This window comes from Salinicoccus sp. CNSTN-B1 (genome assembly GCF_054792835.1).
Genome location: NZ_JBTWMN010000004.1, coordinates 1,613,428 through 1,728,770, shown reverse-complemented (window position 1 = coordinate 1,728,770; position 115,343 = coordinate 1,613,428). Strand labels below are relative to the sequence as shown.

Sequence of the window (115,343 nt, the reverse complement as noted above, 5' to 3'; positions counted from 1 at the left end):
CTGAGCCATGGGTTCGTCATGGATGGCCAAGGCAAGAAGATGTCCAAATCCCTCGGCAACGTCATCCTGCAGAGAAGATCATGAAACAAATGGGGGCAGACATCATCAGGCTGTGGGTCATGTCTTCTGATTTTGAGGAAGATGTCAGAATTTCAGATGACATCCTGAAGCAGGTGTCCGAAGTCTACCGGAAAATAAGGAATACTTTCCGCTTCCTGCTAGGCAACGTATCTGACTTCAATCCTTCAACGGATGCAATCGCCTATGATGAATTGAAGGAAGTCGATCAGTTCATGTTGCAGCGCTTCAACGAAATGGTGAACCTGATGCGTGACTGTTATGACCGTTATGATTATGTCACCATGTACCAGTCCCTCCAGAACTTCATCAATGTCGACTTGTCGAACTTCTATCTCGACTACGGTAAGGACATCCTCTATATAGAGAAACAGGATGCCCATATACGCCGCAGCATGCAGACAGTACTGTATGCCATATTGACTGGATTGAACCGTCTGCTTGCACCTGTTCTGGTACACACGGCTGAAGAGATCTACCAGCATACTCCATATACCGAAATGGAAAGTGTTCACCTCGAGTACCTGCCTGAGGCGAAAGAAGTCGATACGGCACTCACTGCAAAATGGAAGCATTTCATGGATGTCAGGGATGATGTGCTGAAGGCACTTGAAGAAGCCCGTAATGACAAGGTCATCGGCAAGTCACTTGAAGCGAAAGTATATGTCACCCAGCCGAACGGTATGAATTATTCTGACATCAATGGCCGTCTCGAACAGCTCTTCATCGTCTCTCAAGTGGAAGTTGTAGAGTCACTTGAAGATGGTAAACAGTATGATAATATCAAAGTCAAAGTCGTACATGCTGAAGGCACACGTTGTGAGCGCTGCTGGAACTATTCTACAGCGCCATCCATCGATGGTGGCGAAGACGACATCTGTCCACGTTGCCGCAAAGTGGTGGATCAGCTCTAGGGGGCCGTTATGAAATCATATAGAATCATTCCAATGAGCTTGATTGGCCTAGCTGTACTGGCAATCGATCAGCTGACGAAATATCTTGTCGTGACTGGTATGCAGGAAGGGGAATCCATTCCAGTCCTCGGCAAGTACTTCATGTTGACTTCTCACCGCAACAGCGGAGCAGCATGGGGCATGTTCCAGGGCCAGATGCTGTTCTTCTACTTGGTGACGCTGCTGGTTCTGGGCATACTGGTCTACGTTTATGTCAAGGAAGCGAAAGGGAACACCCTGCTGCAGCTTGCGCTCACTTTGCTGCTGGCCGGCGCCCTCGGAAACTTCATCGATCGTATATTATTCCAGGAAGTAGTGGACTTCATCGATGTGCTGATCGTGTTCTATGATTTCCCGATATTCAACATTGCTGATAGTGCACTCACAATTGGTGTAATATTGATGATCTTGGAATTCTTTATAATAGGAAAAGGTGACACGGATGCAGGAAATTAAAGCAAATGAAATGGATAGTGGCCAAAGGATCGACAGGCTGCTGTCAGAAAAACTGGACGACACTTCACGCAGTGATATGCAGGGCAGGATCCGGGATGGACTTGTTGAAGTAAACGGTGAGGCCGTCAAGCCGAACTATAAGGTCAAGACCGATGATGTCATCATAGTCCACCCCCGCGAGCTTGTGGAGGCGGATATCTCCCCACAGAACTTGAACCTCGAAATCCTCTATGAGGATGATGATGTAGCCGTTGTGAATAAGCCAAAGGGCATGGTGGTCCATCCTGCTGCCGGACACCATTCGGAAACGCTTGTCAATGGCCTGATGTTTCAGCTTGATGACCTCTCTGGTATAAATGGCGAGTTGAGGCCCGGCATCGTGCATCGCATCGATAAGGATACGAGTGGGTTGCTGATGGTCGCAAAGAATGATGTGGCCCATCGCGTACTGGTCGATCAGCTCGTCGATAAAAGCGTCACCAGGAAGTATGTGGCACTTGTACACGGTACCATCCCACATGATAAGGGCACCATTGAAGCACCGATCGGCAGAAATCCGAAGGAACGCCAGGAAATGGCGGTCATTGATCCTGGACGGGACGCCACAACGCATTTTAATGTGCTGGAAAGATATGAAGGGTATACATTGATCGAATGCATCCTCGAGACGGGGCGGACCCACCAGATCCGTGTCCATATGAAATATATCGGCTATCCGCTCGTCGGGGATCCGAAATATGGCCCTAGGAAGACGTTGAATACAGACGGGCAGATGCTGCATGCAGGGACGCTCGGATTCATCCATCCAACAAGCGGGGAGTATATGGAATTCAGCGATTCGTTGCCTGAACCATTCGAAGATGTGTTGGAAACATTGACACCTTTATCGGATTAATGCTTGACTTCATTCTGTATTAAGGCTAGACTATTGAAGAAAAGTGAATATGAATGTCTTTAAAAGGAGTCCCGTGAGGCTTCAAAGACGTGATATAACCGGGTACACTTAGGGATAAGTGTATATTTATCAGGATACGTGTATACTCATGTCTTTGGACATGAGTATTTTTTTATACATTTTTAAAGGAGAGGACTTAAATGGAAAAACGGACGATACTTGATGAATCGCAGATTACACGCTCGCTTACCCGCATGTCGCATGAAATACTCGAGCATAATAAAGGGACTAAAGGATTGGTGTTCCTTGGGGTCAAAACACGCGGGGAGTATCTTGCGGAACGTCTTCAAAAGAAAATTACCGAGATAGACGGTGTGGAGATACCGACAGGGACAATTGATATAACAGGCTATCGTGATGACAGGAAGAAAGAACGCGCAGGCAGTGCCATAGACATCGGAGTGTCACTCGATGACAAGCATGTGGTCATCGTCGATGATGTGCTCTTTACGGGACGGACAATCCGCGCCGCGATGGATGCGATACTGAATGAAGTCAGGCCTTCAAAAATTTCCTTGGCTGTACTGATCGATCGGGGGCACCGGGAACTGCCGATACGGGCAGATTTTGTAGGCAAGAATATCCCGACTGCCAAAGAAGAGAAGATAGATGTCCATCTAGAGGAGCATGACGCAGTCAACGAAGTTCTATTAAGCAGATAACAGGAGGACGGCTGAAATGCAGACCAAAGAATCGCAGAAGAAATCTACTCGAAAAGTGTCTCCCCGATATTGGATGTACAGGATAAGCCAAAGCCTGCCCAATGGCTGATGCTCAGTTCCCAGCATCTATTTGCAATGTTCGGTGCCACGGTGCTTGTGCCGTACTTGACGGGGCTGCCGGTATCCGCGGCTCTGATAGCAAGCGGCATCGGCACTTTGCTCTACATACTCATTACGAAAGGACAGATACCGGCATACCTCGGTTCAAGCTTCGCATTCATACTGCCCATTACAATTGCACTTGGGGCAAATAGTCTAGGTGAGGTACTGACAGCACTATTCTTCAGCGGAGTACTCTATATCATAATCGGCATTGCGATAAGAGGGTGCGGCATCGATTGGCTGATGAACCTGCTGCCTCCGGTAGTCGTCGGACCAGTCATCATGGTCATCGGGCTCGGGCTCGCACCGGTCGCGGTCGATATGGCGATGTATACGGATTCGGGCAATCAGGAAGGCTACAGCATGCTCTACATATTTGTAGCTGCGGTGACGCTCATCATCACCATCTGCGCTTCAATATTCCTGCGCGGGGTGCTCTCCCTGATCCCCATCCTGATCGGCATCATCGGTGGATACATTACAGCTGTACTGGTGGGCATCGTCGATTTCACCCAGATTGTGGAGACAGGCTGGTTCATGCTGCCTGACGTCCATCTCCCATTCGTTTCATACAATCCGACCTGGAACCTCGGGCTTATGGTCGTCATGCTGCCGATCGTGTTCGTCACAGTGAGTGAGCACATCGGCCACCAGATGGTCATCAATAAGATCGTCGGGCGCAACTTCTTCAAAAAACCCGGCCTGCACCGTTCACTGGTTGGGGATGGGGTGTCGACGATGTTCTCAAGCCTGGTTGGAGGACCGCCGACTACAACCTACGGGAAAACATCGGAGTGCTTGCGATTACACGCGTATTCAGCGTGTGGGTCATCGGAGGAGCGGGTGTTCTTGCAGTCATACTCGGCTTCATAGGAAAGTTCACAGCCATTGTCAGAGCATACCGACCCCCGTCATGGGTGGGGTATCGATCCTACTGTTCGGCATCATCGCCTCAAGCGGCTTGAGGATGCTTATTGATGAGCAGGTGAACTTGGATTCAAAACGCAATCTGGTCATATCTTCTGTAATCCTTGTTGTAGGAATCGGGAAGGCGCACCTTGATTTCACGATCGGCAATATACCTTTCAATCTTGAAGGGATGGCGCTTGCGGCTGTTGCAGGGATACTGCTGAATGCGATACTACCTAAGGAGGTGCCTGTTGATGATGGACAACCTGCTGTCGATGACACAACTGCAGACTGACGATATCATGAGGCTCATCAAACGCGCCCAGGCGATAAAAGGCGGAAACTTTGAGCCATTTAAGGAAAAAAAGTATATATCAAACCTGTTCTTTGAACCTTCTACACGGACCAAAGCCAGTTTTGAGATGGCTGAAAGCCGGCTCGGCATTCACTCTATTCCCTTCAATGCGGACCACAGTTCGGTGCTTAAGGGAGAATCACTGTACGACACCTGCCGCACCATGGAAGCCATAGGATGCGATGCACTTGTCGTACGTCACGCCATGACCGCCTATTATGACGATCTGGATGGCCTGTCAATCCCAATAATCAACGGCGGAGATGGCAGCGGCTCACATCCCACCCAGTCGCTCCTCGACCTGATGACGATATACGATAGATTCGGTACTTTTGAAGGACTTAAAGTGGTCATGGCTGGTGATATATCACACAGCAGAGTGGCCCGCAGCAACCAACAGGCGCTAAAGAAGCTTGGAGCCACAGTCGTTTTCAGCGGACCAGAAGCATGGCGTGACCCTGAGATGGATGGAGAGTACGTGGACTTCGACGATGCGGTGGAATCATGTGATGTCATCATGCTGCTGCGTGTCCAACACGAACGCCATGGCGATCAGGCGGATTTTACGAAACGCAGCTACCATAACCAATACGGGCTGACCCTGAAGCGGTATCAAAGGATGAAGCAGGAGGCCATCATCATGCATCCTGCACCAGTCAACCGCGGCGTTGAAATAGATGGGCGTTTGATAGAAAGCCCACGATCAGCCATTTTCGAGCAGATGCATAATGGTGTATTCATGCGCATGAGTGTAATACAAGACATACTTAGGAGTGAAGGGTAATGACAGTACTTTTGAAGAATGGCACAGTGGTGACGGAAAATGGGGAGACTCGGATGGACATCCTTGTTGACGGGGAAAAATAGTTGACATGGCCCCTCAGATCGAGCGGGGGGATGAGGTCATCAATTGTAGCGGCAAGCTTATCACGCCAGGTTTCGTCGATGTCCATGTTCATTTGAGGGAACCCGGGGGTGAACATAAGGAGACGATTGAAACCGGCACAAATGCTGCAGCACGCGGGGGATTCACTGCAGTATGCCCAATGCCGAACACACGCCCTGTACCAGACAATGAAAAGACGATGGAAGATATCAACAGGCGGATTGAAGAAAGCGCCAGTGTAAAGGTGCTGCCTTATGCGTCGATCACGACACGGCAGCTTGGCAAGGAACTGGTCGATTTTGACGCACTTAAAGCTGCCGGTGCATTTGCCTTCACAGATGATGGTGTCGGTGTCCAAAGTGCCGATATGATGCTGCGTGCAATGAAGGAAGCTGCCCGTATAGACATGGCGATAGTCGCCCACACTGAAGAGAACACACTGGTTAATGGCGGTGCAGTCCATGAAGGCGGAGTCAGCCAAAGGTTGGGATTAAAGGGGATTCCATCAGTGACCGAATCCGTACAGATTGCACGCGATGTGCTGTTGGCGGAGGTAGCGGGATGCCATTATCACGTCTGTCATGTAAGCACCAAAGAAAGTGTGCGGGTCATACGGGATGCCAAACGAGCGGGCATCCGTGTGACGGCGGAAGTGACACCGCATCACCTGGTGCTTGACGAAGAAGACATCAAGGAGGATGACCCGAACTTCAAGATGAACCCACCACTCAGAGCAGCGGACGATCGCCACGCCCTGATTGAAGGCCTGAAGGATGGGACTATAGACTTCATTGCCACAGATCATGCTCCGCACGCAGAGGAAGAGAAGTCGGTCGGCATGGAAACGGCACCTTTTGGCATCACCGGCAGTGAGAATGCATTCCAGCTCCTGTATACGAAGCTGGTCAAGACAGGCGTGTTCACACTGCAGCAGCTAGTCGATTGGTTGACAGTCAAGCCAGCGGAAGTGTTCGGACTTGAGATGGGAGCGCTCAAAGTCGGCAGAGCCGCTGATATCACAATCGTTGATCTCAATAAGACGTACATCCTCGACAAGTCAAAATTTTTATCAAAGGCACGCAACACGCCATTCCACGGAATGGAACTGACTTCGGACATCTACATGACGATCGTCGACGGAAACATTACTTATAAGGGGGAAGCATGATGATTAAAGAGAGAAGATATCTTGTTTTGGAAGACGGTGCCGTATATGAGGGGTATCCCTTCGGCGCCGATAAGGCGGCAGAAGGCGAGCTCGTCTTCAACACTGCCATGACAGGCGCCCAGGAAGTCATCACAGACCTCTCCTATACCGATCAGATCATCACCTTCAGCTATCCACTGATCGGTAACACGGGCGTCAATATAGAAGACAACGAATCTCTGAAGGCGACGGCTAGAGGGGTCGTTGTAAGGGAAGCATGTACAGACCCATCTAACTTCCGCACCACTGATACGCTGGATACATTCCTGAAGCGACATGATATACCGGGCATCAGCGGCATCGACACGCGCAGCATCACAAGGAAGCTGAGGGATGGCGGGGTCATGAAGGCAGTGATTACGGATGAGACGTACCATGAAGACTTGATCGAGCTTCTGCAGCACTCCTCCTTCAGAACCGACCAGGTCAAGCGCGCATCCACCAAAAATCCGTATATCTCTACAGGCACCGGCCCGCGGGTGGTGCTGATAGATTACGGAAAGAAGGAAAATATCGTCAGACAGCTGAATGCACTCGACTGTGACGTGACGGTCGTACCGCACGACACAACGGCGGATGAAATCATCCAGATGAGACCTGACGGCATAATGCTCTCAAACGGACCGGGGGACCCGGCCGATATACCTGACCAGGTCAAGACCGTCAAGGCACTTCTTGGCATCCCACTTTTTGGGATCTGCCTGGGTCATCAGATACTCGGGATCGCATGTGGCGCTTCGACATATAAGATGAAGTTCGGCCACCGCGGCAGCAACCATCCGGTGAAGAATCTGGCCACCGGAAAGATTGAAATCACTTCACAGAACCACGGCTTTTCGATAGATGGTGCCTCACTGGTCGGTACAGGCCTAGAAGTCACCCACCTGGCACTCAACGACAGGACGATAGAAGGACTGCGCCACACTGAGTACCCGGCATTCTCGGTGCAGTTCCACCCGGAAGCGGGCGCAGGCCCCCATGACTCTGAATACTTGTTCGAAGAATTTGTGAAATTGATGAAAAAAAAGGAGGCCAACCATGCCTAAACGTCAAGATATCAAAACAATTCTGGTCATCGGCAGCGGTCCGATCATCATCGGCCAAGCTGCAGAGTTCGATTACGCAGGCACCCAAGCATGCCTGGCATTGAAGGAAGAGGGGTACCGCGTCATTCTCGTCAACTCCAACCCAGCAACCATCATGACGGATAAGGAGATAGCTGATGTTGTCTATATCGAACCACTGACGCCGGACTTCATTGCCAGAATCATCCGCAAAGAGCAGCCGGATGCACTATTGCCGACACTCGGCGGACAGGTTGGTCTGAATATGGCGGTCGAGCTTGATCGTCTGGGCATCCTCAAGGAAAATGGGGTTGAACTCCTCGGCACAAGACTCGAATCCATCAAGCAGGCAGAAGACCGGGATCTTTTCAGACAGCTGATGAATCAGATGGAAGTGCCAGTACCGGATTCGGATATCATTACAACGCTTGAAGAAGCCAAAACATTCCAGGAGCGAGTGGGATATCCTTTCATCGTACGACCGGCATTTACGATGGGCGGGACAGGCGGAGGCATCTGCCATAACGATGCGGACTTGAATGAGATTGTCGCAAACGGATTGAAATACTCTCCTGTCGGACAATGTCTTGTGGAAAAATCAATCGCAGGATTCAAAGAAATAGAGTATGAAGTCATGCGTGACTCGAACGACAATGCGATTGTCGTCTGCAATATGGAAAATATCGATCCCGTCGGCATCCACACCGGAGATTCCATCGTCGTCGCGCCGACCCAGACATTGACCGATAAAGAGCATCAGATGCTCCGGGACGTGTCGCTCAACGTCATACGCGAGTTGGGTATAGAAGGGGGATGCAACGTCCAGCTTGCACTCGATCCGCATTCCTTCGACTACTACATCATTGAAGTGAACCCACGGGTATCGCGCTCATCTGCCCTTGCTTCTAAGGCAACCGGATATCCGATCGCCAAACTCGCAGCGAAAATTGCCATCGGCATGACGCTTGATGAAATGATCAATCCGGTGACGGGTACAAGCTACGCCGCGTTTGAACCGACCCTCGACTACGTAGTGTCGAAAATTCCACGCTTCCCGTTCGATAAGTTCGAGAAAGGAGAGCGGAAACTCGGCACCCAGATGAAGGCTACCGGTGAAGTCATGGCCATTGGGCGGACATATGAAGAGTCCCTGCTGAAGGCGATCCGCTCCCTGGAATACGGTGTCCATCATCTCGGATTGCCAAACGGAGACCAATTCGAACTGGACTACATCAACGACATGATAAAGAAGCAGAGTGATGAACGACTGTTCTATATTGGCGAGGCATTAAGGCGGGGCGTAGATAAGAAGACTATTCATGAATGGACGAAAATAGATTTATTCTTCCTGAGGAAATTTGAACACATCATCGAAATAGAACATGAGCTGAAGGAGAACCCGGGTCGCTCGACCATCTCAAGTGGGCTAAAACTTATGGCTTCAGCGATAAGGTCATTGGGCACCGCTGGAATATGGAGGAAGAAGAGGTCTTCAGCATCCGCAGACAGGAAGGTATTATGCCGGTCTATAAGATGGTCGATACGTGTGCAGCCGAATTCGAATCGAATACTCCATATTTCTATGGTACTTACGAACTTGAAAATGAATCCGTGGTCAGCACCAGGGAAAAGATAATCGTACTTGGAAGTGGCCCGATCCGGATTGGACAGGGCGTGGAGTTCGACTACGCCACCGTCCACGCAGTATGGGCAATCCAGGAAGCCGGTTATGAAGCCATAATCGTCAATAATAACCCGGAGACCGTCTCTACGGATTTCTCCATATCCGATAAACTGTACTTTGAACCGCTGACCCATGAGGATGTCATGAACATCATCGAGTTGGAGCAGCCAAAAGGCGTAGTCGTCCAGTTCGGCGGCCAGACAGCCATCAATCTGGCTGATGGCTTGGAAGAAGCAGGGGTCAAAATCCTCGGCACATCCCTTGATGATCTGGACCGCGCCGAAGACAGGAAACGCTTCGAGGCACTGCTGCGCGATATAGATGTGCCCAGCCTCTCGGCAAGACTGCCACGAACGAACAGGAGGCGCTTGAAAACGCTGAACTGATCGGCTATCCGGTTCTAGTCCGTCCAAGCTATGTCTTGGGAGGCCGTGCAATGGAGATCGTCCACAGCAGTGGGGAATTGAAGAATTACATGCGTGATGCCGTCAAGGCCTCACCGCAGCACCCGGTTCTGATAGACCGCTATCTGACGGGCAAGGAGATAGAAGTGGATGCGATCAGTGACGGCGAAAATGTCATTATCCCTGGAATCATGGAACATATCGAACGGGCCGGAGTGCATTCTGGAGATTCTATTGCGGTCTATCCACCTGTTACACTAAGCGAAGCAGAGATCGATACGCTTAAGGACTATACGGTAAAATTGGCGCTTGGACTGAAGACAATAGGACTCATCAACATCCAGTTCGTTATCGCCGACGGTGAAGTGTATGTCCTCGAAGTGAACCCGCGCGCCAGCCGGACGGTGCCGTTCATGAGCAAGATCACTGAAGTGCCGATGGCCGCCCTTGCCATGAAGGCGATACTGGGAGTGAACTTGAAGGATACTGGACATCCGATGGGATTGGCGCCATTCCAGGACGGTTATCACGTCAAAGCACCGGTCTTCAGCTTCAGTAAGCTGAAGAATGTCGACATTACACTTGGACCGGAAATGAAATCGACCGGTGAAGTGATGGGCAAGGATATGAGCTTGAACAAAGCATTGTATAAGGCACTGGCAGCAAGCGGGTTGGAAGTCAAAGACCACGGCACCGTTCTCTTCACTGTGGCGGATAAAGATAAGGAAGAGGCAGTGGCCCTTGCCCATAGACTGTCACAATGTGGATTCAGGATAATGGCTACGGAAGGGACCGGAAAGGCGCTTGAGTCACGCGGCATTTCCTGCATCACCGTCGATAAGGTGCGGGAGAAGGAGAACAGTCTGCTTAAGGATATCCAAAACGGCAGCGTGCAGATTGTGATCAATACAATGACAAAAGGAAAGCAGGTCGAAAGGGACGGATTCAGGATCAGAAGGGAATCTGTCGAGAACGGTATTCCATGCCTGACATCACTTGATACAGCGCGTACCTTGGTTGAAGTGATTGAAAGCATGACATTCAATATGGAAAAGATGTAGGTGATCATATGAAGACACTCATGACCATAATTGCCAATGACGAGATTGCCGATCGGGTATTCGAGATGGAGCTTGAAGGGGCGCTCACATCAGATATGAAGACGCCCGGACAATTCGTCCATGTGCGCATCGACGGGTCGACAGAGCATGTGCTGAGACGCCCCATTTCTATCGCCAGCATCGACCAGGAAGCTTCACGCTTTACCATCATATATAGGGCGGATGGCGCAGGGACTTCAAAATTAGCGGCCAAGCGTGCCGGGAGACGTTGGATATATTATCCCCACTCGGCAACGGTTATCCGCTGGAACGTGACAGGCATGTGCTCATAATAGGCGGGGGCATAGGTGTGCCGCCCCTTTATGAATTGTCCAAGCAGTTGAATGCCCGTGGCGTGAAAACCACCCATGTACTGGGATTCAATTCACAAAAAGATGTTTTCTATGAAGATAGGTTCAGCGCACTCGGTGACACATATGTCTCTACGGCTGACGGTTCTTACGGTATGAAAGGCTTCGTTACAGATGTCATCGAAACACTTGATGGGCCTTTCGACCGCTTTTATGCATGTGGACCGAAAGTTATGCTGAAAGCACTTTCCGAGACGATGGAGATTGATGGTTACATTTCGCTTGAGGAACGGATGGGCTGTGGCTTTGGTGTATGTTACGCGTGTGTATGTGAAACACCCCAAGGCGACTATATCAAGCTCTGCACTGAGGGCCCGGTCTTCAGGAAAGGAGAAATAGTGTTATGAACAAAGAGGCAATGTATATCTCCTTGCCGGGGTTGAACCTTAAGAACCCGGTGATGCCGGCATCCGGCTGCTTCAGTTTCGGACAGGAATTTTCGCGGCTCTATGATCTTTCGCAACTTGGCGCAATAATGATCAAGGCTGCAACACATGAAGCAAGAAAAGGGAACCCCACCCCACGTGTGGCAGAAACCTCAAGCGGCATGCTGAATGCGATTGGACTCCAGAATCCAGGAGTCGACCATATCCTTCAGCATGAGCTCAAATTTCTGGAGCAGTACGATGTGCCCATCATAGCGAATGTAGCAGGCACTGAGATAGATGATTATGTGATGGTCGCGGATAAAATATCGAAAGCGAATAATGTCAATGCGCTGGAATTGAACATCTCATGCCCGAACGTCAAAGCTGGAGGTATCCAGTTCGGCACTGATCCTGAAACAGCTCGCCGGTTGACCGCTGAAGTCAAAGAAGCCTCTGATGTCCCTGTCTATGTAAAACTTTCACCGAACGTCACAAACATCGTCGAAATGGCAAAAAGCGTCGGGGATATAGCCGATGGACTGACAATGATCAACACGCTTGTAGGCATGAGGCTCGACACGACAGGCCGGCCGATCCTATCCAACATCACTGGCGGATTGAGCGGTCCGGCCATCAAGCCGGTCAGCCTGAACATGATCTATCAGGTCCGGCAGCACATGCCTGATTTGCCGATAATCGGGATGGGGGGCATTTCGACAGTGAATGATATACTCGACTATATTTCAGTAGGTGCTGATGCTGTGGCAGTCGGCACGATGAACTTTACCGATCCCATGATCTGTCCAACCCTCATCGCAGGGTTGGAAGACGCTTGAAAGATATGGGTGTCGCCCATATCCATGACTTGAAGGGGCGCGCCTACAAAAGGGAGGAAGGCTAATGAACAGACCGATAATTGCACTTGATTTCAGTACAATGGAACATGTGCGCGCATTTTTAAAGGACTTCGATGAACCGCTGTTCGTCAAAGTAGGCATGGAACTCTATCTGCAGAATGGACCGGAAGTCATAAAAGAATTGCGCAGCATGGGGCATGATGTCTTCCTTGACCTGAAGCTCCACGATATCCCGAATACAGTTGGCAAGGCGATGGAAGGTCTTGCGGCACTCGATGTCCAGATGACGAATGTGCATGCACAGGGGGAGTAGCGATGATGAAGCGCGCTGCCGAATCCTTCAGGAACTACAACCCTGACGGGCTGCTCATCGCTGTCACCCAGCTCACATCGATGAGCGAAGAGGTGGTCCGTGAGGAACTGGGTTCCAGATTGAGCCTCGATGAGAGCGTCGTTCATTTTGCGAAACTTGCGCAATCTGCAGGTCTTGATGGCGTGGTGTGTTCCCCTCTTGAAGCAGAGCTTGTCCATGAAGCTTGTGGCAAAGAATTTAAAACCGTCACACCAGGGATCCGCTTGCAGTTGGATACGCAGGACGACCAGGTACGTATCATTACACCTGAAGGGGCTAAGGACGCCGGATGCGACTATATTGTGGTGGGGCGTTCCATCACCGGGGATCCGGATCCGACAGAAAAATACCGTAAGATCAAAAAAGAATTTGAAAGCGGGGAACAATAGATGGAATTACGCACTGCAGAAATACTTCTTGATGTAGGCGCCGTAGAGCTGAGTCCTGAGGCACCTTTCACTTGGGCGAGTGGCATAGAATCTCCCATATACTGTGACAACCGCAAAATAATAGGGGATATACAGGCAAGAAACGAGATTGCGGATGCATTCGCCTCAGTGATCAGAGAACATATGCCTGAAGCAGAGGTCATTGCCGGAACCTCCACCGCTGGAATTCCACACGCTGCGTTCGTCAGTGAGCGTCTGCAATTGCCGATGTGTTATGTGCGGGGAAGCAAGAAAAAGCATGGCAAGGGGAATCAGATAGAAGGCGCGGATATCTCCGGTAAAAAAGTGGTGCTCATCGAAGATCTGATTTCCACCGGTGGTTCAAGCATTGAAGCGGCTGAAGCCTTGAAGGAAGGTGGGGCTGAGGTGCTTAAGGTGATCGGAATCTTCACCTACGGACTGCCTCAAGCTACAGAAGCGTTCAATCAGTCGGGCTTTACCCTATATACATTGAGTAATCTCGATGCACTGGTCAAGGTAAGTGCCAATCGCGGCACTCTATCTAATGGTCAACAGAAGACAATCATGGATTTCAAGACATCATTATCAAAATAAAAGCTCAAAATGGAACTCCAGTTCCATTTTGAGCTTTTTTATCATACACCAAATATCATGTCGTTTATGAATTTGGCTTCCTGTTCGATATGTTCACTATCTAAAGAGGCATAGAGCTTAATCTTCGGTTCCGTGCCTGAGGGCCTTAGGGCGATCCAGCCATCCGCAAAATGAATTTTGATGACATCCGCCTGCGGGAGTTCAATCTTTTCTGTACGGCCATCCTGATACGTCCGGGTCTGAGTCTTAAAATCTTCAGACATGATCACTTCCCTCCGGTCGAGCTTTTTAGGGGTGTTGGTCCGGAACTGCCTCATGATTTCATTGATTTCCTCCTTGCCGCTCGTCCCTTCAAAGGTATGACTGAAAAGGACTTCCATGCGCCTGCCGTATGTTTCATAGATTGATTCCAATACATCCACAAGCGTCCGGCCTTCGTTCTTCAGCGCGCTTGCCATAGAGACTAGGTACGGCACAATCTGTATGGCGTCCTTGTCACGCACGAATGGTTCAAGGAGAAAACCGTAGCTTTCTTCGTAGCCGAATATGAACTGTTTTTCGGGATTGTCCTCAAGCATTTTAATCTGCTCGCCGATATACTTGAAACCAGTCAGAACTTCTATCATCTCTGCACCTTTGTCTTCTGCAATCTTACGGCCCAAGTCACTTGTCACAATCGATTTGATGACGACCGGACTTGGTCCATCGTGGTTATCCAAGCGATGATTGAGAAGCAATATACCGAGCTGGTTGCCGTTCAAATGGACATACTCCCCATTATGCAGAACCTGCACTCCGATTCTGTCGGCGTCGGGATCTGTTGCAATGAGCAGATCGGCTTCATTTTTGCTGCCGAGTGTCCGCGCCCTTTCAAATGCAGACTCGTTCTCCGGGTTTGGAGATTCGACCGAAGGGAAATCACCGTCGGGGCGACATTGTTCTTCGACCAGTTGATAACCATTGAATCCAAGTGTATCGAGCAGCTCGGGTACAATCGGTACACTCGTTCCATGCAGACTTGTGAATACGACTTTAAGGTCGGATTTTGGAATTTCTGGAATGAACGCATTGATTTTCTGCTTATAAAGCTCTTCCATTTCAGTAGAAATATATCCAGCGTCGCCGTTTTCCAACGCTTCTTCAAATGGGGTGGCGGCAATGTTGAATATATCCTCTATTGCGTTGATCTTGTCACTGAGTAGTGAAGCCGGCCGATCGATCAGCTGGGCGCCATCCGGACCGTATACTTTGATGCCGTTATACTTGGTGGGTTATGGCTTGCCGTTATCATGACGCCGAGGTCTGCATTGTGTTCTCTGACATGGAACGAGAGCTCCGGCGTTGAAATATATTTTTTTGAGAGCTTGACTGAGATATTGTTGGCAACAAGGACACTCGTCATGGCCCGGGCGAACTCGGGTGAAAAGTGGCGGGTATCATAGCCGATGACGACGAGTGGGCCATCATGACCTTTAAGGCTATGTGCAATGCCGAGCGCCACTTTCTCGACTGTATATCGGTTCAGACGGTTCGGTCCGAGGCCGATTTTTCCTCTTATGCCCGCTGTCCCGAATGCAAGCGTACCGGTAAATGCGTCATTCTTCTCTTCTTCCGGTAGACGGTCATACTGCTCCTGTGTGATGAAACTTCCCTCAATATTCTTTTCCCATTGTGTTCTTTCCACTTCAATCACCTTCCTGGTCTGTTGTGTATTAGTCGGCCTCGGCCATCTTCCTCAGTATAACGATTTCATACCCTTTGATATAGAGACTATTGGCATAAACGGCCTTATCATGCCAACGTTGGTTGGAGAGTATGATCCTATAGGAATCATCCGAGCCATAACCGAGTTCGACGGATTTTTCCGTCGGGTTGATGATGATCATAAACTCGCTCGCCTCATGGCTGATCTGCACGCCGAAGGCTTGCGGCAAGTTGTTGAACGTCATGAACGTAAGCGCCTTTTTGATTTCATCAGGATTTTTCAGGCGGAAGACATCTTCTTCCAGTCTGAAACGTATTACCGACTTGATGAATTCAATATTATCCTGATACTTGGCTCTGCGGTTCCAGTCCATGCGGTTCAGCAGGTCGCTTAGATTATACGTATTTCCATGACCATATTTGGTTCTGAAGAATTCCTGTCCGGCATGCAGAAATGGTGTACCGAAGGATAGCAGGGTCAATGCAGTTGCAAGCTGATGCTGGCTTTCAAGCACATACTGCCGCTTGTCCGAGGAATACTTGAGGCGGTCATATAGCGTATGGTTGTCATGAACTTCCACATAATTGATGCTCATACCCGGGTTGAACGCCTTGAAACTTCCTGTAAACATTTCCCTTATGGCTTGGGCGCCCTGGCCATCACCATTTACATACCCCTTTTCGTTCAATTCAAAATTGCTGCCTTTAATCGCATCGCGGAAATGATCGTTAAAGAAATGGACATTCGGAACGCGATCTGCAAATTCAGGGAGTGTCTTCTTATGATGCTCCAAGGCTGTCGGAAGATCCCAGCCTTCCCCGAGCAGAAATATTTCCCGGTCCTGTTCTTTTGAGAGCTGTTCTATACCTTGCATCGTTTCGATGTCGAGTGCTCCCATAAGATCAAACCGATAACCGTCCACCCGGTAGAAATCGAGCCAGAATTCCATCGTGTCAAGAATGAAGCGGCGGGCCATCATTTTCTCTGAGGCGAAATCATTGCCGACTCCCGTGCCGTTCGACAAGGATAGATCAGCATTATGCCTGAAATAGTAGCCGGGTACCAATTTCTCGAAGCTCGAGTGTTCCACCTTATATACATGATTCAAGACGACATCCAAAATGACTTTCATGCCATTCTCATGTAATGTAAGTATAAGATTTTGGAGTTCGACGATGCGGCTGATCGGGTCTGAAGGATCCGTTGCATAACTGCCTTCAGGCACCATAAAGAAATGGGGGTCATATCCCCAGTTATAACTTTTATCCCGATTCAATTCATCAACGGTCGAAAAGTCATTGACCGGCATCAATTCTATGTGGGTGACCCCCAGCTCCTTCAGATAATTGAGTCCGCTGCTCAGGCGGTGGCCGGTTTCCGTATCTTCTGTCATTCCGAGGAAAAGACCTCTCCATGCTTCACTGACACCACTGTTGGGATGACTGGTGATGTCCCTTACATGGGTTTCGTAGATGATTGCTGAATCATTCGGGATATCTGGTACATGATGTTTCCGGTAGTGGGGGTTGATGCGTTCGAAATCGACAACCATCGCCTCTTTTGCGTTGGCTGACACTGCCTTGACATACGGATCGGTGACGAAATGCGTCACATGATTGTGGCTCGCTTCGAAATGATAATGTTTGCCATGACAGTCCTGGGAAATGACTTTTTCAAAGTAGCCGCCAATTTTATCCATATTATAAGGTTGGCCATCAAGAAGCAATCTGCACTGGAAGACTGTCGGAGCAAATACTCTGAAGATGGTCTGTTCTTTTGTATAGATCGCACCCATCTGCTGATCGGTTGCATACTTCAGGTCGAATTCTGTAGAAAAGGTATAGCGGCCCATCTTGAGTGGGGTATGCTGTCCGCCTATGATCAGAAAAGTGAAGTGATCGAGGTTCAAGGGGTGTACCAATGAAACGGTGGTGCACTTATTGCTGATATAGGTCGGATGGATTTCAAGTGCTTTGCCATTCTGCATGACAGAAATGGCGTCTGTATTTTTCGAACTGGCATTTTTTTTGACTATGGTAATCTGATCTGATGCATCTAGATATGCGTCATACATAAAGATCCTCCATCTGGTTGTAGTAAATGATTGTTGCATGTATAATTATTCTTTGAATAAATATTCTGAAATTGCTGTAAATGTACCATCTCAAATTTATAAGTTGCATCACCATAAAAATGGGTATGGACATAGTATAACGTAAAGGGGGAGATATTTTGAGTGCAGAGCGGTTGGAAATGGATAAATATCTGTTTCACCAGGGCACCCACTACAATGCCTACCAATTCATGGGGGCTCATGTGTTGGGTGATGGAGTGCGGTTCATCACCTGGGCACCGAATGCTACGCATGTGCAGCTCGCGTGCGCGCATAATGACTACAGCGGTGAAGGCATGGATTTTGAGCCTTTGGGCGACCAGGGTCTGTGGATTTTCAAAACCCCCAACATGAAAAAGGGCGACGCCTATAAGTATAAGATTTATTTTCAGGGCACCTCCCATCTGAAATCAGATCCCTATGGATTCTACCATGAGCGGCGACCCGCAACAGCCAGCATCGTCCACCACGATGATTTTACCTTCACAGATGATGAATGGATGGCGAAAAGGGGCAGGAGCAATGTATATCAGGCCCCGATCAGCATTTATGAAGTCCATCTGGGGACTTGGATGAGACACACCGTGGACAGTCCAAATTATCGCACCGTCGATGAGCTGACTGATGCTGCCCACTTCAGCTATGATGAAATTGCTGAAGCACTGGTGCCGTATGTGGAGAAAATGGGATACACACATGTGGAATTCATGCCTTTGACTGAACACCCCTTTGACTTGTCCTGGGGTTACCAGGTGACAGGCTACTTCTCTCCGACCAGCCGTTTTGGGGAGCCGACTGGATTGAAGCGGCTAATCAACCGTCTGCATGAAGCGGGAATCGGCGTCATCATGGACTTTGTCCCCGCCCACTTCTGTAAAGACGCGCATGGATTAAGGATGTTCGACGGCATGCCTGTCTATGAACATCCTGATCCGAGAATTGCCGAAAAGCGCCAGTGGGGGACTTTGACGTTCGATTATGGACGGCCCGAAGTACAATCATTCCTCATCTCTTCGGCGATGTATTGGTTGCGTGAATTCCATATCGACGGGCTTAGGATCGATGCAGTCCACAGCATGATTGACCTGAACTTCGAAAACCATGAAGCACAGGATAAAATCTATAACGAGGATGGCAGTGAGACCAACATTGCCGGAGTGGAGTTGCTGAAGAAATTGAATAAAGCTGCCTTCGAGTATGATGAAACGCTCCTTATGATGGCGGAAGATTCTTCCGATGAGGCGAAGATTACCCACCCGGTCCACACTGGCGGACTCGGTTTCAATTTCAAGTGGGATCTCGGCTGGATGCATGACCGCCTTGATTATATGGAACAGGACTTCCATGCGCGGGCAAACATCCATAATAAGCTCACGTTTTCGATGGCATATAAATATAATGAGAATTATCTATTGCCTCTATCGCATGATGAAGTGGTCCATGGAAAGAAATCAATAGTCGATAAGATGTCAGGAGACCAATGGCAGAAATTTGCCCAGACCCGGTTGTTATATGGCAATCAGGCTACAGAACCGGGGAAACAGCTACTGTTTATGGGACAGGAAATAGGGATGTTCCATGAATGGAAAGATAAGGGACAGGTCGACTGGCACCTTCTCGAATATCCATATCATCACTCCCTTCAGAAATATATTGCTGACTTGAATGCGTTCTATAGGGCGCATCCTGAGTTCCATAAATGGGATTACGTTCCTGAAGGGTTCAGATGGCTACTCGTCGACGATAATGCGCATTCCGTCCTCAGCTATGTACGCAGGTACAAGGAGACTTTTAAAATATGCATATTCAACTACCGTCCGGAAGTATATCATGATTTTAAAATTCCAGTGCCTGAGCCTGGCGTCTACCGGGAAATCTTCAATAGTGATGAAGACAAATATTCAGGTTCCAATGTCATGAATGGTGGCAGGCATTTTTCAATGAATGAACATTATATCCGCGAAGACCAATATATAAAAGTATCCATCGCACCACTTGCTTTCCAAGTATTTGATCTTGAAGATGACACAGACAGGAGGAAGTAATATGACATCTAATACTGTAGCCATGCTGTTGGCAGGGGAAAGGGCACGCGGCTTGGCGAACTGACGAAAGATATCGCCAAGCCAGCTGTACCGTTTGGAGGGAAGTATAGAATCATCGATTTTACAATGAGCAACCTGGCCAACTCGGGCATTTCGACAGTCGGGGTGCTTGTACAATACTCCCCCTGATGCTCAACAAGCACATCGGCATCGGTAAGCCTTGGGGCTTGACAGGCAATATGGAGGGGTCAGTGTCCTCTCGCCGCATTCCAACCGTGAAGGCAGCGCCTGGTTCAGTGGTACGGCAGATGCCATCGTCAAGAATCTGCATTTTATCGATCAATATGAACCTGATAATCTGATTGTCCTGAGTGGCGACCATATCTATCAGATGGATTACACCAAAATGCTCGAATTCCACCAGGCCAATGATGCCGATGCCACCATCTCGGCAATTGAGGTGCCGTGGGAAGATGCCAGCCGATTCGGCATTCTGAACACGAATGAAGATATGAGTATATATGAATTTGATGAGAAGCCCGAGGAGCCGAAGAACAACATGGCTTCAATGGGGGTCTACATCTTCAAATGGGAGACGATCAGACCGTATCTGCTTGAAGATGAAAAGAATGAAGACAGCGAACATGACTTCGGGAAGGACATCATCCCGATGATGCTGTCAGATGAGAAGCGGCTGTTCGCCTACAATTTTGAAGGCTACTGGAAGGATGTAGGCACGATCAAAAGTTACTGGGAAGCAAATATGGACCTGCTGAAAGACGATTTCCAGACCTTGCTGATGTCTAAGGAATGGCCCACTTATCCTAACGAAGAAAATCGTCCGCCGGAGTACATTGGAGAAACCTCGGAGATAACAAATTCGCTCATTTCTCCAGGTTCTTTCATTGAAGGGAAGATCGATAATTCGATACTCTTCATCGGTGTGGAGACGGGGAAGGCACCAGCATCAAAGACTCCATCATACTACCTGATGCCGTAATCGGCGAAGGTGTCCGACTTGAGCGGGTGATCGTCACTTCGGGAGTTGAGGTACCGGATGGTGCTGAAATACTCGCCGAGGACGAAGAGCCTATCGTCATCAGTCATGATACTTTAAACGACTATCTGCCAAAGGGGGGCAATCATAATGGATAACGAAGTATTGGGGCTGATCAATCTCCAGCCTGAACAGGATTACTTAGATGAATTGACTTATTTCAGGAGCGGCGGATCGGTGCCATTCATGGGGCGCTACAGACTGATTGATTTCGCAATCACCAGCATGAATAATTCAGGTATCAATGTCATCGGAGTATTTGCCGGCAACAAATTCAGGTCATTACTCGATCATCTGAACCGCAAAGAAGATTTCGGCATTGAGGGCAGACAATCCAGAATATTCATCTTGCCCCTGACTGGAACGATCCGACCGACGTGTCACAAGGAGATCTGAAGCACTTCCACAACCATTCCGACCTGTTCAGCCGTTTTAAAGGGAACCACGTGCTCATCTCAGGGTCCCAGTTCATATCGAATACCGATTATTCTGAAGCGGTGGAAGAGCACATCAAAAATGACAGGGACGTGACGTTTGTTGCAGAAAAAGTAGAAACCCCTCCAGAAGGCCCGATCCTGCGCCTCATTACAGAAAGGGATCAGGTCACTGGATTTACACACGATCAGGAAAATCCACACCTTTATACAGGCGTGTACATCATTAAAAAATCCGTCCTGATGAATATCGTCACATTCTGCATAAACAACTATAAGCCGAGTTTCTTCCATAATGGCATAAGGGAGAAGCTTGAAGAGTATAATACAGGTTTTTTCGATATAACGGCAAAGACACATTATTTCCATTCGGTTGAAACATATTTCAACAACAGCATGGCGTTGCTGGAAAAAGACCGCTACCGCAAATTCTTCTTCGGCAAGAACAAAGTGAAGACGAAAGTGAGTACCAGTCCACCGACGCTCTATAAGAAGACCAGCAACGTCAAAAAATCGATCGTGGCAAATGGCGTCACGGTTGAAGGCAATGTGGAACGCTCGATAATCGGCCGCAATGTCAAGATCGGCAAAGGGGCGGTCATTAAGAACTCGATCATTTTTGCAAACTGCACAATCGAACCCGACGTGCATCTGGAGAATGTGATATTGGATAAAGACGTCAGGATTACAGAAGGGCGCCAGCTGATGGGTTCTGAAGAAAAGCCTTATGTCCTGGCCAAGCGTACAGAGATCTAATTTGAAATGGGAAGAAGTGACAGCATGAAACATGTACTTTTTGCTGCAAGTGAATGCACACCGTTCATCAAGTCAGGTGGGTTGGCCGATGTTATCGGCAGCCTGCCGCAGGCACTTGTCAAGGAAGGGGCCGAGGTGTCGGTCATCCTCCCCTTATATAAGGCAATCATCGATTCCGATTACCGCCGGGAGATGGAGGAAGTGATGATCTACAATACGCCGGTAGGGTGGCGCAACCAGTATACCCGCATCCTGAAATATACCGATAGAAAGGTCACCTACTATTTTGTAGATAATGAGTACTACTTCAACCGTGATGGCCTCTACGGCTATATCGATGATGGGGAGCGCTTCGTATACTTTTCGAATGCCATCATTGAATTCATGTATCGTACAGATGAAAATTATGACGTGCTCCATTGCCATGATTGGCAGACCGGGGCTGCTGTTGCAATCGGCAGCATCAAACGGCCACAACCCGGCATGAAGATTGTCTATACAATCCATAATATCCAGTATCAAGGATGGATGGATCACTCGGCTTTTGGGGATATGTTCAATTTTGGCATGGAGCATTTCGCGGGATTCGAGTGGCAGGGCATGGTCAACATGATGAAAGCCGCCATCCATCATGCGGATGTCATTACGACCGTGTCCGAAACATATGCCGAAGAGATTTTGACGCCGTTTTTCGGAGAAGGCCTGGAAACTGTGCTCGAATACAGGAGACATGATCTGCATGGCATCATCAACGGTCTGGATATGACAGAGTATAATCCCCTAAAGGATGATGCGCTTGACTATAGATACCGTTCATCATGCAAGACCAAACTGAAAAATAAGACGGCGCTGCAGAGTGCCCTCGGGTTGGAAGTCAATGAGGCAATACCCATGTATGGCATAGTGACTCGTCTTGTTTCACAAAAAGGGCTGGATCTCCTCACACACATCATGCATGAATTCCTGATGGAGGATGTCCAACTTGTCGTACTCGGCTCGGGAGATGAACAATACGAAAATTATTTCAAATCACTTGTTCATAATTTCCCCGGGAAGGTACATGCGACGATTGGGTTCAGTGAAGCCTATGCCAGGAAAATATATGCGTCCAGTGATTTCTTCATCATGCCGAGTCTGTTTGAACCGTGCGGTTTGGGCCAACTGATTGCCATCAGGTATCTGACGGTTCCGATCGTCAGGGAAACGGGTGGATTGAAGGATACGGTAGTGCCATATAACGAATTTAATTATGAAGGGAACGGTTTTTCATTTGAAAAATATAACGCCCACGAATTGCTCGATACCATGAGGTATAGCCGCTTCATCTACCATGACAAGGCGCACATGGGTGCCCTGTTCAACAACATGATGCAATCGGATTACAGTTGGGCAAAATCTGCTGAACGCTATATGAGCCTCTATTAAAAAAGCCACTTCCAAAACATTTTGGAAGTGGCTTTTTTGTCATGCTTCTGGCTGGGCCATTTTCATCACTTTTCCGCGGTCTGGGGTAACGTTTACGGTCTGCTGATCGGTATAGGTCACAAAGCCAGGTTTTGCGCCGCTGACTTTATGCACATGCCGGACTTTGGTGAAATCAACAGGCACCGACTCCGAGTCCCGCGCCTTGGAGTGGTAGGCTGCTATCATCGCAGCATCCAGGATGTCCTGCTCTTCTATTTCGCCCTCAGTGTGCAGAATGACGACGTGGGAACCTGGGATGTCTTTCGTGTGGAACCACAGATGGTTGTTCTGTGCTTTTTTGCTCGTCAGATAGTCGTTCTGCTTATTGTTTTTACCGACGAGTACATCAAGGCCATTTGTCGTCCGGTAAGGATGGAGCTGAATTTTATGCTTTTTCTTCTTCGGTTGTCTGCGGTTGTTCTTGATGATGCCCTGTTCACCCAGTTCTTCCCTTATCTCTTCAACTTCTTCTTCAGTGCTGATGCTTTCCATCTGATGCAGCAGTGAAGCGAGGTATTTAATGTCCTCGTATGAGCGGTTAAGCTGGTCGGCGGCGCTGCTTTCGCGCGTCTTCAGCTTATTGTACATCTTATAGTAGTGTTGGGCGTTTTCACTCGCCGTACGATTTTTATCGAGGGGGATGGTCAGGGGCTCATCGGTATAATAATCGATGACTTTGATGCTTTCATCGTATGGTTTGACCTGGTGCATATATGCAGTGAGCAGTTCCCCGTACTTTTGGTATTCATCCATTTTCTCCGCTTCAGCGAGGTCCGCCTTGAGTTTTTCTATTTTGCGTTCCGTACGGTCATATTCACGTTCGATCAGATGGACATAATCCTGCGCCTTCTGCCTGATGAGTGACTTCCTGTACCTGTCATGGTAATAGTCGTCCATCAATTTTGAGAGCGAATCATATGTTGCATCCGGTGCACCGAGGTGGCTGAGTGGCGTGAAATAGAATATTTCAGAGTCCCCGGCCGTATAGAGCACTGGTTTTATCTCTTCTGCCTGATGCATGGCCTCTTTTATTGCCGGCACGATGGTGTCAGTCGTGAAGTAACCGGCGAGGTATTCGACTTCCTTGACGAAGAGTGGGCTGAATCCTTCTACATTATGGAGAATCTGCCGACCTATCTTCCCCCTGTTGAAGTCGATGCGTGCTGTAAGTGACTCTATATCTGCCGTCCTTGGATTGAGCTTCGGCTCAGTGGGCGGCTCTGTATACGGGAAGCCTGGCATGATGGTCCTACTGTTGTTGTTTGGCGTGAGATGTTTGATGCCGTCCTGGATGATGTAGTCGGCATCCGTTATGATGATATTCGAATGCCGTCCCATGATTTCCAGGATGAGTATGCGCCTGATCGGGTCGCCAAGTTCATTCCGAGATTGGATGTGCACTTCAACCCGGCGGTCGTTCCCGACTTGTCTGATGGTTTCAATGATGCCGCCTTCAAGATGTTTTCTGGCGACGCGCAGAAACATCGGTGGATCGAATGGGAATTCATATTTATGGTCTGTCAGATGGAAGCGTGCATACATGGGGTGCGCGCTTATCAGAAGGTTATGGTTTGCACCTTGTGCCCTGACTTTGAATATCATGCTTGTGTCATCCATCTGCTGTATCTTATTTATTTTCCCACTGCGGAGACTATTCAATTCCCCCAGTAGGGCGTGGACAAAATTACCGTCGAATGCCATGGTTTCATCCTCCTGTTTTAGACTAATGAACATTTTAACATGAAAAGTGCCATGTTTGTCGCAAGCCGTCATTTGATGATGAATTTTTCTCCTGGTTATGGTACATTAGGAGATAATCACAAATAGAAAGGTTACGTGTTATGACTTCAGAAAAGGGATTGCTGATTGTACTCTCCGGCCCGTCGGGCGTGGGGAAAGGCACGGTCAGAAAGGCGATTTTCGATCATCCTGAGACTGACTTCAAGTACTCGATCTCCATGACGACAAGGGAGAGGCGAGAAGGGGAGACGGATGGCGTCGATTATTTCTTCAAGAGCAAAGCAGAATTCGAAGCATTGATTGAAGCAGATAAATTCATTGAGTATGCTGAGTATGTGGGCAACTACTACGGCACTCCGGTGGATTATGTGGAGGAGACCATGTCAAAAGGGCATGATGTATTCCTGGAGATAGAAGTCGAAGGGGCAAAGCAGGTGAGGGAAAAGTTCCCTGAGGCCTTGTTCATCTTCCTGGCCCCACCGGACCTCAGCCAGTTGGAGCAGCGTCTTGTGAACAGGGGGACGGACTCCCCTGAGATCATCAAACACCGCATTGATGAAGCGAAAAGAGAACTTAAGATGATGAACCTTTACGATTATGTCGTAATCAACGACGATGTGGACACTGCGCGCGGACGGGTCCAATGCATTGTCGAAGCGTCCCATATGAGACGGGCACGTGTAGAATCCAAATTGAGAAAAATGTTACTGGAGGTCAATCAATAATGCTATATCCATCCATACACGATCTGAAGAAAAATGTCGATTCGAAATATCTGGTTGTGACGATGGCTGCCAAACGGGCACGTCATCTCCAGGACGAACCGGATGACCTTATCTTGGAAGAGTACAAGACTTTGAAGACGGTCAGCCGATCGCTTGAAGAAATTGCTGCAAATAAAGTTAAGGCAAGAAACTAGCTGACAAATTTTGTCAGCTTTTTTTAACAGCCCATCGCTATAGCACGGGGCTATATTCAAAGAGGTGAGAGCATGGCAAATATCGTTATCGGCGTGACAGGCGGAATCGCCGCCTATAAGGCGGTCGACTTAACAAGTAAGCTGATTCAAGGTGGACACCAGGTTCGTGTCGTCCTAACGGAAAATGCACTTGAATTCATCACGCCGCTCGCTTTCCAGGCAATAAGCCGCAATCATGTATACACTGATACCTTCAAAGAAGAAGACCCGTCGGTGATTTCCCACATCAACATCGGGGAATGGGCGGATATTATAGCAGTAGTGCCGGTGACGGCAAATACAATCAGCAAGCTGGCCAACGGCATCTATGACAATATGCTGCTCAATGTGTTGGCGGCAAATCCAAAACCGGTGGTGCTTGCGCCGGCGATGAACGTCCATATGTATAACCAACCAGCCGTACAGAGAAATATGGAAGTGCTTACTAAAGACGGGTACCAATTCATCGATGCAGAATCTGGATTCTTGGCATGCGGCTATAATGCCAAAGGCCGCATGGCAAATGTACCGGATATAAAAGCCTATATAGAAGCCCAGCTTGAACAAGATGATCGGATGTCTGGCAAGAAAGTGCTGATAACAGCAGGGCCGACACAGGAACCTCTGGATCCGGTGCGTTACATCACCAACCACTCAAGTGGCAGGATGGGGTATGCCCTGGCCGAAGCGGCGGCTGATAGAGGGGCAAAAGTCGTATTGGTCAGTGGTCCAGTCAATTTAGAGGCACCCGGGGCGTCGAAGTCGTCGATGTTGTAACGGCAGAACAGATGTGGCGCGCAGCAGATAGCCATATGGATGCCGACCTTGGCTTGTTCACTGCAGCAGTCAGCGACTTTGCCCCGGTCTCCATGCAGGATCAGAAGATGAAGAAGCAGCAGGGGACAGAGCGGATGACCATTGAGATGAAAAAGACACCGGATATATTGAAGCATGCTGGGCTCCATGCCAAGGATATGTATGTGGCAGGATTTGCAGCAGAGACGGAAAATGTTGAAGCATATGCGCAGGATAAACTGAAACGCAAGAATGCCGACTGCATCATCATGAATGATGTGTCCAATCCTGATATCGGCATGAACAGTCCGGATAACGAGGTGGTCATGCTGTTCAAAGATGGCGACAAGGTACCATTTGAAAAGATGGATAAACAGTCGCTCGCTTCTGCCATCATGGATACGCTGCTCGACAGGTGGCTGGACTGATGTATGCTTCTGTAATAGTGGATATCCCGAGTAAAAGCGTAAACCAAGTCTTTGACTACCGTGTTCCGGAAGGCATGCTGGATATACTCAAGGTCGGCCACCGCGTACTCGTACCTTTCGGGCGACGTACCATCCAAGGGTATGTGATGAAGCTCAGTGAAACGACTGACTTCGACCCGGGACGGATCAAGGAAATCGCACGTACGCTTGATATCGCGCCCGTCTTGACGGAGGAGATGGTGGTCATCGCCAAACACCTCGCAGACTACTATATCGATCAGTATATAAGCGTCATAGAAACCATTTTGCCGGCAGCGCTGAAGGCAAACTACAAAAAAGTGCTGCGCTTGGCTGAAGGGCATGGAGCGGCAGCCCAAAATCTCCTCGAATCCCATCAGCAGGGTGGAGAGGTGGAGACGAGACGTCTACCTGCCCCAGTGTTGGAGGAAGCTGCCCCCTACCTCGCGTCCGGGGAAATAAAAGAAGAGACAGTGATCACGCAGCATACGAAAAAGAAGACGGGCCTTGCAGTCTATTCCCTACGTCATCCAGAAGTCGAACTGTCACGCGCCAAAAGCAGCAGGAGCTGTTGGATGTGATCGAATCCAGCTCGGAGCCGATATTCATCAGGGACCTTGCCGCTGAAGGGTTCTCCAACCATCTGGTCAATGAACTCGTCCGCAAAGGATATGTAGAGAAGATCGAACGGCAAATGGAACGGGATCCTTATGCTGATAGGGTGTTTACACTGGACCCGCCGAAAGTGTTGAATGAAGAACAGCAGCATGCCTATGACCGCATCGCTGAAACGATGGATGCAGGGGAATCGAAGACCTTCCTGCTCCACGGCATTACAGGCAGCGGCAAGACGGAAGTCTATCTCCAGGTTATCCAAAAGGTGATGGATGAAGGACGAAATGCCATCATGCTGGTGCCGGAGATTGCGTTGACACCGCAGATGGTCAACCGCTTCAAAAGCCGATTCGGTGATGATGTGGCGGTCCTCCATTCCGGGCTTTCCCACGGGGAGAAATACGATGAATGGCGCAAAATAAAAGAAGGCCGTGCACGTGTGTCGGTCGGGGCCAGAAGCAGTGTCTTTGCACCCTTTGAGAATATCGGCGCCATCATAGTGGATGAGGAGCATGAAACGACATACAAGCAGGGAGATCGCCCCATGTATCACGCCACCGAAGTGGCGAAGTTCAGGAGCCGGTACCATAATTGCCCCCTGATACTTGGGACGGCGACGCCGAGCCTCGAAACTTACGCCCGTAGTGAGCGGGGCGTCTATGAGCGGCTTGAACTGACGCAGCGGGCCGGAACAAAAGTGCTGCCTGAGATCCATGTGGTGGATATGGCGGAAGAGCATCGCGGGGGCAACACCTCGATCATTTCACAGACGCTAAAAGAAGCCATCGACCAGCGCATCGAGCGGGGTGAACAGACTGTGCTGCTGCTCAATAGGCGGGGGTATTCGAACTTTCAGATATGCCAAAACTGCGGCTATGTGCCAATCTGTCCAAACTGTGACATCTCCCTCACCTACCATAAATCAAACAGCAGTCTGCTGTGCCATTACTGCGGTTATGAATCGGCAGTCCGCCGGATATGCGAAAACTGCCAGAGAGTGACGACGTCACCTTCAGGGGCACGGGCACCGAGAAGGTAGAAGAAATACTGCGCGATATGTTCGATGCTGAAATCGTCAGGATGGACAATGATACGACAAGGCGGAAAGGCATGCATGAAAAGCTGCTGCACCAGTTTGAAGAAGAAGAGATACCCATCCTGCTCGGCACTCAGATGATCGCCAAAGGGCTCGACTATCCCAAGGTGACGCTTGTGGGCGTGCTGAATGCAGACACGATGCTCAATCTTCCGGATTTCAGGGCCAATGAAAAGACATACCAGCTGCTCACTCAAGTATCGGGCCGCGCGGGACGCCATGCTTTGTCGGGGGAAGTGATCTTCCAGACCTACAACCCGAGCCATTATGCAATCCAGCTGGCAAAGGGGAACGACTACAGGCAGTTCTATGAAAAGGAGATGGCATTCAGACGTCTGGCACGCTACTCACCATTTTATTTTCATGTATTGTTTACCGTGTCGAGCGAGGATATCTCAAAATGCCTCAAAGCGACGAGTCATATCCATGATGCCCTGGTGGACGCTGTCTCGGACAAGTCCATCATAGTGGGGCCATCCCCAAGTCCGCTTGAGAGGATCAACCGGCAGTATCGTTTCCAGATAATGCTGAAATATAAGAGGGAGCCGGCACTGCTCGAAGTTTTGGGGGAATTGGATGAATACTATCATGAAGCATATCGTACGGAAGGTGTCTCACTCCGGATAGATGTGGATCCGCAAGTCATCATGTAGGAGGAATTTATAATGACGGAAACAATCATTTTTATGGGGACCCCGGATTTCTCGGTGCCCATATTAAAAAAGCTCCACGAAAAGCATAACGTCGCGCTGGTCATCAGCCAGCCGGACAAGCCGGTTGGCAGAAAAAGGGTGCTGACCTCCCCGCCGGTCGCAGAAGCAGCAAAAACCCTCGATATTCCACTTTTCCAACCTCAAGACATCAGGCACGAGGAAGCGGTGGATCAGATCAGGGAAATGGCTCCGGATCTGATCATCACCGCAGCCTACGGGCAGATCCTCCCAAAGGCGCTGCTAGACATTCCGCGTCTCGGAGCGGTCAATGTGCATGCCTCCCTGCTGCCGAAACATAGAGGCGGCGCCCCATCCATAGGGCAATCATGGAAGGTGATGCGGAAACTGGCGTAACACTTATGTATATGGCTGAAGGGCTCGACAGTGGCGATATCATCACAAGCGTAAAGACCAGCATCACACCTGAAGATGATACAGGAACATTGCATGACCGCCTGTCACACCTTGGTGCAGAGCTTCTCAATGAGACACTTCCTGCATTGCTGGCAGGGACGAATGCCCGGGTTCCACAGGATGAAGCGCAGGTCACAATCAGTCCGAATATTTCCAAAGAAGATGAACAATTGGACTGGGAAGACAATGCGGAGCATCTGTTCAATCATATACGGGGGTTATCCCCATGGCCCGGCGCCTATACTGAAATGGATGGCAAACGTCTGAAGATATATGGTGCGCGACTACTTGAGAAGCATTCAAAGCGTCAACCCGGCACCATCGATTCGGTGACGGAAAACGGCTTCACCGTGGTGGCAGGAGACCGTCGGCTGATTGAGGTCACACAAGTCCAGCTGGCTGGGAAAAAGCGGACTGATGCCTCGGAATTCACAGCAGGCAGGCAAAACTTAGAAGGCACAATACTTGGGGGTATCAGCTAATGTCATTACGTAAACTGGCCCTCGATGCATATAGCCGGGTGATGGATGAGGGGGTACTCCAACATCGTCCTGAACGATATAATCAAGAGCCATCCTTTAGAAGCGAATGATAAAGGGTTGCTGACTGAAATCGTCTACGGCACGATCGCAAAACGGCTGCATATCCAATATCAGGTCAGACCCTTTATCCGCACAAGGCTCAAGCGGTGGCAGCGCAATCTGATAGAGATTACAGTCTATCAGATCATGTGGTTGGACCGTGTGCCGAACTACGCCGCGATCAATGAAGCGGTGGAGATCGCCAAAGCATCAGGCGGACCAAAAGACGCCAATGCCATAAACGGTATACTGAGGAATTTCGAAAGATCTCAGAGACAGGACATCACCGCCATCAAAAGCGCCACAAAGCGGTTGTCCGTCGAAACGAGCATCCCAGAATGGATCATCTCCCATTGGAAGACCCACCACGGCATCGATGGCGCCCGTAGAATAGCGGAGGCATTGGACAGTCGGCCCAGATGTATATACGCACCAATACATCACGCATTACACGGGAGTCGCTCCTTTCGAAATTGACGACAGAAGGCTTGAAGGCGACCCCTTCAGATATTCATCCCGACGCCATTGAAGTGGATGGTGATATCCTGAAATCAGAGGGCTATGAAGCAGGGTTGTTCAGCATCCAGGATGTCAGTTCGATGCTCGTCAACGAAGCCCTTGAACCGGCGGTGGATGATGTCATCCTTGATGCCTGCAGTGCGCCAGGCGGCAAAGGACTGCACGCCCTTGAGAAGGCCACCAGCGGTCATGTCGATCTGAGTGATGTACACGCGCATAAATTGCCGCTTGTGACCCAACATGCCAAACGACTGGGGTTGTCGAACCTCGAAGTTTTTCTGGCAGACGCAGCCCAGGATGAATATCCGAGACTGTATGATAAAATCATAGTCGATGCGCCATGCTCAGGTCTCGGGGTGATGCGCAGGAAGCCGGAAATCAGGTATGAGCGCACTGCAGAAGATGTAGAAGCGCTTGTCAAACTTCAGCTTGAAATTTTATCCAACGTAAAACAATACTTGAAAAAAGGCGGCGTGCTCATATATTCGACATGCACCATCCATCAGATGGAAAATGAGAATGTGGCCTATACTTTCAAAAAGGAAAATGACGATATCGAGTTTGATCCGTTCAGATTGAAAGCATTCGATTTTGAAGGGCCATATCGCCAGATTCTGCCCAGGAAGCAGATACAGATGGCTTCTTTATAGCCAGATTCAGGAAGAAGGAATAGAAATGATAAAAAGACCAGAAAAGAAACCGATTAAAGATTTTCAGCTGCCGAACTTCGACCGACCGTCGATCTACACCTTAAACCTCGATGAATTGGAGGCATTGGCAGTCGAATGGGGAGAAGAGCGGTATCGCGGTGCCCAAATATTCGAATGGCTCTATATTCATCGTGTAGACCAGTTTGAAGAAATGCTGAACCTGCCTAAGGATATGCGCCAACGGCTGTCCGAGATGTACAGCATCGAGCCGCTGGAAACAGTGGTCAGGCAGGAAAGCAAGGATGGCACCATGAAGTTCCTGTTCCGCCTAAGGGATGGCTATACCATCGAAACAGTACTGATGCGCCATGATTACGGCAACTCCGTGTGCGTCACGACTCAGGTTGGCTGCCGTATAGGCTGCAGTTTCTGCGCGTCGACGCTCGGGGATTGAAGCGTAATCTCGAAGCGGGTGAAATTGTCTCGCAGATCGTCCAGATTCAGAAAGCGCTGGACGAAACGGATGAACGTGTGAGCAGCATCGTCATCATGGGCATCGGTGAACCGTTTGAAAACTACAACCAGATGATGAAGTTCCTGCGTATCGTCAATCATGACGATGGACTCAACATCGGCGCACGCCATATCACGGTATCCACAAGTGGCATAGTGCCCCGCATCTATGATTTTGCAGAAGAAGATATACAGATCAATTTTGCCGTGAGCCTGCATGCAGCGGATAATGATATAAGGACACGGTTGATGCCGATCAATAAAGCTTATGATATAGAGAAATTGATGGACGCCTTGAAATATTACCAACAGGAGACCGGCCGTAGAATCACTTTTGAATATGGCCTTTTCGGTGGCGTCAATGACCAGCCTGAACATGCACGCGAGCTTAGTGAATTGATCAGCGGGCTGAAATGCCATGTCAATCTCATACCTGTCAACCATGTACCGGAGCGGAACTATGTACGCACTACAAGAGATGATATCTTCACATTTTTGGAGACGCTCAATGAGTGCGGTGTGAACGCGACGCTCAGAAGGGAGCAGGGGACCGATATAGATGCCGCATGCGGCCAGCTCCGTGCCAAGGAATCCAAGGAAGAAACGGGGGAATAGCAATGAAGGCAGTAGAAGACAGCATCAAGGGAGACCACCGCAGCTTGAATGAAGATGCCACCGGCATCTTCTATAATGGAACAGATCAGATGCTGCTGCTTGTTTCCGACGGGATGGGCGGCCATGAGCATGGTGATGTCGCCAGCAGGTTTGCACATGACGAGGTAAAGGCAGCATGGGAAGAGCAGAATCTGTTCGACGTCGAGCAGGCGGTCGAATTTTTGAGGCATCTTGTGATGGATGTCAACCGCAGGATGCATGAATACCAGGAGGAATATGCAGAGTACCGCGGGATGGGCACGACTCTCGTCCTGGCGGCAGTGATTGATGAAACCCTGCTTATTTTGAATGTGGGGGATTCAAGGGCATATGTGATGAACGCCCGCTCCATCGAACAGGTGACGAAAGACCACTCATTCGTCAACATGCTGGTCGATGCCGGAGAGATTACTGAAGCGGATGCAAAAGTGCATCCTAAAAGGAATATAATCACAAAAGCACTTGGCACCGACCGCCTCATCCAAGCAGATGTCTTCAGGTTACGGAACAAACAATATAATCATCTCCTGCTGGCTTCTGACGGCCTGACGGATGAAATGGATAGCGGAGAAATCCATACAATCGTGTCAAAGCCGGACATTCCGCTTGAGGATAAGCCGGGACATCTTATAGAATGTGCACTCAAAAACGGCTCTACGGATAATATCAGCCTTGTATTGGCTGAATTGAAGGCAGGCAATCAGGTGTGATTGGAGAAATCGTTTCAGAGCGCTACAGGGTGATTGAATACCTCGGCGGTGGCATGAGCTCCGTTTACTTGGCTGAGGATATCATCCTGGACCGGGAAGTGGTCGTAAAGCTGATCAAAGTGGATCATCATAACCGCGAGAAATCCGTGGCGCGGTTCCAACGTGAAGTCGAAAGTACGATCCAACTCTCCCACCCAAACATCGTCAGCGTTCTGGACGTTGATGAGACGGATATGTATCACCTGCTTGTAACCGAAGTGATCCATGGTCCGACGTTGAAGCAGTTCATCGAAGATAACCATCCTGTGCCAGTAGCTGAAGTACTGAGGATATGTGGCATGTTGCTCCGTGGCATCAGGCATGCCCACGGTGCAGGCATCATCCACAGGGATATCAAACCCCAAAACATTCTGATGGATGAAAAGGGGCAGGTGAAGATTACAGACTTCGGTATCGCAAAGGCTCTGAGTGACACACGCATGACTGAAACCAACCAGGTCATGGGTTCTGTGCAGTACATATCCCCGGAACAGGCAAAAGGCAACCAGACGGATGAACGGACAGATATCTATTCATTCGGGATTGTATTGTTCGAATTGCTTGCCGGCCGGCTGCCGTTTGAAGGGGAGACCCCGGTTTCAGTGGCATTGAAGCATATCTCAGAGCCCTTTCCGGACATACTGGAATTCAGGGATGTGCCGGAAGCGCTTGTCCGCATAATCGGTAAGTGCACTGAAAAGGATCCCCATAACCGCTATCGTCAAGCAGATGAAATACTCAATGATATCGCTGCATTCAATTCCGGTACAGTGTCTGAACCCCACCCTAGGCCAAAGCCCCCAATCAGCCCTCACGGAGAAGGGAAGAAAAATCGAAAGCTGTGGCTCATTCCGTTGTTGGCAATGTTGCTTCTGCTGCCGACATTGTTCTATTTCCTTGTCATGGACCAATCGTCCATCCTCCCCGACATGACCGGTATGCCGATTGAAGATGCCGGACAGATACTTGAAGAAAATGATTTGGAGATGGGTGAGACGATCGAGGCGTATGACCCTGAAATGAGTACTGGCTCGATCATCAGGACCGTACCACGGGCTGGTGGGAAAGTGGATAAGGGCACTCCAATCGATATTATGGTCAGCCGTGGAGAAGCGCCCTATGAAATGGAAGATTTTGTCGGGGAATACTATGAAGATATCAAAAGTGACCTGGATGCACTTGGGTTCAGCAGTGTCGAAGTGGAAAAGATACCCGATACTTCAAAGCCTGAAACGGTACTTTCACAGTCCATTGGGGCTGGAATGGAAGTCACCCCTGAAGAACATGAGCTAGTGCTTGAAGTGTCTTCAGGAATGGAGATGCCAGCTTTGACGGGACTTTATCTTGAAGATATGCAGGCTGATATCGAAGCGATGGAATTCAGCTCATTTGAGGTTGAAGAAGTATACGATTCATCTGAACCCGGGACGATAGTAGAACAGTCAATAGAATCAGGTGTCCTTGTCGACCCGTCTTCAGACAATTTGAAGCTGACCGTTTCAAAAGGTTTGGAGATGATAGAAGTGGAGGATTATAGGGAGAGCAACTGGAGGAAGCAGAGGCGGCACTGATTGAGGCAGGATTTGAAGTGGATATCATCCAGGAAGCCCACAGCGCAGACTTTGAAGAGGGTCAGGTCATGGGCAGTCCCCGCATTATGGAGAATTCACAAAGGGATCCACAATCGATATAATCAAATCCCTCGGACCGAGTCCAAAGACGAGAAGCAATTCGCCAAAGAAATATTGATTCCATACGACGATGAAGATCAAGACGCGGACTCAAAAGAAGAACGTCCAGCCCGTACTGTGGAAATATACATTGACGACAAAGATAATGATATTGATGATGTATTCGATACACTGGAAATCGATTCGGATCATGAGTATACAATCAATATGATCATCGAAGAAGATGAAACCGGCCACTACCGCATCGATGTCGATGGTGAGACCATCAAAGAGGATAAGGTGCCCTACAAATGATTGAAATGGTGGCATAAGCACAATCATTTATATATAATGGATTAGGAATAATGAAATTGGAGGAGAACTTATGAGCACAATAAAGAGAGACAAAGGTCTCGATAACACGCTTAAGGCAATGAAGGAAGGTTACCTTTACACCACGAATCAAAGAAAGCGCCTTGGTGCAGAAAACATTTTTGAAACAAGGGGTCTTGGCGGTAAGCGCATCCTCGTCCTCAGTGGTAAAAAGGCTGCTGAAACTTTCTACGATAATGATAGGATCGAACGTTCCGGCACTCTGCCAAAGCGTATCGTGAACACTCTATTCGGTAAAGGTGCCATCCACACGACGACCGGCAAAAAACATATAGACAGAAAAGCACTCTTCATGTCGCTTATGACAGAAGGCAACCTGAAATACTTACGTGAACTTACACGCAACCATTGGTACATGAACACCCACCGCATGGAACAGATGGGCCGTGTCAACATCTATCGCGAATCCATCGTCCTGCTTACTAAAGTAGGTACCAAGTGGGCCGGTGTACAGGCTCCAGAATCTAAGATTGAAGAAATCGCAACGGATATGGACATCATGATCGATTCCTTCAAAGGCCTAGGTTCCAAGTTCAAAGGCTACAGGGAGTCCGTCAAAGCACGTCACCGTGTTGAGGATTGGCTTGAAGACCAGATCATCCAGACCCGTAAAGGCAAGATCCATCCTCCAGAGGGAACGGCTCTTTATGAGTTTGCACATTGGGAAGACTACAAGGGTAACCCTATGGACTCAAGACTCTGTGCCATCGACCTGATGAACACGTTCCGCCCTCTCATTGCAATCAACCGCTTCGTATCATTCGGTCTGCATGCGATGAATGAATATCCAATTTCAAGGGAAAAAATCAACAACGAAGAAGATTACGCGTACATGTTCTCACAAGAAGTGCGCCGCTTCTACCCATTCGTGCCATTCCTGCCGGGCAAAGCGAAGACGGACTTCAACTTCGATGGACATGATATAGACAAAGACACTTTCCTTCTGCTCGATGTCTATGGCACCATGCACCGCGACGATGTCTTCGAAAACGCGAATGAATTCCGTCCTGAACGCTTCATTGACTGGGATGGCAGTCCATTTGACCTCATTCCGCAAGGCGGCGGCGACTACTATACGAACCACCGTTGTGCGGGTGAGTGGATGACAGTCATCATCATGGAAGAGACGATGAAATACTTTGCCGGCAAAATTTCATATGATGTACCTGAGCAAGATCTCACCGTTGATCTGAACAGCATCCCGGGCTACGTTAAAAGTGGCTTCATCATTGAAAATGTCAGAGAAAACGTCGACCGTAAATAAATTCAAATGCCCCCTTCCGCCATATGGCGCAAGGGGCATTCATTTATGGGCAAATTGTCATTTGGCCCTGCCTACCAAGAAATGGTGGCGCAATGAAAGGAGTCTCTCCCGCCTTGGGACAGACTCCTTCGTGCATATGGCTAGAATGTATCGAGTGGGCCGTCATAAGCCAGTATGCCGCCTTCGACATTCAACGCTTTGTAGCCGTTATCAAGTAAATGGTGCTGTACTTTCTCACTTCTCTTGCCGGATCTGCACATTACATAATACGTCTTGTCCTTATCGAGGGATGAAATGGCATTCTCGAAGTCCGACATCGGATAATGTTCGGCACCAGGCACGAAGCCTGTCTCTTCCAGTTCATTCTTTTCCCTGACATCGATCAGGACTTTATCCTCGTCTTGGATTACATCTTGCAGTTCACTAGCCTCAATTGACTCTGACACAGTAATACCTCCTTTTATGGTGCTAGTGATATTTTATCATAAAGAGGGTAACTGTTATAATAAAGTAAAATCAATCAGGGGTGACGTATGCTTAAAGGAAGAATAATCAAAGCATTGAGCGGATTCTACTATGTAGAGGCCGAAGGGAGTATATACGCGACAAGGGCGAGGGGCCTGTTCAGGAAAACCAAAGAGTCCCCCTCGTCGGCGATAGTGTAACATTTCAGGTGGAGAATGATATGGAAGGGTATATAACGGCGATAGATCCCCGCAAAAACTCACTTGCGCGGCCACCAGTCGCCAATATCGATCAGCTGTTGATCACAATGAGCATGAAATCCCCTGAATTCAACTATTATCTTCTGGATCGATTCCTTGCCTACGCAGAAGCGCATGATATGGAACCGGTCGTCATCATCACCAAGATGGATCTGGCTGATGACGATTTCGATGCTGAAGCGTTGAAATCGGTCTATAGCGGTATCTATCCGGTCCATTTCACCGACCGAGGTTCCATCGCCCGGGATCTGGAAATGATCTTCAAGGATAAGATCAGTGTCTTGGCTGGTCAGTCCGGAGTGGGGAAATCGACTCTACTGAATACATTCCTGCCAGCACTCGATCTTGAGACTGCAGAAATCTCCAACGCTTTAAATCGTGGAAAACATACGACGCGCCATGTGGAGCTGATGGATATTGCCGGCGGCAAGATTGCAGATACCCGGGATTCAGCACGATAGAATTTACAGGTCTCGATAAATACAATCTCAAGTTCTGTTTTCCGGATTTCAATGTACACAGTGAGAAATGCAAATTCAGGGAGTGTCAGCACATCAAGGAACCTAAGTGCGGTGTCAAGGAAGCCGTGGCGAACGAAGTGCTGGCCAAGACGCGCTATGACAGTTATGTAACGATTTATCATGAAATTGAAAACAGAAAGGTAAGATATTGAATGGATAAAATATTACCTTCCCTGCTTGCCGGGGATTTTGCGAACCTAGGACGCGATATTGATAGGATGGAGGCAGCTGGTGCCGATATGTTCCATCTTGATGTCATGGACGGCCAGTTTGTGCCGAACATATCATATGGACTGCCTGTGATCGAAGCCATCAGTAAGGTCTCCAACATACCGCTCGATGTGCATCTGATGACCCTTCAGCCCGACCAGTTCATCGAAGAACTGAAGCGGATGGGCGTCGCTATGGTGTCTTTTCACGTTGAAGCGACGCATCATCCGCACCGACTGATCCAAAAGATCCAGCAAAATGGCATGAAGGCGGGTATCGCACTAAATCCACATAGTGCCGTGTCTGAGCTTGAATACCTGCTTCCAGATCTTGATTTCGTCCTCATCATGACAGTGAATCCAGGCTTTGGCGGACAGGCATTCATCAGCCAGTGTGTGGGTAAGATCACCGAACTTGATGGGATGAGGAAAGCGCACAACTACCAATTTGACATCGAAGTCGATGGCGGCATAAATGATGAAACGGCAGCTATATGCAGAGATGAGGGGCAAACCTGTTCGTCAGCGGTTCCCATCTGTTCAAGGCAGAGGACCCTGCCGCAGCAATCAGCCGGTTGAGGGGATGATGACATGCATATCAACGTGTTAGTCCGTGAATCTAAAAAGGGCATCATGGAAGCCATCAGGCCCGGCGAATGGGCCGGGGTGGATCGCGGTGCGTATCTTCTGCTTAGGGAAGGCATCCACCCGAAGTATACTTATGGGGATTTCGATTCTGTAGATGATGGAGAATGGACGTTCATCACCAGACATATGGCGGTGACCCCTGTGCCGACGCGGAAAGACGATACGGATTTGGAGATATGCCTGAAAGATCTTGTGGCAAAAGGATACTTGAGCATAGATGTATACGGGGCGACGGGTGGCAGGCTCGACCATACTCTTGCCAACATCTTTCTGTTGACGCACAGCAGTTTCAGCAAGGCGAACATTAGGCTCATCGATCACCAGAATATCATGCAGCTGCTCCCGGCAGGCCGGCACACGGTAACAAAAGCTGAAGGCATGCGCTATGTCTCCTTTCTGCCATTGGCTGCAGGTGGGAACTTGAGCTTGGAGGGGTTCGAATATGATTTGGATGACGCCGAACTTGAAGTTGGCCGGACATTGACGATAAGCAACGAATTTAAGGAGGAATATGCTTCGGTGCATACGGATGCTACCATAATTATGGTACAATCCAGAGATGACCGTTAAAGGAGGGGCAGAATGATTTTAGCAGGTGCATTCACAAATGGTATGGCAATCATAGTCGGGGGTTTGCTGGGTTTGATATTTACATTCATTCCCGCACCCATAAAGGATTCCATAATGAAAATACAGGCATTGATCATTCTGACTCTAGGGATTCAGATGGTCGTCCAGGCTGATGACATCATCATAACATTACTCAGCCTGATCGTTGGGGTGGTCATGGGGAAGTCATCCGTCTTGAAGAGATGCTGAACCGCTTCGGCCACTGGATGGAGATCAAGCTCGGCGACAAACATGCCGGTAACCTGTCACAAGGTTTTGTCTCCGGTACTCTGGTCTTCATTGTAGGTGCCATGGCAATTGTCGGAGGGTTGGATGCAGGCCTCAGGGGCTCTAACGAAGTACTGATCACAAAATCGATCATGGACTTCTTCATCGCAATAGTCATGACGACCACCTATGGCCTCGGCGTCATCATCTCAGGTGTGCCGACATTCTTTTATGAATCCGGCATCATACTCTCTGCCCAGCAGATAGCCAAGTTCATACCGGACTTCATCCTCGATCAGATGATCCAGCAGGTGACGAGTACTGGTGGCGTAATACTTCTAGCGATTGCCTTAAATATGCTAAACATCACTAAAATGAGGGTGGGCAATATGATACCGGCAATCTTCACAGCGATGCTGATGGTTTATCTCATCAACATATTCTAAATAAAAAAATCCATCCGATCTGATCGGATGGATTCAATATTGTCAAGATTATACGCGCTGGACTTTGCCGGATTTGAGTGCGCGGGCTGATGCCCAGACTCTTTTAGGCTTGCCGTCGACGAGTACCCTTACTTTTTGCAGGTTGGCGCCGAAAGTCCTTTTGTTGGCGTTCATAGCGTGTGAACGGTTGTTGCCTGTGCTTGCTTTACGGCCAGTGAAGTAGCATTCTTTAGACATATTGTCATCTCCCTTTATAAAGATTACCATAAATATTGATTATAGCTTTATTTGCATACTATAATATAATACATGATAAGAAAAGATTTTACAAGCGATATTCCGAGGGTACGCTAGGCGGTCGGCACTATGGTGTTATGGGCATACTTGTATTTATATGCGGTTTCCGCTTATAATTAAATGATGTATGAGGAGGAAAGACAATGACTCTTGAAATAAAAAATGAAATGGGCAGTATTGATATCGCCATGGACGTAATTGCGAATATTGCAGGCGGTGCAGTGGTGGAAAGCTATGGTGTCGTCGGTATGGCTTCTAAGCACCAGGTGCGTGACGGCTTTGCCGAACTCCTCGGCAAAGAGAATTATTCGCGCGGTGTCATCGTGGAAAACAATGAAGGTGAAGTGGATATCGATCTATATATAATCGTCAGCTACGGCGTCAAGATTTCAGAGGTGGCGACGAATCTGCAATCGACCGTCAAATATAAGCTCGAAAAGACACTTGGGTTGAACATAAAGTCAGTTAACATTCATGTTCAAGGTGTCAGAATCATCAATACTGAGGACTGATCAGGGAGGATTTACTAAGCAATGGATAAGATAGATGGTGTAATGTTTAAAAATATGATTTTAAGTGGGGCCGAGAACTTGCGGCAGCATGCCGAGTATGTGGATTCATTGAACGTCTTCCCGGTTCCAGACGGTGACACGGGCACCAATATGAATTTGTCGATGACTTCAGGAGCCAATGAAGTGGAAGATAAAAGTGAAAGCCATATCGGAGATATCGGCAAATACTTTTCCAAAGGTCTGCTGATGGGTGCGCGTGGGAATTCTGGCGTAATACTTTCCCAGCTCTTCCGTGGGTTTTCCAAATCCATAGAGGATGAGGAGGAGATAGATGCAGCCACTTTTACAGCTGCACTCAATGCCGGTGTACGTACTGCCTATAAAGCAGTCATGAAGCCTGTCGAAGGCACCATCCTGACAGTCGCTAAAGATTCTGCCACAAAGGCTGAGGAATTGGCTGAAACAGAAACGTCACTCACCTCTTTGATGGAGGGTATCATCAAAGAAGCGAAAGCATCATTGGACAGGACACCGGACCTGTTGCCGGTACTTAAGGAAGTGGGCGTCGTAGATTCCGGCGGACAGGGGTTGTTATATGTATATGAAGGCTTCCTCTCTGCATTGAAGGGCGAAAAGATTGAAGCCAAGGATGAGCAGAAGAACATGAAGGATTTCGTTGATGATCATCACGAGTTCGATCAGTTCATGACGGCAGACGACATCGAGTATGGCTTCTGCACCGAATTCATGGTGCGCTTCGATGAGAAGGGCCGTGATTTCAATGAAGATGCGTTCCGCGATGAGATGAGTGAGTTCGGTGACTCGTTGCTTGTCATATCAGACGATGAGATTGTCAAGGTCCACGTCCATACTGAAACACCCGGCGAAGCGATGACTTATGGCGCCGAGTATGGTGAACTGATCAAGATGAAGATTGAAAACATGCGTGAACAGTTCAGGGAGATACAGGACAAGAAAGGTCCGGCTAAAACCGAGACGAAGGACAAGCAATCTTATGAAACAGCAATCATAACCGTTTCATCCGGAGAAGGCATCAATGAATTGTTCAGGAGCATCGGTGCGACGCATATCATAAACGGCGGCCAGACGATGAATCCCGCTACCGAGGATATCCTGAAGACGATAGAGGGGGAGGATGTCAAAAATGTCATCATCCTGCCCAACAATAAAAACATCATCATGGCGGCTGAGCAGGCACGTGATTTACTCGATATCCCGGCTGCCGTAATACCGAGTGCATCGATACCTGAAGGATTGGCGAGCCTGCTGATGTATGCCCGGATGCTGGACTGGAAGACAACACTACTGCAATGAAGGAAGCGCTTGAGCACGTCAAGACAGGACAGGTCACATATGCAGTGCGCGACACCAAGATAGACGGCGTCGACATCAAAAAAAATCAGCACATGGGCATCAACAATGGCAAGATAACCGGCGCAGATGATTCCAGGGAAGCGGCATTGAAGCAGCTGCTTGAATCGATGATTGATGATGAATCTGAAATCGTCACTGTACTGATCGGCGACGAAGGAGATCAGGATGAAGTAAACCGCATCATTGAAGCAGTTGAAGCAGAACATGACGAAGTGGAATTTGAAGTCCACGAAGGACATCAACCGGTGTACAGTTATCTACTTTCTGTAGAATAGTCATGAGACCCCATCGGTTCGCCTGGACCGATGGATTTTTTTATGGAGGGGATCGAATGAAGTATAAAAGTGTTTTTGACATCATCGGACCGGTAATGGTCGGGCCGTCTTCTTCACATACGGCAGGAGCAGCAAGGATTGGTTTGCTCGCACGCAGTCTTTTTGGAGAACAGCCGGATCATGCGGATATCTATCTGTATGGATCCTTTAAAGATACGTACAGGGGACATGGTACGGATGTTGCACTGATTGGCGGACTGCTTGGGTTTGATACCGATGATGACCGCATCATCACCGCTAAAAATCATGCAGATGAAGCGGGTATGCATATACAGTTTATCGAAATGGAAGAGGAACGCTCCCATCCGAATACTGCATTGCTGCACTTGGTCAAGGGTTCAGATAGACTGACGGTTGAGGGGATATCGATAGGTGGCGGCAAGATTGAAGTGGTCAGCATCAACGACTACCCAATCAGTCTATCCGGAAATTACCCAGCCCTGCTGGTTTTCCATAAGGATACCTTCGGAACCATCGCAAGAGTCACGACAATTCTCGGGGGCCATCAGATCAACGTCAGCCAGATGAATGTCGCGCGCAAGGAAAAGGGGATATTGCACTGATGACGATAGAGCTTGATGAAAAGATCAGCCAGGAGGTCATCGACGAAGTAGCCGCGGCAGAAGGTGTCGATCGAGTAATTGAAATGAAAGAAAGCTAGGGGGGACGAATATGTTTAGGACGATAGAGGAACTGATAGATAAAGCAACTGCCGAAAACAAAGCCATCGCCGACATTATGATCGAACAGGAAATGGAAGTGACGGGACGTTCTTATCTTGACGTCTATAAAGATATGGAACGCAATCTTGAAGTGATGGAGAATGCCGTTGAAGAAGGATTTGACGGCGTAACCAGCACTACAGGCCTGACCGGCATGGATGCTGTAAAGATGAAGAAATACATCGACAGCGGCAAAGGCTTGAGCGGAGATCTTACTCTGTACGCCATCGCCCACGCCGTGAGCACAAATGAAGTGAATGCTGCGATGGGTAAAATATGTGCCACACCGACCGCCGGCTCTGCCGGTGTCGTACCAGGCGTCCTTTTTGCGATGAAGGAAAAGCATGATGTTTCGCGCGAAGAGATGGTCAGATTCCTGTTCACTTCAGGTGCCTTTGGATTTGTTGTAGCGAATAACGCAAGCATCTCCGGAGCTGCAGGGGGGTGCCAGGCAGAAGTGGGCAGTGCGAGTGCCATGGCGGCGGCCGCCCTTGTTGAAATGGCAGGGGCACGCCTGAGATGAGCGGGCACGGTTTTGCGATTGCCCTGAAGAACATGCTTGGTCTCGTATGCGATCCGGTGGCAGGGTTGGTGGAAGTGCCTTGCGTCAAAAGGAACGCAGCCGGAGCCAGCAATGCTCTGACGGCGGCGGATATGTCTCTTGCCGGCATCGAATCCAGAATACCTGCTGATGAAGTGGTGGAAGCAATGTATAAAATAGGGCTCACCATGCCTTCTGCACTTCGCGAAACGGGGCGTGGCGGACTTGCCGGTACGCCGACTGGAGAGCGGCTAAAGCTGAGATTTTCGGTGGCCAGTAATGATGCAGCTCTACCGGGTGTCAAAGTCCTCGCGGCCGGTTGAAAAGCTCAAAGGTGTCGGGCCGAAGTTGAATGGGAAGCTCAATGAACTGGAACTGACTGATTCAGACACCATCCTGTTCCATTTGCCAAGTGGCTATGAGAATCTCGCAGTGATGAACCTCAACGATGCCAAGCATAATGATAAAGTGACCGTTTCAGGGAGGGTCAGGACTGAACCCACCATCTCTTTTTTTCGGCGGGGAAAAGCCGCCTGACTGTCTTTGTCGAAATTGATGGCTTGAATATAAAAGTGATCTTCTTCAATCAACCTTATTTGAAGGACAAACTGATTGTTGGGGAAACCGTCAATTTCACCGGTAAATTCGATAGGAACAGACTTGAAATAAACGGTCAGAGGATGATTTTCGACCCTTCCGGCGGCTATCGCGTAAAGTACCCCTCGGCGGAGTCATGCATTCAAAAACATTCAGCCGAATTGTTGCCCAGGTGTTTGAAGATGCTGAGTTCATCTACGATCTGCCGGAGGAATATAGGCGGAAATACCGATTGTTGTCTATCAAGGAAGCTTTGTGGCATCTGCATTTTCCCGAAAATCCGCACGACATCAACGAAGCGAGGCGGACCATAAAATTTTATGAACTTTTTATATTCCAGCTGCAGCTTATGGAAAAGCGCCGCCGGGAGAGGGTACGCAACGAACAATACATCATCGACTATGACATCAATGCCCTGAAGGCGTTCATCGCTACTTTGCCTTTTGAACTGACGGGGGATCAAAAGCGCAGTGTGAATGAAATTTGCAGGGACCTTAAGCAGAACATCTCGATGCACCGGCTCCTCCAAGGGGACGTGGGCAGCGGCAAGACGATTGTCGCGGGCTTGGCGAGCTATGCCGTCAAAACCATCGGGGAACAGACCGCATTGATGGTGCCTACTGAGGTGCTGGCCAATCAGCATTATCAATCTTTCCTTGAAATATTCGTCGGAGAGCTCAACATCGAAAAACTGACAGGCAACACCTCACGTAAGGAAAAAGACCGGATACTCGCGGAACTGGCTCGAGGGGAGATAGACCTGATCATCGGTACCCATGCACTGATTGAAGACGATGTCGTATTCAACAGCCTATCGCTGATCATCACTGACGAGCAGCACCGCTTCGGGGTCAACCAGAGGAGACGCCTGAATGATAAGGCACTCAGAAAAAATGTCCTGTACATGACGGCAACGCCCATACCAAGAACGCTGTCCATAACCGCTTTTGGTGATATGGATATTTCAGTCATCAGACAGATGCCCAAAGGCCGGAAACCGGTACAGACATACTGGCGCCGCTTTGAAGAGACCGATGAAGTACTTCAGCAACTTTCAGAGGAAATCAAAAAAGGGCACAGTGCCTATATCGTGGCACCGCTGATAGAAGAATCTGAAACGCTTGATTTGAAGAATGTTCAGGAAATCCATGAACTGTTCAAGAACCGGTTTGGTGAAGAGGATGTCGAGCTTGTGCATGGCCGGATGAAACCGGATGAAAAAGCAGAGGGCATGAAGCGGTTTGAATCGGGTGAAAAACCCATACTCGTTTCAACGACAGTGATAGAAGTGGGCATCAACGTCCCGAGCGCCACATTCATGGTGATCTTCAATGCGGAACGCTTCGGACTCTCAACGCTCCACCAACTGAGGGGCCGGGTCGGCCGGAGCGACAAGCAGAGTTACTGCGTACTCATCAGTGACCCGAAGACAGAGAATGCAAAACTCAGGATGGATATCATGACCAGCACGACAGATGGCTTCGAACTGAGTGAGCGCGACCTTGATATGCGTGGACCCGGCGATTACTTCGGTGTACGCCAAAGTGGCCTGCCCAATTCAAGGTTGCAGATTTGGCGGAAGATTACAGGGTGCTTGAACATGCACGCCAAAGTGCAATAGAGTACGCAGAAAAACTGAGCTCGTAGAGTATCATTCCGTATGGAATTTGAAGGGGGCGACGGTCGATGCCTTGCGCAGATCGGCCGCGAAGCCCCAGCTCTAGGCAATTCACTATATGGAAACATGTGGTCAATAAGATTGTAATAATAGATTGAAGCTTGCACTGTATAAACCATACAGTGCTTTTTTTTGAAAGGCCCACAAAGTGTTTGAAATCCACAAAGCACTTATATATACTGATTCTAGTACCAACTACTAAACGAGGTTGAATATGGTTAAATACAAAAAGACGGAACGGCAGGAACTGTTACTTGAGAGGGTATCTTCAGACCCGTTTTTGACTGATGAGCGTCTGGCTGAAATATTTAAAGTCAGCATCCAGACCATAAGGCTCGACCGTCTGGAACTCGATATCCCGGAAGTGCGCGAGCGCATCAAGCACGTAGCACGGGAAGAGACCGATAAGATACGGAGCCTGTCATTGCAGGAAGTCATCGGCGAAATCATAGACATTGAATTGAATGATCATGCCTTATCCCTGTTTATAGCAGAGGAAGGCCATGTCTTCAAAAAGAACAAGATCGCCCGCGGCCATTATCTGTTTGCACAGGCAAACTCCTTATGTGTGGCTGTCATAGATCAGCCGCTGGCATTGACGAAAACTGCCCAGATCGATTTTGTACGACCCGTCAAACTGGGTGATAAGGTAATATCAAAGGCAGTGGTCGAGAAGATGGATGGCCGGATCGCCACCATTCAAGTAGTATCCAAAGTGGAACAACGCCTTGTTTTTAAAGGGCGTTTTGAAATGTATTATACAGGTGAAGGTGAATATGATGGTTAGAATTGCGGTGGATCTCATGGGCGGAGACAACGCTCCAAAAGAGATAGAGAAAGGCGTACTAAAAGCTGTTGAAGCGGATGACAGCCTTGAAATTCTCCTGTACGGGCTCGAAGGCGCCTATTCGGGAAACCATCCCAGGGTGACATTCATACCGGTCTCACAGAAGATTGAATCGGATGACGACCCGGTCCGCTCGGTACGCCGTAAGAAGGATAGTTCCCTTGTGCGTGCATGTAAAGCAGTGAAGGATAAAGAAGCGGATGCATGTGTATCGGCAGGAAACACGGGTGCCCTGATGAGTGCGGGACTGTTCGTGGTGGGGCGCATCAAAGGGATTGAGCGGCCTGCCATCGGCACTTTGCTGCCGACGACCGGTGGCGAAAGGAATGGCATGATGCTGTTGGACATGGGGGCGAACGTCGATAATAAACCCCAGCATCTTCATCAATTTGCAGTGATGGCTGATTTGTATATGCGCGAGAATGAAGGGCGCAGCAATCCAAGGATCGGCCTCGTCAACAACGGCAGTGAAGATAACAAAGGAAGCGAGCTCACCAAAGAGACTTTCAAGCGTCTCAAGGAAAGCGACCTGAACTTCACAGGGAATTTTGAGACACGCGACATCCTCTCAGGTGACGTCGATATCGCTGTCACCGACGGTTTTACGGGCAACATCATCCTGAAGACGATTGAAGGTACTGCCAAGGCATTGATGGGGGAAGTCAAGCATGCGTTCCTCAAGAATGCCAAGAACAAATTGGCTGGCCTTATCCTGAAGAAGGATGTGCAATCCGTCAGGGAGCTTCTGGATTACAGGCAATATGGCGGAGCACCGCTGCTCGGCCTCGATGGCAACGTGCTGAAGGCGCATGGTTCAAGTGATGGAGAAGCAATCGTCTCAGCAATCCGTCAAGCAAAAAAAATGGCTGAATCCGATGCAATCGCCAAAATTAAAGAGAAGGTGGGAAATGAATGAAGAAGATGATTTTATTCCCGGGCAAGGTTCGCAGTACGCAGGTATGGCGAAAGATATATATGAGCAGTCACCGGAAGGCCGGACATTGCTGGATGAGGTCTTTTTGAACGTTGATTTTGATTTGAAGGCGATAATGTTCGAAGAAGACGAGCGCCTCAACATGACACAGTATACTCAGCCGGCACTATTTGCCCACAGTCTTGCGGTACTTGCGGCTACAGGCTTAAAAGGGGACGTTGTACTCGGCCACAGCCTCGGGGAGCTGCCTGCCCTTGTACATGCTGGGGTCATCACAGTTAAGGACGGAATTTCGATAGTGGCAAAGCGCGGTGAGCTTATGGCGCAGAGCGAAGGGGGCGGCATGGCTGCAGTGATCGGCATGGAGTATGCCCCTTTAAAAGAGTTGTGCGATTCATTGTCGGATGATGAAAGGAAGATACAGCCGGCAAACATCAATGCGCCTGACCAGATAGTGATTTCGGGTGATGAGCGCTTGATTGATGATTTTGTCGAACAGGGCAAATCGCATGGGGCAAGACGCGTGATGAAATTGAATGTGTCAGGTGCATTCCACTCCTATCTTATGGAAGATGCACGGGAAGCATTCGCCTCCTTCATTAAAGAGATACCGTTTGCTGCGCCGACCATACCGGTCATCCAAAACGTATCGGCAGCGTCAGAGATGAATCCGGAGACGATACGCGCTCAACTGATCGATCAGCTCACCCATCCTGTGCGCTTCACCGAATCGATTCAGACAGCTACTGAATTGGGTGTCGGTGAGGCGGTGGAAGTCGGTCCGAAAAAAGTTTTGAGTGGTCTGGTCAGGAAAATCGACCGCTCGATCAGCGTTTCACATATTGATACAATGGCACATGTAAAGGAGTTAGAAAATGGCTAAAACAGCACTTGTAACAGGAGCGTCAAGAGGCATCGGAAAAAGCATCGCACTTAAGCTCGGGCAGGCTGGCTACAATGTAATCGTGAATTATTCAGGATCGAAGGATAAGGCCGAAGCAGTTGTAGAAGCCATCAAAACAGAAGGCGGTCAAGCTGAGGCAATCCAATGTCAGGTTCAGGACCATGAAGAAGTCAAAGCGATGATCAAAGACATCACCGATCGGCACAAGGCAATCGACCTTGTCGTCAACAATGCCGGTGTGACCCAGGACAACCTGCTCATGCGCATGAAGGAGGACGAATGGGATAAAGTCGTTGATGTAAACCTAAAAGGTACGTTCAACGTCATCCAAAGTGTCTCACGTCCGATGATTCGCCAAAAAGGCGGAAGAATCATCAATATCTCCAGCATCGTCGGATCGATTGGAAACGCGGGCCAAGACGAATTATGTCGCCTCCAAGGCTGGGATAGACGGCATCACAAAATCCGTTGCACGGGAACTCGCTCCAAAAGGCATCACAGTGAATTCTGTTTCCCGGGCTTCATCGAAAGTGATATGACTGATGTATTGTCCGATGAAGTTAAAGGGAAGATGCTTGAACAGATACCGCTTAGATTCTTTGGGGATGCTGACGATATTGCAGAAACAGTCATGTTCCTGGCATCAGATCAAGCACGCTATATCACCGGCCAGACAATCCATGTAAATGGCGGTATGTACATGGGGTAAACCCTGTGATAATATTGGAGGGAGGTGAATTATAATGGCAAACTTCGACAAAGTAAAAGACATCATCGTCGACAAATTGGGAATTGATGAGGAGAAAGTGACTAAGGATGCATCATTCAAAGATGACCTCGGTGCTGACTCTCTGATATCGCTGAGCTTGTGATGGAGCTCGAGGACGAGTTCGAGATGGAAATCCCGGACGAGGAAGCTGAGAAAATCAATACAGTAGGCGACGCCCTCAACTACATCGACAAACTAGAAGCGAAATAATGTTAAAATCCACTTTCAAAGTGGATTTTATTTTTGTTATAAAAACTTTTATTAAATATCTCATTCCTTTAGAATGAATTAAATGGAGGTAGACAGATGGATTTCAATGAAATAGAAAGACGGATCAATAAAGATCCGCATGCCAGAAAGAGGCTTCAGGATTTCAGGAGGAAGTTTACGGATTTCATCGATCGGACAGGCATTTCCGTCGATGATGAAAGCCTGTATATCCAGGCATTTATGCACAGTTCCTATATAAACGACCTTCAACTGGACAAGATCCATAACAACGAACGGCTCGAATTTTTAGGGGATGCCGTACTAGAATTGATGGTTTCAGATTATATCTATAACCGTTTTGAAAAATTGCCGGAGGGCGATTTGACAAAACTGAGGGCCAATATCGTATGTGAACCATCACTTGTAGTATTTGCATCGAAACTGGATATGGCGCCACTCATACTGCTTGGCAGAGGTGAAGAGAAGACGGGTGGCAGGGAACGGCCGTCAATCGTCTCCGATACATTCGAGGCCTTCCTTGGGGCGTTATATCTGGATCAGGGCACAGCTTCAGTGGTCAGTTTCCTAAAAGCACATGTATTCCCCGAAATAGGCGATGACAATTATAATGCCGTGATGGACTATAAGACAGCGCTCCAGGAACGGATGCATCAAAAAAGTCAGCAAAGCGTCGAGTATCGCCTTATTGAAGCGACCGGACCGAGCCATGATAAGCGGTTCGTCACTGCGGTTTTTGCAGACGGCATCATGATAGGCAAGGGGAGCGGGCGTTCAAAAAGGACTCCGAGCAGAAGGCTGCTGAATATGCACTTAAGAATTTTGATGATGGAGAGAAGGATTAATGGTTTATTTGAAAAAGATGGAAGCGCACGGATTCAAATCATTCGCCGATAAGGCGGACATCAGTTTTGATGCCGGGGTTACGGCTGTGGTCGGTCCAAATGGCAGCGGCAAAAGCAATATCACCGATGCCATACGCTGGGTGCTTGGAGAACAATCGGCACGTTCCATCAGAGGTGTCAAAATGGAAGATGTAATCTTCAATGGCACTGCAGACCGCAAGGCGATGAATTATGCATATGTCCGGCTTGTATTGGATAATGCATCACGCACTTTGCAGATGGATGCGGATGAAGTCCACATTACACGCAAGCTATACAGAAATGGCGACAGTGAATATTACATCAATAAGGAACGCGCCAGGCTCAAGGAAATAAATGAGCTTTTCCTCGATTCCGGTTTGGGCGAAATGCGTATAATATCATTTCCCAGGGGGAAGTGGATGAAGTTTTGAAGGCGAAACCGGAGCAGAGAAGAGGCCTCATTGAAGAAGCGGCAGGCGTCATGAAATATAAATTGCGCAAAAAGGAATCCGAAAAAAGACTTGAAGAAACTGCAGATAACCTCGACCGGGTGCACGACATCATCCATGAACTCGAAGGCCGGGTACATAGGCTCGAGAAGGAGAGTGCAACTGCCGAGGAATATCTGGCGCTGAAAGAGGAGATGCGCAACAGTGACATAGAAGTGACGGTCTATGATGTAGAGACGCTTATGGCCATGCTTAATGAAGAGGCGATGGGTCTCCAATCGTCAGAAGCTAAAATCAAAGAAATGCACAGCCGATTGGCGCACAAGGAAAAAAGGATGACCGAGATTGCCCGGCAACGTGATAGTCATGATGAGGAGAACGCCGAGCTAAACAGGCGTCTGGTTGATTTGACAAAGAAATTGGAGCAGGCCAGTGGTCGGATTGAATTGTATAAAGAACGCAAGGACACTAAAGGCCAAACGAGTGAAGAACTGTCAAAACGACTTGCCGCCCATCAGGCACGCGCTGCATCCATAGATTCAAAGCATCGCGAATCCTTGAAGAAAGCTGCTGAACTTTCGACCGCGGTCAACGAGTTGACTCGGGCTCAAGAAGAAATTGCCACACATAAAAAAGAACTTCTGGAGGATCATTCGGGTGAAATCGAAACGCTTAAGGACGAATACTATGATCTGATGGTGGAAAAGACGACACTTGAGAATGAATGCAGACGGGCGGAATCCGAAAAGAGCAGGCTTGATGATAATATACGCCAGAAGAAGGAGCGGGCCGAGGAACTCGAGCAGCTCCAGAAGACGGAAAGCACCCAGCATGCCGAGGAGAAAGCCCGTCATGAAGAAATACTGAAGAAGATGGATGCCAACCACAAAGCGTTGCAGGCGGCATCAGAGGCATTGAAAGCACTCGAAGCAGACTACGACAGCGAGAAGAATAGACTTGATACTGCCAGACATTATATCGAGCAGCAGAAGTCGAAGGTTGATATGTTGAATGCCATGCATAATGAGTACCGTGGATATTATCCGGGTGCACGGTTCATATTGAAGAATAGGGCACAGTTGAACGGCATCATAGGGGCTGTTGGGGAGATGCTTTCAGCTGACAAGCGATATGTCAAGGCATTGGATACGGCACTGGGGCACAGGCCCAAAACATCATCACGCACGACGAGCAGAGTGCCAAGGCAGCAATCAGTAAACTGAAGGCCGCCAAAGCCGGATTTGCTACATTCCTGCCAAGGACCACCATCCGTCAAAAGCATCTCCATAAGGATATTCGTGGCATACTGGAGCGCACAAGCATCAAGGTGTACGTCATGTCAGAAATCGCCGATCATGACGACTCTATAGCGGATGTTGTGAGTCACCTGCTCGGTACGACACTTGTCGTGGAGACAATCGATGATGCCACTGCACTGGCTTCTGAAATCAACCATAGGCTGCGGATCGTTACATTGGATGGTGATACCATCATGCCGGGCGGAGCGATGTCCGGGGGCTCCAAAAGTGCCAAGGGTTCAATCATCGAGAACCAGCAGGAACTGCAGGAAACAAAGGAGAGCCTGGAAGTCTACCGTATGAAAACCCGACAGATTGAGGCGACGGTGAAGCAGCTTGCTGACGACTTGGCGAGCCAGATGGAGAAGAAAGATAAATTGGAGCAGATCAGCCAGCAGCTGGCTGCAGAAAAAGACAAATATCATGGCAGCATCCTGAGGCTCGGCTATCAGCTTGAGGCGAGGGCGGACAATATCAGGATACTGAGGGAAGAACTTTCAGGGCTCGGCACACCAGAAGATACTGCAGAGAAGGAAGAGAGGATCGCCCAGATCGAGGTTTCACTCGACCATCTCGACCGCCGCATCACGCAGATGAATGCATCCGATAAAGATAAGAAGGAAACACTTCAACATCTGACTGACGAAGGTCACGCCACCAGCCGGGAGTTGGCAGCGGTGAAGGAGCGGCTCAGGCATGCACAAGATGAAACTTCCCGCCTTGAAGAAGAGCAGGAAGAAATAACCGCGCTGATCAATGAAGTCGAGGAACAGCAGAAAATGATCAGTGAAGATCTGAATGAGATGGATATTGAGCGTCTGGAGAAAGAACGGATAGCCCTTTCGCAGGAAGTCGAGGCGCTCAACCACTCAGCAGAAGAAAAATCATCAGTCCTATATGCGCTCAGAAAGGAATATGAGGAGCTGGAGTCAGACAGACGCGAACTCCTGCCGATGCGCGATGAACTGCAAGAGGCTTTCCACGCCCATAAAACAAAAAAAGAAAAGCTTGATATCCAGGTGGAACAAAAGATTGAATATCTGTCGGAAACATATAAAATAACGTATGATAGAGCTAAAGAAACACATCAGGATCTGACGGATATCGATCAGAAACGAATGAAGATTTCTTTGAACAGGAAAAGCATCGATGAGCTCGGACCGGTCAATCTGGCAGCGATAGAGGAATACGCGCGCGTGGGTGAACGCTATCAGTTCCTGAAGACACAGGAAGCAGATCTGCTCGAGGCAAGGGATACGCTGCTTGAAGTGATCCGTGAAATGGATGGCGAAGTGGCAGTGCGCTTTAAGGAAACGTTCAATCAGATCAATGCCCGTTTCGGTGAAGTGTTCCAAAAGATGTTCGGGGGCGGCCAGGCGGAATTGAGGTTGACCATAGAAGACGATTACCTCGAATCCGGAGTGGAGATATATGCCCAGCCTCCCGGCAAAAGATTGTCGACATTGTCATTGCTGTCAGGGGAGAGCGGGCATTGACTGCAATCAGCCTGCTGTTCAGCATTCTACAGGTCCGGGTCAGTCCGTTCATCATACTGGATGAAGTGGAGGCTGCCCTTGATGAGTCGAATGTGCTGCGCTATGCACAATATCTGAAAGCCTTGGCAAAAGAGACGCAATTCATTGTGATCACCCACCGCAAAGGGACAATGGAAGAGAGCGACCGGCTGTTCGGGGTGACGATGCAGGAACGTGGCGTCAGCCAACTGATCAGCGTAGATCTTAAGGATTATGAAGAAAACATAAGAGAGGAAGAAACGGTGTGAGCTTATTTAAACGACTGAAAGACAAGTTCCAACCGAAGTCCAATGAGGTAAAGGATCTTTCGGATGAATCGCTCGAATCACAGACCGAAGCGCTTGATGACGGTCTGATAAGCATAGATGAATTCGAGGAATGGGAACAGGAACAGATAGGCTATAAATTTAAGGTAGGCCTCGAAAAGAGCAGGGAAAGGTTCCAAAGTGAAATCAATGAACTCATGGCCCGCTACCGTACCGTCGATGAGGATTTCTTTGAAGCGTTGGAGGAAGTCCTGATTTCGGCTGATGTCGGGTTCAATACTGTGATGGAACTGACGGATGAACTGCGTCATGTTGCAAAAGTGAACAACATTACAGATACCTCGGAGCTACGTGAGACGATTGTTGAAAAAATGGTGGAGATCTATGAGCGTAATGATAATCTGCCGGAGACAGTCAATATCCAGGAGGAAGGCTTGACTGTCATCCTCGTCGTTGGTGTGAATGGTGTCGGCAAAACGACGAGCATAGGCAAATTGGCACATAAATACAAGCAAGAAGGCAAAGATGTAATGCTCGCAGCCGGTGATACTTTCCGGGCCGGTGCAATCAACCAGCTTAAAGTCTGGGGAGAACGGGTGGATGTCGATGTAGTCAGCCAGGCTGAGGGCAGCGACCCGGCTGCTGTCATGTTTGACGCGGTCAACGCTGCGAAGAAGCGGGGCACTGACATCCTTATCTGCGATACGGCAGGGCGCCTCCAAAATAAAGGGAATCTGATGAATGAACTTTCGAAAATGAAGAAAGTCATCCAGAAAGTTGTTCCGAAGCACCCCATGAGTCTTTACTTGTGCTTGATGCCACGACCGGTCAGAATGCATTAAGCCAGGCCAAATCCTTCAAGGATGTAACAGACGTCTCTGGTATTGTGCTGACCAAACTGGATGGTACAGCCAAAGGCGGTATCGTATTGGCCATCAAAAATGAGCTCGGCATTCCGGTGAAGTTCGTCGGGCTCGGTGAACAGCTTGATGATCTGCAGGAATTCAATGCAGAGAACTATGTTTACGGCTTGTTTGCAGATATGGTGTCGAATGCCGAAGGGGATGATGAAGAACGTGCTTGAAGAACTTGAACGCACCATGCGCATGAACTATCTCTATGATTTCTACCATACGCTGTTGACCAGCAGACAAAGAAAATATATAGAGCTTTATTACCTGGAAGATTTTACCTTCAGTGAAATTGCAGAGGAACTTGATGTGACAAGACAGGCGGTCTATGATAATTTGAAACGGTCGAAAGACTTGCTTGAACATTATGAAGAGAACTTGGGGATGTACAGGAATTTCATCTCCAGGCAATCACTGATAAAAGAACTTGGCGAAATATTGGGTGAGGACCGCTCCCATGATGTAAAAAGAATTCTCGAGACGCTTGAGGCGCTCGATTAGGAGGAGATATTATGGCTTTTGAAGGTTTAGGAGAAAGGCTCCAGGCAACTATGGACCGCATCAAGAGCAAAGGGAAGGTATCGGAATCGGACATCAAACTGATGATGCGTGAAGTCCGCCTTGCCCTTTTGGAAGCTGACGTCAACTTTAAAGTTGTCAAACGATTCATCAACCAGGTGAAAGAACGTGCGCTCGGCACGGACGTTATGCAGTCGCTGACCCCAGGTCAGCAGGTCATCAAGATCGTCAGGGAAGAGTTGACTGATTTGATGGGTGGCGAGAACCAGAAGATCATCTTCAGCCAGAAGCCGCCGACGGTTATCATGATGGTCGGCCTCCAGGGTGCGGGTAAAACCACAACAGCCGGTAAATTGGCCCTTCACCTACGTAAACAATTCAATAAGAAACCGCTTCTGGTAGCTGGCGACATCTACCGCCCGGCGGCGATCGATCAGTTGGAGACGGTCGGCAAGCAGATTGATGTACCCGTATTCTCGTTGGGTGATCAGGTTAAACCGCAGCAGATTGTCACCGAGGCGATGGCACATGCGAAGGATGAGCATCTGGACACTGTAATCATTGATACTGCAGGACGCCTCCATATCGATGAAAACCTGATGAATGAATTGAAGGATATCAAAGGCATTGCAGAACCCGATGAAATCATGCTTGTAGTGGATGCCATGACGGGTCAGGACGCAGTCAATGTTGCGGAATCGTTCAATGATCTCCTCGACATTACAGGTGTCACGCTGACTAAGCTGGATGGCGACACCCGGGGTGGCGCAGCCCTATCAATCCGTTCGGTCACCGAAAAGCCGATCAAGTTTGTCGGTATGTCGGAAAAGCTGGATGGTCTGGAAGCATTCCACCCAGATCGCATGGCACAGCGCATATTGGGCATGGGGGATGTATTATCCATCATTGAAAAGGCGCAGGCCAACGTCGATGAAGGAGATCAGAAGGCACTTGAGAAAAAGATAAAGGACCAAAGCTTCACGCTGGATGACTTCCTGGATCAGATGGATCAGGTGAAGAATCTCGGACCTCTCGATGAGCTTCTTAAAATGATGCCTGGCGCCAAGAAGATAAAGGGCCTCGACAGCATGCAGATGAGCGGCAAGGAAATCGATCACGTCCAGGCCATCATACGCTCCATGACCATGCAGGAGCGTGAAAACCCTGCAATCATCAATGCAAGCCGCAAGAAAAGGATTGCCAAGGGTTCAGGCCGCAGCCTGCAGGAAGTAAACCGCCTTCTCAAACAATTCGGTGAGATGAAGAAGATGATGAAGCAGATGACAAGTCAGAAAGGAAAGAAGAAAAATCCTTTCGGCAACATGGGGCTGCCATTCTAGATATAAATTCGTAAAGTAAAAAGTCTTTACAGGATTTTAACCATCTGTTATAGTAGTAAAAGTGAAAACGAATAATACAGGAATCGAAAGGAGTTAATATAAGATGGCAGTTAAACTTAGACTGACACGTATGGGTTCTAAAAAGAAACCTTACTATCGCATTGTAGTTGCGGATTCCCGCAGCCCGAGGGATGGACGCATCATCGAGCAGATCGGTGCATACAATCCTATTTCAAAAGGGGACAACATTGTTGACCTCGACGAGGAAAAAGCCCTTGAATGGCTTCAGAATGGTGCTAAACCAAGTGATACGGTACGTGACATCTTGAGCAAAAAAGGTGTTATGGAACGTTATCATAATGCAAAACATGGGAAATAGTCCCAATGCAGAAACTGCTTCAAACAATTCTTGAGCCGGTGCTTGAACATCCTGAGATGCTCGCAATCGCTGAGGAAGAGACCGATCACGCAATCTCCTACAGGATTACCGTCCATAAAGACGATATCGGCCGTGTCATAGGCAAGCGCGGACGTATGATCAGGGCAGTGCGCACGATCATGTCCAATGCCAATCATGGCGGTTCAAAGAAAGTGTTTGTTGATGTTGACTAGGCACACCTCGCGGTGTGCCTTTTTTAATATAAGATATATGAAGAAATGGGGATATGATGAGAATAAGTATAGGCCGTCTGGTGAATTTCCATGGTGTGAAAGGAGAAGTCAAAGTGCTCAGTGACTCTGATTTCTCAAAAGAACGATTCTCTCCAGGCAATATCGTGGAAATAGATGGGAAAAACTTTGAAATTGCACAGTATCGCACACATAAAAATTTCCATCTGCTGCAATTTGAAGGGGTATCGAGCCTCAATGATGTAGAGGAGCTGAAGGGCAAGGAAGTGATGCAGGAAACTGATGCAGTCCAATTGCCGCTTGCGGAAAATGAATTTCATTACAAAGATATCATCGGTTTGGAAGCCAAGATTGAAGATTCCTTGAAATCGATTGGAACTGTTACTGACATATTTGAAACAGGGGCCAACGATGTCTGGGTCGTCAAAGGAGAGCGGGAATATATGATTCCCTATATAGAAGACGTAGTTAAAAAGGTGGATCTTGAGGCAGGCCATATCATCCTCCATCCCATGGAGGGACTGTTGGATTGAATATTCACTATTTGACGCTTTTCCCAGAAATGTACGATGGCATCCTAAACACTTCGATACTCGGCCGCGCCAAAGAAAAAGGCATCGTCGACTATCATACGATCAACTTCCGTGATTTTTCCGGCAATAAGCACAATAAGGTTGATGACTATCCATATGGCGGTGGCGCGGGTATGGTGCTTAAACCCGAACCTGTCTTCAATGCCATGGAATCCCTTGAACTCGATGATCCCCGGGTCATATTATTGTGTCCGCAAGGACGCCCCTTCGATCAGAAGATGGCTGAGGAATTGAGCACAGAAAATGATATCGTCTTCATCTGTGGCCATTATGAGGGCTATGACGAGCGGATTAGAAGTCTTGTGACGGATGAGGTCTCCATCGGTGACTACGTGCTGACGGGTGGGGAACTCGCCAGCATGACGATGACGGACGCCGTAGTCAGACTAATCCCCGGCGTGCTGAACCGTGAAGAGAGTCATCAGGAGGACTCCTTCAGCACAGGGCTTCTCGAGCATCCGCACTACACCAGACCTCGCGAATATAGAGGTATGAAAGTGCCTGAGGTGTTGCTTAACGGCAATCATAAGCTGATTGAAGAATGGCGCCATGAAGAAAGTCTAAAGCGCACCAGGGAGAGACGTCCGGATCTACTCGAGTGATCAGGGCGTATGATAATTTGCATTTAAGCCGTTGAAACACGGTGGCTATTGTGGTAATATTATACGAGTGTGAAACACACATATACACAATCATCCGCTGCTATAATCGGCAAGATAATTGGAAGAAGGAGAAGATAACATGTCACAGCAATTAATCAATGAACTGACGCAGGACCAGCTTAAAACTGACCTGCCTGATTTCAGGGCCGGAGACAACGTCCGTGTTCACGTCCGTATCGTAGAGGGTTCCCGCGAGCGTATCCAGGTTTTCGAAGGTGTCGTAATCAAACGTCGCGGCGGTGGAATTTCCGAAACATTCACAGTTCGCAAAATTTCTTACGGCGTAGGTGTTGAACGTACATTCCCTGTACATTCCCCTAAACTCGAAAGAATCGAATTGACACGCCGTGGCCGTGTACGTCGTGCGAAGCTCTACTACTTGCGTAACCTGCGTGGTAAAGCTGCCCGTATCAGAGAACGCAGATAGAAAACGTAAAAAGCCTGACATTCAATTAGACTAACCTAATTATTTGAGACAATATAAAACACCTTCGAAATGGTACAATGTTCATCAAGTACTGAATCGGAGGTGTTTTTGCATGGGCAAAAACGTATATTCAAGTGAGACCAAGTGGGCAGTGGTCAAAGCGAAAATGGCGGGTGAATTGACTACAAATGAAATTATGGAGAAATACGGCATCAAGAATAAATCTCAAATTTCCACATGGGTCAGATGGTATAAGCAAGGGGAACTTTATCGATTTGATCAACCGATTGGAAAGCAGTATACCTATGGACATGGTCCTGAAGAGCGCTCAGCTGATGAACGAAAAGATCGTCAGATTGAACATTTGAAGATGGAGAACGATATTTTAAAAAAGTATATGGCGATCGAAAAGGAGTTGAAAAAGAAATAGTTCTGACACTTGTTGAAAGAATGCAGACCAAATACACGATTACTGCCATTTTAAGTGCATTGCTTGTGCCGCGTTCAACCTACTACCGATGGCGATCGGAAGCCACTGATTCATCGTTGACCGATGTCGAGCGGACAATCATTGATATATGTGAGTCGACGAAGTATCGATACGGCCATCGCAAGGTGAGAGCGTTGTTGCAGCGAGACTACAATATCAAAAGGAATCGGAACACTGTGCAGCGCATCATGCAGAAATATCATCTACAATGCCGGATTAAGCCGAAAAAGAAATGGCAGTCACAAGGGGAAACCATTATTATCGCACCCGATCGAATCAAGCGTGACTTTCAGGCTGCCGCGCCCAACCAAAAATGGGTCACGGACATTACTTACATCCAATACGGGCGCACTGTGCAGTACCTGTCAACGATTATAGATCTTTACAACAATGAGATTGTCGCAGCCAAATTGTATAATCATCAGCAGACGCCATTAGTGCTGGATACACTGAAAGAAGCTTTGGAGAAACGGGCACATCCTAAAGGCGTGATCATTCATTCGGACCAAGGGAGTGTGTATACATCATATGCCTATCAGTCATATGTAATGGAAAATAATCTGGTGAGCAGCATGTCCAGAACGCGGGAACTGTTGGGATAATGCGGTCATCGAATCGTTCCATTCTAACCTGAAGTCTGAAGCGTTTATATACACCAGATTCAATTCACTCAGTAATGTTGAGACGATTTCACGTGTGAATCAATACTTAAAGTACTATAACGAAGAAAGAATACAAGAAAAATTAGGCTACCTTCCTCCAATTCATTTTGGAGGAAGGTAGCCTAATGAAGGTGTTTTATATGTGTCTCATACTGCTAGGTCAGTCTACAATGTCAGGCTTTTTTTATTTGCCTTTTTTACGGAAATCCTTTGCGAGGACCCAAAAAATGGAGAGAATCAGTGAGATTATACTGACCAGCAAAGTGGTCCAGTAATACGGTGGGGTATAGGAAATGGTGACGACACTGTCATTCCCCGTTTCAAAGCCCGTCATCAAGTAGTTTGCCCTGAAAGTATCCAACCTACCGGAATCATCTCCAGTAGCAGTCATGCCTTCCCTGAAGATCATGGGCACAGTAATTAAACCAGGATCAGGGTCGTCGAGTTCTATGACGTAGGAATTTGCCCTTTCGGTCACGGTATAATTTAGAGGCTCTTTTCTGCTCTGCTGTTCAAGTAAATCATAATCTTCGATGTACACGCCTTCAATGTCCACCGCATATCGGCCTTCTGGAAATGAAATAGGAATCTTATCTTTCAGTCTGACCCGGTAGAGCAGGTCATCCGCATACGTACGGTATTTGCTGGTGGCAAACAATCTTTCATTCGGATAGCCGTCAACATCGATGGTGAACCGCTTGATTGGCTCCATGAGTTCGATGGACATTTCAATGTATACATCACTTTCTTCAGCAGCTTCAATATTTGAGAAGTCGAACATGAAACCGCCCTCGTCTGAAGGGACTTCTAGAATGCCGTTTGTATAGGAGGCATTTTGTGGTGCAATCTCTATCTCGTCCATTATATTTTCAGGGGATGGCTCAGAAGCATTCGGAGGCCTTGCGTCGGTCACTATTCCTTTTAGCATGGCATGCTCACGCTCCAGAGGGCCCTCCAGTTCATCCGGGTCATAGATGCGGGAGGCTTGCCTGACGAAGGGAAGTGGCAGAGTGTTCTCATATACCGTATAAGTGCCATCCTCCTTGATGGGTGAAAACTTGAGCGGTACGCCGTAATGGTCCTTGCCGCGCATCATATAATCGACGTTGAAGAGGGAGAATAGATTGCTCCGCGACTGGAATGTCGAGTAGCGGCTAATGGATTCATAACGGATATTGACCTTCAGATCATTATAATAGAAGTCGATGATTTCGCCGTCTATGATGCTCGAATAGAGGCTGGTGCCGTTGAAAGCCATATATAGTGGCGTATTATCCTGTTCCTTGACCTTGTAGTCTATCTTCTGTTCAGGCTGTTTCCTCTGTTGTATCCAGTCGATGTTATATTCCTGGAGGTCACTCGCGTAGTGGTTGCTGTTGATATAGAACAGGTGATTGCGGTCGGTGATGCCATCGTGGTAGATCTGTGATTCGGTGTGCGAAGCGGCGACCATCATGACGTAGGCGATGATGGCAAAGATATGCGCCAACTGGACCAGTGGTCTGTTTCCCCATCTGAAGTACAATAGGTAACCCAAGAACTGGATCAGCGGAATGATCCACACCCAAATTACGATGTCACCTTTAATCCAGGCGGAAAGTGCAATGATGATATAGACCGGAATGAGGCTTGTGAGATACTGCTTGAGCGGGATGGTCCTGAATTTTGATAGATACAGTGCGATCAGTGCAGCCTGGAAGAAGACGAGCATATAATGCCATCTTTTCTGGGCTGCTGGAAACCGTTGAAGAAAGTGTCGACGTACGGCGACAACGTAAATAGCATGAAGACGATCGTCAGCACTGCAAACAGCCGAAAGAAATAGTGGCGGTAGAGCTTCATGGTGAATAAAGCCTGGATGGCGAGGAACAGGATGATTATCAGATAGTTTTCATAAAATATGTTGTCCTGCCATCCTAGCTCCGAGACAAGCGGTACAGTGACTTCATACTCCCTGTCGTCATTATTGAAGAACCCGCGCACAGCATGGAAGAAGGCGACGCAGGAGATGCCCGCGCCGAGCAGGCCGGACGGGATGGCCCGCTTCAACGTATCAATCCGGGAGGCGTCACCACTCTTTTTAAAGAACAGACGCACGCCCAAGTAGACAAGGGCGATGATGAATTGGTAATAGGCAAAATAGAAATTGTTTATCATCGTGGCTGCAACGGCAAATATAAATAACCCGGGCCTGCCTTTTCTGATGAGTATCTCAATTGCCCAAAGAGTCAAAGGCAGCCAGATGAAGACGTCACTGAAAAAGGACCAGAAGATGGTGAACCTGAAATAGGTGGGGGATGCAGCGAAAATGAAGCCCCCGACCAGTGCAGGGAGAGGGGCGCTTCCGATCGACTTCAAAAAGCGGTATGTAAAATAAATGATCAAGAATGTTTTCAGGATGGAAATGAAAAATGCGTTATACGCCCAAAAATCGATGCTTGCGACGTCTAAGCCAATGAAGAACTCCGCCACACGCACCAGAATCATGTTGATGTGATGGATGATGTTTGTCGAATAGTAGTAGGCGAGATCCGTGTAGAAATCCCCACCTAGGCCAAAATCGGTGTCATAGAACCATGTACCCTCCTTGAATTTTTCGTAGAGGTAGAGCTGCATGGGGAGCATCTGTTCCAGACCATCGTTGGCCCCCGTCATGAACACCTTCAATTTATCGTCAGTCGGTGCCAGGAAGCGCCACAGGAGATAGGAATGGGACAGCACCGAGAGTACACTGATGAGGACGATGAGACGTATGGCTGAAAAAGGCGCCTTCATTTTCTTCAATTTACTCCTCCTAATCTTTCAGGATCCATCGGGTGATGATGTATGTGAGCGGTACAGTGATGATCAGTACGGGCAGCGGTGCGAAAGGCTCGGGCCATCCGAAAGATTCAACGAACAGGTAAAGTAGAGCGGTCTGGAGCCCCATATTGAAAACCTGGCTTAGGGGAAATTTCAGGAACTTTGCCAATGTCGGCCGCACTTTATATACATACCGGCAATTCAGGAAGTAGGAAATGATGAAGGCTACAGCGAAGCTCGTGAGATGCGCCGCTAGATAAGGAGCCCCCACCGTTATCGAAAGAATGTAGAACACATAGTAATTGATGGTGTTGATAAAGCCGACGAAAATGAAACGGAGCACTTCATTGACATCACTATTCAGTTCCATGATGGCCTCCTTGTGCAGAATCGCTGTCTGAAGACGTCTTGACGATATATTTCGGGCGGTCTTTGGTCTCTATATAGATGCGCCGACATATTCGCCGATGATGCCGAGCGAGAACAGCTGGATACTGCCTAAAAGCAACAGGCTGGCGATGATCGTGAAGTAGCCCGGGACATCGATGCCATTAACCATAATATTAACGAACATGTACAATATATAGATGAGCGAGACAACCAGAACAACCAACCCCAAATAAAAACAGCTCCTCAGTGGACGATGATTGAACGCACTGATGCCATCGATTGCGTAATCCAAAAGTTTGAGTGGATTGAATGTACTGATTCCTGAACCCCGCTCGATATGATCGAATTCGACCACGGTCTTATTGAAGCCCACCCATTCGAATATCCCCTTAGAAAACCGGTTGTTTTCGCTAAGCAACAGTATCGCATCAGCTACTTTCCTTGAGATGAGGCGGAAATCCCCTCCCCATCGACAAGTTTCACTGTACTCGTAACGTTCATCAGGCGATAGAATAGCTTTGAGGGCAGGCGTCTGGAGAGTGGTTCCTCCACCCTGTTGCGCTTGGCGACCACTTGATCGAATCCTGCCTCGTAGGGTCTGATTAAATCTGGAATGAGGGAAGGTGGGTGTTGCATGTCGCCGTCCATGATGACGATGGCGTCCCCCGTGCCATTTTGAGGCCGGCAAGAAGAGCCGCCTCTTTACCGAAATTACGCGAAAATGAAACGAATCTGATGTTCGGGTTGGAGAGCCCCCTGATTTTTGCCAAGGTATCATCTTGTGAGCCGTCATCGATGAAGATGATTTCATAGGTATGTTCGATTACCTGCATGATTGATGAGATTTCTGCATCAAGCACCGCAATATTTTCTGCTTCATTGAAAACTGGAATTACAACCGAAATCATCGACCCTCACCTCTCGTCGTTTATTAAATGATGATTGTATTATATAATACAGGGATGAATTAATGAAATAAAATAGAGGATTTATAGATAGGAGTGCTTTTATATGAGCATAAACTGGTTCCCGGGCCATATGGCCAAAGCGAGAAGGGAAGTGGAAGAGAATTTGAAGAAGGTGGATGTGGTGATCGAAATATTGGATGCCCGCATCCCAAATTCAAGCCATAACCCCATGATGGATGAAATCACAAAGCATAAACCCCGCATCGTGGTGTTGAACAAGGTGGATATGGCCGACCCTAAAGCTACGGACCGCTGGTTATCTAAGTTCAGGAGTGAGGGGAAATATCCAGTCGCCCTAGATGGCCGCCACAACCAGATAATCAAAAAAATCGAGCCGTTGGCGGTAAAGGCGACTGCCGACGACTTCAATAGAATGGAAGAAAAAGGCATCAGGCGCCGCGCCATAAGGGCCATGATCATAGGTATACCCAATGTGGGCAAATCCACAGTCATCAACAATATTGCCAGAAAGAAAGGCGCAAAGACGGGTAATACCCCAGGAGTCACTAAACAGCAGCAATGGATCAAAGCCGGACAGCAGATGGAGCTGCTGGATACGCCAGGTATCCTTTGGCCGAAATTCGAGGATGAGGCTACAGGAAAGAAACTTGCCTTGACCGGTGCAATCAAGGACACGGTAGTGCCACTTGATGAAGTTGCAATCTTTGGCATGCAGTACCTGCTTGAATGGGACCCGGAGCGCTTTAATGCATTCTACAACATTTCTGTCAGCCAGGATGATGACATCGTCACAGTATTCGATGCCATAGGCAAGTCAAGGGGTATGAAGGCAAGCGGAAATGAGATCAACTATGAAGCTGTGACCAATCGGGTCATCCACGATATCAGAAATGGCAAGATTGGCCGCTATACATTCGATAAGGTGGATACACAGTGAAGAAGATATCAGAGATTGAAACAGAACTCGGAGGCTATACAACAATTGATGAATTGAACAGGTCCCCGTGGCGGGATGACCCGAGGAAAGGGGTAGCCAAATCATTAGAACGCCATAGGAAGAGGCTGGAAAATGAAGCCCTGATGAAAAAGAAATATGAATACATGAGCCGATACGAACAAAATCTAAAAGCCAAGGCCGAGTATATTGCAGGTGTAGACGAAGCTGGGCGCGGCCCCATTGCGGGGGAAGTGGTGGCAGCGGCGGTCGTTCTGCCGGAAGGCTTCATGCTGCCCGGTCTGGATGATTCAAAGAAGCTCTCCCTGAAAAAAAGGATGGCCTTCCGTGAGATAATAATGGCAGAGGCGGACTACGGAATAGGCACGGCAAGCGTCGATGAGATAGACCGGCTCAATATCTATCAGGCAAGCCGTCTGGCGATGGAACGTGCCGTTGATAAGCTGGCGGCTGCCCCGATCATCTTCTTGTGGATGCGATGACGATCGACATGGGAATTGAAGAGACCCCAATCATAAAAGGGGATGCGAATTCCGTATCGATTGCTGCTGCCAGTGTGCTCGCCAAAACGGAAAGGGATCTATATATGGAGCATCACGACACGGTTTATCCAGGTTACGGATTCGCAGCCCATAAAGGCTACGGAACAACGGAACATTTGGCTGCACTTGACTCATTCGGGCCGTGCGAAATACACCGTCATACATTTGAACCGGTTAAATCCATGCGGGCAAAATAATAATTTTTGGAATGCAGTTTACTTTAATGAACACCTTTTCTATAATTGGGGGTAAGGTTAAAAAAGTCTTAGGAGGATGAACATGAATATCCATGAGTATCAAGGGAAAGAAATCTTTCGCTCCATGGGCGTGGCCGTGCCTAACGGCAGTGTAGCCTATACACCTGAGGAAGCAGTGGAAGCAGCTAAAACACTGGACTCTGATGTATACGTCGTAAAAGCACAGATCCACGCGGGCGGACGCGGTAAAGCAGGCGGTGTTAAAATCGCCAAAACGCTGGATGAAGTGAGGGAGTACGCCAAGGAACTGCTCGGCAAAGTACTCGTTACCCACCAGACCGGTCCTGAAGGAAAAGAAGTTAAACGTCTCCTGATCGAAGAAGGATGCGACATCCAGAATGAATTCTATATCGGTTTAGTCGTAGACCGTGCAACAGACCGCGTCGTATTGATGGGTTCTGAAGAAGGCGGTACTGAGATTGAGGAAGTTGCTGAAGCGACTCCTGAAAAAATCTTCAAGGAAGTCATCGACCCTGTAGTCGGACTCATGCCTTATCAGGCCAGAGGACTTGCCTTCAACATCAACATTCCAAAGGAATCTGTCGGCAAGGCGACTAAATTGATGCTCTCCCTATACAAAGTATTTACTGAAAAAGACTGTTCCATCATGGAAATCAACCCGCTTGTCACAACAGGCGAAGGTGAGGTACTCGCATTGGATGCGAAAGTGAACTTTGATGAGAACGCGCTCTTTAGGAATAAAGACATAGTAGAACTCCGCGACTTGGATGAAGAAGATCCGAAAGAGATTGAAGCATCCAAATATGATCTGTCCTATGTTGCGCTGGATGGTAACATCGGTTGTATGGTGAACGGTGCCGGTCTTGCTATGGCAACAATGGATACCATCAACCACTTCGGCGGCGAGCCTGCCAACTTCCTAGATGTAGGGGCGGTGCTACGACTGAAAAAGTAACTGAAGCATTCAAGATCATCCTTGGAGATGAAGGTGTTGAAGGTATTTTCGTCAACATTTTCGGCGGTATCATGAAATGTGACGTCATCGCTGAAGGTGTCGTGGAAGCGGTCAAGAATGTCGGACTTGATATCCCGTTGGTTGTGCGTCTGGAAGGCACCAACGTTGAAAAGGGTAAGGAAATCCTTGCACAATCCGATTTTGATATAATTTCTGCACAGACGATGGCTGAAGGTGCCAAGAAGATCATCGAAGCGGTCAATAATAAATAAAAACGGAGGAATCTACTGTGGGCGTATTTATCGATAAAAATACTAAAGTACTAGTTCAGGGCATCACCGGAGCGACTGCATTGTTCCATACAAAGCAGATGCTTGAGTATGATACCCGATTGTTGCAGGGGTGACACCAGGTAAAGGTGGCCAGGAAGTAGAAGGCGTGCCAGTATTCAACACTGTTGAAGAAGCGAAGAAAGAAACAGGTGCATCAGTATCTGTAATCTATGTGCCGGCACCTTTTGCGGCCGATGCGATAGTTGAATGTGCCGATGCAGAACTGGATATGGCGATCTGTATCACTGAGCACATTCCTGTGCTTGATATGGTAAAAGTCAAGCGTTATCTGGAAGGCAAGAAGACGCGTCTTGTCGGACCGAACTGTCCAGGCGTAATCACTGCCGACGAATGCAAGATCGGCATCATGCCAGGATATATACACAAAAAAGGCCATGTCGGCGTAGTAAGCCGCTCCGGCACGTTGACATATGAAGCAGTGCACCAATTGACTGAAGCTGGAATTGGGCAGACAACTGCTGTCGGTATCGGCGGTGACCCGGTAAATGGCACAAACTTCATCGATACGCTTAAAGCGTTCAATGAAGATCCTGAGACAGAAGCTGTAGTCATGATTGGAGAAATCGGTGGTACTGCAGAAGAAGAAGCGGCAGAATGGGTCAAAGAAAACATGAATAAGCCTGTCGTAGGATTCATCGGTGGTGTGACAGCTCCTCCAGGCAAACGTATGGGCCACGCAGGGGCGATCATTTCCGGCGGTAAAGGTACAGCTGATGAAAAAATCAAAACGATGAACGCGTGTGGCATCGAAACGGCTGATACGCCTTCTGAAATCGGTGAAACTCTAATCAACCGCATCAAGAAGGAAGACGGCCTTTACGAAAAATGCCTCACTGTAAAATAAACGTCATATAAATCATATGAATGACCACGAAAAAGCAGAACCCTATATAGGGTTCTGCTTTTTTTGGCAGTTAATTCCATAGGATTTAACATAAATGTCATGGGGTGTCGGATTAATTCTCCTATAATTCAAAAAGAGATGGGAGGAATGTATTTGAATCATTTAAAATTAAGCTTTGCAGGAGTTACTGTACAGGAGTATAGGAAATATATTGTAGGAGGTGCATCCCCGCCGAAAGGATTGTCGGAAAAGATTTCCCGTGCACGGGAAATGGATGGGGGAGCGTTGCTTAAAATCTTAAGGGAACAGCGCATTGGATATGTTACGATTGATGACGCGGATTATCCAGCACTCCTGAAGGAAATCTATGATCCCCCTACATACTTTATTATCGCGGTGACCCTGCGCTTTTTTCATATTGCAAGCTAGCGGTAGTGGGGAGCCGGAAGGCAGGATTTTATACACGCAGGGCATTGGATGGTATCATACCAGGACTGGCAAAGGAGATAACGATTGTTTCCGGCCTCGCCTATGGCGCTGATGCCATTGCGCACGAAACAGCGATGAAAGGTGACAAGAAGACGATTGGTGTGTTGGCGTTTGGGCATGACGTGCATTATCCTAAAAGCACCCAACATGTCCGTACCCTCATGGAAACGCATCATCTAGTCGTAAGCGAGTACCCGCCCGGCACTTCGATAGAGAAGTGGCGGTTCGTTGCACGTAATAGAATCATAGCGGGAATGTCGGTGGGCGTGCTGGTCACTGAAGCTGAAGTCGGCGGTGGCAGCATGATCACACTGGAGATGGCTTTGGACGAGAACCGGATTGGGTTCTGCATCCCTGGAAATATCCATTCACCGCTCTCAAAAGGCACAAATATAAGAATACAGGATGGTGCCAAGATGGTGCTTGGTCCGGGTGATATAATGGAAGAAATTTTCATCGGCCAACAAAGCAAATGAAAATATTAAAAATAATTATAGTTGACAAACAATTTTAATTCACTGTATTATTTGGATTTGAAAACACCAATAAGGAGGCGGACGGCTTATGGCAGATAATCTGGTAATAGTGGAATCGCCTGCTAAAGCAAAAACAATAGAGAAGTATCTCGGAAAAAGGTATAAAGTCGTTGCGTCCATGGGGCATGTCCGCGATCTGCCCCGCAGTCAGACAGGAATCGATACTGAAAACAATTATGAACCTAAATATATTACGATAAGAGGCAAAGGCCCTCTTCTCAAAGAGTTGAAGAAAGAAGCAAAAAAAGCAAAAAGGATATACCTGGCGAGTGACCCGGACCGTGAAGGCGAAGCCATAGCATGGCACCTCAGTCACGCTTTAGGGGACGATAAGGAATACTACAGGGTAGTGTTCAATGAAATAACTAAAGAAGCCGTCAAAGAAAGTTTCAAGCAGCCTGGGGAAATCAATCAGCAGTTGGTGGACGCCCAGCAGGCCAGGCGTATACTTGACCGCCTTGTGGGCTACAACATCTCTCCAGTCTTATGGAAGAAGGTCAAAAAAGGGTTGTCTGCAGGCCGTGTCCAGTCCGTTGCCCTAAAACTGATCATAGACCGGGAAAACGAAATACGGAATTTCAAGCCAGAGGAATATTGGACGATTACAGGACTCTTCAATTATTCAAAAAGTGATTTTGAAGGAAAGTACAACCGCCTTGAAGACGCCAAGATGAAACTGAAGACGAAAGATGACGTCGAACATGTGTTGAAACAGCTGAAAGGAAACGACTTCACTGTAGACTCTGTACAGAAGAAGGAGAAGAAAAGGAATCCTTCCAAGCCTTTCACCACATCTTCCCTGCAGCAGGAAGCGGCCCGTAAGCTGAACTTTAAGGCGCGTAAGACGATGATGGTCGCCCAACAGCTCTATGAAGGAATCGATATTAAAAAAGGAGGCACTGTCGGGCTCATCACCTACATGAGGACAGACTCCACACGCATCTCGCCGGTCGCCCAGAAGGAGGCCGTCGAGTATATCGAAGCGGAGTACGGCAAGGAGTTCATCGGCAGAATGCCTTCAAAGGCGCAGGCGGAAGGAAGCCAGGACGCCCACGAAGCTGTAAGGCCGACCAGTGCCAACCGGTCTCCGGCCAATATGAAGCAGTACTTGTCCAGAGATCAGTATAGACTCTATAAGCTTATATGGGAACGTTTCATCGCCAGCATGATGGCACCGGCGATATTGGACACCGTACGCATGGAGATGTCCAATAATGGAGTCATCTTCCGCAGTAACGGTCAAACGATCAAATTCAAAGGATTCATGCAGATCTATATTGAAGGAAATGACGATGAGGAAGAAGAGTTGGAGAACAAGCTGCCGGATATCAAAGAAGGCGAAACGGTCGTTTCAAAAGATATCAAGCCCAATCAGCACTTCACCCAGCCACCTCCGAGGTTTACGGAGGCGCGCCTTGTGAAGACGTTGGAAGAGCAGGGTATAGGACGCCCTTCAACCTATGCTCCAACCCTCGATACGATCCAGAAATGGAATTATGTCAAAATCGATCAGAAGCGTTTCTTCCCGACTGAACTTGGTGAGATCGTCAATGATTCGGTGACACAATATTTCCCTGATATAATTGAAGCCGAGTTTACGCGGACTATGGAAAAGAGCCTAGACGACATCGCGGAAGGTGATGCATCATGGGTGGCAGTCATCGACGAATTCTATAAAAACTTCGAGCCCCAGGTGGCACGTGCTGATGAAGAAATGGAAAAAATAGAAATAAAGGATGAACCGGCCGGTGAAGATTGTGAGAAGTGCGGTTCTCCAATGGTCTACAAGATGGGGCGCTATGGTAAGTTCATGGCATGTTCAAATTTCCCCGATTGCCGCAATACAAAAGCAATCGTCAAAGAAATAGGCGTCACCTGTCCTAAATGTGAAAAAGGCCAGGTCGTTGAGCGGAAGTCCAAGAAAAACCGGATATTCTATGGTTGCGACAGATATCCCGAATGTGATTTCATTTCTTGGGACCGTCCGATCGGAAGGAATTGTCCAAGGTGCGACCACTATCTGGTAGAGACGAAAAAAGGCAAGACAGCAAAAGTTAAATGTACAAACTGTGACTATGAAGAGAAAGCGGAGTAGATGAATACCCATCTTTGTATGGGTATTTTTCTATGACCTCCATAAAATATTGGCAATATTCGTATTTCTTTGTGCATTTCAAGGAGAAATAGGTTATTATATACTATTGGAGCTACAGACATTGATTGAACGGTGGAATCAGCATACCGCTATCAATTGATGCTGGCGGCTTAATTGTGATAAGATTCTGATAAAAGGCGGTGTGTTCATGTCCCATCTTGAAAATTTCCTTGAACAGCTTCTATATCAGCGTAATTTATCACCACATACTGTAGATGCATATAGGATAGATATCATAGAGTTCTTTAAGTTCCTTGATCAGGAAGGGCTTGAATATGCTTCTTTCAAGTACATGGATGCAAGAAACTACTTGAATATGCTCTATAAAAAAGGGTTGAGCAAATCCACCGTGTCCCGTAAAATTTCTTCCTTGAGAAGTTTCTATAATTATCTTATGGACAGGGGAGAGCTTTCCGGCAATCCGTTTACGAATCTGCCAAACCCGAAAAAGAGAAGCATCTTCCAGGATTCATGTACGAAAACGAGCTTGAGAAACTATTCGATTCATTGGATAAAGATGCAAAGATGTATGAACGTGACTTGGCGATACTCGAATTGCTCTACGCAACCGGGATGCGCGCATCTGAACTACTCGGGTTAAAGATCAGTGATATAGATTTCAATCATGGACTTTTGAAGGTGCGGGGTAAAGGGAATAAGGAACGTGTCCTCCCCTTTGGTGAACATGCTGGTGAGGCATTGAAGAATTACGTGGATAAACATAAGGCTGTGATAGAAGCTAATGGAAGGCTCTGGGTCAACTACAGGGATGGCCCACTCACCGATCGCGGCCTGCGGTACGCAATCGATATGATGGTGAAGAAGAGCGCGAGTGATTTTCACCTTCATCCTCATAAGATCAGACATAGCTTTGCGACCCACATGTTGAACAACGGTGCTGATCTAAGGGCGGTCCAGGAACTTCTGGGCATGAATCATTATCCACGACACAACAATATACTCATGTTTCCAAAGAGCAATTGAGGAGAACTTACTTGAAGCACCATCCAGCGAATCAGAAGAGGTGACAACATGGCAATAAAAGGAACGACGATATTCGGCATCAGTCATAAAGGAAAAATGGCAATGGCCGGCGATGGCCAAGTGACTCTCGGCAACCAGGTCGTCATGAAGCACTCGGCAAGGAAAGTGAGGCGGCTTTTCGATGATAAGGTAGTCGCAGGATTTGCGGGGAGTGTGGCTGATGCATTCACATTGTTTGAAAAATTCGAAGCGAATCTCTACGCTTACAATGGCAACCTGACAAGAGCGGCAGTTGAGCTTGCCAAGGAATGGCGCGGCGATAAAATCCTGAGGCAGCTTGAGGCGATGCTCATAGTGATGGATAAGGAAACCATGCTGCTGGTCAGCGGCACAGGCGAAGTCATAGAGCCTGATGACGGCATACTGGCTATAGGCAGTGGCGGTAACTTTGCACTGAGTGCAGGACGCGCAATGAAGAAGCATGGCGACAACCTCGACGCGGAAACGATTGCCCGCGATAGTCTGCTGATCGCCAGTGAAATCTGTGTGTTCACGAATGACCATATAATTGTAGAAACGATAGACTAAAGGAGCGTTTTGAAGTGAAAGATAATCTGACGCCAAGAGAAATAACAAAGCGGCTCGATGAGGATATCATCGGTCAGCATGAAGCAAAGCGCAAAGTGGCAATCGCCATGAGGAACAGACATCGTCGCATGCAGCTGGACGATTCGCTGAAAGCTGAAGTGGTACCAAAAAACATCTTGATGATCGGCCCCACCGGTGTCGGCAAGACAGAGATCGCAAGAAGGATGGCAAAGCTCACCGGAGCACCCTTCTCTAAAGTGGAAGCGACGAAATTCACGGAAGTCGGCTATGTTGGCCGCGATGTGGAAAGCATGGTACGTGATCTGGTCGAAGCCAGCGTAAAAATCGTCAAGGAAGAGAAGATGAGGCTCGTGGAGGAAGATGCGGAGAAACTTGCTGAAGAACGTCTGATCACCTTACTTGCCCCCGGCGAAAAAAGGAACAAGCAGAGCTCCAACCCTTTCGAAATGTTCATGAACCAGCAATCGGATGAACCGGTCGAAGAAGTGACCCCTGAAGTCAGGACGAAGCGCATGAACCTGAGGGAAAAGCTCGCAGCAGGCCATCTGGAAGATACGGATGTAACGATTGAAGTGGAACAGGAGCAGAATCCGATGGGAATGATGATGCCTGGTATGGACAATAGTGGCATGCAGGATATGCTGAAGCAGTTCATGCCAAAGAATAAGCACAAAAGAACCATGCCTGTCAGCAAAGCCCGGGGATATCTGAAGCGGCAAGAAGCAGAAAAGATAATCGACACCGACAGTGTGAACGATGAGGCAATCTCCTTGGCAGAAACCATGGGCATCATATTCATCGATGAAATGGATAAGATCGCAAAAGGTGGACAGAATTCAGGCGATGTTTCGCGTGAGGGCGTACAGAGGGATATCTTGCCTATTGTGGAGGGCAGTACGGTTCAGACCAAGTATGGTCCAGTAGCCACTGAGCATATCCTCTTCATAGGTGCAGGGGCATTCCATGTGGCAAAACCAAGCGATCTCATACCTGAATTGCAGGGGCGTTTCCCGATCCGGGTGGAATTGGATAAACTTAAAACCGAAGATTTCGAGAAGATTTTGAAGGAACCGAAAAGTTCTTTGGTCAAGCAGTATGAAGCACTGCTTGCTACAGAAGGCGTCACGATATCCTTCACTGAAGCAGCCATCCATACGCTTGCCGAAATTGCTTTTGAAGTTAACAGCGGAACCGATGACATCGGGGCGAGAAGGCTCCATACCATATTGGAGACGCTACTGGAAGAACTACTGTTTGAAGCAAGCGGTATGCAAGGTGCCCATGTGGAAATTACAGAGCAATACGTTTCATCGAGACTCAACAACATAAAATCAGATAAGAATCTGAGCGCATTCATATTATAAATCTAAAGGAGAATCAGCAATGGAGAATTTATTGCAGAAAACACGGGAAATTAACAAACTTATTCAAAGTCAAGAAGGTGTCAAAGTAGATTTCAAGGAAGTATCCGAAAAACTGAGTGGGGTCATTGAATGTAATGTCTTCATCGTCTCGCGTAAAGGCAAGCTTCTTGGATATGGCATCAACCAGAAAATCGAAAATCCAAGAATATACGATATGCTTGAACAGAGAAGGTTCCCGCAGGAATATGTGGACATGATCATGAAGATCAGCGAAACGAAAGAAAACATCAGTTTTGATGATGCGATGACAGTCTTCCCGACTGAAGATTCCTTCCAGGACTCTGAAACATGCATCGTACCGGTATTCGGCGGCGGAGAGCGTCTGGGTACGCTCGTCCTCGGACGCGTAACCGAGAAGTTTGAAACGAGCGATCTCGTATTGGCAGAGTACGCGGGTACAGTGGTCGGCATGGAGATACTTCGTGAAAAGCAGGAAGAAGTAGAACAGAAAGCAAGGGATAAGGCAAGCATATCCATGGCGATTCGCTCCCTGTCATATTCTGAGCGCGAAGCTATCGAACACATTTTTGATGAACTCGGCTCCGATGAAGGTCTGCTTGTCGCCTCAAAAGTGGCTGACCGCGTCGGCATCACCCGCTCCGTAATCGTAAATGCGCTGCGCAAACTTGAAAGTGCAGGTGTCATAGAGTCAAGATCACTCGGAATGAAAGGGACATTCATCAAAGTTAAAAAAGAGGATTTCCTGCCAGAGCTTAGAAAAGATAGCTAAATCAAAGTTTGATTTATCGGCTAAAGTATGGTATATTATTTAACGGCTGAAAAAGCCCATTACGCACAGTCCGGTGAAGTGGAAACAGGTGCCTTACGGTCGTTTCCATAGCTGTACTGGAGGAAAACCAGAGGAGGAAATCAATTATGGCAGTAATTACTATGAAGCAACTGCTCGAAGCTGGTGTGCATTTCGGTCACCAGACGCGCCGTTGGAACCCTAAGATGAAGAGATACATCTTCACGGAAAGAAACGGCATCTATATCATCGACCTGCAAAAGACGGTTAAAAAAGTAGGGGAAGCTTATGAGTTTGTAAAAAGCGTCTCTGAAGAAGGTGGCAAAGTACTATTCGTAGGTACTAAAAAGCAAGCACAGGATTCAATCAAAGAAGAGGCTGAGCGTGCTGGTCAACTTTACGTCAACCAAAGATGGCTCGGTGGTATCCTGACAAACTACAAAACAATATCCAAGCGTATCCGCCGCATCTCTGAAATCGAAAAGATGGAAGAGAATGGTACATTCGATGTACTGCCTAAAAAGGAAGTAGTCGAGTTGCGCAAGGAATATGCACGTCTCATCAAATTCCTTGGTGGTATACGTGAAATGAAAGAGATGCCAAAAGCACTCTTCATCGTTGACCCAAGAAAAGAACGCAATGCGATTGCCGAAGCGAAAAAACTTGGTATCCCTATTGTCGCAATGGTGGATACGAACTGTGATCCGGACGAAATCGACTATGTCATCCCGGCTAACGATGACGCTATCCGTGCAGTAAGGCTCATGACCAGTAAAATGGCCGATGCAGTACTTGAAGGACAACGCGGCGTTTCAGACGATGAGATTGCTGAAGAGCAGAATATCGACATGACAGAAGAAGACTCTGAAGAAACCACTGAAACGGTTGAAGCTGGCGAAAGCAAATAGAGACATGTTCAAACGGTGATAAGTTATTTATTCTTATCACCTTTTTTAAAAGGTGGGACCCTTTGCCCTAAGGCATAATCTCCCGAATTTAAAGACCAGGAGGATTATAAATGGCTATTACTGCAAAAATGGTTAAAGAACTACGTGAAAGAACAGGTGCAGGCATGATGGACTGCAAAAAAGCACTCCAGGAGACTGACGGCGACATCGATAAAGCAGTAGATTATCTACGCGAAAAAGGTATGTCCAAAGCAGCCAAAAAAGCGGATCGTATCGCGGCTGAAGGCCTTGTACACGTTGCTTCCAAAGGCAACGATGGCGTAATCGTTGAAATCAACTCAGAAACAGACTTTGTTGCACGCAACGAAGAGTTCCAGAAGTTGGTTCAGGATATCGCTGAGCATATTCTGACGACTAAACCACATGATCTCGATGAATTGAACGCTTCAGAGATGAATGGTAAAAAAGTTGACGACGCGATGAAGGAAGCTGTCGCGAAAATTGGTGAAAAACTCACTTTGAGAAGGTTTGCACTGGCTGAAAAGACAGACAATGATGCATTCGGCGAATACCTTCACATGGGCGGACGCATCGGCGTGCTTACGTTGGTTGAAGGCTCTACAGATGTAGAAGCGGCTAAAGATGTAGCGATGCATGCAGCAGCACTAAACCCAAAATATGTTTCCAAGGACGACGTTTCACAAGAAGAGCTGGACCACGAAAGAGAAGTCCTCAAACAGCAAGCTCTTAATGAAGGAAAACCTGAAAACATCGTAGATAAGATGGTTGAAGGCAGAATGCGCAAATACCTCGAAGAAATCTGCATCGTGGATCAGCCGTTCGTCAAAGATTCCGATCAGACTGTTGAAGAGTTCCTCAAATCCAAAGGCGGTACACTTAAAAACTTCATCCGTTTTGAAGTCGGCGAAGGTCTCGAAAAGAGAGAAGAAAACTTTGCTGATGAAGTAATGGGTCAAGTGAATAAGTAAGGAAAAGACACTTCGGTGTCTTTTTTCTAAATTGATTTCATATAAAAATTAAGTAAGGATGGGACTTATGCCTGAAACTTCCAAATTTAAACGGATCGTATTGAAATTAAGCGGCGAAGCATTGGCTGGAGAAGATGGATTCGGAATAAATCCGGTAGTCATCAAGAATATTGCGAAGCAAGTTTTCGAAGCAAAGGAACTTGGCGTGGAAATCGCCGTAATCGTCGGCGGCGGCAATATATGGAGAGGTAAAGTTGGAAGTGATCTGGGCATGGACCGCGGCACGGCAGACTATATGGGAATGCTCGCTACAGTGATGAATTCCCTGGCGCTCCAAGACAGTCTTGAGCAACTTGAATGTGAAACACGTGTGCTTACATCAATCGAGATGAAGCAAGTTGCTGAACCATATATCAGAAGGCGGGCAATCAGGCATCTGGAAAAAGGACGTATCGTCATTTTTGCAGCTGGAATCGGCAACCCATACTTCTCAACAGACACAACAGCAGCACTCAGGGCAGCTGAAGTCGAAGCGGATGTCATATTGATGGGCAAGAATAACGTCGACGGTGTCTACTCTGCAGATCCAAAGACGGATTCAAACGCCTACAAATACGAAAAATTGACCTATATGGAAATGCTGCAGGAAAATCTGCAGGTCATGGATGCCACAGCTTCATCCTTCTGTATGGACAATGACATACCGCTTGTGGTATTTTCGATTACAGAACAAGGCAACATTAAACGTGCAGTATCGGGTGAGACCATCGGTACAGAAATTACAAAATAACAGGAGAGAAAAACAAATGAGTGAATCAGTTCTTAAGGACGCTAAACAAAAGATGAGTAAATCATTGGATAACCTGAACAGGGAACTCGCCACCATCCGTACAGGCCGTGCGAGCTCGAACATGCTCGATCGTGTAATGGTGAATTACTATGGTGCTCCGACTCCAGTGAATCAGCTTGCAGGAATCGCTGTGCCGGAAGCAAGGATGCTTACTGTCACGCCTTATGACAAAAGCTCTGTAGACGATGTTCTGAAAGCGATACAGCAGGCAGACTTGGGTGTAAATCCGACAAGTGATGGTACAATGATCCGCATCACGGTGCCTCAACTTACGGAAGAGCGCCGTAAAGAATTCGTCAAAGATGCACGCAAGGAAGGCGAGAATGCTAAAGTTGCAATCCGGAATGTCAGACGCGAAGCAAATGACGAATTGAAGCGCCTTGAAAAAGATGGTGAACTGACTGAGGATGACCTCAGAAGCTATAGTGATGATGTGCAGCAACTTACAGATAAGCACATTAATGAAATTGATGCCATTTGTGACGAAAAAGAAAAGGATATTATGTCAGTCTAAACCAAATGATATTTTAAGGCAGGAGTTTCCTGCCTATTTTTTTTATGCCTCCGATTTATGGTAGAATAAATTGATTGAGGACTCTTTATTATAAATGTATACTAATAATTATAATGCTTCAGGAGGATTGTTATGTTTCGTAGGAAGAAGCAAGAAATAAAGACAGAAAAGGGGCTGCCTGAACATATTGCCATCATCATGGATGGAAACGGCAGATATGCCAAACGGAAAAACAAACCAAGAGTGAGCGGCCACTACGAAGGCATGCAGAACGTCAAACGTATAACACGTCATGCTTCCGATTTGGGTATAAAGTATCTCACCCTATATGCTTTTTCCACAGAAAACTGGTCCCGGCCAAGCAGTGAGGTCAATTACCTGATGAAGCTGCCAGGTGATTTTCTCGGTACTTTCCTTCCTGAATTAGATGAGAAGAACGTTAGGGTGACGACAATCGGACGTCTTGAATCCCTGCCGGAGCATACGCAGAAAGCCGTTCAGCATGCTGTTGAAAAGACACGTGGCAATACAGGGCTGAACTTGGTTTTTGCGCTGAACTACGGCGGGCGCGACGAGCTCCTTGAAGCCTTCAAGTACATAGGCGCCAAAATAGAAAAAGGGCTGGTGTCACCTCAGGATATCACTGCAGATATGGTAGATGACCATCTGATGACCACTGACATACCCGATCCGGAGATGCTGATTCGTACAAGTGGCGAATATCGGCTGAGCAACTTTTTATTATGGCAGTCATCATACAGCGAATTATTTTTTACAGAAACACTTTGGCCAGAATATTCAGTTGGTGAACTAGATCAGATGATTTCACAATATTGTAGACGTGAGAGACGATTTGGGGGACTTGGCCAAGAGGAGGAGTAACATGAAGACAAGAACCATCACCGCAATCATCGCGTTGCTTATATTCGTGCCAATCGTCGTATGGGGGGCCTGGCCACTTCTGATTGCCGTTTTTCTACTTGCCTATACAGCACTTTATGAAATTTTGAAAATGAACCGCATCCACATATTTTCCATACCTGGAATCTTGTCCATGGTGGCATTATTCATCATCATGATGCCCCAGGAATCCTATATGCCACACATATCAGTTTTTCAGGTTGATCTGATCATCGTGATGGCGTTGTTGATGTTGAGTTTCACCGTCATCAGCAAAAATAGATTTTCGTTTGTGGACATGGGTTTTTGCGTGCTCGCTGTAGCTTATGTCGGCATCGGATTCATGTACTTCTATGAGACACGGGAAGCAGGCCTCATCTACATACTCTATGCACTGCTCATTGTTGGGTGATGGATACTGGTGCATACTTATTCGGCAGAGCATTCGGCAGGCGTAAATTATGGCCGCAGATCAGTCCCAATAAGACGATAGAAGGGTTTTTGGGGGGATATTCTGCAGTGTCCTGCTCGGTCTATTGTTTTACTTCATGGGATGGATCGAAGGCGTACAAATTCTGCTCTTCCTATTGCTGACGATGATACTCAGTATGTTCGGCCAACTTGGAGATCTGGTTGAATCGGCCCTTAAGAGGCATTTTGACGTTAAAGACTCAGGTAGACTGCTTCCGGGACACGGTGGCGTCCTTGATCGCTTCGACAGCTTTATTTTTGTACTGCCCCTTATGAACATACTGCCTCTTATAACTTAAGATAGAACTGGGTGAAATTAAATGAAGACTATTTCAATATTAGGCGCTACAGGTTCAATAGGCACTCAAGCTTTGGACGTCATCGCCCAAAACCGCGAGCAATTCAAAATCGGCAGCATTTCTGTAGGCAGTAACATAAAAAAACTTGAAGAAATACTCGAGCAGTTTGAACCAAAGCTTGTGAGCGTCAAAGATGATTCCGACAGGCTGGTACTGGCACAGAAATATCCACATATAGAGTTCACTTCAGGGGCTCGGGGCCTCATTGAAGTTGTTTCGGATGATTCTGATATGGTTCTGACTGCAATCATGGGAAGCATCGGTCTGGAACCGACATTGCATGCGATAGAGCAGGGTAAAGACATTGCCTTGGCAAACAAGGAAACGCTTGTTGCAGCCGGCGAAATCGTCATGTCGAAAGCGAAAGCCAAAGGTGTGGCGATTATCCCTGTCGATTCTGAGCACTCAGCAGTTTTCCAGTGTCTGCGTGGTGAAAACCTACGTGAAGTGAAGAAGATCATCCTCACTGCAAGTGGCGGTTCATTCCGGGATCTGTCCCGAAGCGAATTGTCGGATGTCTCGCTTGAAGATGCACTGAATCATCCCAACTGGTCCATGGGCCAGAAAATCACCATCGATTCAGCGACGATGATGAATAAAGGGCTTGAAGTGATAGAGGCTAAATGGCTTTTTGATGTCGACATCAATCAGATTTCTACAATTCTCCATAAGGAGAGTACCATACACTCTATGGTTGAATTTATCGATAACAGCATCATGGCGCAAATAGGCACACCCGATATGCGGACAGCCATCCAATTCGCATTCAGTCATCCTCGAAGGATGCCGATGAACAACCCGATGGATTTTTCAGCCCTCAGCCAACTGAATTTCAAACCAATGGATCTGGACCGTTTCCGGATGCTTGCCTATGCGTATGAAGCAATGGAAGCTGGCGGCACGATGCCGGCAGTAATGAATGCTGCAAATGAATATGCTGTCGGACGCTTTTTGGATGGTGAAATTTCATTCACCGGAATAGAGGAAATCGTCAAATCCCGCATGGATGGCCATGCGGTCGTCGAAAATCCCGACCTGGAAACGATCCTGTACTATGATAAATTGTATAAAACAGATATGAGGTGATTGTATGACCGGCATTTTAGCTTTTATAGTAGTTTTTGGTGTGCTGGTTACAGTTCACGAACTTGGGCACCTCATTTTCGCCAAACGGGCAGGCATCATGTGTCCGGAGTTCGCCATAGGCATGGGACCTAAAATATTTTCCCACAAGTACAATGACACACTTTATACGGTGCGCCTTCTGCCGATCGGTGGATATGTCAGAATGGCCTCCGATGAGATGGAAATCAATCCACTCAACGCCGGTATGCGTGTCCAATTAAAGACTGATGAAGTAGACCGCATCAGCCATATAATACTTGATGATAAGCATAACTTCACGCAAGTCGAGGAAGTAGAAGTCATCCAGTCGGACATCACCAAAGAAATGTTCATCAAAGCTATACGCCTACATGACGGGAAGAGGTCACCTATACATTTTCAGATGAAGCATATTTTGTTCAGAATTCCGAACTGGAGCGCATTGCCCCGAGAGCTGCGAGGTTTGAGTCCAAATCGGTGGGGCATCGCCTGATGACTTTGGCGGCGGGACCTTTGATGAACTTCGTATTGGCTTTTGCGTTGTTCACAGTGCTGTTCTACATCAATGGCAAGCCAGTGGAGGAGGCTGTTGTAGGCTTTGTAGCAGAAGATACACCGGCTGAAGAAGCGGGCCTGAAATCAGGTGATCATCTAAAAACGATCAACGGTCAGGAAGTGGACAGTTGGGAGCACATGTCGACCATCATCCAGCAAGAAGGCGAAACCGAACTCGACATAACGGTTGTGAATGATGGGGAATCACGTACTGTTGAAATGACACCGATAGTTGAAAAGACGGAACTTCCAGACGGTGAAACCAATGAAAGGCTGGTCATCGGAATAGGGGCCGAGATGGAGCGCGGCGTGATATCTCCAATATTATGGGGCGCCGAGCAGACATACGAAATGGGGACGCTCATATTCACGCTTGTAGTGCAGATGTTCATCAGCATTGCTGACGGGACCTTCTCCTTCGATATGTTGAACGGACCGGTCGGTATATATAAAGTGACTGAAGATGTAGCAGCCCAGGGCCTGATGACGCTTATGCGCTTTACTGCGATATTGAGTGTCAACCTGGGCATAATGAACCTGCTGCCGATACCCGCATTGGATGGGGGTCGGATATTATTCGTACTATACGAAGGGATATTCAAAAAACCTCTGAACAGGAGAGTTGAACTGAACATTCAGCTGATTGGTGTACTATTCTTGTTGATCGTAATGGTATTAGTAACTTGGAATGACATAAAAACATTTTTCCTTTAGGAGTGAACTGAATGAGACAATCTAGAATGTTTATACCAACAATGCGTGAAACCCCGCAAGATGCAGATAGCCTGAGCCATCGCCTGATGCTCAAGGCTGGCATGATCAAACAGATGGCCAGCGGTGTATACACATATCTGCCTATAACGAAACTGGTCTTGAACAATATCGAGCAGATCGTCAGAGAAGAGATGAACGCCATCGAAGGCGTAGAGATACACATGCCTGTACTGCATCCGAAGGAGCTTTGGCAGGAATCAGGCCGATGGGAAGCATACGGCAGTGAACTTATGCGGCTCGAAGACCGCCATGGTCGTGAATTTGCCCTTGGGCCTACGCACGAAGAGATTGTAACCGCTCTGTTGCGTGATGAACTCAAAAGCTATAAAAAACTGCCTCTTACAGTCTTTCAGATCCAGACGAAATTCAGGGATGAACTGCGTCCAAGATACGGCCTGTTGCGCGGACGTGAATTCATTATGAAGGACGCCTATTCATTCCATAGTAATGAGGATTCCCTGGACGAGAAATATCAGGACATGTATATGGCCTATTCCAAGATCTTTTCCCGGGTAGGACTTAATTACCGTGCTGTAGAGGCAGACTCAGGTGCGATAGGGGGCAGCCATACCCATGAATTCATGGCGCTCGCAGACATCGGGGAGGACACGATTGCCTATACTGAGGAAAGCAACTATGCAGCCAATATAGAAAAAGCAGGATGTCCGATACCAGAGGCGAAACCAGTGGAAAGTACTAAGGAAATCGAAAAGGTAGCGACGCCTGACGTCAAGACATGCAGCGCTTTAGCTGATTTCCTTGATATCAAGCTTGAGGAGACCACCAAAACAATGATCATGAAGGTCGATGAGCGGTACGTCATGATACTGCTCAGGGGAGATCACGAGTTGAATGATGTCAAAGTCAAGACTCATTTTGCCACAGATGATATACGCTTTGCGACGGACGAAGAAATTAGGAGCCTGATGCAGGCCGACCCGGCAGTCTGGGTCCTGTGGACGCAGGGATTGAAGTCTACCTTGACCATCAGGTGAAAAACATGCAGGATTACCCGACTGGTGCAAATGAGAGTGGATACCATTTCCTCAACGTCAACCATAAGCGCGACTTCGAGATTGGTGGTTATGGTGATTTCCGCTTCATCGTCGAAGGGGAAATGGCTCAGGACGGCAGTGGACCAGTGAAGTTCATGAAAGGCATAGAAGTGGGCCAAGTATTCAAATTGGGCACAAAATATTCTGAAGCGATGAACTTGAATGTGTTGGATGAGAATGGACGCAGTACACCTGTGCTCATGGGATGTTATGGCGTGGGGATCTCCAGGACCTTGTCGGCGATTGTTGAGAGCCACCATGATGAGCGCGGCATCATCTGGCCTAAGTCGGTGACGCCGTTCGATGTGCACATTGTCACTCCAAACCCTAAAGACAAAGAGGCTGAAGCGGTTGCAGAAGAATTGTATGCAACACTTGGTGCTGACTACCGGGTGCTGTACGATGACCGTAAGGAACGTGCCGGCGTCAAGTTTGCAGATTCCGACCTGATCGGTCTGCCGTTTAGGGTAGTAGTGGGACGCGATGCGAAAGAAGGCGTTGTAGAAATCAAACCGAGAAGCAGTGATGCATCCATCAATCTGCCGGTGGGCGAACTGAAACAGTATCTTGAAGATAATTATTAACAGGGGAGCGCGTAAATCATCGATTTACGCGCTCTTTACAGGAGTGTTGTAAGTGAAGGGAAAAGATCAGTTTAATATTCTGCTGAAGCAGGCAGGAATCAGTGGAAATGATAATTATTTAGCTACAGGAACCCTAAAGAAAGTAGTGTCAAATGATGCTGAGAGAGTCTGGAGTTCCATGTCCATTTTGAAGAAATGATACCTGTCGCGCTCAGGAACATGATGGAAAAAAGCATAGAAACAGCTTTTTCCAATATAGCACGCACCCAATTGATCATCACGGCAGATCATTATACAGACAAAGATATAATCGACTATCTTGAATATGCCCTTGATTCCATCGGGATCAACCAAAACATCAAGTTCCAGCTGCTTAATTGTGACAAACAACTCAGCGACGGTACATTGATTTTTTCTGTCCAAAATGACATTGAAGTGGCTCACTTCAATAAAAATATAAATGGTAATCTGAAGAACGCCTATGTTGCCTGCGGCATGCCGATAGAAGGAATCGAATTCCGTAAGGATGCAGAACTCGATTCGAATCGGCGGACACAGCTTGAAGAACGCCTCAGGGAAGAGAAGACTGAATTGGTGCAGGGATTCATAGAGCAACAGAAGCATTTTGAAACGGATATGAAAAAGAAGCAGGAAGCGACCATCAAGCAGATCGGCAAAGCAATCACCATGAAAGACATCAGGCCGCTTGAAACAGTTGTCGAAGAAGAATTCAATGTAAAAGTTGAAGGGGTCATCTTCGATAAAGAAGTGCGAGAGCTCCGTACAGGCCGTAAATCCTCCAATTGAAGCTGACTGATTATACGGACTCCATCGCTGCCAAAATGTTTTCGAGGCATGGCAAGGAGGATGAAGCAGTTTTCGAAGCATTGGATAAAAATGATTGGGTGCTCATTGAAGGCAATGTCGAATACGATGAGTTCTCCAAAGATATGGTGCTAATGATCCGTAGTTTGAATGTCTTCAACAAGCCAAGAAAAAAGACAACAGTGATGACAAAAGGGTGGAACTCCATCTCCATTCTGAAATGAGCCAGATGGATGGATTGAGGAATATCGGAGAATACGTAAAACGGGCAAAAGATTATGGGCATACAGCGATTGCTGTTACTGACCACAATAATGTCCAGGCTTTCCCAGACGCATATTACGCCGCAAAAGCCAACGGATTGAAGATGATCTATGGGATGGAAGGCTTGCTCGTCGACGACGGGGCAGCGATTGCGTATAAACCGCAGGATATAGTACTCGATCAACATGAATATGTCGTATTCGATGTTGAGACGACCGGCCTGTCTTCCAAGTACGATAGCATCATCGAACTTGCAGGGGTAAAAGTCAAAAATGGCGAAATCATAGACCGTTTCGAAAGATTCAGCAACCCCAACGAACCGCTCACTGAGACTATCAAGGAAATCACAGGCATTACTGATGATATGCTGCAGGATGCGCCACCAATTTCAGAAGTGATCACCGATTTCAGGGAATGGGTCGGAGATGCGATATTCGTCGCCCATAACGCGAGCTTCGATATGGGCTTTATAGAGGCTGCATACAGTAAAGAGGGGCTTGCCCCATATACGAATGGTGTCATCGATACACTTGAACTATCCCGTTCCATAAACAAGGACTTCAAAAAGCACGGCCTGAATATACTCGCCAAACGCTATAATGTCGAACTGACACAACACCACCGCGCAATATATGATGCCGAAGCGACCGCCTATATATTCATTAAGATGTTATCGCAACTTAAAAAGGCAGGTATAGAGAACCACAACCACATCAATGAAAAGTTGGCCGATCAGGATTCCTACAAACGTGCGATGCCGACCCATGTAACAATCCTTGTAAAAAACCAGGAAGGTCTCAAAAACCTGTTCAAGATAGTATCGCAGTCCTTGACAGATAACTTCTACAAGACGCCGCGCATCAGGAAACAGTTATTGGATAAATATCGGAGCGGGCTGCTCATTGGTAGTGCATGTGATTCAGGTGAAGTGTTCACTGCCATGATGCAGAAGTCATACGAGGCGGCAAAGAAGGCAGCGCGTTTCTATGATTATCTCGAGATATTTCCAAAAGCACTCTACAGCAGGCTGTTGGAGCGTGAAATCGTCCGCAGTGAGGCGACCTTGGAAGAAATCATCGAAAACATCATCAGATTGGGTAATGAGCTTGATAAACCTGTAGTAGCCACCGGCAACACCCATTACTTGGATGAGTCGGATAAGTTGTGCCGCGATATCCTGGTGAAGAGCAACCCTGGAAATCCGTTATCGAGAGGTAACTTGCCCGACGCGCATTTCAGGACTACAGACGAAATGCTGGACGCATTCTCATTCCTTGAAGAGGCGGTGAAGCGGGAGGTCGTCATTGACGCACCAAACCGGATTGCCGATAGTATAGAAGAAGTGGTGCCCATCAAAGATAAGCTCTACACCCCGAATATAGAAGGGGCCAACGATCAAATCCGGGAACTCAGCTACAGCAATGCCCGTGCCCTATACGGTGAGGAATTACCGGAGATCGTTACAGATCGCCTTGAGAAAGAACTGGACAGCATCATCGGAAATGGTTTTGCCGTCATCTACCTCATCAGCAGAAACTCGTCAAAAAGTCACTTGAAGACGGTTATTGGTCGGTTCACGCGGTTCAGTCGGTTCCAGTTTTGTCGCCACGATGACGGAAATCACTGAAGTGAACCCACTGCCACCGCACTATGTCTGCCCTAAATGCCGGACGAGTGAATTCTTTATGGATGGCAGTGTAAGCTCTGGCTATGACCTGCCTGATAAATCTTGTGACACCTGCAATTCTCCACTTATAAAAGAGGGGCAGGATATTCCATTTGAAACTTTCCTTGGTTTCAAGGGGGACAAGGTTCCGGATATCGACTTGAACTTCAGCGGGGATTATCAGCCTGTAGCCCACAACTATACAAAGGAACTATTTGGCGAAGACAAAGTGTTCAGGGCGGGGACCATCGGTACAGTTGCGGAGAAGACGGCGTTCGGTTATGTCAAAGGCTATATGAACGATAACGGCCTCCATCGTAGAGGGGCTGAAATCGATCGGCTCGTATTGGGATGCAGCGGTGTGAAGCGGACGACCGGACAGCATCCGGGCGGCATCATCGTCGTTCCGGATTACATGGATATATATGATTTTACGCCAATACAGTATCCGGCTGACGATGTGGAATCGGAATGGAAGACCACGCACTTCGACTTCCATTCGATCCACGACAACCTTCTAAAGCTGGATATTCTGGGTCATGATGATCCGACTATGATACGCATGCTTCAGGACCTATCCGGCATCGATCCGAAGACGGTGCCCGTCGACGATGAAGAAACGATGTCACTATTCAATTCACCGGATGCGCTCGGTGTTTCTGAAGAAGATATCCTCTGCCGCACAGGTACGCTTGGTGTACCTGAATTCGGTACTGGTTTCGTACGCCAGATGCTTGAGGATACAAGACCTTCGACATTCAGTGAACTCGTCCAGATATCCGGGCTATCCCACGGTACAGACGTGTGGCTCGGCAATGCGCAAGAGCTGATCAGAAACGGGACATGTGACTTGAAAAACGTCATCGGGTGCCGTGATGACATCATGGTCTATCTGATGTATCAGGGGCTTGAGCCTTCGCTCGCCTTCAATATCATGGAAAAGGTGCGTAAAGGTAAAGGCCTGACCGAGGAGCATGAAACAGCGATGAAAGAACAGGGCGTGCCCGAGTGGTACATCAGCTCCTGCAAGAAGATCAAATACATGTTCCCTAAAGCACACGCCTCCGCCTATGTTCTGATGGCGGTCAGGATCGCCTACTTTAAAGTGCACCATCCCCTTTATTATTATGCGAGCTACTTTACAGTCCGTGCTTCGGACTTCGATTTGCTGACGATGGTCAAGGATGGTACAACAATCAGGCATAACGTCAAGGAAATGAATCAGAGGTTCCAGGAGCTCAGCAAAAAGGAAAAAGATACACTGGTGGTCCTTGAAATCACCAACGAGATGGTGCAGCGTGGCTACAAGATAAAACCGGTAAGCGTCGAGAAGTCGGACAGCTTTGAGTTCAAGATCGAAGACAACGCACTGATTCCGCCATTCATAGCTGTTCCAGGACTTGGTGCCGGAGTAGCAAAACGCATTGTGGAAGCGCGCGAGGACGAACCGTTCATCTCGAAAGAAGATTTGAATAAACGGGCTGGTGTGTCTCAGAAAGTAGTCGATTACCTGACTGAATTGGGTAGTCTCGACCATCTGCCGGACAAGGCACAGCTGTCGATTTTTGATATGTAGACTCAAGTTGCAGGCTAAAATACACTGTGGTATAATAACTATGATATTAAATACCACGTTACGCGGAGAAGAACGGGCTAGCCCGTTCTTCTCTTAGTTTTGAAGGAGGGGAATGGGCAGTGAATCGCACTGAAAAGAATGTCTTGGAGCATGCTCGACCAGTGGTTGTGGAGATGGGGTACAAACTCATTGAAGTGGAGTATGTCAAAGAAGGGAAGGACTACTTTCTGAGACTCTACCTTGATAAGAAAGGCGGCATCACCCTTGAGGATTGCGCCCAGGTGAGTGAAGTATTGAGCGAAAAACTTGATGAATGGGAAATCATCCAAGGGGATATTTCCTTGATGTCTCGTCACCAGGTGCAGAGCGCCCGATCGAGGATGACGAAGATCTGGAAATGACGCTGGAGCAGGGCATCTATGTAAAGACCTACCAGCAGATTGACGGAGAGAAGGAATGGACTGGAATATTGAAGGCTTATGATCCGACTTCCGTAACGATAGAATATAAAGTTAAAACACGTAAGAAAACAGTGACGATAGACCGAAGCAAGATCGCAACAATTCGAAAAGCGGTAATATTATGATTGGAGGCGCTTATTAGTGAACCAGGAGTTATTGAATGCGATAGACTACCTCGAGAAGGAAAAAAGCATTCCAAGGGAAGTGCTTGTAGAAACCATCGAGGCAGCGCTTTTGACAGCATATAAAAAGAATTACTCCCAGCATAAGAATGTTAAAGTCGACCTGAATATGGATAACGGTACATATATAGTGGTATCCAGAAAAGATGTTGTGGAGGAGGTTGAAGATCCGACTGCGGAAATCGACCTTGAAACAGCCCGCACCGTTAATCCGGCATATGAAGTCGGCGATCCGTATGATGAGGACGTCACGCCAAAGGATTTCAATAGGGTAGGCGCCCAAGCCGCCAAGCAGGCGGTCATGCAGCGCCTGCGGGATGCTGAGCGCGGGATCCTTTATAATGAATTCATCGATAAGGAAGATGAAGTCTTAACAGGTCTGATCGACCGTGTGGACCATCGTTTCGTCCACATCCAGTTGGGCAGGACCGATGCAGTTTTAAGCGAGTCCGAAAGGATGCCGAATGAGTCCTATCGTCCAAACGACAGAATTAAAGTCTATGTGAATAAAGTCGAACAGACTACCAAAGGACCACAAATCTTCGTTTCACGGACCCATCCGAACCTCCTGAAACGGCTGTTTGAGAAGAAGTGCCAGAAATTTACGACGGTACAGTCGAGATTACCAGTGTCGCCAGGGAAGCTGGCGAACGTTCCAAAATAAGCGTTTATGCGAAGAATCCGGATGTCGATGCTGTAGGTTCGTGTGTAGGCGCCCGGGGAGCACGTGTCGAAGCAATCGTCAATGAACTTTCAGGCGAAAAGATCGACATCGTCCTATGGGATGAAGACCCGAAAGTATTTGTCAAAAATGCGCTCAGCCCTTCGCAGGTGATCGATGTAGTGGTCGACGAAGAGAATCAATCGACGATGGTCATCGTACCGGATAATCAACTTTCCCTGGCGATAGGCAAGCGTGGACAGAACGCACGTCTTGCAGCTAAACTGACAGGATGGAAAATTGATATCAAAAGTGAATCAGATGCCAGTGAAGAGGGCATCCTAGAATAGATGATGGGTGATTGTTATGAAAAGGAAAATACCTCTTAGAAAATGTATCCTGACCAATGAAATGCATCCAAAAAAAGAGTTATTACGGATTGTTTCGACCAAAGAAGGCGAAGTATTCGTCGATCCGAGCGGCAAGAAGAACGGCCGTGGCAGCTATGTAGTGAAAAACCTTGAAGCTGTCGAAAAAGCCAGGGAAAAAGAAGTGCTGGAAAACAGGCTTGGCTTTGACAAGGAAACGCTTGCCCCAATCTATGATGAAATCATCCGGCTCATCTACAGGGAGGACATCCCTAAACGATGACGGACAAGCTATTGAATATGCTGGGTTTGGCAAAGCGTGCCGGAAAACTGACGGCGGGTGAGGAAAAGACGCTGGAGAACATCCGTTCAAAAAAAGCTGCAGTGGTCTTTCTGGCTGCTGATGCCGGCGCAAACACAAGGAAAAAGATCCACGATAAGTGCAGGACATATGATATACCGCTGATCGATCATTACACCAATGAGTCCTTGAGCAACGCAACAGGTGCAGCCAACAGAGTTGTACTTTCAGTGACAGATCCAGGCTTCGGCAGAAAGATGTTGGAGCTTAAAGAGAAAGGAAAGTGATTCAATGAGTAAAATCAGAATTTACGAATACGCGAAGGCGCATGGAGTCGCAAGTAAAGTAATAATCGAATTCCTCCAGGCAAGAGGAATTGAAGTGAATAGCCATATGAAATCTCTTGAAGATAATGAAGTAGAAGTGCTCGATAAAGAATTCGGCAAAGCAAAAGGTGCAGAAACGAAAAAAGCAGAAGAGCCTAAAAAGGATGCAAAAGCATCTACACAGAAAAAAGAGCAGGGCAATAGAAATAAGCCGCGTGAAAATAAACCGAACCAAAGGCAACAGAGGAATAGGGCGCCCGGCATACACGGCGGTAAAAGGCGGAAACAGAATAAGCCGAACGCTAAGCAGCCTGAACCCCAACCAAAAAAAGAACTCCCTAAAGAGTTCAAGTACCAGGAAGGGATCACGGTTGGCGAACTTGCCGAGAAAATTGGCGTAGACGCATCTAAAATCGTTAAAGACCTCTTCATGGTCGGTGTCGTAACAAACATCAACCAGGCCTTGGATAATGAATCCGTTGAGCTGATAGCGAGTGAACATGGATTCACTGCGGAGTTGGAAGTGGTCGTAGACAATACAGACCTTGAAAACTATTTCGATCTTGAAGGCGAAGAATTGACTGAGGAGCGCCCGAGCGTTGTTACGATAATGGGTCACGTCGACCATGGTAAAACGACATTGCTCGACTCCATCCGCCACACTAAAGTGACAGCCGGAGAAGCCGGGGCATCACTCAGCATATCGGTGCCTATCAGATTGAATCAGGCGGCAAGAAAATTACGTTCCTCGATACGCCTGGTCACGCAGCGTTCACAACCATGCGTGCACGCGGTGCTCAAGTCACGGACATCACAATCCTTGTCGTAGCAGCTGATGATGGTGTAATGCCCAGACTATTGAAGCCATCAACCATGCTAAAGCAGCTGAAGTGCCAATCATCGTGGCAGTCAACAAAGTCGATAAGCCAACGGCCAACCCAGACCGCGTCATGACGGAACTTGGTGAATATGGCCTTTATCCTGAGGATTGGGGTGGTGACACGATTTTCGTTCCCCTATCCGCCCTAAGCGGTGACGGCATCGAAGATCTTCTTGAAATGATTACTCTAGTCGGAGAAGTATCCGAGCTTAAGACAACAAGTGACCGTCCAGCCATCGGCACTGTAATCGAAGCTGAACTGGACAAGTCAAGAGGCCCTGCGGCTTCCCTATTGGTCCAGCACGGGACACTCAAAGTCGGTGATTCACTTGTCGTCGGCAGCACTTTCGGTAAAGTCAGAGCCATGGTTGATGACCTCGGCCGGCGCATCCAGGAAGCGGGTCCTTCGACACCTGTTGAAATCACTGGACTCAACGACGTGCCGGAGGCTGGCGACCGCTTTGTAGTCTTCAAAGACGACAAGACGGCGCGCAGCATCGGAGAGGCGCGCAGTGAAGAGAAGGTCATGAATGATCGCGAACAGACTTCAAAAGTAAGCCTTGAAAACCTGTTCGAACAGATGAAAGAAGGGGAGATGAAAGATCTCAACCTCATCATCAAAGGAGATGTGCAAGGTTCCGTTGAAGCACTGAGCGCTTCATTGATGAAAATTGATGTCGAAGGTGTCAATGTCCGTATCATCCATACAGGGGTTGGGGCAATCAATGAATCTGATGTCACCTTGGCTTCAGCTTCAAACGCCATCATCATCGGCTTCAATGTGCGCCCTGATGTCAATGCCAAGAATGCGGCAGACCAGGAAAAAGTAGACCTCAGATTGCACCGTGTCATATACAGTGTCATTGAAGAAATCGAAACTGCGATGAAAGGTCTGCTCGACCCGATCTTTGAAGAAAAAGTAATCGGCAACGTCGAAGTCCGTCAAACCTTCAAAGTATCCAAAGTGGGTACGATCGCAGGATCATACGTCACTGACGGTAAAATCACCCGCGATTCAGGTGTAAGAGTCATCAGAGAGGGTATAGTGGTTCATGAAGGCGAATTGGATACCCTCAAGCGTTATAAAGATGATGCCAAGGAAGTGACTGCAGGTTACGAATGCGGCATTACGATCAAGAATTTCAACGACCTTAAAGAGGGAGACCAGATCGAACCTTATATCATGGTTGAGATTGAAAGGTGATAACTTATGTCTAACAGACAAGAGCGAGTGGCTGAAGAAGTCAAGAAAGTCGTGAGCGAAGCGCTCCGGACGAAGGTTGCTGACCCGGATATAGGGATGGTGACGGTGACAGATGTTGAACTGACCAAAGAGATGGAAGTTGCGACTGTATACTTCACCTCACTCAACGATGACCGGGAAGCAGTACAGGCTGCACTCGGCCGGGCCAAAGGCCTGATCCGTTCGGAAGTGGCTAAGGAAATACCCATACGGAAGGCTCCTGAACTCGAGTTCAAGTATGATACTTCCATCGAGTATGGCAGCAAGATCGACGCACTGCTGAATGAAATAAAAGACAAATAAAAGCCTGGGGATTCCCCAGGTTTTTATTTATATACGGAGGTCTATACAACAATGCATGGTGTAATCCCGGTAAATAAGGACAAAGGACTGACCAGCCATGACGTGGTGATGCGTATGCGCAGAATCCTCGGCATGAAGAAAGTAGGACATACAGGGACGCTCGACCCTGAAGTGACTGGAGTGTTACCCATCGTCGTCGGTGAGGGCACAAAACTGACTGAATACTTGCAGACAAAGAAAAAAAGCTACCGTGCGCGTGTGACTTTGGGCTATTCGACAGATACTGAAGATCAGACGGGACAGGTGGAGGACAGCAACGCCACTGACGGCATCACTGACGCAATGATCGATGAAGCGATAGTGGCTTTCCAAGGAGATTATACGCAACGGGTGCCCAGGTATGCATCTGTCAAAATAAACGGAAAGAAACTGTATGAGTATGCACGTCAAGGCATAGAAGTGGAAAGACCGTTAAGGACCGTCAGCATTTTTCAGATTTCACGCATAGGACCCATCGAGAGGGAAAGTGGGCTCATCCACTTCGATATTGATGTAACGTGTTCGAAAGGGACTTATATACGTACATTGGCAGTGGACATTGGGAGGAGTCTCGAAACAGCGGCCCATATGTCTGCTCTGATCAGAACGGAATCATGCGGCATCACTTTGAATCAATCCGCAAGCCTAGAGGAATTGAAAGCAGGGGATGCCACAGCACACCTCATCCCGATCGGGAAATTGATCGAAGAATTGCCGACTGTAGATATAGAAGATGAAAATTTCCTGAAAAAAATCCTGAATGGGCAAAAGGTGTATAAATCTGCTATTATGGAAATGGTAGAAGATAGGACTGACAAGGTGGTCTTCAGGAATGAAGGCAAAGTCATCGGCATCTACCATGACCATCCTGAAAAACAGGATATGATGAAACCCTACAAAATGTTCAATTTATAAGAGGCGATGTAATGGAAACTATAAGATTGCACCATCCACAGGAAAAAGAGAATATGAAATTGGCACCGTCTGCTGCAGCGATCGGTTTTTTTGATGGGCTGCATAGGGGCCATCAAAATGTACTTGGCACAATGACTGCCAAAGCAGAAGAAAATAATCTGAAGAAGGCCGTCATAACGTTCGACCCCCACCCATCCGTAGTACTGAATCCGAAAAAAAGACGGACAACCTATCTGACCCCGCTTGATGTCAAATTGGAGATGCTTGAGGAAATGGGTGTGGATTATTGCTTCGTCATCAATTTTTCGAGCGCACTTGCGGGGCTGTCCCAGACACTTTCGTATCCCAGTACATAATCGACATGAATATCAAGGAAGTCATTGCAGGGTTCGATTTCACTTATGGCAAGTATGGTGCCGGAAACATCAGCACTCTATCTGAGTACGAGGCGTTCCACACGACAGGTGTTGAAAAACTGGCTGTCGATGGCGAAAGATATCGACCACAAAGATCAGGAAGGATCTGCTTACGCATGAACTTGAAAGTGCCAATCATGCTTTAGGTCGTCCCTACGAGGTCAGAGGTGTAATCGTGCAAGGAGAAAGAGGGGGCGGACCATCGGCTTCCCGACTGCGAACATTGAGCCGGAGTACCGCTATCACCTACCTGCTAAAGGTGTGTACGCCGTGACGTTCAGGCTCGATAATGAGGAAACCGTATACAAGGGCGTCTGCAATGTGGGTGTCAAACCGACTTTCCACGATAACCTCGAGCGGGTGAGTGTTGAGGTGCACCTTTTTGATTTCGACCGCAGCGTCTACGGGGAAAATGCCACTATACACTGGCATCATTTCATAAGAGAGGAAAGGAAATTCTCCGGAATCGATGAGCTCACTGACCATATATCCAGAGATAAACAAAAAGCGATTAAGCTGCTTGAAAACCTATAGCATTTAACGTATAATGAACCAAGTGCCCTAATCTTGGCAGAGAGCAACTCCGGCATCTGCTCGGATAGCGGTGAACAATAAAAAAGGAGGCGTTTTTAATGGCTATATCACAAGAACGCAAAAATGAACTGATACAAGAATACCGTACACACGAGTCCGACACAGGATCTCCAGAAGTACAGATCGCAGTATTGACTGCTGAAATCACAACACTGAACGAACACCTACGCATCCACAAGAAGGACCACCACTCAAGAAGAGGTCTTCTTAAAATGGTCGGCCGCAGGAAACACTTGCTGAACTACCTGCGTAAAAAAGACATACAGAGATACCGTGAACTCATCAAAAGACTCGGTCTCCGTCGCTAATAACAGCTTGAGCATATCCTTTGGATATGCTTTTTTTTATGTATATTCTCTATTAAAAGTGATATGATTGGGTTAAGTAGCCTTACTAAGGAGAGAAGACAAATTATGACAGAAACAACGAAGAAAGTGTATGAAACAGAGTGGGGGGACGCAAGCTGACAGTCGAATACGGCGAGCTTGCCAAACAGGCCAATGGTGCAGTGCTCATACGGTACGGCGAGACGGTCGTGCTTACCACCGCCACTGCTTCCAAGGAACCGAAAGACCTTCCTTTTTTCCCGCTGACAGTCGCATATGAGGAAAAACTGTATGCTGCGGGTAAAATTCCTGGCGGATTCAACAAGCGTGAAGGTCGTCCAAGTGAGGAGGCGACACTCACAAGCCGCCTAATCGACCGTCCGATCAGACCGCTCTTCCAGAAGGGTATAGGCATGACTTGCAAGTCATGTCCATAGTCCTCTCGGTAGACCCGGACGCTTCTCCTCAAATGGCGGCGATGCTTGGGTCATCCCTTGCACTCGGAGTCAGTGATATCCCCTTCAAGGGTCCCATAGCCGGAGTGACGATCGGCCGGATCGACGGGGAATTCATCATCAACCCATCGGTGGAGGAGCTTGATCGTTCTGACATCGACCTTCAAGTTGCCGGCACTAAGCATGCTGTCAACATGGTCGAAGCAGGTGCACGTGAAGTGTCTGAAGAGACAATGCTGAAAGCAATTATGTTCGGCCATGAAAGCATCAAGAAATTGGTCGCTTTCCAGGAAGAGATATTGTCGGAACTGGACATAGAGAAAACACCCTTTGAAGTACCGGAGCCGGACTTTGACCTGCAGCGCGACATGGAGGAGAAAGCGAAAACGATGGGCCTCTATGAAGCAATTCAGGATCCAGACAAAAAAGAGCGTGATGCGGCGATAAAAGCTGCCAAAGAGCGCATCCTAGAAACGCTGGATGAATCTGCTGAAGATTATGAAACCATTTATAAAGAAGCGGCTTCCATAGTAGAAACGCTCCTGAAAGATGAAGTGAGACGCCTTATTACAGAAGAAAAAATACGACCTGACGGCCGGCAACCATCTGAAATCCGTTCCCTGGATTCACAGGCTGGCTTGTTGCCTCGTGCACACGGTTCAGGCTTATTCACCCGCGGCCAGGCTTAAGCTTTATCCATATGTACGCTTGGCGCCCTTCGGGAACATCAGATTATAGATGGGCTCGGGGTCGAAGAAAACAAGCGTTTTATGCACCATTATAACTTCCCGAACTTCTCAGTAGGCGAAACTGGACCGATCAGAGGACCGGGCCGCCGTGAAATCGGTCATGGTGCGCTTGGTGAACGTGCCCTTTATCAAGTGATACCGGACGAATCCGATTTCCCATACACGATCAGACTAGTGTCTGAAGTACTGGAGTCCAACGGTTCAAGCTCACAGGCGTCAATCTGTGGCTCGACGCTTGCTCTGATGGATGCAGGTGTGCCTATAAAGGCACCCGTGGCCGGTATTGCGATGGGACTCGTCAAAAAAGACGATAACTACACAATACTGTCGGATATTCAGGGAATGGAAGATGCTCTTGGAGATATGGACTTCAAGGTTGCAGGTACAGAAAATGGCATTACAGCCATCCAAATGGACATCAAAATTGATGGACTGGATGAAGATATCCTGAGTGAAGCATTGGAACAGGCAAGAGCAGGCCGTGCTGAAATTCTGGACAACATGCTTGCAACGATAAGCGAACCACGCCAAGAGTTGAGCAAATATGCTCCAAAAGTTGAAGTCATGCATATCAAGCCGGATAAGATCCGTGATGTGATCGGGCCAGGCGGTAAAAAAATCAATGAAATAATTGATGAAACCGGCGTCAAACTCGATATTGAGCAGGACGGAACAGTGCTGATCGGACACAGCGACCCTGAGATGATAGAACGGACTAAAGAAATCATCAGAGAACTGACACGCGTTGCAGAAGTCGGTGAAATCTACATGGGCGAAGTGAAACGCATTGAAAAGTTCGGGGCTTTTGTCGAACTGTTCAAAGGTAAAGATGCACTTGTCCACATTTCGCAGCTTGATACCAAACGCGTCGGCAAAGTGGAAGATGTCGTTAAAATGGGCGATAAATTCCTTGTAAAAGTAACGGAAATCGATAAACAGGGCCGCGTCAACGCGTCCCGCAAGGCACTGCTCGAAGATAACAAAGGAGAGTAACCGAATTGATTTTTAATAAAGTAGATATAAATGATTTGGAACATGAAGCCACCGGTCAACTTAGGATTAAAGATGACGATGAGGTGAAGATCATATTTACAGATCTGGCACTCGGCAACAAGCTTAGGGAATTCCACACTAAAGATAAGCCAATCGACCATCTCATTCTGAAAAACAGCGATGAAACACGCTATGATACAAAGAACGTAAAAGTATCCCATATCACAATAGATGGGAAGTTCTACCATGCCACATTCAAGTAGGCTATAGGAGGAAATATTTTGAACGGAGCTAAACAAGAAGCGAACACGGAAGCTAAAGTGAAAATCATACCACTCGGCGGTGTCGGTGAGATAGCCAAAAATATGTACGTCGTTGAAGTTGATGACGAAATGTTCATACTCGATGCAGGGTTGATGTTTCCGGAAGATGAAATGCTCGGTGTAGACATCGTCATTCCGGATATCACCTATGTACAAGAGAACAAACATAAGCTGAAAGGAATCTTCCTATCCCATGGGCACGAAGATTCCATCGGCGCAATACCGTATATCGTCGGGTCTTTAAACGCCCCAATTTATGGTTCCAAGTTAACCTTGGCGCTTGTAAAAGATCGTCTGAGGGCTAAAGGCGTCAATAAGAAAATCAAGTTCCATACGATAAACAGCCAATCACGCATGAAATTCAAAAATGCGGAAATGGTGTTTTTCGAAACAAGCCACAGCATCCCGGATTCATATGGGGTCAGTATAGAGACTAAATACGGTTCAATCGTCTATACTGGAGAATTCAAATTCGATCAGAGTTTGACGGGGGATTACAGCTACAATATGGGTAAGATGTACGATATTGCGAAAAAGATGTGCTCGCTCTGATCAGTGATTCTACGGAAGCGGAAAAACGCGGCTATAACACACCAGAAAATGTGATTGAAGAACACATACTGGATGGATTTGCACGTGCACGAGGCAGAATCATCGTCTCCTGCTATGCTTCAAACTTTGTCCGTATACAACAAGTGCTGACGAATGCCGCAAAAAACCGCCGCAAGGTCTCTTTCCTCGGCCGCACATTGGAAAATTCCTTCAAGGTGGCCCGGAATCTTGGTTACTTCGATATCCCTGAAGGTCTTCTCGTGCCAAGCCATGAGATAGAAGACTACCCGGATAACGAAGTGGTCATCATCGCAACCGGTTCCCAAGGTGAACCGATTGAGGCATTGGGTACGATGTCCCGTGGCCAGCATGAAGTGACTAACATAAAAGAAGGGGATATCGTCTATATACTGACGACACCATCTTCCAATATGGAAGTGGTGCTGTACAGTACGATGAACGAACTGGTGAAGGCTGGTGCTGAAATAGCCACCCCGGAACAGAACATCCACGCTTCTGGCCATGGCTTGAGCGAAGAGCTGAAGATGATGCTTAATGTCATGAAACCGAAGCATTTCATCCCGGTCCAAGGTGAGTTCAAAATGCAGATTGCCCATGCAAAACTCGCCGCTGAAACCGGTGTCGCACCAAGAATATATTCCTTCTCGAAAAAGGTGATGTCGTCAGCTACGACGGCAAACAGATGATCAGTGCGAATAAGGTGACTGCCGGCAATGTATTGATTGATGGCAGTGGCGTCGGCGATGTGGGTAACATTGTACTTCGTGATCGACGACTTTTAAGTGAAGATGGCATCTTCATAGCCGTAGTGACGATAGATCCCAAAAAACGGCAGATCATGGCCGGTCCGGAGATCCAATCCAGAGGCTTCGTCTACGTGAAGGAGAGTGAAGACCTTCTTAAGGAAGCGGAAGAACGCGTCCATAAGATCGTCTTGGATGCCCTTGATGAGAAGAAGATTGAGTGGAGTACATTAAAGCAGAGCATACGAGATGATCTCGGTAAGCATCTGTATGATAGTACAAAACGCCGTCCAATGATCATCCCGATAATATCTGAAATATAAACCATCAATGAGACTGCCAGTTTTGGCAGTCTCATTGTAAATAGGGGGAAATGTCCATGGCCAGAAAGCCAAACAGAACCAAAAAGGCGGGTAGGGCCGTAAGAAAGAAAAAAGACACTAGAAGCTATTACTCCATTTCGGCATTTATCCTCATCGTACTTCTATTCATCACATTGTTCCAACTCGGCGCTGTAGGCACATATTTGGATGCTTTGTTCGCTTATCTTTTCGGAACGAGCCGGTACTTTACATACCTGATGCTGTTTCTTATGAGCATCTATTTGGCAGCAGAACAGAAATTGCCGCTTACACGCCGTATGGGAGGATACTTGCTGCTCCAGTTCGGTCTGTTATTTTTATTCCATTCGGTACTGTATATTACAGACAGGGAGAGTATTGAGAACTTCTATACTTTCAATGATACTCTGGAAACCATTCAGACTGAAGGCATCATGCATTTCTTCGGAGGTGGGATTATAGGGCAGATATTATTTGCCTTCTCTTCGACGGGTGTTTCCCTGGTGGGAACACTGTTGCTCGGCCTAATCTTTTTATATTTCAGCTACTTGATGATCACCTCAAAAGATATCGAGCAATCCCTCTCCAATGATCTGGTCAAAACATCCAAAATGTTGAAAGTCACTGCCAAAAGAACTGCAGTGGGTATTGCACGCCTGTTTTCATTCACTGTAGACCTGATTCAGAAAGGGTACAGCAAGCTGACCGACAAGCGTATCCAGAGCACTGGTCGACAGGCCAATAAATATGAAGGTGCAAAAGGTAAAGCAAAACCGCAGACGGAAACAAAACAAAGACCGAGACAACTGGAAGACTTCAGCGCCGATGAATCAATCATTGAGACCATGCATGAATACGAACATCAAGAAACCCAATCAGATGCTACAGATTCCGACAACAGCCACAATCAGCCAAAACCTTATGATGAAACAAAAGAGAAGGCTGCAACCTCACAGGAGGATTGGAGCAGAAAAGAACAGGATGTTTCAGAAGAAAGTGATGCTGAAGCGGAGGGTGATGGTGACTCTGATATTTCAACCTTCGACGACGATGAATTGGATCAATTGAAGCAGTATGAACTCCCTTCAATAACGATGTTGAAGGATGCGGAAGTATCAGAGACCGTAAGCAACAAAGAAGTCCTGAAACAAGGCAGGGTTTTGGAAGATACGCTGAAAAACTTCGGAGTCAATGCTAAAGTTTCAAAAATCCGTATCGGCCCAGCTGTGACCCAGTTTGAAATACAGCCGGACATCGGTGTGAAAGTCAGCAAGATCATCAATCTGCAAAATGATATCGCACTCAGCCTTGCTGCCAAGGATATAAGGATTGAAGCTCCGATACCCGGTAAATCGGCAGTTGGTATAGAAGTACCTAATTCTGTGATCAGCATGGTGACGCTGCGTGAAGTACTAAAACGTAAGACTTCCGATAATCCGCTGGAAGTGGCACTCGGGAAAGACATCTCAGGGAGTCCGGTCATGGCTGAACTCAATAAGATGCCCCACTTGCTGGTCGCAGGTGCGACGGGCAGTGGTAAATCAGTTTGCATAAACGGTATCATCCTGAGCATCTTGATGAACGCCAAACCACATGAAGTGAAATTGATGATGATCGACCCGAAGATGGTGGAGTTGAATGTCTATAACGGCATACCGCATCTATTGAGTCCGGTCGTAACGAATCCTCAAAAGGCTAGTGACGCCCTGAATCGGATCGTCAGCGAAATGGAACGGAGATATGATTTATTTTCCCATTCCAACACACGCAATATCGAGGCGTATAACCAATATCTGGAGCGTGAAAGCGAGACTCCGGAGAAGGTCCAGAAACTGCCTTATATCGTGGTTATCATTGATGAGTTGGCAGATCTTATGATGGTCGCCTCCAAAGAGGTTGAAGCTGCGATCACGCGCATCGCCCAAATGGCACGTGCAGCCGGCATCCACCTCATCATCGCAACCCAGAGGCCATCGGTCGACGTCATTACCGGTATCATCAAAGCGAATATACCGTCAAGGATTGCCTTTAGTGTAAGTTCACAGACTGATTCGAGAACCATCCTCGATTCGCAAGGGGCCGAAAAACTGTTGGGCCGTGGCGATATGCTGTATCTGCCTTCAGGGAAATCGAAACCAACACGTGTCCAGGGTGCTTTCCTCTCAGATGGCGAAGTTGGGGACATCGTACACTTCATTACAAGCCAGATGAAGGCCAACTATGAGAAATCGATCATGAATCAACCAGTACAGAAGGAACAAAAAGAATCTGAAGATGAACTCTATCCAGATGCCAAATGGTTTGTAATCGAGCAGCAGCGTGCCAGCGCGTCATTGCTCCAGCGTCAGTTCAGGGTAGGCTACAACAGGGCCGCAAGGCTGATTGATGACCTTGAAGGAAATGGTGTCATCGGCCCGAGCAGTGGCAGCAAGCCGCGTAATGTACTTATACAGAATGAAGAATAGGGAGTTTTCCATGTATACAGTGAATAAGAATCTATTGAATAATGTGCCATCAGTAATCGTAGAAACCGACAAATTCAAGACCATCACCATCCAACTGGTCTTCAGAAGCATATCAGAGCGTGAACGGGTGACGAAGCGGAATCTTCTTTCCCGCATGATGATAAAGCGGACCGACACTTTTTTAAAGGAAGCGGATCTCTTGAACTACCTCGCCCATCATTATGGTGCCCATCTCACCTCCAACACAGGACGAAAAGGGAGAGACCATACAGTAACCATCGGAATGGAGTTAGTGAACGATAAATTCATCTATGAAGATATGGATATCGTCGGCGAGATGTGCAAACTCCTAAACGAAGTATTGCGGTCGCCATTCAATTATGATGCGTCCGACGAGGACTTCTTCAATAAGGAGAAACGCCTGTACCGCAATCGTCTGAAAAGTATGAAGGACAATCGTGCCCAGGCAAGCTTCCAGGCCATGGTCAATCTAATGTTTGAAGAGGAGGACTACAAGTACTTTTCGTTTGGTGTCCTTGAAGATGTTGAATCCCTTACACTTGAAGATATCAAAGAAGAACATGCCCGCATGATGGCTGAAGATGAACTGAAGATTCTTGCAGTCGGTGCTGTAGATGAAGATATAGAAGATAAGCTTAACAAGATTCATAAGCGCGAAGCGCTTGTGGAACTCAAGCATCAGCCTTATCCGAACAAGGCAATTGAACAGGTAAAGAGAGAAACGGACGCCCAAAAGATTGAACAGGCTAAACTGAACATGGGCTTCCGCGTTTCAGACCTGGATCTTCAGGAGAGGATGGCATTCAACGTCATGAATCAGATGTTCGGCGGTTCTGCCTCCTCACTGCTTTTCCAGAATATACGGGAGAAAATGAGCCTTGCCTATCAGATAAGCTCCCAAATCGACGTCCGTAACGGGTATATGTTCGTCATGGGTGGCGTAGATCCTAAAAATGTCAAAAAAGCCGAGTCCGCCATTCTGCGAGAACTCGAGACTCTGCAGCAGGGAGAATTCGATGATGAATTCGTAGAGGAAGTGAAACGTATGATGCGGGTCAACAGAAAAGAAGTGATGGATAAACCGAAAGGCCTGTTGGCGTTGGAGTACAATCGCATGCTTCAGGATGAGCACTCCTCTTCGTGGGAGGAACGTCTGGCGGCGGTTGATAGTGCCATGATAGCCGATGTCAGCAAAAGGGTTGCACTGGACACGGTCTATGTACTTACAAGGAGTGAAGAAGATGAACAAAATTGATTATCCGAAAATAGATGAGCAGGTCTACAAGCACGAGTGTGCCAATGGCCTGACTGTATTTATCATACCTAAACCAGGCTACAGCAAAAAGTTTGCAACATATACGACGAAATATGGTTCCATGGATGATCATTTCATCGTAGGTGGGGAAGAGTATAGAGTGCCGGACGGTATTGCCCATTTCCTTGAACATAAAATGTTCGAAAAGGAGGATGGTGATGTCTTCAATCTATTCTCCAAATGCGGTGCCAATGCTAATGCCTTCACTTCCTATGATCGCACGTCCTATCTTTTCAGTGCTACAGAATCATTCGATCAGAATCTGAAGCTGCTCATGGACATGGTTGAGCAGCCTTACTTCACTGAAGAGACAGTCGAAAAGGAAGTCGGCATCATCAATGAAGAGATCAAGATGTACCAGGATAATCCAGGATACAGGCTCTACTTTGAAACCCTCAATCAGATGTATCACAACTTGCCGGTCAAAGTCGATATAGCAGGTACTGAGGCATCAATCAGTAAGATTACCGCAGACCATCTCTTTTTATGCCACAAGACATTCTACCATCCTTCCAATATGGTGATGATACTCGTCGGTGATTTTGACATAGATGGATTAATCGATTATATTGATGCGCATCAGAATCGCCGGGAGATCGACCCACTCCCTAAACTTGAGAGGGTGCTCCCTTTGGAGCCTAGGGAGATCGTCAAGCGTAAAAACACATTGAAGATGGATGTTGAAGAAACCAAGTCAATGATCGGCTTTAAGTACCATCAGGAAGATGACGACACCGAAAATCGCCTTAAGCGCGATCTGTCGATGATGTTCGCATTGGATATGGTCTTTGGGGAACAGTCAGATTTCTATTATGAGCTTATGGATAAAGGGCTCATAGACGATTCGTTCAATTTCAGCCACATTGAAGAAAGTGATTTTTCCCATGCCCTTTTCGCTACGAATACTGAAGAGCCAGATGCATTTGCTGCAGAAATCCGCAATATCATCGAATCGGTCAAAATGGGTGGCTTCTTTACAGAAGAGAAACTCATGAACCAGAAAAGGGAAGTGATAGGGGATTATCTGGCCAGCTTGAATTCTCCGGAGTATATCGCAAACCAATATACAAAATATTACCTGGATGGCTATGACCTCTACAAATTGCTTGAAGTAATCGAAGAAATCACCATCCAGGAAGTGGAGACCCACTTTATCGATGTCATGGATCCCGAATACATGGTAGAGTGTATATTGAAACGTGATGTCTAGATATGTCATAGTAGGCAGCACCGGAGATATCGGCAAAAAGCTCCATGAGCAGCTGTCGACTGAAGAGACCATCACTTTTTCCAGAGAAAGAGCCGGAATATGAAAGCACCCACCATTTCCTTGATCTTAGCCATGCGCAGGATAAGACGGTCATTGAAGGTTTCTTCAACGGGGTGGATGGCATTGATGGATTGATATGGTGTCCGGGGTATAGCTTATTCAGCCTGGTCCAGGACACCGCCCTCGATGAAGTCGACGCCCAGTACAACATATCCATTCGTAATCTTGTCGCCTTCATACAAGTGCTGCTGCCGAAACTCAGAAGAAAAAAAGGCAGAATCATCGTCATCACTTCCATCTGGGGGCGGCACGGAGCCAGTTATGAAAGTATATATGCTTCCATGAAAGGGGCTCAGGAAGCACTCATCAAATCTTTGGCGAAAGAATTGGCCCAACCGGTGTAACGGTGAACGGAGTGGCACCAGGGATAGTTGAAGGTTCGATGACAGCACTACTTTCAGAGGCCGACCAGCACCATCTGCTGGAAGAACTGCCGCAGGCCTGCTACGTAAAACCAGCAGAAGTGATGCATGCTGTACAGTATCTGCTGCATGAAAATGCCCAATCTGTAACCGGTGAAATAATGAATGTTAACGGGGGATGGTATACATGAGTTCTACAGACAGCAATAAGACGAGATACCCAGAACGAAATATCGAACAATATATGGAATATGAAATCATCAATAACCGGCCAGGGCTGCTTGGGATATCTCATCCCTACTCGGCAACCTCGGAATCAGCATCGACACCATAAATGGGGTAGAGAATGAAAGACGGGGTTTGCTGATCCGCACGGATGAGCTGAACAAATTGAAGCGTTTTGAACTGATGAGTGCGTATATCGACGACATCAATATTCTTAAAATAAGGAAGCCTCAAGTAAGGGATCGTCTGGCAGTACGGCATGGCCGCTTCATCAAAAGGGCCGAAGATGACAAGAAGATTTTCCGTTTCACACGGGAAGAGATCGGGATACTTGTCGATTTCTGGCCGAACTTTTCAAGGAGGAAGGTCATAAAATGATCGGCGTCCGAGGCATGCCCCGTGTCGGTAAAACGGAATCCATCGTTGCGGCCAGTGTGACCGCGAAGAAAAAATGGCTTTTCCTGTCTTCGACCCTGATCAAGCAGACTGAGCGCACGACTCTCATCAAAGGGGAGTACGACCGCAATAATGTCTTCATCATCGATGGTGCAGTTACGAACAAGTCCACCAATGAAGAGCATAAAAGCCTCATCAGGGAAGTGATGCGCTTTCCGGCTGTAAAGGTCATAGAACATCCTGATCTGTTCGTGGACGGTATGAATTATACTCTTGCCGACTATGACTACATCATAGAGCTTAGAGAAGATGAAGATCAGGAGATAACCTATGAAAAACATCAGAAAAAACACTGGTTCCAAGATGAAGATATGAGCTTCTTCGGCGGGATGTAGGGAGGTTGCCATGAAACTTGGTACTTATTTAAAGGATAAAGAGAAAAGGCAGGCATCACCCTAAAGGAGATGCAGGAGAAGTCGGGACTCAGGAAGGATATCATCCATATTATAGAAGCGGGGGATCTAAATGCCCTACCGGAACCTAGGCACGCACAGTTTCTCATTCAACAATATGCAGATGCAGTTGGCCTGGACCACGATAAGCTAAAGGAGCGCTTCGCCAGTGACTTCCCGGATGATGGTGATCTGAATGAAAAAGAAGAGGCCCTCCTGATGATGAGGAATATAAATATTTCAAAAGGACAATCATCGGGTTCCTTGGCATCATCCTAGGCTTGTTCATAATTTGGATGATTCTGCTGCAGGTTGGTTCCGAGGCGGATGTGTTTGAAGAGAAGCCAATCTATGATTTCGATGAAAAGACTGCCGCATCCAAAGAGCCTGAGGAAAATTCAGAGGAGGAGAAGGATACCGCCGATGAATCAAGTACAGAAGAAGCTACTGAAGAAGATGAGGGTGAATCAGATGATTCACAATCAACATCCGATTATACCTTCAACAGTTCAGACGGCGCCACCTTCTATTATGATATCAAGGTGTCTTCCCCCTTGTGATCGGTCTATCTGGAGAGTCACCATCCTGGGTGACGCTGACGGATGACGCAGGCAATAATTATGCCTATGAGACATTATCCGAGGGAGAATTCGAAATCTCTGAAGAAGCCAATGTGCTGTATCTCACTTTAGGCGATGCAACGAATTTCAATGTGGAAATTGATGGAGAGCGTCTGCAGAACCCTAAGCAGGGAGATGCGGTCACCATATATTACGAATTCAATCTGATAAAGGAGTAGTATAATGAATATACCCAATCAGCTTACTGTCTTCAGAGTCATACTCATCCCGATCTTCCTCATTTTCATACTGATAGATTTCGGCTGGGGCAGCATTCAGGTCCTAGGCGGCGAGGAAGTTTCACTCAGCAGGTTCATTGCAGCGATAATATTCGTTACAGCCGCACTGACGGATTTTCTTGATGGTTATCTTGCGAGGAAATGGAACCTGATTACCAATATGGGAAAATTCCTTGATCCGTTAGCGGATAAATTGCTCGTTACTGCAGGATTGATTGTCCTGGTAGAGCTGCAAGTGATATCTTCCTGGATCGCAGTCGTCATAATAGCAAGGGAGTTCGCTGTAACCGGCTTAAGACTGCTTCAGATAGAGCAGGGTTATGTAAGTGCAGCGGGGCAACTAGGCAAGATAAAGACCGTCTTCCAGATGATTGCCCTTGTAATGCTGCTGTTTGGTGATATGTTTACGCAATATACGCCACTTTCCCTCGGTATGACGGCAATGTACATCGCCGTCTTCTTCACCATCCTGTCTGGCATCGAGTACTTCTACAAAGGCCGTGCGGTATTCAGTGGCGATGAAAAATGATGGCGGCAGTCCTTGTACCCCGTTATCAGCAACCTGAGCAGATGAATCTACAATATTCTATATACTGGGCATATTTGTGCAGAATCTGATGCTCCGCATACGAATATATGTTCGCATGAATTCGTGGATTATGTTATAATATATTATGAAATGAATTAATGGAGGGTAATTATGGACGAGAGACAAAAAGCGATAGATACAGTTATAAAAAATATGGAAAAGTCATTCGGTAAAGGCGCGGTCATGAAACTTGGGGACGATGCGGGACGTAAAGTATCAACAGTTTCCTCAGGTTCCATCACATTGGATAAAGCACTTGGCGTAGGAGGCTACCCGAAAGGAAGAATCATAGAAATCTATGGTCCGGAATCTTCCGGTAAAACTACAGTGGCACTCCATGCCATTGCAGAAGCTCAAAAAAATGGCGGCATTGCTGCATTTATAGATGCTGAACACGCCTTGGATCCTGACTACGCCCAAAATCTCGGAGTCGATATAGAAAACTTGTATCTATCCCAACCGGACACGGGGAACAAGCCCTTGAAATAACGGAGGCATTCGTCAGAAGTGGCGCTGTTGATATCGTGGTCGTCGACTCAGTCGCAGCGTTGACGCCTAAAGCTGAAATTGAAGGCGAAATGGGGGACGCGCACGTAGGACTGCAGGCGCGCCTGATGTCGCAGGCATTGAGGAAACTCTCCGGTGCCATTTCGAAAAGTAATACCACAGCGATGTTCATCAACCAGATCCGTGAAAAAGTCGGTGTCATGTTCGGTAATCCTGAAACGACATCAGGCGGCCGGGCACTTAAATTCTACAGTTCTGTCCGTCTGGAAGTAAGGCGTGCCGAACAGCTGAAGCTTGGTCAGGAGATTGTAGGTAACCGCACTAAGATCAAAGTTGTGAAAAATAAGGTCGCCCCTCCTTTCCGTGTTGCAGAAGTCGATATAATGTATGGTAAAGGCATTTCAAAAACAGGCGAGATGATCGATCTTGGTGTCGAGTACGATATTGTAGAGAAAAGCGGTGCCTGGTATTCCTATGAAGGGGAACGCCTTGGTCAAGGTAAAGAAAATGCCAAGGAACACCTTACGAACAATCCTGCCACCCTTGAAGAGATTGAAAGGAAGTTGCGTTCTGCACTTGGCTTCGGAGGCGAAGCTAAAGAAGAGGAAATTGAGGAACCAGCAGAAGAAACCCTTTTTGAAGATGATGAATCATAAAAAAATAAGTCTTCACAGAGCGCAAGTATCGGGATGCTAAATTGATATTCCTGGTGCTTGCGTTTTCGCATGATTATCTTTAGAATTGAATCTATATAATATTTGTTTCAATGTATTATATAATCGAGGAATAGAGCTTGTAGGAGAGGTGTTTATTATGGACATGATAGACATTTTCTTAATCTTGCTCGGTATTTTTCTAGGTGTTGTAATCGGATATTTTATTGTAAAAAATATTTTGACCAAAAAGCAGCAGGAGGCGCGTGTTTCCGCAGAACATATTATCAGTGAAGCGAATAAGCAGGCGGAGAACCTCAAAAAAGAGAAGTTGCTTGAGGCAAAAGAAGAGAACCAGAATCTCAAGGGTGCATTTGAACGTGAATCCACTGAGAAGAAAGAGGAACTCAGATCTCAAGAATCCAGGCTTTTGAATAGAGAACAGGTGCTTGACAGAAAAAGTGAAGTGCTTGATAAGAAAGATGAAGCCCTGGAAGTGAAGGAAGCTAAAATTGAAGAAAAGCAGCAAATGGTTGATGCCGAGGATCAGAAGATTAAAGAAATTATCAGTCGACAAGAAGAAGAACTGACCCGCATCTCCGGGCTCACCCGTGAAGAGGCACGCAAAGAAATTTTCGACGAGGTAGAGCGTGAACTGTCGCATGACATGGCTGTCATGGTCAAGGAGAAAGAGAACGAGATGAAGCTTGATGTGGATAAGAAGGCAAAAGAACTTCTTGCATCCACCGCCCAGCGTTACGCTGCGGAATATACGAGCGAATCGACAGTATCGGTAGTAACTCTGCCGAATGATGAAATGAAAGGCAGGATCATCGGCCGCGAAGGACGCAACATCCGGACGCTTGAAACGCTGACGGGAGTCGATCTTATAATCGATGATACGCCTGAAGCCGTCATCCTTTCAGGATTTGATCCAATTCGTAGGGCCATCGCCAAAAACGCATTGGAAGCCCTTGTACAGGACGGTAGGATCCACCCAGGCCGCATCGAAGAGATGGTCGATAAGGCGAGACGCAACATGGAGACGAGCATTCGTGATGCAGGTGAGGCAGCTGCATTCGAACTGGATATCCACAATCTCCATCCAGAGCTGATCAAGCACCTTGGTAAGATGAAATATCGACTCAGTTATGGACAGAATGTGCTTAAGCATTCTGTTGAGGTTGGTTATCTTGCAGGTATGCTTGCCAGCGAACTGGGAGAAGATGTTCAGCTTGCCAAACGTGCCGGCCTGCTACATGATATCGGCAAGGCCATCGACCACGAAATGGACGGTAGCCACGTTGAGATTGGCGTTCAGCTCGGAAAGCGTTATAAGGAACCTGACACAGTCATCAATGCCATTCACTCCCATCATGGTGATGTGGAGCCGACAAGCATCATTTCAATCCTTGTCGCTGCAGCCGATGCACTGAGCGCTGCACGCCCGGGTGCACGTAGAGAAACACTTGAGAACTATGTCAAACGCCTTGAAAGGCTTGAATCGATTGCAGAAGGCTATGAAGGCGTCGAGAAAACATTCGCCATACAAGCCGGTCGTGAAATACGGGTGATGGTGAAACCGGATGAATTGGATGACTTGAAAGCACACCGTCTAGCGCGGGACATCAAGAAACAGATTGAAGAAGAACTTCAATATCCAGGACACATCAAAGTAACGGTCGTCCGTGAAATGCGAGCAGTCGAGTATGCAAAATAAAGAGGCCAGCAGGCATGCCTGCTGGTCTTTTCTATTACCATGACCAAAAATAAAAAGTGGATTAAAGGATGGATCTATAATGCGAATACTATTCATTGGAGATATTGTGGGAAAAGTAGGGCGCCGGATGCTGAAGGCGCACCTGCTTGATCTAAAAAGACAGCATGGCGCTCAAGTGGCGATCGTAAACGGAGAAAATGCCGCACATGGTAAAGGCATCACAGAGAAGATATATAAGGAATTGTTGACGGCGGGTGCGGATTTCATCACTTTGGGCAATCATGCATTTGCCAAAAAGGAAATCTACCCATTTCTTGAGGGCGATGTGCGCATGGTGCGTCCGGCAAACTTCCCGGACGAGGCCCAGGCAAAGGGCACGGAGTCATCAATGTGAACGGCAAGATGCTTCAGATCATCAATCTCCAGGCCAGAAGTTTCATGGATCCGATAGACTGTCCATTTAAAAAGGCAGATGAAATACTGAAACATTCGGAAGCGGATGAGATATTCGTCGATTTCCATAGTGAGACGACAAGTGAGAGTCTCGCCATGGGACATTATCTGGATGGTAGGGTAGAGGCTGTAGTCGGTACCCACACGCATGTCCAGACAAATGATGAGCAAGTATTGCCGAAGGGGACGAAATATATTACCGATGTCGGGATGACCGGTTTCAAAGATGGAATCCTCGGAATACGCAAAGAAGAAGTCATTGAACGGTTCATCCATCAAATGCCCGTCAGGCACAACGTCCCTGAAGAAGGAGCGGGAATACTATCCGGTGTCATCATTGATACGGAGATGAATAAAATCAGTAAGATACGTATTGAGGAATAGGCTCATCCGATAGACTGATTTTCATCGTGGAACCATCATGAAGATCGAAAAACATGCCGTATTTTGGTATATTAGCATAAGGACAAGGAGGCAATGTTTATGAAAGAGCAATTGTCATGGAAAGTCGGTGGCCAGCAAGGTGAGGGCATCGAGTCGACCGGAGAAATCTTTTCAACAACCCTAAACAGGATGGGATACCATCTCTATAGCTACAGACATTTTTCAAGCCGTATAAAAGGCGGCCATACAAATAATAACGTGAGAATATCGACTAAAGAAGTTCGGGCAGTGAGCGATCATACGAATATATTGGTTGCTTTCGACCAGCAGACCATAGATCTGAACAGTCATGAACTCGTTCAGGGCGGGATTGTGCTTGCAGACAGCAAGTTCGATCCAAAAAAGGAAGAGGGTTTGGATATCCAACTCATCCCAATTCCATTTACAGCCACTGCCAAGGAGCTCGGCAGCCAACTGATGAAGAATATGGTGGCGGTGGGCGCAAGTGCACGCCTGATGAATCTTGAGCTGCAGCCGTTCAAAGATATGATCTATACGATGTTCATCCGTAAGGGTGAACAGATTGTAGAAAGCAATAACCAGGCAATATTGGCCGGATATAACTTGATGGACGAACAGATGCCGAACATTGACGGAGACTTTGAACTCGAGCCTACAGATGGCGAAAGTCAACTTTTCCTGATCGGCAATGATGCCATCAGTTTTGGCGCACTCAATGCCGGCGTGCGTTTCATGGCTGCCTATCCAATCACTCCAGCGAGTGAGATCATGGAGTATATGATAGACAACCTCCCGAAACTCGGCGGCACCGTAATCCAAACTGAAGATGAAATTTCAGCGGTGACTATGGCGATCGGCTCCAACTATGCCGGAGCAAGAAGTTTCACTTCTTCAGCTGGACCGGGCCTGTCGCTGATGATGGAGTCGATCGGCCTCTCGGGCATGACTGAAACGCCACTCGTCATAGTTGACACGATGCGTGGGGGGCCGTCGACCGGTCTCCCGACGAAGCAGGAGCAGTCAGATCTGATGCAGATGATATATGGTACGCACGGAGACATCCCAAAAATCGTACTGGCTCCGTCCGATGTGGAAGATGCATTCTATACGACAATGGAGGCATTCAACCTGGCGGAATATTATCAGGTACCAGTCATACTGCTTTCTGACCTTCAGATGTCCCTCGGCAAACAGTCTTCACGGCCATTCGACCAGTCCCGCGTCGAAATAAACAGGGGCAAGACAATCACAGAAGAAATCGACAATGATGAGGATTATTTTGAGCGCTACAGTGATGAGGAGGACGGCATTTCGCCGCGTCCGATACCAGGCGTCAAAGGCGGTATCCACCATGTCACCGGTGTAGAACACAGTACAGTCGGGACACCCAACGAAGGTGCAGAGAACCGCATGACCCAAATGGACAAGCGAATGAGGAAGCTGAAGGACTTTGCAATGGATGAACCATTCAAAGTGCACGGTGGCGTCGAAAGCGACCTGCTCATCATCAGTATCCTGAGCGTCAACGGTGTGGTCAATGAAGCTGCCGAAAGAATAGATGCAGACATCACCACCATCAGCCTGAAGCAGATTCATCCATTCCCGGCAAAACGCCTCAAGCCTTATCTAGATGGAGCGAAAGATATTCTGGTGATTGAGCACAACTACAGTGGTCAACTCCATAGTATCCTGAAGATGAACTATTATGGCCATGACCGTATGAATTCCCATGTAAAATATGATGGGACCCCTTTTAAGCCCGATGAGATTGAAGCACATATCAATTCGATTCTGAAAATAAAGGAAGTTATGTAATGGCGACATTTAAAGATTTTAGAAATAATATCAAACCGAACTGGTGTCCAGGATGCGGAGATTTCAGTGTCCAGGCGGCCATCCAGAAAGCGTGTGCGGCCAACGGACTTGAACCTGATGAACTTGCTGTCATAACAGGGATAGGATGTAGTGGACGTTTGAGCGGATATATCAAATCCTACGGTTTCCACGCAACCCATGGGCGCAGTCTGCCTGTAGCACAAGGTGTCAAAATGGCGAACGATGAACTGACGGTGATTGCTGCCGGCGGTGACGGTGATGGTTTTGCCATCGGCATGGGCCACACTGTGCATGCATTGAAGCGCAATATCGATATCACATACATCGTCATGGATAATCAGGTCTACGGTCTGACGAAAGGGCAGACATCGCCTTCTTCCGGCAAAGGTTTCGTTACGAAGACGACGCCGGACGGCTCGAAAGAAGATCCGATCCAGCCGATACGGACTGCCATGGCCAGCGGTGCGACATTTGTGGCACAGAGCGTCAGCTCAGACATCAAACAGCTGACTGCCATCATCCAGCAGGCAATGGACCACAAAGGATTCAGCTTCGTCAACGTATTCAGCCCGTGTGTCACATACAATAAGGTGAATACTTATGATTGGTTCAAAGAGAATCTGGTGGCTGTAGAAGATCTTGATGATTACGATTATACAGATGCAGAAAATGCAATGCAGCATGTCATGGCGAATAATGGCCTTCTTAAAGGCATCATCTATCATGACGCGGAATCAAAATCCTATCAGGAAAATATAGAAGGCTATCTTGATCAGCCTCTTGTCAAAAGGGATATGGCGCTTGAAGATGAAACATTTGATGAGTTGATGGCGGCATTCCGATAAGTTGATGCATTCGAAGCAGATGTGCTTCGGATGCATTTTTATTTAGACTGTCAAAATTGAGTGAATTATGTCATAATTACTATAATACTTCGGTAATCGAAAGAAAAAAGGGTGGAAGAAATTGCTGACAGTCTATAAATTCGCATTGAAATATAAATGGTTCATGGCCATCGCCCTCTTCTTTATGTTGATAGAATTGACGGTTGAACTCACTCAACCCTATCTGATATCAAAGGTCATAGATGATGGGATTGTGGCAGAGAGCATCGATACCGTGTGGTTCTATCTGATTGTCATGTTCGCCATCAGCATGGTGGCGTTTATAAGCGGGATAATGAATTCCCTCTTTGCAAGTCATGTGGCAAACAGTTTCAGCTATGATCTGCGTACAGCACTTTTTCGGCGGGTCCAATATTTTACGCTGGCG

83 protein-coding genes and 39 pseudogenes (2 of these 122 only partly in view) are annotated in these 115,343 nt (G+C 47.6%); 113 read left to right on the top strand and 9 right to left on the bottom strand.

The window, feature by feature from the left end:
• The 13 genes and pseudogenes from ileS to pyrE all read left to right on the top strand — a co-directional run.
• Positions 1-992, top strand: a pseudogene (gene ileS, locus ACYF68_RS10125) (isoleucine--tRNA ligase) (it extends 1,745 nt beyond the left edge of the window).
• A 9-nt stretch (positions 993-1,001) separates the two neighbouring features.
• Positions 1,002-1,487 carry a signal peptidase II gene (lspA, locus tag ACYF68_RS10120; protein WP_380571693.1) on the top strand — a complete coding sequence of 162 codons (486 nt, stop codon included), beginning with the start codon at positions 1,002-1,004 and terminating at the stop codon, positions 1,485-1,487.
• Complete coding sequence (locus ACYF68_RS10115; RefSeq protein ID WP_461046674.1) at positions 1,474-2,382, top strand: RluA family pseudouridine synthase; 909 nt, start codon at positions 1,474-1,476, stop codon at positions 2,380-2,382. The genes lspA and ACYF68_RS10115 overlap by 14 nt, the downstream gene beginning before the upstream one ends.
• 200 nt (positions 2,383-2,582) lie before the next feature.
• A complete protein-coding gene (pyrR, locus tag ACYF68_RS10110; protein WP_380571689.1) occupies positions 2,583-3,104 on the top strand; it encodes a bifunctional pyr operon transcriptional regulator/uracil phosphoribosyltransferase PyrR in 522 nt (173 codons plus the stop codon).
• A gap of 108 nt (positions 3,105-3,212) precedes the next feature.
• Positions 3,213-4,470: pseudogene (locus tag ACYF68_RS10105) on the top strand (solute carrier family 23 protein).
• The gene (locus ACYF68_RS10100; protein ID WP_461047582.1) at positions 4,433-5,314 is read left to right on the top strand and encodes an aspartate carbamoyltransferase catalytic subunit; all 882 of its coding nucleotides are present in this window, start codon (positions 4,433-4,435) and stop codon (positions 5,312-5,314) included. The pseudogene ACYF68_RS10105 and the gene ACYF68_RS10100 overlap by 38 nt, the downstream one beginning before the upstream one ends.
• Positions 5,314-6,584 (top strand): annotated as a pseudogene (locus tag ACYF68_RS10095) (dihydroorotase). The gene ACYF68_RS10100 and the pseudogene ACYF68_RS10095 overlap by 1 nt, the downstream one beginning before the upstream one ends.
• 2 nt (positions 6,585-6,586) lie before the next feature.
• Positions 6,587-7,669 carry a glutamine-hydrolyzing carbamoyl-phosphate synthase small subunit gene (gene carA, locus ACYF68_RS10090; RefSeq protein ID WP_461047580.1) on the top strand — a complete coding sequence of 361 codons (1,083 nt, stop codon included), beginning with the start codon at positions 6,587-6,589 and terminating at the stop codon, positions 7,667-7,669.
• Positions 7,662-10,836 (top strand): annotated as a pseudogene (carB, locus tag ACYF68_RS10085) (carbamoyl-phosphate synthase large subunit). The gene carA and the pseudogene carB overlap by 8 nt, the downstream one beginning before the upstream one ends.
• Before the next feature lie 8 nt (positions 10,837-10,844).
• A pseudogene (locus ACYF68_RS10080) lies at positions 10,845-11,593 on the top strand (dihydroorotate dehydrogenase electron transfer subunit).
• Positions 11,590-12,515 (top strand): annotated as a pseudogene (locus ACYF68_RS10075) (dihydroorotate dehydrogenase). The pseudogenes ACYF68_RS10080 and ACYF68_RS10075 overlap by 4 nt, the downstream one beginning before the upstream one ends.
• A pseudogene (gene pyrF / locus ACYF68_RS10070) lies at positions 12,515-13,212 on the top strand (orotidine-5'-phosphate decarboxylase). The pseudogenes ACYF68_RS10075 and pyrF overlap by 1 nt, the downstream one beginning before the upstream one ends.
• Positions 13,213-13,827 (top strand): orotate phosphoribosyltransferase, encoded by a 615-nt coding sequence (gene pyrE / locus ACYF68_RS10065; protein ID WP_461046672.1) that lies wholly within the window; start codon positions 13,213-13,215, stop codon positions 13,825-13,827.
• Between the two features lie 41 nt (positions 13,828-13,868).
• On the opposite strand, the pseudogene ACYF68_RS10060 reads toward pyrE, so the two are convergent.
• Both ACYF68_RS10060 and pulA read right to left on the bottom strand, forming a co-directional pair.
• Positions 13,869-15,511, bottom strand: a pseudogene (locus ACYF68_RS10060) (phospho-sugar mutase).
• 28 nt (positions 15,512-15,539) lie between these two features.
• Positions 15,540-17,606, bottom strand: coding sequence for a type I pullulanase (gene pulA / locus ACYF68_RS10055; RefSeq protein WP_461046670.1), 2,067 nt, complete (start codon positions 17,604-17,606; stop codon positions 15,540-15,542).
• 158 nt (positions 17,607-17,764) lie between these two features.
• On the opposite strand from pulA, the gene glgB reads away from it, so the two are divergent.
• The 5 genes and pseudogenes from glgB to glgA all read left to right on the top strand — a co-directional run bounded on the left by glgB (position 17,765) and on the right by glgA (position 23,362).
• On the top strand, positions 17,765-19,690 hold the full coding sequence (gene glgB, locus ACYF68_RS10050; protein WP_461046668.1) for a 1,4-alpha-glucan branching protein GlgB: 1,926 nt from the start codon (positions 17,765-17,767) through the stop codon (positions 19,688-19,690).
• Between the two features lies 1 nt (position 19,691).
• Positions 19,692-20,845 (top strand): annotated as a pseudogene (locus ACYF68_RS10045) (glucose-1-phosphate adenylyltransferase).
• Positions 20,838-21,143 (top strand): hypothetical protein, encoded by a 306-nt coding sequence (locus ACYF68_RS10040; RefSeq protein WP_461046667.1) that lies wholly within the window; start codon positions 20,838-20,840, stop codon positions 21,141-21,143. The pseudogene ACYF68_RS10045 and the gene ACYF68_RS10040 overlap by 8 nt, the downstream one beginning before the upstream one ends.
• The gene (locus tag ACYF68_RS10035; RefSeq protein ID WP_461046665.1) at positions 21,125-21,937 is read left to right on the top strand and encodes a GlgC family sugar phosphate nucleotidyltransferase; all 813 of its coding nucleotides are present in this window, start codon (positions 21,125-21,127) and stop codon (positions 21,935-21,937) included. The genes ACYF68_RS10040 and ACYF68_RS10035 overlap by 19 nt, the downstream gene beginning before the upstream one ends.
• A gap of 24 nt (positions 21,938-21,961) precedes the next feature.
• Positions 21,962-23,362, top strand: a complete 1,401-nt coding sequence (gene glgA / locus ACYF68_RS10030) for a glycogen synthase GlgA (RefSeq protein ID WP_461046663.1) — start codon at positions 21,962-21,964, stop codon at positions 23,360-23,362.
• Between the two features lie 39 nt (positions 23,363-23,401).
• Here glgA and ACYF68_RS10025 read toward each other — a convergent pair whose 3' ends face one another.
• The gene (locus ACYF68_RS10025; RefSeq protein WP_461046662.1) at positions 23,402-25,102 is read right to left on the bottom strand and encodes an Rqc2 family fibronectin-binding protein; all 1,701 of its coding nucleotides are present in this window, start codon (positions 25,100-25,102) and stop codon (positions 23,402-23,404) included.
• 140 nt (positions 25,103-25,242) lie between these two features.
• On the opposite strand from ACYF68_RS10025, the gene gmk reads away from it, so the two are divergent.
• The 13 genes and pseudogenes from gmk (at position 25,243) to ACYF68_RS09960 (ending at position 37,171) form a co-directional block, all read left to right on the top strand.
• On the top strand, positions 25,243-25,866 hold the full coding sequence (gmk, locus tag ACYF68_RS10020) for a guanylate kinase (protein ID WP_461046660.1): 624 nt from the start codon (positions 25,243-25,245) through the stop codon (positions 25,864-25,866).
• A complete protein-coding gene (gene rpoZ, locus ACYF68_RS10015) occupies positions 25,866-26,060 on the top strand; it encodes a DNA-directed RNA polymerase subunit omega (RefSeq protein WP_380571652.1) in 195 nt (64 codons plus the stop codon). The genes gmk and rpoZ overlap by 1 nt, the downstream gene beginning before the upstream one ends.
• Before the next feature lie 72 nt (positions 26,061-26,132).
• Positions 26,133-27,322, top strand: a pseudogene (coaBC, locus tag ACYF68_RS10010) (bifunctional phosphopantothenoylcysteine decarboxylase/phosphopantothenate--cysteine ligase CoaBC).
• Positions 27,322-29,704, top strand: a pseudogene (priA, locus tag ACYF68_RS10005) (primosomal protein N'). Before coaBC ends, priA begins: the two co-directional pseudogenes overlap by 1 nt.
• 12 nt (positions 29,705-29,716) lie before the next feature.
• A pseudogene (locus ACYF68_RS10000) lies at positions 29,717-30,195 on the top strand (methionyl-tRNA formyltransferase); the annotation flags it as partial.
• Positions 30,196-30,207: 12 nt separating this feature from the next.
• On the top strand, positions 30,208-30,660 hold the full coding sequence (locus ACYF68_RS09995) for a methionyl-tRNA formyltransferase (protein WP_461047578.1): 453 nt from the start codon (positions 30,208-30,210) through the stop codon (positions 30,658-30,660).
• A 45-nt stretch (positions 30,661-30,705) separates the two neighbouring features.
• Positions 30,706-31,236 carry a transcription antitermination factor NusB gene (locus tag ACYF68_RS09990; protein ID WP_461046658.1) on the top strand — a complete coding sequence of 177 codons (531 nt, stop codon included), beginning with the start codon at positions 30,706-30,708 and terminating at the stop codon, positions 31,234-31,236.
• The gene (locus ACYF68_RS09985) at positions 31,179-31,928 is read left to right on the top strand and encodes a methyltransferase domain-containing protein (protein WP_461046656.1); all 750 of its coding nucleotides are present in this window, start codon (positions 31,179-31,181) and stop codon (positions 31,926-31,928) included. The genes ACYF68_RS09990 and ACYF68_RS09985 overlap by 58 nt, the downstream gene beginning before the upstream one ends.
• 25 nt (positions 31,929-31,953) lie before the next feature.
• Positions 31,954-33,056 (top strand): annotated as a pseudogene (gene rlmN, locus ACYF68_RS09980) (dual-specificity RNA methyltransferase RlmN).
• Between the two features lie 2 nt (positions 33,057-33,058).
• Positions 33,059-33,805, top strand: a complete 747-nt coding sequence (locus ACYF68_RS09975; protein ID WP_461046654.1) for a Stp1/IreP family PP2C-type Ser/Thr phosphatase — start codon at positions 33,059-33,061, stop codon at positions 33,803-33,805.
• Complete coding sequence (locus ACYF68_RS09970; protein WP_461046653.1) at positions 33,802-35,415, top strand: protein kinase domain-containing protein; 1,614 nt, start codon at positions 33,802-33,804, stop codon at positions 35,413-35,415. The genes ACYF68_RS09975 and ACYF68_RS09970 overlap by 4 nt, the downstream gene beginning before the upstream one ends.
• Positions 35,416-35,829, top strand: coding sequence for a hypothetical protein (locus tag ACYF68_RS09965; protein WP_461046651.1), 414 nt, complete (start codon positions 35,416-35,418; stop codon positions 35,827-35,829).
• Positions 35,830-35,899: 70 nt separating this feature from the next.
• Positions 35,900-37,171, top strand: coding sequence for a cytochrome P450 (locus ACYF68_RS09960; protein ID WP_461046649.1), 1,272 nt, complete (start codon positions 35,900-35,902; stop codon positions 37,169-37,171).
• Between the two features lie 140 nt (positions 37,172-37,311).
• On the opposite strand, the gene ACYF68_RS09955 is transcribed toward ACYF68_RS09960, so the two are convergent.
• Positions 37,312-37,617 carry a rhodanese-like domain-containing protein gene (locus ACYF68_RS09955; RefSeq protein WP_461046647.1) on the bottom strand — a complete coding sequence of 102 codons (306 nt, stop codon included), beginning with the start codon at positions 37,615-37,617 and terminating at the stop codon, positions 37,312-37,314.
• Between the two features lie 87 nt (positions 37,618-37,704).
• Between ACYF68_RS09955 and rsgA the strand changes: the two are divergent.
• The 4 genes and pseudogenes from rsgA (at position 37,705) to ACYF68_RS09935 (ending at position 40,557) form a co-directional block, all read left to right on the top strand.
• A pseudogene (gene rsgA / locus ACYF68_RS09950) lies at positions 37,705-38,569 on the top strand (ribosome small subunit-dependent GTPase A).
• Positions 38,570-39,205 carry a ribulose-phosphate 3-epimerase gene (gene rpe, locus ACYF68_RS09945; protein WP_461046645.1) on the top strand — a complete coding sequence of 212 codons (636 nt, stop codon included), beginning with the start codon at positions 38,570-38,572 and terminating at the stop codon, positions 39,203-39,205.
• Between the two features lie 12 nt (positions 39,206-39,217).
• Complete coding sequence (locus ACYF68_RS09940) at positions 39,218-39,844, top strand: thiamine diphosphokinase (protein ID WP_461046643.1); 627 nt, start codon at positions 39,218-39,220, stop codon at positions 39,842-39,844.
• A gap of 12 nt (positions 39,845-39,856) precedes the next feature.
• Positions 39,857-40,557 (top strand): annotated as a pseudogene (locus ACYF68_RS09935) (DUF554 domain-containing protein).
• Positions 40,558-40,605: 48 nt separating this feature from the next.
• On the opposite strand, the gene rpmB reads toward ACYF68_RS09935, so the two are convergent.
• Positions 40,606-40,794: a 50S ribosomal protein L28 gene (rpmB, locus tag ACYF68_RS09930; protein WP_344701326.1), complete on the bottom strand. Its 189-nt coding sequence runs from the start codon at positions 40,792-40,794 to the stop codon at positions 40,606-40,608.
• A gap of 203 nt (positions 40,795-40,997) precedes the next feature.
• Between rpmB and ACYF68_RS09925 the strand changes: the two genes are divergently transcribed.
• The 24 genes and pseudogenes from ACYF68_RS09925 (at position 40,998) to ACYF68_RS09810 (ending at position 61,085) form a co-directional block, all read left to right on the top strand.
• The gene (locus tag ACYF68_RS09925) at positions 40,998-41,366 is read left to right on the top strand and encodes an Asp23/Gls24 family envelope stress response protein (protein ID WP_344701328.1); all 369 of its coding nucleotides are present in this window, start codon (positions 40,998-41,000) and stop codon (positions 41,364-41,366) included.
• 21 nt (positions 41,367-41,387) lie between these two features.
• Positions 41,388-43,036: pseudogene (locus tag ACYF68_RS09920) on the top strand (DAK2 domain-containing protein).
• Positions 43,037-43,092: 56 nt separating this feature from the next.
• Positions 43,093-43,757 (top strand): annotated as a pseudogene (sdaAB, locus tag ACYF68_RS09915) (L-serine ammonia-lyase, iron-sulfur-dependent subunit beta).
• A gap of 11 nt (positions 43,758-43,768) precedes the next feature.
• Positions 43,769-44,639: pseudogene (gene sdaAA, locus ACYF68_RS09910) on the top strand (L-serine ammonia-lyase, iron-sulfur-dependent, subunit alpha).
• Complete coding sequence (locus ACYF68_RS09905) at positions 44,639-44,896, top strand: hypothetical protein (protein WP_461046642.1); 258 nt, start codon at positions 44,639-44,641, stop codon at positions 44,894-44,896. Before sdaAA ends, ACYF68_RS09905 begins: the two are co-directional and overlap by 1 nt.
• A 196-nt stretch (positions 44,897-45,092) precedes the next feature.
• Positions 45,093-46,577, top strand: coding sequence for an ATP-dependent DNA helicase RecG (locus ACYF68_RS09900; RefSeq protein ID WP_461046640.1), 1,485 nt, complete (start codon positions 45,093-45,095; stop codon positions 46,575-46,577).
• A gap of 271 nt (positions 46,578-46,848) precedes the next feature.
• Positions 46,849-47,421: a transcription factor FapR gene (gene fapR, locus ACYF68_RS09895; RefSeq protein ID WP_461046638.1), complete on the top strand. Its 573-nt coding sequence runs from the start codon at positions 46,849-46,851 to the stop codon at positions 47,419-47,421.
• Positions 47,414-48,397, top strand: coding sequence for a phosphate acyltransferase PlsX (gene plsX / locus ACYF68_RS09890; RefSeq protein WP_461047576.1), 984 nt, complete (start codon positions 47,414-47,416; stop codon positions 48,395-48,397). Before fapR ends, plsX begins: the two co-directional genes overlap by 8 nt.
• Positions 48,390-49,298: an ACP S-malonyltransferase gene (fabD, locus tag ACYF68_RS09885; RefSeq protein WP_461046636.1), complete on the top strand. Its 909-nt coding sequence runs from the start codon at positions 48,390-48,392 to the stop codon at positions 49,296-49,298. The genes plsX and fabD overlap by 8 nt, the downstream gene beginning before the upstream one ends.
• Positions 49,291-50,028: an SDR family oxidoreductase gene (locus ACYF68_RS09880; protein WP_461046634.1), complete on the top strand. Its 738-nt coding sequence runs from the start codon at positions 49,291-49,293 to the stop codon at positions 50,026-50,028. Before fabD ends, ACYF68_RS09880 begins: the two co-directional genes overlap by 8 nt.
• A 34-nt stretch (positions 50,029-50,062) precedes the next feature.
• Positions 50,063-50,298 (top strand): annotated as a pseudogene (locus tag ACYF68_RS09875) (acyl carrier protein).
• 96 nt (positions 50,299-50,394) lie between these two features.
• A pseudogene (rnc, locus tag ACYF68_RS09870) lies at positions 50,395-51,161 on the top strand (ribonuclease III).
• Positions 51,161-54,712: pseudogene (smc, locus tag ACYF68_RS09865) on the top strand (chromosome segregation protein SMC). The pseudogenes rnc and smc overlap by 1 nt, the downstream one beginning before the upstream one ends.
• A pseudogene (gene ftsY, locus ACYF68_RS09860) lies at positions 54,709-55,814 on the top strand (signal recognition particle-docking protein FtsY). The pseudogenes smc and ftsY overlap by 4 nt, the downstream one beginning before the upstream one ends.
• On the top strand, positions 55,798-56,142 hold the full coding sequence (locus ACYF68_RS09855) for a putative DNA-binding protein (RefSeq protein ID WP_461047575.1): 345 nt from the start codon (positions 55,798-55,800) through the stop codon (positions 56,140-56,142). The pseudogene ftsY and the gene ACYF68_RS09855 overlap by 17 nt, the downstream one beginning before the upstream one ends.
• An 11-nt stretch (positions 56,143-56,153) precedes the next feature.
• Positions 56,154-57,500 (top strand): signal recognition particle protein, encoded by a 1,347-nt coding sequence (gene ffh / locus ACYF68_RS09850; RefSeq protein WP_461046631.1) that lies wholly within the window; start codon positions 56,154-56,156, stop codon positions 57,498-57,500.
• A gap of 103 nt (positions 57,501-57,603) precedes the next feature.
• Positions 57,604-57,879, top strand: coding sequence for a 30S ribosomal protein S16 (rpsP, locus tag ACYF68_RS09845; RefSeq protein ID WP_344701356.1), 276 nt, complete (start codon positions 57,604-57,606; stop codon positions 57,877-57,879).
• Positions 57,880-57,884: 5 nt separating this feature from the next.
• The gene (locus tag ACYF68_RS09840) at positions 57,885-58,112 is read left to right on the top strand and encodes a KH domain-containing protein (RefSeq protein ID WP_461046629.1); all 228 of its coding nucleotides are present in this window, start codon (positions 57,885-57,887) and stop codon (positions 58,110-58,112) included.
• A gap of 56 nt (positions 58,113-58,168) precedes the next feature.
• Entirely contained in the window at positions 58,169-58,663 is a 495-nt protein-coding gene (gene rimM, locus ACYF68_RS09835; RefSeq protein ID WP_461047574.1) for a ribosome maturation factor RimM, read from the top strand.
• Positions 58,660-59,325, top strand: a complete 666-nt coding sequence (trmD, locus tag ACYF68_RS09830) for a tRNA (guanosine(37)-N1)-methyltransferase TrmD (RefSeq protein WP_344701360.1) — start codon at positions 58,660-58,662, stop codon at positions 59,323-59,325. The genes rimM and trmD overlap by 4 nt, the downstream gene beginning before the upstream one ends.
• Before the next feature lie 139 nt (positions 59,326-59,464).
• Entirely contained in the window at positions 59,465-59,812 is a 348-nt protein-coding gene (rplS, locus tag ACYF68_RS09825; protein WP_344701362.1) for a 50S ribosomal protein L19, read from the top strand.
• A gap of 112 nt (positions 59,813-59,924) precedes the next feature.
• A complete protein-coding gene (locus ACYF68_RS09820; protein ID WP_344703118.1) occupies positions 59,925-60,242 on the top strand; it encodes a helix-turn-helix domain-containing protein in 318 nt (105 codons plus the stop codon).
• Complete coding sequence (locus tag ACYF68_RS09815; RefSeq protein WP_461047465.1) at positions 60,239-60,904, top strand: IS3 family transposase; 666 nt, start codon at positions 60,239-60,241, stop codon at positions 60,902-60,904. Before ACYF68_RS09820 ends, ACYF68_RS09815 begins: the two co-directional genes overlap by 4 nt.
• Positions 60,905-60,911: 7 nt before the next feature.
• Positions 60,912-61,085 carry an IS3 family transposase gene (locus ACYF68_RS09810; protein ID WP_461047445.1) on the top strand — a complete coding sequence of 58 codons (174 nt, stop codon included), beginning with the start codon at positions 60,912-60,914 and terminating at the stop codon, positions 61,083-61,085.
• 63 nt (positions 61,086-61,148) lie between these two features.
• Here the strand turns inward: ACYF68_RS09810 and ACYF68_RS09805 are convergent.
• The 4 genes and pseudogenes from ACYF68_RS09805 to ACYF68_RS09790 form a co-directional block, all read right to left on the bottom strand.
• Positions 61,149-63,739: pseudogene (locus ACYF68_RS09805) on the bottom strand (YfhO family protein).
• Between the two features lie 19 nt (positions 63,740-63,758).
• Complete coding sequence (locus ACYF68_RS09800) at positions 63,759-64,136, bottom strand: GtrA family protein (RefSeq protein ID WP_461046627.1); 378 nt, start codon at positions 64,134-64,136, stop codon at positions 63,759-63,761.
• 69 nt (positions 64,137-64,205) lie between these two features.
• Positions 64,206-64,574, bottom strand: a complete 369-nt coding sequence (locus tag ACYF68_RS09795) for a hypothetical protein (RefSeq protein WP_461046625.1) — start codon at positions 64,572-64,574, stop codon at positions 64,206-64,208.
• Between the two features lie 14 nt (positions 64,575-64,588).
• Positions 64,589-65,064, bottom strand: a pseudogene (locus ACYF68_RS09790) (glycosyltransferase family 2 protein).
• 103 nt (positions 65,065-65,167) lie between these two features.
• On the opposite strand from ACYF68_RS09790, the gene ylqF reads away from it, so the two are divergent.
• The 54 genes and pseudogenes from ylqF to ACYF68_RS09520 all read left to right on the top strand — a co-directional run.
• Positions 65,168-66,022 carry a ribosome biogenesis GTPase YlqF gene (gene ylqF, locus ACYF68_RS09785; protein WP_461046622.1) on the top strand — a complete coding sequence of 285 codons (855 nt, stop codon included), beginning with the start codon at positions 65,168-65,170 and terminating at the stop codon, positions 66,020-66,022.
• Positions 66,019-66,522 carry a ribonuclease HII gene (locus tag ACYF68_RS09780; RefSeq protein WP_461046621.1) on the top strand — a complete coding sequence of 168 codons (504 nt, stop codon included), beginning with the start codon at positions 66,019-66,021 and terminating at the stop codon, positions 66,520-66,522. The genes ylqF and ACYF68_RS09780 overlap by 4 nt, the downstream gene beginning before the upstream one ends.
• Entirely contained in the window at positions 66,519-66,779 is a 261-nt protein-coding gene (locus tag ACYF68_RS09775) for a ribonuclease HII (RefSeq protein ID WP_461046619.1), read from the top strand. The genes ACYF68_RS09780 and ACYF68_RS09775 overlap by 4 nt, the downstream gene beginning before the upstream one ends.
• A gap of 82 nt (positions 66,780-66,861) precedes the next feature.
• Positions 66,862-68,027 (top strand): annotated as a pseudogene (sucC, locus tag ACYF68_RS09770) (ADP-forming succinate--CoA ligase subunit beta).
• A 17-nt stretch (positions 68,028-68,044) separates the two neighbouring features.
• Positions 68,045-68,952 (top strand): annotated as a pseudogene (sucD, locus tag ACYF68_RS09765) (succinate--CoA ligase subunit alpha).
• A 153-nt stretch (positions 68,953-69,105) separates the two neighbouring features.
• Positions 69,106-69,381: a hypothetical protein gene (locus tag ACYF68_RS09760; RefSeq protein ID WP_461046617.1), complete on the top strand. Its 276-nt coding sequence runs from the start codon at positions 69,106-69,108 to the stop codon at positions 69,379-69,381.
• 5 nt (positions 69,382-69,386) lie between these two features.
• A complete protein-coding gene (locus tag ACYF68_RS09755; RefSeq protein ID WP_461046614.1) occupies positions 69,387-69,917 on the top strand; it encodes a DNA-processing protein DprA in 531 nt (176 codons plus the stop codon).
• An 88-nt stretch (positions 69,918-70,005) separates the two neighbouring features.
• A complete protein-coding gene (topA, locus tag ACYF68_RS09750; RefSeq protein ID WP_461046613.1) occupies positions 70,006-72,072 on the top strand; it encodes a type I DNA topoisomerase in 2,067 nt (688 codons plus the stop codon).
• A gap of 208 nt (positions 72,073-72,280) precedes the next feature.
• Positions 72,281-73,160, top strand: a pseudogene (xerA, locus tag ACYF68_RS09745) (site-specific tyrosine recombinase/integron integrase).
• Positions 73,161-73,164: 4 nt separating this feature from the next.
• Positions 73,165-73,704, top strand: coding sequence for an ATP-dependent protease subunit HslV (hslV, locus tag ACYF68_RS09740; RefSeq protein WP_380570917.1), 540 nt, complete (start codon positions 73,165-73,167; stop codon positions 73,702-73,704).
• 14 nt (positions 73,705-73,718) lie between these two features.
• On the top strand, positions 73,719-75,089 hold the full coding sequence (gene hslU, locus ACYF68_RS09735) for an ATP-dependent protease ATPase subunit HslU (RefSeq protein WP_461046612.1): 1,371 nt from the start codon (positions 73,719-73,721) through the stop codon (positions 75,087-75,089).
• A gap of 19 nt (positions 75,090-75,108) precedes the next feature.
• Complete coding sequence (gene codY / locus ACYF68_RS09730) at positions 75,109-75,879, top strand: GTP-sensing pleiotropic transcriptional regulator CodY (RefSeq protein ID WP_344701386.1); 771 nt, start codon at positions 75,109-75,111, stop codon at positions 75,877-75,879.
• A 146-nt stretch (positions 75,880-76,025) separates the two neighbouring features.
• Positions 76,026-76,805 carry a 30S ribosomal protein S2 gene (gene rpsB, locus ACYF68_RS09725; RefSeq protein ID WP_344701388.1) on the top strand — a complete coding sequence of 260 codons (780 nt, stop codon included), beginning with the start codon at positions 76,026-76,028 and terminating at the stop codon, positions 76,803-76,805.
• Between the two features lie 110 nt (positions 76,806-76,915).
• On the top strand, positions 76,916-77,794 hold the full coding sequence (tsf, locus tag ACYF68_RS09720) for a translation elongation factor Ts (RefSeq protein WP_461046609.1): 879 nt from the start codon (positions 76,916-76,918) through the stop codon (positions 77,792-77,794).
• A 67-nt stretch (positions 77,795-77,861) separates the two neighbouring features.
• Positions 77,862-78,584, top strand: coding sequence for a UMP kinase (gene pyrH / locus ACYF68_RS09715; RefSeq protein ID WP_461046607.1), 723 nt, complete (start codon positions 77,862-77,864; stop codon positions 78,582-78,584).
• A gap of 16 nt (positions 78,585-78,600) precedes the next feature.
• Positions 78,601-79,158 (top strand): ribosome recycling factor, encoded by a 558-nt coding sequence (frr, locus tag ACYF68_RS09710; protein WP_344701394.1) that lies wholly within the window; start codon positions 78,601-78,603, stop codon positions 79,156-79,158.
• 132 nt (positions 79,159-79,290) lie between these two features.
• Positions 79,291-80,040: an isoprenyl transferase gene (locus ACYF68_RS09705; RefSeq protein WP_461046605.1), complete on the top strand. Its 750-nt coding sequence runs from the start codon at positions 79,291-79,293 to the stop codon at positions 80,038-80,040.
• Position 80,041: 1 nt separating this feature from the next.
• Positions 80,042-80,828: pseudogene (locus tag ACYF68_RS09700) on the top strand (phosphatidate cytidylyltransferase).
• Between the two features lie 21 nt (positions 80,829-80,849).
• A complete protein-coding gene (locus ACYF68_RS09695) occupies positions 80,850-81,974 on the top strand; it encodes a 1-deoxy-D-xylulose-5-phosphate reductoisomerase (protein WP_344701400.1) in 1,125 nt (374 codons plus the stop codon).
• A gap of 4 nt (positions 81,975-81,978) precedes the next feature.
• Entirely contained in the window at positions 81,979-82,485 is a 507-nt protein-coding gene (locus tag ACYF68_RS09690; RefSeq protein WP_461046603.1) for a site-2 protease family protein, read from the top strand.
• Positions 82,485-83,261: an RIP metalloprotease RseP gene (rseP, locus tag ACYF68_RS09685; protein ID WP_461046601.1), complete on the top strand. Its 777-nt coding sequence runs from the start codon at positions 82,485-82,487 to the stop codon at positions 83,259-83,261. The genes ACYF68_RS09690 and rseP overlap by 1 nt, the downstream gene beginning before the upstream one ends.
• Before the next feature lie 11 nt (positions 83,262-83,272).
• Positions 83,273-84,960 (top strand): annotated as a pseudogene (locus tag ACYF68_RS09680) (proline--tRNA ligase).
• 52 nt (positions 84,961-85,012) lie between these two features.
• A complete protein-coding gene (locus tag ACYF68_RS09675; protein ID WP_461046600.1) occupies positions 85,013-85,159 on the top strand; it encodes a hypothetical protein in 147 nt (48 codons plus the stop codon).
• A gap of 32 nt (positions 85,160-85,191) precedes the next feature.
• Positions 85,192-89,291 (top strand): annotated as a pseudogene (locus ACYF68_RS09670) (PolC-type DNA polymerase III); the annotation flags it as partial.
• A gap of 119 nt (positions 89,292-89,410) precedes the next feature.
• Positions 89,411-89,692 (top strand): hypothetical protein, encoded by a 282-nt coding sequence (locus tag ACYF68_RS09665; RefSeq protein WP_461046598.1) that lies wholly within the window; start codon positions 89,411-89,413, stop codon positions 89,690-89,692.
• A complete protein-coding gene (locus ACYF68_RS09660) occupies positions 89,689-89,877 on the top strand; it encodes a hypothetical protein (protein ID WP_461046596.1) in 189 nt (62 codons plus the stop codon). The genes ACYF68_RS09665 and ACYF68_RS09660 overlap by 4 nt, the downstream gene beginning before the upstream one ends.
• 16 nt (positions 89,878-89,893) lie before the next feature.
• Positions 89,894-90,945: pseudogene (gene nusA / locus ACYF68_RS09655) on the top strand (transcription termination factor NusA).
• A gap of 16 nt (positions 90,946-90,961) precedes the next feature.
• Positions 90,962-91,246 (top strand): RNase P modulator RnpM, encoded by a 285-nt coding sequence (gene rnpM, locus ACYF68_RS09650; RefSeq protein ID WP_380570903.1) that lies wholly within the window; start codon positions 90,962-90,964, stop codon positions 91,244-91,246.
• Positions 91,243-91,551 carry a L7Ae/L30e/S12e/Gadd45 family ribosomal protein gene (locus ACYF68_RS09645; RefSeq protein WP_380570902.1) on the top strand — a complete coding sequence of 103 codons (309 nt, stop codon included), beginning with the start codon at positions 91,243-91,245 and terminating at the stop codon, positions 91,549-91,551. Before rnpM ends, ACYF68_RS09645 begins: the two co-directional genes overlap by 4 nt.
• Before the next feature lie 4 nt (positions 91,552-91,555).
• Positions 91,556-92,419 carry a translation initiation factor IF-2 N-terminal domain-containing protein gene (locus tag ACYF68_RS09640; protein ID WP_461046594.1) on the top strand — a complete coding sequence of 288 codons (864 nt, stop codon included), beginning with the start codon at positions 91,556-91,558 and terminating at the stop codon, positions 92,417-92,419.
• Positions 92,308-93,674: pseudogene (infB, locus tag ACYF68_RS09635) on the top strand (translation initiation factor IF-2). Before ACYF68_RS09640 ends, infB begins: the two are co-directional and overlap by 112 nt.
• A 6-nt stretch (positions 93,675-93,680) precedes the next feature.
• Positions 93,681-94,016, top strand: a complete 336-nt coding sequence (rbfA, locus tag ACYF68_RS09630; protein WP_344701417.1) for a 30S ribosome-binding factor RbfA — start codon at positions 93,681-93,683, stop codon at positions 94,014-94,016.
• A gap of 51 nt (positions 94,017-94,067) precedes the next feature.
• Positions 94,068-94,970: a tRNA pseudouridine(55) synthase TruB gene (truB, locus tag ACYF68_RS09625; RefSeq protein ID WP_461046592.1), complete on the top strand. Its 903-nt coding sequence runs from the start codon at positions 94,068-94,070 to the stop codon at positions 94,968-94,970.
• An 11-nt stretch (positions 94,971-94,981) separates the two neighbouring features.
• A pseudogene (locus ACYF68_RS09620) lies at positions 94,982-95,920 on the top strand (bifunctional riboflavin kinase/FAD synthetase).
• A gap of 98 nt (positions 95,921-96,018) precedes the next feature.
• Positions 96,019-96,288 (top strand): 30S ribosomal protein S15, encoded by a 270-nt coding sequence (rpsO, locus tag ACYF68_RS09615; RefSeq protein ID WP_344701425.1) that lies wholly within the window; start codon positions 96,019-96,021, stop codon positions 96,286-96,288.
• 105 nt (positions 96,289-96,393) lie between these two features.
• Positions 96,394-98,503 (top strand): annotated as a pseudogene (pnp, locus tag ACYF68_RS09610) (polyribonucleotide nucleotidyltransferase).
• A 5-nt stretch (positions 98,504-98,508) separates the two neighbouring features.
• A complete protein-coding gene (locus tag ACYF68_RS09605) occupies positions 98,509-98,766 on the top strand; it encodes a hypothetical protein (RefSeq protein WP_461046590.1) in 258 nt (85 codons plus the stop codon).
• A gap of 18 nt (positions 98,767-98,784) precedes the next feature.
• Positions 98,785-100,465: pseudogene (locus tag ACYF68_RS09600) on the top strand (ribonuclease J).
• A 56-nt stretch (positions 100,466-100,521) separates the two neighbouring features.
• The gene (locus ACYF68_RS09595) at positions 100,522-102,948 is read left to right on the top strand and encodes a DNA translocase FtsK (RefSeq protein WP_461046588.1); all 2,427 of its coding nucleotides are present in this window, start codon (positions 100,522-100,524) and stop codon (positions 102,946-102,948) included.
• 10 nt (positions 102,949-102,958) lie between these two features.
• A complete protein-coding gene (gene yfmF, locus ACYF68_RS09590; protein ID WP_461046586.1) occupies positions 102,959-104,224 on the top strand; it encodes an EF-P 5-aminopentanol modification-associated protein YfmF in 1,266 nt (421 codons plus the stop codon).
• The gene (gene yfmH, locus ACYF68_RS09585) at positions 104,211-105,494 is read left to right on the top strand and encodes an EF-P 5-aminopentanol modification-associated protein YfmH (protein ID WP_344701436.1); all 1,284 of its coding nucleotides are present in this window, start codon (positions 104,211-104,213) and stop codon (positions 105,492-105,494) included. The genes yfmF and yfmH overlap by 14 nt, the downstream gene beginning before the upstream one ends.
• Positions 105,495-105,538: 44 nt before the next feature.
• Positions 105,539-106,167: pseudogene (locus ACYF68_RS09580) on the top strand (SDR family NAD(P)-dependent oxidoreductase).
• Entirely contained in the window at positions 106,164-106,310 is a 147-nt protein-coding gene (locus ACYF68_RS09575) for a hypothetical protein (protein ID WP_461046584.1), read from the top strand. Before ACYF68_RS09580 ends, ACYF68_RS09575 begins: the two are co-directional and overlap by 4 nt.
• Before the next feature lie 74 nt (positions 106,311-106,384).
• A pseudogene (locus ACYF68_RS09570) lies at positions 106,385-106,992 on the top strand (DUF3388 domain-containing protein).
• A 69-nt stretch (positions 106,993-107,061) separates the two neighbouring features.
• Positions 107,062-107,328 carry a helix-turn-helix domain-containing protein gene (locus tag ACYF68_RS09565; protein WP_461046581.1) on the top strand — a complete coding sequence of 89 codons (267 nt, stop codon included), beginning with the start codon at positions 107,062-107,064 and terminating at the stop codon, positions 107,326-107,328.
• A 17-nt stretch (positions 107,329-107,345) separates the two neighbouring features.
• Positions 107,346-107,609, top strand: a complete 264-nt coding sequence (locus ACYF68_RS09560; RefSeq protein ID WP_461046580.1) for a hypothetical protein — start codon at positions 107,346-107,348, stop codon at positions 107,607-107,609.
• The gene (locus tag ACYF68_RS09555; protein ID WP_461046578.1) at positions 107,606-107,848 is read left to right on the top strand and encodes a RodZ domain-containing protein; all 243 of its coding nucleotides are present in this window, start codon (positions 107,606-107,608) and stop codon (positions 107,846-107,848) included. Before ACYF68_RS09560 ends, ACYF68_RS09555 begins: the two co-directional genes overlap by 4 nt.
• A gap of 4 nt (positions 107,849-107,852) precedes the next feature.
• Positions 107,853-108,437 carry a CDP-diacylglycerol--glycerol-3-phosphate 3-phosphatidyltransferase gene (pgsA, locus tag ACYF68_RS09550; protein ID WP_461046575.1) on the top strand — a complete coding sequence of 195 codons (585 nt, stop codon included), beginning with the start codon at positions 107,853-107,855 and terminating at the stop codon, positions 108,435-108,437.
• 171 nt (positions 108,438-108,608) lie between these two features.
• Positions 108,609-109,660, top strand: a pseudogene (gene recA / locus ACYF68_RS09545) (recombinase RecA).
• Between the two features lie 157 nt (positions 109,661-109,817).
• Positions 109,818-111,377, top strand: a complete 1,560-nt coding sequence (gene rny / locus ACYF68_RS09540; RefSeq protein ID WP_461046574.1) for a ribonuclease Y — start codon at positions 109,818-109,820, stop codon at positions 111,375-111,377.
• 79 nt (positions 111,378-111,456) lie between these two features.
• Positions 111,457-112,145 (top strand): annotated as a pseudogene (locus ACYF68_RS09535) (TIGR00282 family metallophosphoesterase); the annotation flags it as partial.
• Positions 112,146-112,313: 168 nt separating this feature from the next.
• Positions 112,314-114,050, top strand: a complete 1,737-nt coding sequence (locus tag ACYF68_RS09530) for a 2-oxoacid:acceptor oxidoreductase subunit alpha (protein WP_461046572.1) — start codon at positions 112,314-112,316, stop codon at positions 114,048-114,050.
• Positions 114,050-114,916, top strand: coding sequence for a 2-oxoacid:ferredoxin oxidoreductase subunit beta (locus ACYF68_RS09525; protein ID WP_461046570.1), 867 nt, complete (start codon positions 114,050-114,052; stop codon positions 114,914-114,916). Before ACYF68_RS09530 ends, ACYF68_RS09525 begins: the two co-directional genes overlap by 1 nt.
• A gap of 121 nt (positions 114,917-115,037) precedes the next feature.
• Positions 115,038-115,343: the start of an ABC transporter ATP-binding protein gene (locus ACYF68_RS09520; protein WP_461046568.1), read on the top strand. 1,416 nt of this gene lie beyond the right edge of the window; only the first 306 of its 1,722 coding nucleotides appear in the window; the start codon lies at positions 115,038-115,040; the stop codon falls past the right edge of the window.

What these genes read in the sequence shown, in the direction of transcription:
- ACYF68_RS09575 (WP_461046584.1), top strand. Translation starts at nt 106,164, where the DNA reads ATGAGTTCTACAGACAGCAATAAGACGAGATACCCAGAACGAAATATC.
- frr (WP_344701394.1), top strand. Translation starts at nt 78,601, where the DNA reads ATGAGTGAATCAGTTCTTAAGGACGCTAAACAAAAGATGAGTAAATCA.
- rpe (WP_461046645.1), top strand. Translation starts at nt 38,570, where the DNA reads ATGGATAAAATATTACCTTCCCTGCTTGCCGGGGATTTTGCGAACCTA.
- ACYF68_RS09900 (WP_461046640.1), top strand. Translation starts at nt 45,093, where the DNA reads ATGCATTCAAAAACATTCAGCCGAATTGTTGCCCAGGTGTTTGAAGAT.
- rbfA (WP_344701417.1), top strand. Translation starts at nt 93,681, where the DNA reads ATGTCTAACAGACAAGAGCGAGTGGCTGAAGAAGTCAAGAAAGTCGTG.
- pyrH (WP_461046607.1), top strand. Translation starts at nt 77,862, where the DNA reads ATGCCTGAAACTTCCAAATTTAAACGGATCGTATTGAAATTAAGCGGC.
- ACYF68_RS09705 (WP_461046605.1), top strand. Translation starts at nt 79,291, where the DNA reads ATGTTTCGTAGGAAGAAGCAAGAAATAAAGACAGAAAAGGGGCTGCCT.
- ACYF68_RS09565 (WP_461046581.1), top strand. Translation starts at nt 107,062, where the DNA reads ATGCAGGAGAAGTCGGGACTCAGGAAGGATATCATCCATATTATAGAA.
- ylqF (WP_461046622.1), top strand. Translation starts at nt 65,168, where the DNA reads ATGAGCATAAACTGGTTCCCGGGCCATATGGCCAAAGCGAGAAGGGAA.
- ACYF68_RS09990 (WP_461046658.1), top strand. Translation starts at nt 30,706, where the DNA reads ATGAGGGGGTACTCCAACATCGTCCTGAACGATATAATCAAGAGCCAT.
- plsX (WP_461047576.1), top strand. Translation starts at nt 47,414, where the DNA reads ATGGTTAGAATTGCGGTGGATCTCATGGGCGGAGACAACGCTCCAAAA.
- ACYF68_RS09775 (WP_461046619.1), top strand. Translation starts at nt 66,519, where the DNA reads ATGACGATCGACATGGGAATTGAAGAGACCCCAATCATAAAAGGGGAT.
- yfmH (WP_344701436.1), top strand. Translation starts at nt 104,211, where the DNA reads ATGAACAAAATTGATTATCCGAAAATAGATGAGCAGGTCTACAAGCAC.
- rpsP (WP_344701356.1), top strand. Translation starts at nt 57,604, where the DNA reads ATGGCAGTTAAACTTAGACTGACACGTATGGGTTCTAAAAAGAAACCT.
- rpsO (WP_344701425.1), top strand. Translation starts at nt 96,019, where the DNA reads ATGGCTATATCACAAGAACGCAAAAATGAACTGATACAAGAATACCGT.
- ACYF68_RS09695 (WP_344701400.1), top strand. Translation starts at nt 80,850, where the DNA reads ATGAAGACTATTTCAATATTAGGCGCTACAGGTTCAATAGGCACTCAA.
- fapR (WP_461046638.1), top strand. Translation starts at nt 46,849, where the DNA reads ATGGTTAAATACAAAAAGACGGAACGGCAGGAACTGTTACTTGAGAGG.
- ACYF68_RS09525 (WP_461046570.1), top strand. Translation starts at nt 114,050, where the DNA reads ATGGCGACATTTAAAGATTTTAGAAATAATATCAAACCGAACTGGTGT.
- rny (WP_461046574.1), top strand. Translation starts at nt 109,818, where the DNA reads ATGGACATGATAGACATTTTCTTAATCTTGCTCGGTATTTTTCTAGGT.
- rpoZ (WP_380571652.1), top strand. Translation starts at nt 25,866, where the DNA reads ATGCTATATCCATCCATACACGATCTGAAGAAAAATGTCGATTCGAAA.
- ACYF68_RS09560 (WP_461046580.1), top strand. Translation starts at nt 107,346, where the DNA reads ATGATTCTGCTGCAGGTTGGTTCCGAGGCGGATGTGTTTGAAGAGAAG.
- pgsA (WP_461046575.1), top strand. Translation starts at nt 107,853, where the DNA reads ATGAATATACCCAATCAGCTTACTGTCTTCAGAGTCATACTCATCCCG.
- glgA (WP_461046663.1), top strand. Translation starts at nt 21,962, where the DNA reads ATGAAACATGTACTTTTTGCTGCAAGTGAATGCACACCGTTCATCAAG.
- ACYF68_RS09645 (WP_380570902.1), top strand. Translation starts at nt 91,243, where the DNA reads ATGACGGACAAGCTATTGAATATGCTGGGTTTGGCAAAGCGTGCCGGA.
- ACYF68_RS09840 (WP_461046629.1), top strand. Translation starts at nt 57,885, where the DNA reads ATGCAGAAACTGCTTCAAACAATTCTTGAGCCGGTGCTTGAACATCCT.
- lspA (WP_380571693.1), top strand. Translation starts at nt 1,002, where the DNA reads ATGAAATCATATAGAATCATTCCAATGAGCTTGATTGGCCTAGCTGTA.
- ACYF68_RS09690 (WP_461046603.1), top strand. Translation starts at nt 81,979, where the DNA reads ATGACCGGCATTTTAGCTTTTATAGTAGTTTTTGGTGTGCTGGTTACA.
- codY (WP_344701386.1), top strand. Translation starts at nt 75,109, where the DNA reads ATGGAGAATTTATTGCAGAAAACACGGGAAATTAACAAACTTATTCAA.
- fabD (WP_461046636.1), top strand. Translation starts at nt 48,390, where the DNA reads ATGAATGAAGAAGATGATTTTATTCCCGGGCAAGGTTCGCAGTACGCA.
- ACYF68_RS09905 (WP_461046642.1), top strand. Translation starts at nt 44,639, where the DNA reads ATGATGCAGCTCTACCGGGTGTCAAAGTCCTCGCGGCCGGTTGAAAAG.
- ACYF68_RS09530 (WP_461046572.1), top strand. Translation starts at nt 112,314, where the DNA reads ATGAAAGAGCAATTGTCATGGAAAGTCGGTGGCCAGCAAGGTGAGGGC.
- pyrR (WP_380571689.1), top strand. Translation starts at nt 2,583, where the DNA reads ATGGAAAAACGGACGATACTTGATGAATCGCAGATTACACGCTCGCTT.
- ACYF68_RS09660 (WP_461046596.1), top strand. Translation starts at nt 89,689, where the DNA reads ATGACGCTGGAGCAGGGCATCTATGTAAAGACCTACCAGCAGATTGAC.
- rseP (WP_461046601.1), top strand. Translation starts at nt 82,485, where the DNA reads ATGACTTTGGCGGCGGGACCTTTGATGAACTTCGTATTGGCTTTTGCG.
- ACYF68_RS09640 (WP_461046594.1), top strand. Translation starts at nt 91,556, where the DNA reads ATGAGTAAAATCAGAATTTACGAATACGCGAAGGCGCATGGAGTCGCA.
- ACYF68_RS09960 (WP_461046649.1), top strand. Translation starts at nt 35,900, where the DNA reads ATGAGCACAATAAAGAGAGACAAAGGTCTCGATAACACGCTTAAGGCA.
- ACYF68_RS09985 (WP_461046656.1), top strand. Translation starts at nt 31,179, where the DNA reads ATGTATATACGCACCAATACATCACGCATTACACGGGAGTCGCTCCTT.
- hslV (WP_380570917.1), top strand. Translation starts at nt 73,165, where the DNA reads ATGGCAATAAAAGGAACGACGATATTCGGCATCAGTCATAAAGGAAAA.
- rpsB (WP_344701388.1), top strand. Translation starts at nt 76,026, where the DNA reads ATGGCAGTAATTACTATGAAGCAACTGCTCGAAGCTGGTGTGCATTTC.
- ACYF68_RS09925 (WP_344701328.1), top strand. Translation starts at nt 40,998, where the DNA reads ATGACTCTTGAAATAAAAAATGAAATGGGCAGTATTGATATCGCCATG.
- rpmB (WP_344701326.1), bottom strand. Translation starts at nt 40,794, where the DNA reads ATGTCTAAAGAATGCTACTTCACTGGCCGTAAAGCAAGCACAGGCAAC.
- ACYF68_RS10025 (WP_461046662.1), bottom strand. Translation starts at nt 25,102, where the DNA reads ATGGCATTCGACGGTAATTTTGTCCACGCCCTACTGGGGGAATTGAAT.
- yfmF (WP_461046586.1), top strand. Translation starts at nt 102,959, where the DNA reads ATGTATACAGTGAATAAGAATCTATTGAATAATGTGCCATCAGTAATC.
- rnpM (WP_380570903.1), top strand. Translation starts at nt 90,962, where the DNA reads ATGAAAAGGAAAATACCTCTTAGAAAATGTATCCTGACCAATGAAATG.
- pyrE (WP_461046672.1), top strand. Translation starts at nt 13,213, where the DNA reads ATGGAATTACGCACTGCAGAAATACTTCTTGATGTAGGCGCCGTAGAG.
- ffh (WP_461046631.1), top strand. Translation starts at nt 56,154, where the DNA reads ATGGCTTTTGAAGGTTTAGGAGAAAGGCTCCAGGCAACTATGGACCGC.
- tsf (WP_461046609.1), top strand. Translation starts at nt 76,916, where the DNA reads ATGGCTATTACTGCAAAAATGGTTAAAGAACTACGTGAAAGAACAGGT.
- gmk (WP_461046660.1), top strand. Translation starts at nt 25,243, where the DNA reads ATGACTTCAGAAAAGGGATTGCTGATTGTACTCTCCGGCCCGTCGGGC.
- rimM (WP_461047574.1), top strand. Translation starts at nt 58,169, where the DNA reads ATGAGAATAAGTATAGGCCGTCTGGTGAATTTCCATGGTGTGAAAGGA.
- ACYF68_RS09940 (WP_461046643.1), top strand. Translation starts at nt 39,218, where the DNA reads ATGCATATCAACGTGTTAGTCCGTGAATCTAAAAAGGGCATCATGGAA.
- ACYF68_RS09880 (WP_461046634.1), top strand. Translation starts at nt 49,291, where the DNA reads ATGGCTAAAACAGCACTTGTAACAGGAGCGTCAAGAGGCATCGGAAAA.
- ACYF68_RS09820 (WP_344703118.1), top strand. Translation starts at nt 59,925, where the DNA reads ATGGGCAAAAACGTATATTCAAGTGAGACCAAGTGGGCAGTGGTCAAA.
- ACYF68_RS09855 (WP_461047575.1), top strand. Translation starts at nt 55,798, where the DNA reads ATGAAGAACGTGCTTGAAGAACTTGAACGCACCATGCGCATGAACTAT.
- ACYF68_RS09800 (WP_461046627.1), bottom strand. Translation starts at nt 64,136, where the DNA reads ATGGAACTGAATAGTGATGTCAATGAAGTGCTCCGTTTCATTTTCGTC.
- ACYF68_RS09975 (WP_461046654.1), top strand. Translation starts at nt 33,059, where the DNA reads ATGAAGGCAGTAGAAGACAGCATCAAGGGAGACCACCGCAGCTTGAAT.
- ACYF68_RS09595 (WP_461046588.1), top strand. Translation starts at nt 100,522, where the DNA reads ATGGCCAGAAAGCCAAACAGAACCAAAAAGGCGGGTAGGGCCGTAAGA.
- ACYF68_RS10040 (WP_461046667.1), top strand. Translation starts at nt 20,838, where the DNA reads ATGGATAACGAAGTATTGGGGCTGATCAATCTCCAGCCTGAACAGGAT.
- rplS (WP_344701362.1), top strand. Translation starts at nt 59,465, where the DNA reads ATGTCACAGCAATTAATCAATGAACTGACGCAGGACCAGCTTAAAACT.
- truB (WP_461046592.1), top strand. Translation starts at nt 94,068, where the DNA reads ATGCATGGTGTAATCCCGGTAAATAAGGACAAAGGACTGACCAGCCAT.
- ACYF68_RS10100 (WP_461047582.1), top strand. Translation starts at nt 4,433, where the DNA reads ATGGACAACCTGCTGTCGATGACACAACTGCAGACTGACGATATCATG.
- ACYF68_RS10115 (WP_461046674.1), top strand. Translation starts at nt 1,474, where the DNA reads ATGCAGGAAATTAAAGCAAATGAAATGGATAGTGGCCAAAGGATCGAC.
- topA (WP_461046613.1), top strand. Translation starts at nt 70,006, where the DNA reads ATGGCAGATAATCTGGTAATAGTGGAATCGCCTGCTAAAGCAAAAACA.
- pulA (WP_461046670.1), bottom strand. Translation starts at nt 17,606, where the DNA reads ATGTATGACGCATATCTAGATGCATCAGATCAGATTACCATAGTCAAA.